The sequence below is a fragment of the Nocardiopsis sp. CC223A genome (genome assembly GCF_030766825.1).
In the GTDB taxonomy this organism is placed as follows: Bacteria; Actinomycetota; Actinomycetes; order Streptosporangiales; family Streptosporangiaceae; genus Nocardiopsis.
Genome location: NZ_JASFDV010000021.1, coordinates 1 through 89,195 on the forward strand (window position 1 = coordinate 1; position 89,195 = coordinate 89,195).

The following is an 89,195-nucleotide window of genomic DNA, read 5'->3' on the forward strand; positions in this document are numbered from 1 at the left end:
CGGTGTGCACCACCGGGGCGGCGGGGGCCGCGGCGGCGACGGCGGGGGCGTCCAGGGCGGGGTCCTGGGCGAGCACGGCCTGGTGCAGGGCGGTCAGCTCCGGCCCCGGGTCCAGGCCCATCTCGTCGGCCAGCAGGTCGCGCAGCCTGCGGTAGGACTCCAGGGCCAGGGTCTGGCGGCCGGACCGGTACAGGGCGAGCATGTGGGCGGCGCGCAGGCGCTCGCGCAGCGGGTGCTCCTCCACCAGGTCGCCGAGCCCGTCGGCGACCGCGGCGTGCTCCCCCAGGTCCAGGCGGGCCCGGGCCTGGTCCTCCAGCGCGGTGAGCCTCCGCTCCTCCCAGCGCAGGACGGCGGTGCGGACGAAGTGGTGGTCGGCCAGGTCGGCCAGGGCCGGTCCCCGCCACAGCGCCAGGGCGTCGGCCAGCAGCCCCACCCGCGCGGCCGGGTCGGCGGTGTCGCGGGCCTCGCCCAGCAGGCCCTCGAAGTCGCGCACGTCCAGCAGACCGGGGGCGGCCTCCAGCAGGTAGCCGGGGCGGCGGGAGACCAGCAGGGCGCGTCCGCCCGGTTCCGCGGCGTCCAGGACCCGGCGCAGCTGGGAGGCGCGGGTCTGGAGCGAGGCGGTGGGGTCGGCGGGCAGGTCCGCGCCCCACAGGTCGTCGACCAGGCGGTCGGCGGGCACCACCCGGCCGGGGTCGATGAGCAGCGCCGCCAGCAGCAGCCGGACCTTGAGCTCGGGCACCCGGACGGGCTCCCCGCGTTCGTCCCACACGGCCAGCGGCCCCAGCACCCCGAATCTCATGATCCGAACTCTAGAGGTCCTCACGGCCCGGCCCGCCACCGTCCTGAGTCCGCCCGAAGGGTTTCCGGAGCCCGGGCCGCCACGGTGGTGACCGTTCGATCCGATCCCCGAAGAAGGTTCACGATGCCACTCGATGTCACTCCCCGGGCGACCGCCCGGACCTGGGCGGGCCTGGCGGTCCTGCTGGCGCCCACGGTGCTGCTGTTCCTGGCCATGACCGTCCTGTTCCTGGCCACCCCCTACATCGCCGCCGACCTGGGGCCCACCGGTGGCCAGCTGCTGTGGATCAACGACGTCTACGGCTTCGTCATGGCCGGGTTCCTGGTCACCATGGGCACGCTCGGCGACCGGGTGGGGCGGCGCCGCCTGCTGCTGGTCGGCGCGGCGGTGTTCGCCCTCGCCTCGGTGGCGGCGGCCTACGCCCCGAACGCGGAGGTCCTCATCGCCGCCCGCGCCCTGACGGGCCTGGGCGCGGCCGCGATCATGCCCGCCACCCTGTCGCTGATCACGGTGATGTTCACCGACCCGCGCCAGCGCGGCACGGCGATCGGCCTGTGGGCGGCGTCGGTGTCGGCCGGTGTGGCGCTGGGCCCGCTGGTGGGCGGCCTGCTGCTGGAGGCCCTGTGGTGGGGCGCGGCGATGCTCATCGGCGTCCCGGTGATGGCCCTGGTACTGGTCTCGGTTCCGTTCCTGGTGCCGGAGTACCGGGCGCCGGACGCCGGCCGGCTGGAGCCGCTGAGTGTTCTGCTGTCGCTGGCCGCACTGCTGCCGTTCGTGTACGGGATCAAGAAGCTCGCCGAGGAGGGCCTGGCGACCGTCCCGGTGGCGGCGCTGGCCGCCGGTGCGCTCTTCGGGGTGCTGTTCGTGCGGCGCCAGCTCAGGGCGGCCGATCCGCTGCTGGACGTGCGGCTGTTCTCGAACCGCGTGTTCAGCGGGTCTCTGGTGGTGTTCCTGCTGGCGGCCGTGGGCATCGGCGGCATCTACCTGCTGTTCACCCAGTACCTGCAACTGGTGGCGGAGCAGTCGCCGCTGCGGGCCGGGCTGTGGATCCTCCCGGCGGCGATCCTGCTGGTGATCGCCTCGACGGTCACCCCGGCGATCGCCCGGCGGGTGCGGCCCGCCTACGTGATCGCCGCCGGTATGGCACTGTCGGCGGCCGGGTACCTGATGCTGACCGGGGTGGACGCCGCGGGCGGGCTGCCGCTGCTGGTCGCCGCGTTCTACGTGCTCTACCCGGGTGTGGCCCCGGCGATGGCGCTGGTGCCGGGGCTGGTGGTCGGCGCGGCCCCGGCGGAGAAGGCCGGTGCGGCCTCGGCGGTCAACACGACCGCCAGCGACCTGGGCACATCGCTGGGCGTGGCGCTGCTGGGCAGTGTCGGCACCCTGGTCTACCGGGCCCGGATGGCGGGCGCCGAGTCGGAGGCCGCCCGGACGCTGCCGGGGGCGCTGGAGACGGCGGCGGGTCTGCCGCAGGAGGCGGGCGCGGCGCTGGCGGAGTCGGCGCGGATCGCGTTCACCGACGGGCTGAACACGGCGGCGTGGGTGGCCACGGCACTGGCGGTGCTGGGTGCGGTGGTGTCGCTGACCCTGCTGCGCCGGGTCCCCGCCGCCGGGGTCGCCGAGGACGCCGATCCGGCGGAGCGCCCGGAGAAGGAGACCGCCGGACGCTGAGCCGGAGGGTCCGGGCCCGCTGCGGAGAGGGTGTCCCGCAGCGGGCCCCGCCGTGTACCCGGCGGGTACGGCGCGCGGGCGCCCCGGCCGCCGCCGACTCGCGCCGGAGCCGGTGCCCACCGTCCGCTGTCGGGTGCGCGGCACCTCCGGCCCGGCCGCGGGGTGCGGCGCGTCACCACCGCCGACGTGCGTGCGGACGGTCCGGACGTGGTGGAATGGCCGGTCGGTACACCGTTCTCACCAGAAACCCGCGCCCCATGTCCACGCAGACCATCCTCCTGATCCTCGACCTCGTCGGGATCTTCGCCTTCGCCGTCGACGGGGCCCTCACCGCCATCCGCACCGCCCGGGTGGACATCGTGGGCGTCCTGGTCCTGGGGCTGGTGACCGCCATCGGCGGCGGCATCATCCGGGACGTGCTGCTGGGGGTGACCCCCGCGACGTTCCAGGACTGGCGGTACGTGACCGTGGCACTGGCCGGCGGAATGCTGGCGTTCTTCCTGGGTTCCCTGCTCACCCGGCTGGCCAAGCCGATCCTGCTGTTCGACGCCGCGGGTCTGAGCCTGTTCGTGGTCATCGGGGCGGCCAAGGCGATCGAGCTGGGCTTCGGCCCGTTGCAGGCGGTCCTGCTGGGGGCGATCACCGGTGTGGGCGGCGGCACCATACGCGACGTGCTGCTCAACCGGGTGCCGACGGTGCTCAGCGCCAACTCGCACCTGTACGCGATCCCGGCGCTGCTGGGCGCGGGGACGGTGTCGGTGGCGCACGTGCTGGGGTTCGACGCCGGGTGGGTGGCGGTGGTCGGCGCGCTGCTGTGCTTCACGATCCGGGTGCTGGCCCTGCGCTACCGGTGGAACGCGCCGCGCCCGCCGGGCGTCCCGCCGCTGTAGCGGCCGCTCACGGGGTGGGCGCCTCCTCCAGGGCGCGTGCGGCGACCCCGCGCAGGGTGGCGACCAGCTCCGGCAGCGGTTCGGGGGGGCGGCGCCGGTGCACCACGTACACCTCGCGGGCCAGCCGGGCTCCGCGCAGCGGACGGCTCACCCAGCCGCCGCGGCGGGCCGCGCCCAGGATGGTGGAGGGGATCAGTGCCACCCCCACGCCCACCTCGATCAGGGCCAGGGCCACCTCGTAGTCGCGGGTCTCGTAGGTGACGGTCGGTTTCACCCCGGCGGCCGCGGCGGCCGCGTCCAGGGTGGTGCGGTTGGCGATGCCCGGGGCCCCGCAGATCCACTCCTCCCCCGCCAGTTCGGCCAGGGACATGGGCCGGTCGGCGATCGGGTGCCCGGTCGGGGCCACCACCATGAGCGGGTCCACGAGGATGCGTTCGCGGTGCAGTCCCGGGGCGCGCGGCAGCGGGACCGCCGGGTAGCGGTGGGTGACGAGCACGTCGAGTTCACCGGAGGTGACCAGGTCGTGGCCGCCGGGGGGTTCGATGTCGGCCAGGGACAGGCGCACGTGCGGGTGGGCGCGGCCGAACGCGGCCAGGGTCTGGGGCAGCAGGATCTGGCCCGCGCTGGCGAACGCCCCCAGGGACAGGTGGTCGGGCGGGGTCCCGGCGTGGGCGCGGACGGCCGCCTCGGCGTCGCGCAGCTCGCCCAGGACGCGTTCGCCGTGTTCGAGCAGGATCCGCCCGGCGTCGGTGAGGGTGATGCCGGTGCGGCCGCGCTCCACCAGCACCGCGCCGACCTCGCGCTCCAGCTTGGTGAGCTGCTGGGACAGGGCGGGCGGGGTGAAGGAGAGCCGTTCGGCGGCGGCGGCGATGGACCCGGCGTGCGCGATCTCCACGAGCACGCGCAGGCGGTTGGCGTCCAGCACGGCGTCCCCCTCGAACAAATATAGGTACAAAGTTCTGCTTATGGATCTTTAGTAGACCCAACTTTAAGTTAATCGTCGGTAGCGGCAGCATGGTGCCATGACCACGACCGCGCACGCCGTGCCCACGGCCACCGACGTCCGTGCCGCCGCCGAACGCATCGCGCCCTACGCCCGCCGCACCCCGGTGATGCACACCGAGGTCGACGGCAGGCCCGTGACCCTGAAGCTGGAGTACCTCCAGCTCACCGGCGCGTTCAAGCTGCGCGGCGCGCTCAACGCCCTGCTCGGCGGCGGCCCCGTCGACCGGGTGATCACCGCCTCCGGCGGCAACCACGGGCTGGGGGTGGCCACCGCCGCCCGCCTGCTCGGGGTGCGCGCCACCGTCTACGTGCCCGAGACCGTCCCCGAGGCCAAGGCGGCGCCGCTGGCCGCCACGGGCGCGGAGATCGTCCGGGTGGGCGAGCACTACGCGGTGGCGGCCGAGGCCGCCCGGGCGCACGCCGACCGGGAGGGCATCCGCTACCTGCACGCGTTCGACGATCCGCTGGTGGTCGCGGGCCAGGGCACCCTGGGCCTGGAGATCGCCGCCGACGCCCCCGAGTGCGACGGCATCGTCGTGGCCGTGGGCGGCGGCGGCCTGGTCGCCGGGGTGCGGCTGGGTGCGGGCGGGCGCGAGGTCGTGGGCGTGGAGCCGGAGGGCTGTCGGAGCCTGCACGCGGCCATGGCCGCGGGTCGCCCGGTGCAGACCCCCGTGGACTCGGTGGCGGCCTCCGCGCTGGGCGCGTCGACGCTGGGCCGGGTGCCGTTCGAGGTGCTGCGCGACAACCCGATCACGCGGACGCTGGTGAGCGACGCCGAGATCGTCGCCGCCCAGGACCGGCTGTGGTCGGAGTTCCGCATCGCCACCGAACCCGCCGCCGCGGTGCCCTTCGCCGCCTGGCTGGCCGGCCGGGTGCCGGGCGAGCGCCCCTGCCTGGTGGTGTGCGGCGCCAACGCCCGCTGGGACCGGGTGGGCTGATCCCCGCCGACCGTGCGGACGCGCCCGCTGCGGGAGCGGAACAGGGCACCGTCGGCCGCGCGGGCACACTCCATGCGGGCACGAAGCGGGACGCTGTCGGCCATGCGGACGCACCCGCTACAAGGACGAGGCGGAGCGCTGTCGGCCGCGCGGGCACACTCCATGCGGGCACGAGGCGGGACGCTGTCGGCCATGCGGACGCACCCGCTACAAGGACGGGGCGGGGCACCGCGGACGCGGGGCGTCGCGGTGCCCGGGCCTGGGGGCCGACCCCGATGGAGAACACACCCGTCGACCGGGCCGCCGCCCGGCGGCCGTGGCAGGAGTACCGGTCGGCCGGACCCGACCCGGCGATCGGCCCGGAACCGCCGTCCGTGGGGTACTTCGGCGACCACCCCGAACCGACCGACGAACGGCTGGGGCTGGTCCTGGCCGGGACCGAACGGGCCACCGCCGCGCCGGTCGCCGAGTTCGCCGCCGCGGGCGACCCGCTGCCCCGGGTCGGCGGCCACTGGATCGCCTGCGACTCCGCGGGGCGCCCGCCGGTGGTCCTGCGCGGCACCGAACCGCGGCCGGGCGGGTCCGCGGGCGCGGACGCGGCGTTCGCCCGCGACCGGGGAGAGGGGACCTGTCGCCGGAGTACCGGCGCGAGGGGCACCTGCGGTACCGGCGGCGGGTGTGCCGGGGCCTGGGCCTGGAGTGGGGCGAGGACCCGGAGATCGCCTTCGAGCGGTTCACGGTGGTCCGGCCGCCGGAGCACACCGACGGCCGACCGTCCTGCGCGCGGGCCTGTTCCCGGATCGGCACCGAGGGCAATTCCGTTGCACGACAACGGATGAATGCGCCGCCCGGTTCACTCTATTCGGTTTCGATCCGGAAAAGAATCCCCGGCCCGCCCCAGCGCCGTGAACAGCGCTTTCGCGACCGCACCACCGAAACCGTACCCAGCGCACAAGGCCGCTGGAAAGGTCCGATCGAGGCATCGGGTTCCGGTCTTTCCGAATATGCGAAGAAAAGTTTTTTTCCGTAATATTCTGATCCGAATGCCCGGTGGCCGCATCCCACGCAGAGAGTCGGCCCCACGGTCGTTCATCCCCCGACCACCCCTGCACAGAGAGAAGCAACCGTGTCCTTCGAGATCGTCGGAACCGAAGGCGCCCTCTCCGGGCACCGCTTCCCCGTCGGCGACGCACCGGTGACGTTCGGCCGCCATACCGACAACACCGTGGTCTTCCCCGGCCGGGCGGTCTCCCGCTTCCACGCCGAACTGCGGCGCGAGGGGGAGAACCACGTCCTGCGCGACCGGGGCAGCAGCAACGGCACCCTCGTCAACGACGAGCGGATCACCGAGCACCTGCTGCTGCCCGGCGACCTCATCACCATCGGCGAGGAGACGTTCCGCTGGGAGGCCGCCGAGACCCCGGGAGCGCCCTCCGACCTGCCGGTGACCCAGATGTTCGTCCGGCCCGAGGTGTTCTCCGGGCCCGTCCTGAACGTCACCGTGTCCGGCGGCGGCCCCGTCGGGCTGTCCTTCGCCCTGCTGCTGGACCACCTGCTGGGCCCGCAGGTGTCGGTGACCGTGTACGACGCCCGCTGGACCCGCGAGGACGGCCGGGTCGTGTGGAAGAACGAGAAACAGGGCAACGTCCGGCGCCGCCAGGTGGTGACGATCCAGAGCCGCCAGTTCCTCAACCTGTCCGAGGAGATGCTGGAACGGCTGTTCGCCCCCGGCGAGTACACCGAGATGTGGCCCTCGGGCGCCGACTCCGTCGGCGGCCTGGGGCCGCGCAACATCCGCATCTCACGCATCGAGGACGTGCTCCTGGCGATGTGCGGCGAGCGCCCCGACCGCATCCGGCTGGTCCCGGAGAAGTTCGACGTGACCGCCCCCGGGGCGCTGGAGGGCCGGCACGTGCTGGCCGTGTGCGAGGGGTCGCGCTCGCGCACCCGCGAGCACTTCACCGGCGGTTTCGGGCAGGCCGACAGCGGCATCTACTCACTGGACGGCGAGCACGTCGAGGACGTGGTGCTGGGGCTACAGGTGCGGTCGACCCTGTCGGACCCGGCGACCGTGCTGCTGACCGTGGCCCAGAACCGGTTCCTGCTCAACTCGCTGCGCGGCGAGGGCTTCCTCAACATGCGCCTCACCGACGAGGAGGCGCAGGAGGTCGTGGGCATCGACCCGGTCCGGCGGTCGTTCGAGGAGTGCGTCGGCTCGCGCCCGTGCGTCATGGCCCGCGACGAGGAGGGCGACTTCACCTGCTCCACCCACAGCACCCTGTTCCTGCCCGCTCTCGTCAAGGGGTCGAAACTGTGGAAGCGGGTGCGCCAGGGGCTGGAGTTCTTCGGGGTCCCCGAAAAGGACCTGAGCGCCGTCACCGCGTTCCGGCTGAGCATGGTGCAGCGGCCGCGGTTCACCGCCCAGCTGCGAGCGGCCACCCCCTCCTCCCCGGGCACCTACGGGTTCCTGCTGGGGGACGCCGCCAACGCCATCCACTTCTGGCCCGGGCGCGGCCTCAACAGCGGGCTGGCCTCGGCGATCTCGCTGGCCCGCTCGCTGAGCAGCGCCTGGAACGGGCGCCCCTTCCGGGACGCGGACTTCATCCGCCACGAGGCGGCCATGTCGATGCTCCAGTACCGGCACAAGAGCCGGGCCTGGAAGGCGATGGTGACCAGCGACGCGGACGGGGTGACGAGCACGGTCAAGGGGCTGATCGCCCGGAGCCTGACCGAGGAGGGCGCCGGGCGGGAGGCCGACACCGCGACGCTCATGGAGCGGTTGGGGTCGATCCGGGCCCGGCTCGCGGACCGGATCGAGGGGCTGCCCGACGACGAGGCCCTGCGCGAACACCTGGCCGGGCTCACCGACGAGACCCTGCGTTCACTGGTCGCGGGAGGGGCGTGGGACACTCTGACGGTCGGCGGCGAGGAGGTCGACATCGACATCTTCTACCGCGAGGAGGCGGCCCAGCCCGCGCGGGCATGACACACGGCACGGGGCGGGCCGCGAACGGCCGGTGCGCCCCGCTCGCCCGTGTCGTCCCTGTTCGGTGAGCTGCGGCACTCTCCGTACCGGAACCGCTCATTACCCGCTGGTCACCCTTACATTGGGGTCGACCACCACCCGGAGTGAGGGAGACCACGTGCTCTACGATGTCCTGCGGCAAACGGCGTCGCTCCTGGCCCGGTCCCTGTGCCGCCCGACCATCGAGGGCCGCGAGAACGTCCCCACGACCGGGCCGGTGCTGCTGGCCAGCAACCACCTGTCCTTCGTGGACAGCGTGGTGATCCCGCTGTCGGTGACCCAGCGCCGGGTCCGGTTCCTGGCCAAGAGCGACTACTTCGAGGGCAAGGGGATCAAGGGCCGGGTCACCGGCACCGTGTTCGGTGCGCTGGGGGCCATCCCGGTGGAGCGCCGCAACGCCCGCGACGCCCTGGTGTCCCTGGACGTGATGCTGGAGCGGCTGCGCGAGGGCGAGGCCTGCGTGATCTACCCCGAGGGCACCCGCTCCAAGGACGGCCGCCTGTACCGGGGGCGCACCGGGGTGGCGCACCTGGCCCTGGAGTCCAAGGCCCCGGTGGTCCCGGTGGCGGTGGCGGGCACCCAGGAGGTCCAGCCCATCGGGGCGTCGATGCCGCGCCCGCGCCCCTTCACGGTGCGCTTCGGCGAACCGCTGGACTTCTCCACCGGCTACGACCACCTGGCCCCGGGCAAGGCCCGCCGCCAGATCACCGACCGGGTGATGGACGCCATCCACTCCCTGTCCGGGCAGGAGCGGGCGGACCACTACAACTCCCTGAGCGGCCACTGAGCCCGGACCCGCCCCGGCGCGGGTGGGTGCCGGACCCTGCCGGGTTCTCCGAGAGCCCCCCGGACACAAGGCGATCGCCTGTGGTGACGTGGCCACCACGGGGTTCGGGACCGGGGCCGCCTTCCGGGACCGGCGCCGGGCGGTCGCGGCGACGCCCCCAGGTCGAAGGTCATCTCCCGCAGATGGTCCTCCGCCGGGGTGTCGCCGCAGGACAGGTGGACGGTGCGGCCCCGGGCGGAGGGCGCCGGCCAGGCGGCGCGGGCCTCACGGGCCGCGACCTCCGAGGTGGCGAGCGGTTCCTCGCCCGGGACCTCGCCGTCGAACCGGTCGCCGACCTCCTCCGGGGTCCGCCCCTCCAGCAGAAGCGGCACCCACGGCTGCTCCGTGGCCAGGTGGTCGACCAGGTCGTGGACGTCCCAGCCGGCGCAGGGGGTGGGCGGTGCCCGGTCGGTCGTCCGGACCAGGCGCACCCGCCGGTCGAACTCCTCCGGAGCGGTGCCGTGCAGGTCGATCAGCCGTTCCGTGTCGGTTCCCCTCCGCGGTGTTCGGTCGCTCCGGGCCCTCTACCCGCCCCGGGGCTCCCGGACACCCGGGTGAACGGTGCGGACACGGCCGGCCCCGCGAGGGGACCGGCCGAGGTGCGGATGGCGGCTAGTGTGCGGCCGCGGCCGCCGGGGCCTCCGCGGTGGCGGTACGGCGCACGAAGAACGTGGCCGCGAACGCCAGCACCGAGATCGAGGCGCCCAGCAGGAAGGCGATGTGGATGCCGCCCGCCATGGCCTCGACCTCCGGCAGGCCCTCGCCCAGGTAGCCGGCCGTGGAGGCCGACATCACCGCGACGAACGCGGCCGTGCCCGCCGCCCCCGCGACCTGCTGCACGGTGCCCACGACCGCGCTGCCGTGCGAGTACAACCGCGGCGTGAGCGATCCCAGGGCGCCGGTGAGCAGCGGCGTGAACATCAGACCCAGGCCGACGGTGAGCAGGATGTGGGTGGCGATGATGAAGCCGAGCGGGGTCTGGGTGTCGAACATCGTCATCCCCCACAGGGTCGCCGACACCAGCCCCGCGCCCGGGATGATCAGCGGCCGCGGGCCGAGCTTGTCGTAGAGGCGGCCCACGAACGGCGCGATCAGGCCCATGGCCAGACCGCCCGGCAGCAGGGTCAGGCCGGTGGTCAGGGTGTCGTGCTCCAGCACGTTCTGCATGTACAGCGGCAGCAGGATCAGGGTGCCGAACAGCGCCATGAAACTGACCGCGACCAGCCCGATGGAGATCGAGAACTGGGTGGACCGGAACACGCGCAGGTCCAGCAGGGCGCGGTCATCGTTCTGTAGGCGGATCTGCCGCCACACGAACACCACCAGTGCCAACGCTCCGACCCCGAGCGCCAGCTGCGGCGGGACCGGGCCGCCGCCGTGGCCGCCCAGGCTGGAGAAGCCGTACACCAGGCCGCCGAACGCGAACGCCGACACCAGCACCGAGAACATGTCGATGGTGGAGGGGCGCGGCTCGGTGACGTTGCGGATGAACAGGGCGCCCAGTGTCAGGCCCAGGATCGCGACGGGCAGCACCAGGCCGAACATCCAGCGCCAGTCCAGGACGCTGAGGATGAGGCCGGCCAGGGTCGGACCGACGGCGGGCGCCACCGATATGACGATGGAGATGTTGCCCATGGTGCGGCCGCGCCGGTCGGCGGGCACGGTGTTGAGGATGGTGGTCATGAGCAGCGGCATCATGATCGCCGTGCCCACGGCCTGGACCACCCGCCCCAGGAGCAGGAACGCGAAGCCCGGTGCCAGGAAGCACAGCAGGGTGCCCAGGGTGAACAGCGACATGGCGGCGATGAACACCTGCCGCACGTGGAAGCGCTGGAGCAGGTAGCCGGTCGCGGGGATCACCACGGCCATCACCAGCATGAAGGCGGAGGTGAGCCACTGCCCGGTGGAGACGGAGATGCCCAGGTCCTCGTTGAGCGCGGGCAGGGCCACGCCCATGATCGTCTCGTTGAGGATGACGACGAACGCCGAGACCAGGAGCAACGGGATGACCAGGCGGTCGGCGCGCGGTCCCGGCCCGGTGTCGGCCGTCTCCGGCGCGCGGTCGGATGGTGTGGGTGTCCCGGTCACAAGAGTCCTCTGTGGTCGTGGTGTCCGTCGGTGTGCGCGGGGGATGCAGGGAGTGCAAATATTCTCTCCCGGAAAACTCCCAACCTTCCACATGGTTAGGACATTCCCGCACCAGGACCGTGTTCCGGCACATCCCTCCACCGGAGCCGTGACCGCACGTCGGGGAGCACGCCCCCCCCGCGTGCCCGGGACGCCGGGAACTCCCCGCGGCCCGGAGGTGTTATGAAGGACGCCGCACGAAGAAAGGGTGGTCATAGATGACGACCGAGCGCGCCGTCCTGGCCGGAGGCTGTTTCTGGGGCATGCAGGACCTCATCCGCAAGCTCCCCGGGGTGATCGACACCCGGGTGGGCTACACCGGGGGCGATGTCGAGAACGCGACCTACCGCCACCACGGGACGCACGCCGAGGGGATCGAGATCCGGTTCGACCCGGAGCGGATCTCCTACCGGGAGCTGCTGGAGTTCTTCTTCCAGATCCACGACCCGACGACCCTGAACCGCCAGGGCAACGACATCGGGATGAGCTACCGGTCGGCGATCTACTACGTGGACGACGACCAGAGGAAGGTCGCCGAGGACACCATCGCCGACGTGGACGCCTCCGGCCTGTGGCCGGGCCCGGTGGTCACCGAGGTCGAGCCGGCGGGGGCGTTCTGGGAGGCCGAGCCGGAGCACCAGGACTACCTGGAGAAGTACCCGAACGGGTACACCTGCCACTTCCCGCGGCCCGGCTGGCGCCTGCCCAGGCGCGGCGCCACCGCGTGAGGATGTGAAGCGAGGCCCGAGGGGTCCCGGCCGGACGGCCGGGACCCCTCGGTGTTCCGGGAGGCCGGGAGCGGGTCAGCCGCCGGTGAGCCCGGCCTCGGCCAGTACCGTGTGGATGCGCTCGGAGGAGAGCAGCAGTTCGCTCATCACCGCGGTGACCGAGGCGTCGGAGCCCGGCGGGATCTCGGTGACCAGGCCGCCCCACTCGGGGACGGGGACCACCAGCACCCACCAAGGCGCGGGCCGCCCGCCGTTCTCGTCGCGGCCGCGGTAGCGCAGCAGCAGGTGGTCGGGGCGGCCCAGACCCCCGGGGCGGCTGAGGGAGGGCAGGGTGGTGCCCACCCCGGTGGAGAGGGAGGCGAGCATGTAGGAGCTGGAGGCCGACTGCTCGGCGCGCGCCGTCGCCGTCTCGTCGCCGGGGCGCCCGGCGTGGCCGAGGAGGACGCCGTCGAGGTCGAAGGCGGCGGTGTGCGCGGCCCCGGTACGCGCTTCGAAGTCGGCCAGGAGTTCGCCGACCAGGGCGGGGGACTCGCCTCGCACGAGGGAGCGCCCGTTCCGATTGTTGATCATGAGCGAACCTTAGAGTGACGGGAGGTGCAGGTGTGAACCAAGATTCCCGTAACCACAGGGATTCTCGAAGGCGCGGGCCCCGGACCCCCGCTCCCGGCATCCGCAAAGGCGCAGATCAGAGCACCTGTGATGGTGAAGTCACCGTCCGGAGCCGTTCCATCGAAATTCCCTGATTTTCCCGCCTTTTCGGTCGTCCGTCCGGGTCCACGGGCGGGCGCCCCGGTCAGGCTTTGCGGGCCAGGCCCCGGGCGGCGGCCGCGGAGACGGTGAGCGCGACGGTGTCCTCGATGAGCGCTCCGGCGGTGTCCGGGCCGACGCGGCCCCAGGCCTCGCGCCAGGCGACCCCGGCCCGGGCGCCCACAGGGGCGGCGGCGCCCGCGATCAGGGCGGCGGGGAGCACCGGGGCGCCCGCGGTGCGGGCGAGGAGGGCCCCGCCGACGACGGCGCTGGCGATGCGGGGCGCCAGCCCCGCCCAGCCCAGGCGGCTGGGGGCGCCGGGGAGTTTGTCGCCGACGAACTCGGCGGCGGTGCCGAGCACCGTCAGGGCCGTCAGCGCCGGACCGCCCCAGGGGACGGTGCGCAGCGCGGTCCCCACGCCCAGGCTCGCCCGCGACCCTGCGGCCAGGCCCAACAGACAGGCCCGCACCGGGATGCCCTTCCGCTCCGCCATGGTGTCCTCCCCGTGTTGTGATCCCGTTTCCGATCCTGCGCCATGTCCCGCCCGAACACCGGGACCGCCTCGCCGCTCCGCCCGGAACATCACCTGGGAGCACTCCGCCACCTCGTCCTTCCGCGCTGGGCGGCACGGGCGAACGCGCGTGCAGGGGTGCGTGCGACTTCCCGTGATGTGGTTGACGCGCACGGTGACGGGAACACCTTCGTGTGTCGACGTCGAGAGAAGCCCCCATGACCCCCCAGAACTCCGCGGGTGCGGTGAGCGGCGGCACCGTCCTACAGATCGGTGCCGTCCACGGAGATGTACGCCTGGCCTCCCCTCCTGTGCCCCGGCAGCCGCCCGCGCCACCGCGTTTCTTCACCGACCGCGAAGCGGAACTGCACCGTCTGCACGGTGTGCTCGGGGACCCCGCCGGGCGCACCGTCGTGCTGTCCGGGACCGGCGGGGTGGGCAAGTCGGCGCTCGCCCTGCGGTTCCTGGACGCCGCGGCCACCGAGTTCCCCGACGGGGTGCTGTACACCGACCTCAGGGGCTTCACCGAGGGCGGGCCCGCCGACCCCGCCGACTCTCTGGACGCCTTCCTGCGCGGCCTGGGCGGCACTCCCGGCACCATCCCCCGCGACCTGGCCGGGCGCGCCGCCGCGTTCCGATCCCTGACCCACGGCCGCCGCGTCGCCGTCCTGGTGGAGAACGCCGTCTCCGCCGCCCAGGTGCGGGTCCTCTCCCCCGGGCCCGGTCCGCACCTGGTACTGGTCACCACCCGCCTGCACCTGACCGGTCTGCGTGTGGACGGGGCCGAGTTCCTGGACCTGCACCCGCTCGCCGAGGACGACGCGGTGGTCCTGGTCGACCGCATCCTCGCCGACGACCGCACCCGGTCCGACCCCGGGTCCGCGCGGGAGCTGGTGCGGCTGTGCGGGCGGCTGCCGCTCGCGCTGCGGGCCGCCGCCAGCGGGCTCCTGTTGCGCCCCCGCCGACCCCTGAGCCGCATGGTCGCCAGCCTGGACGGGGAACACCTCCTGGACCGTTTCGGCGAGGCCGAAGAGCCCTCCGTGGACGCCGTGCTCACCGCCTCCTACCGGTTGCTGCCGCCGCCGAACCGCCGACTGCACCGGCTGCTCGGGATGCTCCCCGGCCGGGACACCACCGCCGAGGCGGCCGCGGCCCTTCAGGGGTGCGCCCCTGAGCGGGCCGAGGAGCTCCTGGCGGAACTGGTGGCGGCCAGCCTGTTGGAGGAGACCCCACAGGGTCGGTTCGTCCAGCACGACCTGGTGCGCCTGCACGCCGCGCGCCGGGCCCGGGAGGAAGATCCGCCCACCGAGCGCGAACAGGCCCTGGACCGGCTGCTGCTCCACCTGCTGGCCACCGCGGCGGCCGCCGACCGCACCCTCAACCCGGGCCGCTGGCACCTGGCGCCGGTCTTCGAGGAGCCGCCGGTGCGGGGATTCGCCTCCCGGCGGGAGGCGCTGGAGTGGCTGGAGACCGAACTCGACGTTCTGCGCGCCTGCGTGGACCTGTGCACCGGGACGGGGCGGCACCGGTGGGCGTGGCAGTTCTGCGAGTGCCTGCGGAACGTGTTCATGCTGCGCAAGCACTTCGACGCCTGGGAGCGAACGCACCTGGCCGGGCTGGCCTCGGCGGAGGCCCTGGGCGACCCGGCCGCCCAGGGCAACGTGCTCAACGCACTCGGCGGCCTGTACCTGACGCTGGGGGACGTCGACCGCGCCCGGGAGATCCACCTGCGGGCCCTGGCTGAGTGGACGCGGGCCGACCACCGGTTGGGGCGGGCATCGGCGCTGGAGGCCTGCGGCGTGTGCGAGCTGGCGCGGGACCGCCCCGCGGACGCCCTGCCCTACTTCGAGCGCGCCCTGGAGATCCACACCGACCTGGGACGGCGGCGCGGCATCGCCCTACTGCACCGCCGCCTGGGCGAGGCCCGGCGGGACCTGGGGGACCATGACGCCGCCGCAGAGCAACTGGGCCGCGCGCTGGAGTTCTTCACGGAGGACGCCGATCCCTACATGAGGGTCCGGTCGCAGGTGTCGCTGGCCGCCGTCCACGTGGCCGCGGGCCGCCCCGAACATGCCCGGGAGGTGCTGGCCGAGGTGCTGCGTCTCGCCGCGGACATCGGAGCCCGGGCGGAGGAGGCCCGGGCGCGGGTGATGTCGGCCGACCTCGCCGAGGCGGAGGGCGACCTGGATCGGGCCCGGGGCCTGCTCACCGAAGCGCTCGCCATTCACACCGAACTGTCCGCCCCCGAAGCCGGAGAACTGCGGAGGCGGTTGGGGTCCCCGCCGTACACGGACGGTCCCTGACCCCGGAGACCACGGCAGAGGGGATCGGCGGGTCGTGCGGGACGAGGGGGCGCACGTCGGCGAGGGCGGCGATGATCCCCGCCGTCACGGCGTCCGGGACGGGAAGGGGCGGTCCCCCGTCGCGCAGGTGGACGGCCGGGGATGGGCCCAGGGCCACCACCGCCCGGCAGCCGGGGAGGCGGGCGAACACCTCCGCGGCCATCGGGGCGGACGGGATACCGACGGTGTCCGCGGCGTGCAACCAGCGGGGTTCGAGGTCCGGGGAGAGGAGCACCTGGAGCTGGCGCCCCAGCAGGCGCGGGCCCCGGGTGTCCACCTCGACCACGTCGCACAGGAACACCCGGTGGGCGGTGGGCGGGTTCACGCCGCCCTCCCTTCCGTGATCCCGTCCCCGACGAACCAGGGGGTCCCCGGCGGCGGCGGGACGGCGGGCCGGCCGGGTTCGGGCAGGCGCATCATCCGGTAGGTCAGGGCCCGCAGCAGCTCGGCGGACTGACCGGGCGCGGAGGTCAGGTGCCCGGCCACCCGGGCGGTGTGCCCGGGCGTCCAGCGGCGCGCCGTTTCAGCGAGGGCCTGGGGCAGAGGTTCGTCGTCCCGGAGGTGGGCGGCGACCCGGTACAGGGCCTCCGGGGTGGAACCGGGGACGACGTCGGTGAGCCCGCCCCCGGCCAGCAGGGTCGGCACCCCCAGCGCGGCCGCGTAGGCGGTGACGCTGCCGGAGTCACCGATCACGGTGTCGGCCGCCACCAGCAGCGACGACCACGGGGAGGCGGGGGCGAGGACCCGCAGCCCGCGGGCGCGGGCGCCGGACAGCCAGGCCAGGACCTGGCGGGGGCCGTGGGCCCACCACACCCCCGGGTGGAGGATGAGCGCGATGACGTGGTCGTCGGGGGCCTGGGCGCAGAGGCGGTCGACCAGGTGCGGGCGGACCCCGAACAGGCCGGTCCGACCCGCGGAGCTGGTGACGACGGTGAGGTGTTCGGCCTCGCCCACCCCGGCCGCCCGCCGGAGGCGGGACCGGTCCGGCAGCGCGGCCGCCGCACGGTCGAAGGCCGGGTCCCCGACGACCTCGATGATGCCGTCCGCCTCCGGGACGACGGCGGTGATCTGGGCCCGCTGGCGCTCGTGCGCTATGCCCAGGGCGGCGGGTACCAGCCGCCCGTACCTGACCAGCGCCCCGTACACGGCGCCGCCGACCGGGCGGGCCACCGGAGGCCCGTAGCCGAACCCGCGGGCGGTGGAGCGGGAGAAGCCGGTGCCGTGCGGGAGCACCAGGACGGGCGCACGGACCTCGTCGAGGCGGCCGTGGTTCGCGGCCAGGGCGAGGTCGTAGGTGAACGAGGTGGCGTCCTCCCAGGGCAGGACGGCGGCGTCGAGGGTGCGCATGAAGGCGGCGCCGCCGGCGTGGTGGAGCGCTCCGGGCGCGAGGGTCCAGACGACCTGGACGCGGGGGTCCCGCTCCAGCTCACCGACGAACTCGCAGATGCGGTCGCCGGACTGGTGGCTGTGGACGACGGCGAGGACGACGCGCTGCGGGCGGACCGTCACGGGTGCGACGGGGCCCGTGTCGCCCCGGATCCATCCTCTGGTGGCTGCCATGGGGGTCTTCCTTCCGGCCTCGGTTACGGGTCGGTTCCCACGGTGGAAGGGGAATCTGGCCGGGACCGTGGCGCCGGCTTGCAGCGCCCTTGCAGGATCTTGCAACAGGACGGCCCTCGCCTTGCAACCTCCTTGTCCTCGGCAAGGGCCGATCGCGTCGAACGGGGACTCAGCCTGATTCACCCCACACGGTGTCGTCTCCGTCAAGGGCCGCGGAGCCGAGGGCACAGCCGTGGCCCACGTTGGAGTCCGGGAAGGTCATACTGATCTATCTCCACCCATAAAGGACAGAATTTAACGCCATATAGGCACCCAAAAGCGGACCGACGCCTCGGTCGGCCCAACTGACCCGGATCAAACTAGCGTGCGAGGGAACATCTGTCCGGCGGTTGCGGAAATTCTGCGACTTCTACTGAAAAAGCGAATCGCAGGCATGCGCGCTGCCGTCAAGCTTTACCCTGATCATGTCGACTTGATACACCTTGAGGGGTTCAAGCATCTGAAGGGCCTCTTGCCAGAATTTGCGCGCCCTTCCGATATCGCCTTCCTGAACGCACAGATCTCCCAGATGGTCACAGGCCAAGCCCTCCGTGACCGGATTCCCCCGAGCCCGCGCCAGCTGACGCGCATTCTGGTACTGCAAGCGCGCCATGGAAAAGCGCCGCCGCTCCAGATGGACATCACCCAGGAGGTTGAACAGGACCGGTTCGAGGTCCCCGAGCAGGGGACCCCGGGCGCGGGGCAGCGCGTCCTCCACGGCCCGCTGCGCCTCGGCCACCCGCCCCAGGCCCAGGAGGGCCTCGGCCGATCCGGTATCGGCCCTGAGCTCGCCCAGCCCGTACCCCAGCACGCGGTAGCGTTCGCGGGCCTCCATGAAGCACTCCAGCGCGTCCCGGTATCGCTGGAGGTAGTTGAGCACCATCCCGTGGTTGTTCCGGGCCAGCGCGGCGTTCATCCGGTCACCGGACTCCTCGAACAACCTCCGGCTCTCCTCGCAGTGGATCCGCGCCTCACGGTGAAACCCCAGATGCAACAGCGCTCCCGCGTCGTTGAGCATGGCCTGGGCCCGGGTGCGGTCGTCGCCGAGTTCCTCACTGAGGGACGCCGTGATCGCGAACATCCGCGTCGCGCCTTCGAGATCCCCGGTCCTCCTGAGCACGACTCCGATGTGGTTGAACACCTGGGCCCGGCCCCAGCGGTCCCCCGTGCCCTGGAACCCGAGGAGCGAGGCCCGGTGTTCCCGCATGGCCTTGCCGTACTCACGCGCCACGGCGTAGACGGTTCCGAGCCGGTCATGGGCATAGGCCGCGCCGCGGGTGTCACCGACGGCCTCCCAGCGGGCCTTCGCGGAGTCGATGTCCTTCCGCGCGCCGCCGAGGTCGAAGAGCCGTTCGCGCATACAGCCGCGCTCGTAGAGGGCGTGCGCGACGCCCTCCTCTGCGCCCAACCCGCGCCAGGCCTCCACGGCCAGGTCCAGAGCGCGTTCCGCCCGGTCCCAAGGACCGCAGCCGTCCAGGAGACCCGACATGGCCAAAGGGAGCCATGCGACGTGAGCGGTGTAGCCCTGTTCCCGGGCGAAGGAGAGCACCTCGTCGAGGTCGGCGAACGCGTCCACGAACCAGTCCCTGGCCTCCTTCGGCCCCGAGAAGGACTCCTCCGCCGTTCGCCCGATCATCGGCAGACCGAGGCGGAAGCGGCCGGGCCGGGCCGCCCGGTCGGCGGCGTCGGCCGTGTGCAGGTAGTGGTCGAGCACGCGCAGGTCCGCCGCACGGCGTTCCGGCTCCGTCATCACCTCGTGCGCCCGCTCCCGGGCGAACCGGCGCACCAGGTCGTGCATGCGGTAGGCCTCGTCGGCGGTCTCCTCCACCAGATGGCGGTCGAGCAGTTCCTCGAACGCGGCCTCCGTCTCCCGGCGTCCTCCGACCGACGCCGCCACGGCGGGCAGGCGCAGGTTCGCCACCGGGTGCAGGCCCGCGCAGAGGAAAACCCGACGGGCCACCGGGGAGAGGTTGGCGTAGGAGATGTCGAAAGTCGCGTCCAGTCCCCGATGCGTTCCGTCGACCTCGGAGAGTCCGTTGCGGGCGATCCGATCGGCATGGGTCCGGCATCCACGTCCGGGGTGGATCCGGAGCTGGGCGGCGGTCAGGCGCAGCGCGAGCGGCAGATTCCCCAGCATCGCGGCGAGGTCGGCGATGCCCTCGTCCTCGGCGAGTCGGCTTTCGAATGCCGCGAGCATCCGGATTCCATCATCATCCGAAGGCGGGCGGAGACGGAGATCACGGGCGCCGTCGAGCTCCACGACCAGGTTCTCGCGGGTGGTCACCAGGACGACCCCACCGGGTGAGGCGGGGATCAGGGGCGCGACCTGGCCGGGCACGGCGTCGTCCAGAACCAGGAGCACACGCCGCTCCGCCGTACCGGTGCGCCACATCTCGACGCGCCGGTCCAATCCCGGGGGGACGGCCTCACCGGGGACGCCCAGCACTCGGAGGAGGTGGAACAGCGCCTGCTCGGTGTCGATGCCGCGCAGGTCGAGGTGGAGGCGGAAGTCGAACCGGTGGCGCAGGCGGTGGGCGACATGGAGTGCGAGGACCGACTTGCCGACTCCGCCCAGCCCGCGGATCACCTGAACCACGGTGCCGCTGCCGCCGTGTTCGGCGCCGTCCAGGATCAGCCGCACCTCCTGTTCCCGGGCGGTGAAGTCGCCGAGGTCGTGCGGGAGCGTGTCGACCACGACCGGTCCCGGAGCGGGGGCGGAACCGGCCGCCGGCGGAGGGGAGTCGGGCGGAGCGGGGCGAAGCGAGAGGGTTTCTCTCCGGATCAGCTCTTCGTAGAGCCGCCGTGTCTGCTCATTGGGTTCGAGGCCGCTGTGTTCGAGTCGGTGGTCTCTCAGAACGTGGTAGCAGTCGATGGCCTCGGAATCCCGCTTCAGCTCTTTCAGAGCGCGCATACGCAAGTAGACGAGACGCTCCCGAACGGGATGGTCCTCAAGACGGTCGAGGAGCTCCTCATACCCGCCGAGTTCCAGAGCGTTCTCCGCCCACTGGGCGAGCACCCGGAGGCGGTCAGCGCGCATCTTGAGGCGCCTGGCCTCAGCCCAGTCGCCGCCCACGCGGGCCAGTGGGTCGCCGTCCCACTGGCGCAGGGCCTCGTCGTACAGCCGGGCCGCTTCGTCACGATGGCCCCGGTGGACGTTCTCCCGAGCGGTGGAGACCAAGCGGGTGACCCGGTGCCGGTCCACACACCGGGGGTCGACGTTCAGGAAGTAGCCGGGGCCACGCGAGACGACGACGTCGTCGCGGAAACCGGCGGCACGCAGGGCACCGCGCAGGCGGCTCATGAGGGGATGGAGCGCCGCAGGGCCCTGCCGGGGCGGGTACCGGCCCCAGAGGGCGTCCACCAGATCCGTTTTGGACACGACGTGGCCTACGGAGTCGGCGAGGACGGCAAGGGACAGGGCCGTCTGGGGGGAGCCCACGTCGATCGGCCGATCGTCGACCAGAAGCCGTGGGCCATGAGCGAGGAGCCTGATATCCAGCCTGCCATAACCCAGCACAGGAACAGGATGACACCGCGCTTTGCGGATTGTCGAGATCGCCAATAAGGACATCCGCGAAGGACCGAAACCCAAGGCCCTCGACCTGCAAGAACACAAACCAAACACGTTCGAGGACAGGGTTTTCTCACCGAAAGGAAGGTGGGGGCCTTTCGCTTTTCCGAGAGCACGACTAACATGCACACATAAATGCACGGAAATTCAGCACGCGCCCCGGAACGCCATTCTGCACATTCCACGGCACGTGCACTCCGGCGACGGACTCCGCCACCCGACCCGCACATGCCGCATCCGCCCTCGCCATCGCGCCGCCCACCTGCACGGGAACACGACCGCGCACACCCCGGGGCCGGACACGATCAGGGACACTCCCGTACTCGACTCGCGATTCGGGGTCGTCCGCAGACCCAAGGATGTCCGTTGTTGCGGCGGGAGGATGCGCTCGACCGTGGATTCGGGGGAGGCGCGCCCCCACCCCGTCCCACCACCGAGCGCGCAGGACCTCTGCTCCGCACCCTTCGCGGACACCACTACTCTGTGATACTTTATAGCAGTACCCGGTGCCACGGAGTACCTGAAGGGTTGAAGAGGACCTGCGATGGAAGACCTGACAGAGATGCTGAAGGGCACGCTCGAAGGCTGCGTGCTCCAGATCATCGGCGGCGAGGAGACCTACGGGTACGCCATCACGCGGCAGCTGAACGAGCTCGGCTTCGCCGACGTCGTAGAGGGGACGGTCTACACCATCCTGCTGCGCCTGGAGAAGAACGGCCTCGTCCAGGTGACGAAGCGGCCGTCCGGGAAGGGGCCGCCGCGCAAGTTCTACGCGCTCAACGACGCGGGACGCGCGGAGCTGGCCAGATTCTGGGCGAAGTGGGACTACGTCTCGGCGCGGATCGACGAGCTCAGGAAGGACGGGAGATGAACCTCTGGGAGACCGTGACGGGCAGCGACCTCACACGGGAGTGGAAGGCGTTCGGGGTCCGGGCAGAGGCCCTGCCGCCCGGACACCGGGCGGCCTGGGAGCAGATCAAGGGCCACCTGTTCCTCTACTCGGACTTCTCCGGCCGCAACCTGACACCGATCTTCGACGGCGTCCTGGGGCTGCTGGAGGAGACGGCGGCGGACGGACAGGACGTCGAGGACGTTCTGGGCGACGACATCGCGGGCTTCTGCGCGGCGTTGGCCGGCGGGGAGGGCGCCCGGAGCCACCGCGACCGGTGGCGCGAGCAGTTGAACCGGAACGTCGCAAGGAAACTGGCCCGGCTGGGAGGCTGATGTGGGCGTCCAGGACATCATCGAGGGCAAGCGGCAGTGGCGGGCGCACGTGGCGCGGGTCAAGGCGCTGCCGCCGGACTACCGGATCGTCTACAAGGAGATCCAGAGGTACTACTTCAAGGTCGGGCCCGTCGGCCTGGCCGAGGGCGACCTGCTCTCCGGGATCGTCGACTTCTTCGAGGAGGGGGTCGCGTCCGGCAAGGGGGTCATGGAGCTCATCGGCCCCGACGTCGCCGCCTTCTGCGACGACCTGATCAAGGACACGCGCACCTACGCGGACCTCTACCAGGAGTCCGTGGCCAAGGGTTCCGGCACCTCCGGCGCATGAACCCGCCGCCGACACGCCGGCGGCCTGCTCCCCTCCCGCCCGGGGAGAACGGCCCGACGCCGGGTGCGGTGGTGCCCCGCGCGCGGACCGTGCCTCGGCCGGGGTTCAGGGCGCCGTGCGGCCGTCCGGGCCGGGGGCGGTCAGGGCCGCCGTGGCGGCCAGGTCGCCGACCACCCGGCTGGGCTTGCCCGACAGCGCCGAGGCCACCAGGCGGTCCACCCCCGGCAGGGCCGACAGCCGCAGGACCACGCGGCGCAGCCGCAGCCGCAGCGCGGTGTCGGGCAGGAACCAGGACGTCCCGGTGAGGGCCGCGTCTTGGCGCTCCTGCACCACCGGCCGCCACCGCGCCTCGTAACGCTCCAGTCCCTCGCGCACCGTGGCCGCCCGGACCAGCTCCTCGGCCAGTACGAACGCCCCGCCCACCCCCATCGAGGCGCCCTGGCCCGCCAGCAGTGACACCGCCTGGCAGGCGTCCCCCAGGAGCACCACCCGCCCCTTGGACCAGGAGTCCATCCGCACCTGGGCGACGTGGTCGTAGTAGACCTGCCCGGGTTCGGGGCACAGCTCCAGCGCCCGCGGCACCTCCCAGCCCAGGCCCGCGCAGGCCTCGCGCAGGGCCCGGCGGGGGTCCTCGGGCAGCGTGGTGTCCCGGGTGCGGTGCACGGTGAAGACCGCCACCCTGTCCCCGTCCAGGGCGTAGAAGCCCATCTGGGCGCCGAGGCTGTCGGTGAGCAGGAAGCGCCCCTGGGTACGGGCGTGCAGGTCGGCGTCCTCGAAGACGAAGGCGCCGGTGTGGAAGCCCAGGTGGAGCAGGTGATCCTCCTCCGGGCCGAAGACCAGGCCCCGCACGGTGGAGTGGATGCCGTCGGCCCCGGCGAGCAGGTCCGCCTCCAGGACGCGGCCGTCGGACAGCCGCACCACGACACCGTCGGCGTGCTCCTCCACTCCCGTCAGGGCGGCGCCGTAGACCAGGTCCACGCTGTCGGGGAGGGATTCGCGCAGGGCGAGTTCGAGGTCGGGGCGCATGATCGAGACCAGGGACCCGCCCAGGGCCTCGGCGAAGCGCTGAAAACCGACCGAGGCGCGCCGACGGCCCTGTTCGTCCACCAGGACGGCCTCGGAGAAGTCGTGGCCCAGCTCCTGGAGCCGGGGCAGCAGGCCCATGGCCCGGGCGGCGTCGTAGCCGGGGCCGAAGAAGTCGATCATGTAGCCCTGGGGGCGCGGGCCCGGGGCGCGTTCGACGACGGTGACCCGTCGGCCGTGGTGGGCCAGGCGCCGGGCCAGGGCCAGGCCCGCGATCCCGGCACCGGCGATGACGGCGTGGGGTGTGCTCATCAGTACTCCTCGACGGCCCCGGTCAGGAGCCTGCGTAGAACGGGGACGGCGGCCTCGGCGGTCAGGGAGGGGTCCAGGGGGCGGTGCAGCATGAGCCCGTCCATGGCCGCGGCCAGGACACGGGCGGTGGCGTCGGGGTCGGGGACCCCGGTGGCGCGCAGCCAGTCGGTGAGCAGGACACGGAAGTCGGCCAGCAGCCGGGTGAGGGCCCGGCGCAGTTCCTCGTCGCGCCCGGCGGCCAGGTAGGTCTCGGTGAAGAGCACCGACACGGGGTCGCCGCCGGTGTAGGCGTCCAGGGCGCCGAGCAGGAGGTCGAGCCCCTCCCGGGCGGTGGCGCCCGCAAGGCGGTCCGCCCCCTCCTGGACGACGGCGGTCACGGCGTGCAGGGCGGCCTCGTTGAGCAGGGCGCGCAGGGAGGAGAAGTGGTAGTGGACCAGCCCGGGCCCCACTCCGGCCCGCTCGGCCAGGACCCGGGTGCTCACCCCCGCCCACCCCCGCTCGGCGATGAGCTCCGCCGCGGCGGCCAGCAGGCGTTCCCGCACCTCCTGCGTGCGCTGTGTGGTCATGCACCCCTCCCGATCCAAGATTTGGGCGATCGCCTTGGGCGAGTGCCCAAAATCGAGCATGCCACATTCCCCGTCTCCTGTACACCCCTACCGAGCCCCGCCCCACCCCACGCGAACCGCCCGCCCCCGACCCGGACCTATGAGCAGGGCCACACCCCATCCCCGCGTGCGCAGGGAGCAGCGCAAGGGCGACCGCGAAGGCCCCCGCAGCCTGGGACCATCCCCGCGTGCGCGGGGAGCAGTCCGGCGCGGGCCTTGGTCTGCCTGCGCAGTAGGGACCATCCCCGCATGCGCGGGGAGCAGGCTGGTGAGGCAGTCGGGGTCTTGGCCGCCCAGGGACCATCCCCGCATGCGCGGGGAGCAGTGCCCGCCGCAGGTGCTCGCCGATGGCGGCGAGGGACCATCCCCGCGTGCGCGGGGAGCAGCGGACGGGGGGTCGCACCCCCGGACCGGCACCGGGGACCATCCCCGCGTGCGCGGGGAGCAGACCCATCCCCTGGGCCTCCCCGAGGACCACTGGGGACCATCCCCGCGTGCGCGGGGAGCAGACTAAATGACCTGCACAGATTCCACTGGAAACCGGCCGATTTTGCAACTTCTCAAGAAACGGACAAAACGCCCAGCTTTTGTTCGTGTGCTCTCAGGGGTTTCTATCGAATGGATCCGGCCGGAGCAACGGGGGTCGTGGACCGGCGGGCGACTGACAGTGCGGGACACTACGGTGAGGGCCACCACCAGGCGACCGATACAGGAGGGCGGCGGCATGGATTCCACGGTCGAGAGCGTGCTTTCCCATGAGGCAGACGGGCACGGTTCTCTCGCCGACCGAGTGGCGGAGCTGACCGACGAGCGTCGGTTGTGGGAGCTGATGAGCGCCTACAACTGGGACGAAGGCTTCGAGGTCCCCCTCGCCGTGGTCACGCACCCCCGCTGCGACCGGGCGTTGGCGCTGCGCCTGTTCTGGGAGCTGGACGACACCGCCCGCATCCACCACTCCGACGAGGCCAACGCACTGCGGGAGAACCACACCGCCGAGGCCCGCTATCAGCCCGAGGACTTCGACCGGATGGTGCGCTACTGCTCGACATTGGTGTCCGGCCTGTGGGAAGGGACCTTCCCCATCGGGGCCAACTCCTTCGACACCGGCTTCTTCGGCCTCGACGACCCCGCGCTCACCGACCGCCAGCGCGCTCTGCGAACCGACCGCACCCGGCGCGCACAGCAGGAGTACGAGGACGGTTTCCTCCGCCCCGTGACGCCCCGGAGCGCGGACGGCACGGATCCCGGCGAACGCGGCGTCTGAAATCCGCCAGCATCTCCGCGCTCCGCCGGACGAGAATCCCCCCATGACCGTTGGAGCACAGGGAATCCGCATCCGGCATCGCGGCCATGAACCGCAGGTCCACCCCACCGCCTACGTGGCCCCCACGGCCACGCTCGTCGGTGATGTTCGCGTGGGGCCCAGGGCGCGGGTGATGTACGGCGCGGTGCTCGACTCCGAGGGATCCCGGATCGAGGTCGGGGAGGCCGCCGTGGTCTGTGAGAACGCGGTGTTGCGCGCGTCCGCGGTCGCCGGTGACCAGCCGGTGCTCGTCCACGACCACGTCTTCGTGGGGCCGCACGCCACGCTGCTGGGCTGCGAGGTCGGCAGGTGCGCCTATGTGGCGACCGCGGCGACGGTCCTCCAGAGCGCCCGGCTGGGAGCTGGTGCGGTCGTCGCCGTGGGAGCACTCGTCCATGCGCGCGCGGTCGTGCCGGACGAGTTCTTCGTGCCGCCGCACAGCGTGGCGCTCGACGCGCCGCTGCGGCTGCTGGCCCCGGGCGATCCGGGCCTGGCGGAGGCCATCGGGCGGGTGGGCTTCGCGAAGGCGGCGTTCGGCGTCGACGCGGAGTGGACCGACCGGATCAGCCGGTACGAGCGCATCGCGGAGGTGCGCGTCGCCGAGTTCGGCACGCACACGGACGATGAGGTCCTGAATCCCGGCTAGGGCCGCACCAGTGCCGGTCCTGGCGATGGTCGAAGGCTCAGGAGCGCGCTCGCCCCACCGGCCCCGAACGCCACCGGCCAGGCACTGCCCGCGCCGGGCAGGGGATACCGGCCTGCCGCCTGTACCGCCGAGGAAGACCGGGACCGCCGGGAAGTGGACGAGCACGCCCTGCCGAGGAGTCGTTACCGCCGCCCAGAGGAACAGGGAGGCCCGGCCGACGTGGACACCCGCCACGAAGCGGTACGCGTTGCCCGCCTCCGCCATGCCGGTCGGACCTCCCTGCACTCACCGTCCTATGCCGTCCCCTGGGGCAACGGCGGCGGCCGTCATCACGAAGCCGTCCCGGGGGTTGGCCCCGGGCCTGATGGTCAGACCTGTTCGGTGGGGCGGACCAGCACCTCGGCCACGGCCACGTGCCGGGGGCGGGTGACGATGAAGCCGATGCTCTCGGCGACGTCCTGGCTCTGCAAACGCTCGATGCCTCCCATGACGGCGGCGAGTTGCTGCTGGACGATGTCCGAGTTGTGGCTGCGCAGTTCGGTGTCGACGCTGCCCGGCTCGACCACGGACACACGGACGTGCCGGCGTGCCACTTCCTGGCGCAGCGCTTCACTGAACGCACCGACACCGAACTTGGTGGCGCAGTAAGTCGCCTGCATGGCGTAGGCGTTGAGCCCGGAGAGCGAGCCGACGTTGACGATGTCGGCGACCTGACGCGGCCCGTCGGCAGCGGCCTTCACCAGGTGGGGAATGGCTGCGTGAGAGGTGTACATCAGGCCGCAGCACGTTCGGCGCCCACGGCGTCGCCAGCGTGCTCGGCGCACCAGAGCGACGGCATCGGCCTGTCCCTGATCCGCCCGGGCCTCGTGCCCGCCCTCTACAACGTGGCCGAACCGCTCTTCGGCGCGCTCAGCGACCGGATCGGTCCCGAGCCCGTGATCGTCGGCGGGGTCTGGCCGCGTTCACCGCCGCGGGCCCGCCCGTCGCCCTCGCGGCCCTGGCCGCGGCCGCTCTGGGCGGCGGCGCCCCGAGCCGGGCCGTCCTGCGGACACCCGGGGAGCCCGGGGAGCACCCCGGCGTCCGACCCGCGCCTGAGCAGGGGGACCGTGACGGCCCGGGCGGCGCGGACCGGGCGGGCGGGGTCCGGAAGCGCCCGGAGGTGCGCAAGGACCGCCCCACTCCCCCGGCTGCACGTCCCCCCTTCGCGCCCGCGTGGATCAACCAGATGGTGCGCCGGCGGAAGGCATGCGCACCTGCGCGCCGGAACGGACACCGGGGTCGAAAACTCCCCTACGATATTCGGGCCGACCTCCCGGATCCCCCCGCATCCGCCGATACCGGGAAGCGGCCGACACCGAGGAGATCGCTGATGGGCTACGCCATGCCCGGGCTGTGGGTCACCGAGCACACGGTCACCGTCCCCCTGGACTGGTCCGACCCCGACGGGGAGCGGATCGAGCTCTTCGTCCGGGAGCTGGTCGCCCCCGAGCGCAAGGGGGACGACCTCCCCCTGCTCGCCTTCCTCCAGGGCGGACCGGGCGGGGCCAACCCCCGCCCGCTGGAGCCGTCCGGCTGGATCGGGGAGGCCGTCGGAGAGTACCGGATCGTCCTGGTCGACCAGCGCGGTACCGGGCGCAGCACCCCCCTGGACGCGCGGGCCGTCGCCGAACGCGGTGACGCGGCCGCCGGGGCCGACCACCTGTCCCGGTTCCGCGCCGACTCGATCGTGCGCGACATGGAGCACGTCCGGGAGTCCGTGTACGGCGGCAGGCGCTGGACCACCCTCGCCCAGAGCTACGGCGGCTGGCTGACCCTGGCCTACCTCTCCCACGCCCCCGAGGCGCTCAACGCCTGCTACATCTGCGGCGGCGTCCCCGGGGTCCCCGCCGACGTGGAGGAGGTGTACCGCCGGACCTTCACCCGGATGGAGCGCAAGACCGCCGAGTACCGCCGCCGCTACCCGCAGGACGTGGAGGCGGTGGCGGCGATCGCCGACCACCTGGCCGCGAACGACGTGCGCCTGCCCGACGGCGACCGGCTCACCGTCCGCCGCTTCCAGACCCTGGGCATCGAGTTCGGCCGCAAGCCCGGGTTCGAGCGCATGCACTGGCTGGTGGAGAACGCGTTCATCCGTCCCGGGCGGCTGTCCGACGGCTTCCTCCAGGAGGTGCTGGTGCGCACCTCCAGCGCCGCCGACCCGATGTACTGGACGCTACAGGAGGCGATCTACGCCGACCGCCCCGGTCGCGCCACCGCCTGGGCGGCCCAGCGCGAACGCGACCGGCGCCCGGTGTTCGCCGAGGACGCCCGGCCGCTGATGTTCACCGGCGAGATGGCCTTCCCGTGGATGTTCGAGGAGGTGCGCCTGCTGAAGGCGCTGCGCCCCGCCGTGGAGGAGCTGGCCCGGCGCACCGACTGGCCGTCGCTGTACGACGAGAAGCGCCTGGCCGCCAACGAGGTCCCCGTGGCGGCCGCCGTGTACTACGACGACCTGTACGTGGACGCCCACTTGCAGTTGGACACCCTGGAGGGGGTGGGGAACTCGTGGGCGTGGGTCACCAACGAGTTCGAGCACGACGGCATCCATTCCGGCCGGGTGTTCGGACGGCTGCGGGAGTCGGTGCGCGACCGCGGGGGCGAGCCCCGCTGAGCGGGCGCGTCCCCGTCCTGGTGCGAGGGCGGGGACGCCCGGGTTCGGCCCGGGCCGGCCCTGGTGGGGGCGGTCACGGGCTCGCCCTCGATCGGCGCCGCCCGCGGGTGGGGACCCCGCTCCCGTCGCGGATGCCGCAGGGGTGCCGGGCGGGGACGAACGTGTGCGCGGCGCCGCCCGGCCGGGTCAGCCGTGCCACTCGCAGAAGAGCACCGTGGCGTCGTCGTTGAGCGTGTCGTGGTGGTACTCCAGCACCTCGTGCACCAGGCGCCGCAGGGTCTCGGGGACGGGCAGGTTGCCCGCCTGGTGGCGGATGACGAAGTCCACGAACCGTTCGACCCCGAACTCGTTGCCGTCGGCGTCGCGGGCCTCGATGACGCCGTCGGTGTAGAGCAGCAGGCGATCGCCGGGTTCGAGCCGTTCCCGGCACACCGTCACCGGCAGCCCCAGGTCCATGCCCAGGGGGTGGGAGGGCTCGCACTCCATCTCGCGCACCTGTTCCCCCCGGATGAGCACGGGGGGCAGGTGGCCGCAGTTGACCCACTCCATCTCGCCGGTGGTGAGGTCGAGTTCGGCCAGGACGGCGGTGGCGAACCGGGTGCGCACGAATTCCTGGATCAGGGTGGCCTCCACCCCCTGGGGGATCTCGGCCAGCGGGGTGCCCTTGCGGCGCTCGTTGCGGAAGGCCCCCACCGCGAGGTTGGCGATGAGTCCGGCGGCGGTGTCGTGGCCCATGGCGTCGAAGATCGCCAGGTGGGCGGTCTCCCCGACCAGGGCGTAGTCGAAGGAGTCCCCGGCGTTCTCGTAGGCGGGTTCGGCCGCGGCGGAGATCGTCACCCGGGCGTCGGCGAAGGTGCCCGGGGGCATGAGCGTCCACTGCATCTCGGCGGAGACCGACATGGGTTCGGTCCGGATGAGCCGGGCGTAGGAGTCGCTGTTGGAGCGTTTGGCGATGACCAGCAGGCCCACCATCGAGGCCAGGTCGCGCATCGCCGAGCGGTCGGGGTCGCCGGCCCAGGTCACGTGGAGCACGCCCAGGCGTTCGGCGCCGTCCAGGATGGGCACCCAGTAGTGCGGGCTCCGGTCCTCCCGCACCGCCACGCCGGTGATGTAGGCCTGCCCCGCCGGGGAGTGGTCGATGGGCAGGTCCTCACCGCCACGGTGCGCGTCGGGCCCCACCCCGGTGACCTCGCGCAGGACCTGCTGCTGATGGTCGGCCAGGTAGAAGCGGGCCTCGGGCAGGCCCGCCGCATCGGCCTTCTTGGCCACCAGCGCGGGCAGTTCCTCGAAGGTGGCCAGATGCCCGGCCCGTACCAGGGAGACCATCAAGTCGTTGGACGCATGTTGTACGGGCATGGAAACCCCGTTCCCCCCGAGGACCCCTCGGCCCTCCCCCGCCGCCGTGTCATCGCGACCGAACGTCCATGGTCGCACGTTCGCCACATCAGGCACAGATACCCACATATCACTCATTTCGACCAGACCCCGCCCATCGAATTCGGTTCGAGTGAGGTTAGGCTCGCCTCACAACATCTGTTGCATCGAGGAGGAACACAGTGACAGGAGCACGCGGGCGCACCGTCCGGCTCGGAGGTATCGCAATGGCGGGGCTGCTGGCGGCCGCGCTCACCGGCTGCGGGGCGGCGGCACAGGACGATGCCCCGGCACCGGCGGACGGGGACGGCGCCTACCCGATCACCGTGACGACCTCCCAGGGCGAGGTCACCATCGAGTCCGCACCCGAACGCGTGGTCGCGCTCGGCTTCTCCTCCACCGACGAACTCATCTCCCTGGGCGTCGACCCCGTCAAGGTCGCCGTCGACCCCGACACCCTCCCCGAGTACGCCCCCTGGCTGATCGACCCCCTCACCGAGGCCGCCGCGGACGGCGACCCGGCATCGGTCGCCGACCCCTCCCTGCTCGCCGCCGACGGCAGCCCCGACCTGGAGGCGATCGCCACCGCCGCGCCGGACCTCATCATCGCCGAGGTCTACCAGGTGCCGGACCGGGCGGCGTTCGAGCGGCTCAACGCCATCGCCCCCACCATCACCCCCGACACCGACGCCTTCAACCCCGACTGGGACGAGCGCCTGCTCGCGACCGCCGCCGCCCTCGACCGCACCGAGCAGGCGCAGGAGCTGATCACCGAACTGGAGGCGGAGTTCACCGACATCGGTGCGGAGGTGCCCGGGATCGAGGACCGGACCTACCAGTGGGTGCGGGCCGACGACAACGGCTACACCTTCGGCAACGGCTCCCTGTTCGAACTGTTCGGGATGCGCCCGGCCGACAACCAGGACAACACCCAGACCGGGGCCGCGCTCTCCCTGGAGAACACCGCCGAACTGGACGCCGACCTGCTGGCGGTGTGGGCGCAGACCGGGGAGCGGCAGGCGGAGCTGGAGGCCGACCCGCTGTTCCGGGAGCTGCCGTCGGTCCGCAACGGCACCGTCTACTTCGCGGGCCTGGACTTCGCCAACGCCATCAACTCCCCCGCACCGATCTCCCTGCGCTGGCTGCGCGACGAACTGGCCCCGGTGGTCGGCTCCCTGGCCTGACGCGGGACCGGCCGGGGTGCCCGCCCGGGTGGGGCGGGCACCCCGGAGTGCGTCCCGGCCGGGGCACCGTTAAAGTGCCGACCATGGACGGGCACCCCGGCACACGCGGCACACGCACCCTTGCGGTGCTGTTCGCCGTGCTCATGCTGACCTGCCTGGCCTGCGCCCTGGTGCGCACCGACGCCACCGCCCGCGCCGCCCTGCCCGCGAGCGCCGCCGTCCCGGTGGCAGCGGCCACCGATCCCGCGGGCGGCGACGTCGGGCACGAGGACCACTCCTGCGGGGTGGCGCCCGCCTCGGCGTCCGCGGCGGGCATGCCGCTCCTCCTGGCCCCGCTCCCCCTGCTGTGGGAGCTGGGCCGCACCGCGCACGCACCGGCCCCGCCCGCCGAGGACGCCCCCGCGGCACCCCGGCACGGGCCCGGGCTGCTCACCCTGCTCTGCGTGCAACGGGTCTAGACCACGACCGCGCCGACGCCCGCCGCGTCCGCGCCGCCTCCCCCTCCCGGACCGCCCCGCCGGCGGTCCCGTCGTGATCCCGCCGTGCCCCGCGCACGGACCCGTTGGAACGGAAGAACCCGTGAACCAGAACATGACCTTCACCCTCGTGATGCTCGCCGTCCTGGGCCTGCTGGTCGGCACGCTCGCGTACCTGTCGAACCGCCCGCAGGACTCCCCCGGCTCCGTCGGCGCCGCCGCCGCGGCACCCGGCGAGGAGACGGCCTCCCCCTCGCCCGCCCCCGCCGAACTGCTGGTCCGCGAGGACAGCCGGTACCTCGACGACGTCGAGGACGCGCCGGTCACCGTCGTGGAGTTCCTCGACTTCGAGTGCGAGGCATGCCGCGCCCAGTTCCCCGTGATGGAGCGGATCCGGGAGGACTACGACGGCCGTATCGACTTCGTCGTCCGCTACTTCCCGCTGCCCGGGCACACCAACTCCGAGCCCGCGGCCGCCGCCGTGGAGGCGGCCGCCCGCCAGGGTGCGCTGGAGGAGATGTACGCCCTCATGTACGAGACCCAGGCCGAGTGGGGCGAGTCGCAGGAGGACCGCAGCGAGGTGTTCGTCGGGTTCGCCGAGGAGCTGGACCTGGACATCGAGCGGTTCACCGCCGACATGGGGTCGCAGGAGGTCGCCGACCGGGTGCGGGCGGACTTCGACGACGGTGTGGCCCTGGGCGTGCAGGGGACCCCGACGATCTTCGTCAACGGGTACCGGACACCGAGCATGCCGACCTACGAGATGCTGGCGTCGCTGATCGATGCCGGGACGGCCGAATGAGCGCCGCCACCGGGCACCGGGAGCCCGGTGCCGGCCTCCCGGGCCGTGCCCTGCCCTGGCTGTTGGCCCCGGGCGGGGCCGTCGGCCTGCTCGCCGCCCTCGCCCTGTTGGTGGAGAAGGTCCGCGTCCTCCAGGACCCCGGCCACGTGCCCTCGTGCAGTATCGACCCGGTGCTGTCCTGCGGGACGGTCATGCGGACCTGGCAGGCCGAGGTGTTCGGGATCCCCAACCCGGTCCTGGGCGTGGTCGGGTTCTCGGTGGTGACCACCGTGGGCGTCGCCCTGCTGGCGGGGGCGCGCCTCCCGCGCTGGTTCCACCTGGGCCTGTGGGCGGGCACGCTGTTCGGTGCGGGGTTCGTGCACTGGCTGATCTTCCAGAGCCTGTACCGGATCGGCGCGCTGTGCCCGTACTGCGCGGTCGTGTGGGCGGTGACCGTACCGATCTTCTGGTACACCACCCTGCACGTGCTGCGCGCGGGCCACCTCCCGACACCGGGCGTCCTGCGTCGGCCCGTGGACACGATGCTCCGCTACCACAGCACGCTCCTGTGCCTGTGGGCCCTGGCCCTGGTCGCGGCGGTCACCCAGGCGTTCTGGACCTACTGGACGACCCTGGTCTGACGCCGCCCGGTCCCCGAACGCCGCCGCGGGCGCCCGCCCGCGCCCCCGGACGTACCACCGGCCGCCCCGTCCCGTCCCCGGGACGGGGCGGTCTTGTCGCGGCCGACACCGGCGGCTGTCACCTGCCACAAGTACCCGCCGGTATCCCGTGAACCCCGCTGACCTGTGCGGACGCCGGGCGTACCGTCGGGACCGCGCGATCGGCGTGCGACAGCCGCGAGGGGGCGACGATATGGCCGGGGCAGTCGGTATCGATCTGGGGACCACCAACTCCGTGATCGCCGCGGTGGAGGGCGGTCAGCCCACGGTGATCCCCAACAGCGAGGGGTCGCGGACCACACCGTCGGTGGTGGCGTTCACCGATACCGGGGAGCGCCTCGTCGGGCAGCCGGCCCGGCGCCAGGCCATCCTCAACCCCAAGGGCACCGTCTACTCCGCCAAGCGCTTCATCGGCCGCCGCTTCGACGGGGTCGACAGCGAGATGAAGGCGGTGTCCTTCGACGTCGTGGAGGGCCCGGAGGACTCGGTGCGGTTCGAGGTCGAGGGCCGCGGGTACGCGCCCGAGGAGATCTCCGCGCTGGTGCTGCGCAAGCTCACCGAGGACGCCGCCAAGTACCTGGGCGAGAAGGTCACCGAGGCCGTCATCACCGTCCCGGCCTACTTCAACGACGCCCAACGCCAGGCCACCGAGGACGCCGGGCGGATCGCGGGGCCGGAGGTCCTGCGCATCGTCAACGAGCCGACCGCGGCGGCCCTGGCCTACGGGCTGGACAAGCACGAGAACGAGACCGTGCTGGTGTTCGACCTGGGCGGCGGCACCTTCGACGTCAGCATCCTGACCGTCGGCGAGGGCGTGGTCGAGGTGATGTCGACCTCCGGCGACGGCCACCTGGGCGGCGACGACTTCGACCGGCGGCTGGTCGACCACACGGCCGACGAGTTCCAACAGGCCGAGGGCGTGGACCTGCGCAACGACCCGCAGGCACTGCAACGGCTCTTCGAGGCCGCCGAGAAGGCCAAGGTCGAACTGTCCTCGGTCACCCGCACCCAGGTGAACCCGCCGTTCGTCACCGCCACCGAGAGCGGGCCCAAGCACCTGGTCATGACGATCATGCGGTCCACGTTCGACGAGATCACCCACGACCTGGTCGAGCGCACCCTGGGACCGGTCGAGCGTGCGATGGCCGACGCCAAGGTCACCGCGAGCGACATCGACGAGGTCATCCTGGTCGGCGGGTCCACCCGGATCCCGGCCGTGCAGCAGGTGGTACGCCGCCTCACCGGCGGGTCGGCCCCCAACATGACCGTCAACCCCGACGAGGTCGTCGCGATCGGCGCGGCCGTCCAGGCCGCCATCATCAAGGGCGACATGCAGGACGTCCTGCTGTTGGACGTCACCCCGCTGTCCCTGGGCGTGGAGACCCTGGGCGGGATGATGACCAAGGTCATCGAACGCAACACCACCATCCCGGCCCGGCGCACCGAGACGTTCAGCACCGCCGACGACGAGCAATCCGCCGTGGACATCGTGGTCCTACAGGGCGAGCGCGGACGCGCCGCCGACAACCGGGTGCTGGGCCGGTTCCGGCCGGAGGGCATCCGGCCGGCACCACGCGGCACCCCGCAGATCGAGGTCACCTACGACATCGACGCCAACGGCATCCTCAACGTGTCGGCCCGGGACGAGGACACCGGCACCGAGCAGCGGATCACCATCACCGGGACCTCCACCCTGGACAGCGCCGAGGTCGAGCGGATGGTCGCCGACGCCGAGCGGCACCGGGACGAGGACACCCGGCTGCGGGAGGGGGTCGACGCCCGCAACGAACCGGACGGGACGGCCCACCGGGTGGAACGCAGGCTCGCCGAACTCGGGGACGGGGTCGCCGCCCACGACCGGGCGCGGGCCGAGGAGCTGGTCGGCCGGGCCCGGGCCGCGGTCGCCGAACAGGCGCCGGTGGACCGGGTGCGGTCCCTGTCCCAGGAACTACAGCAGGTCTTCCACGGGCTGGGCGCCCGGCCCCGCGGAGAGGCCGGGGGCGGCGGGACGGCGCAGGTCCTCGGCGGGCACCGGGACGCTCGCCCGGTACATCTCCACCCGGTCGACCACCGCGTCGAACACGTCGTCGACGAGCCGGGGCAGGCGTCCTTGCGCCCAACCGGCGAGTTCGGCCAGTGCGGCCCGGGTCACCGGGTCGTACCCGCCCTTTCGCGGTCCGTTGCGCTCGGCCTCCACCCGGGCATCGTCTCACCCCCGCGGCCCGGGGCGCCAACCGGCGGGGCGGGGCTCATCCGGCCGCGGCCGGGGTGACCCGGACCCGGATGTTCTTCATCAGCGGCTGGTCGCTCTGGGTGCTGTAGTCGGCGGCCCCGACCAGGACGTTCATCTCCGGCATGTACCCGGCGGCGCTGCCGCGCGGCAGGTCGTAACGCAGTGCCCGGTAGCCGCGCAGGTGGCGGTGCGCACCGTCCTTGGAGCGGGACTCGATGTCGACCAGGGTGCCCTCCGCGATGCCGCGGGCGCGCATGTCCTCGGGGTTCATGAAGATCAGGGTGCGCAGGTTCTGCACGCCCCGGTAGCGGTCGTTGTCGGAGTAGACGGTGGTGTTCCACTGGTCGTGGGAGCGCATGGTCTGTAGGACGAGCACGTCGTGGTCGGCGGGCACCACGTCGGGCAGCTCCGCGCTGGAGAACTCGGCCCGCTCCGAGGGGGTGAGGAACACCAGCTCGCGGGCGGGCTGCTTGATGCGGAACCCCAGCGGGAGCCGCACCCGGCGGTTGAAGTCCTCGAACCCCGGCAGGACCTTGGCCATGGTGTCGCGGATGCGGTCGTAGTCCTCGATGTAGTCCTCCCAGGGGGTGGCGCTGTCGGGCAGGGTCGCCCGCGCCATCCCCGCGATGATCGCCGGTTCCGACAGCAGGTGCGGGGAGGCGGGGCGCTTCATGCCCACCGACAGGTGGACCATGCTCATGGAGTCCTCCACCGAGGTGGCCTGCACGCCGGTGTGCTGCTCGTCCTTCTCGGTGCGGCCCAGGCACGGCAGGATGAGCGCCTCCCGGCCGTGTTCCAGGTGGCTGCGGTTGAGCTTGGTACTGACGTGCACGGTGAGGTCGCACCGGCGCATGCCCGCCGCCGTGTACGGGGTGTCCGGGGCGGCCATGACGAAGTTGCCGCCCATGCCGACGAACACCCGGATCCGGCCCTCGGCCCGGTCTCCCCGGTGCATGGCCCCGACGGTGCCGACGGTGTCCAGGCCGTGCTCGCGCGGCGGGTCGATGCCGCACACCGACGCCAGCCGGTCCAGGAACGCCGCGGTGGGCCGGTGGTCGATGCCGCAGGTGCGGTTGCCCTGCACGTTGCTGTGCCCGCGCACCGGCGAGGGTCCGGCGCCCTCCCGGCCCAGGTTGCCGCGCAGCAGGAGCACGTTGACGATCTCGCGGACGGTGTCCACACCGTGTTCGTGCTGGGTGATGCCCAGGCACCAGCTGATGAGGGTGCGCTCGGACCGGTGGTACACCTCGGCCGCCTCCAGGATGGCGGCGCGCGGCAGCCCCGACTGGTGCTCCAGCTCCTCCCAGGGGGTGTCGGCGCACACCTTGCGGTACGCCTCGAACCCGGACGTGTAGCGCTCGATGAACTCGGGGTCGACGGCCTTGGGGTCGCTCTCGGCGCGCTCCAGCAGCGCCTTGGCGATGCCGCGCATGAGCGCCATGTCGCCGCCGGGCCGGACCTGGAGGTCGAGGCTGCTGGTGGGGGTGGACCTCATCAGCGCCATGTCGACGAAGTCGTGCGGGACGATGGCCCTGCGGGCGGCCGCCTCGACCATCGGGTTGACGTGCACGATCTTCGCGCCGCGCTTCTCGGCCTCGGTGAGGGCGGTGAGCATGCGGGGGGCGTTGGAGGCCGCGTTGACGCCCATGATGAACAGGGCGTCGGCGGTCTCCCAGTCCTTGAGGTCGGCGGTGCCCTTGCCGGTGCCCAGCGCCGCCTGTAGGGCGCGGCCGGACGCCTCATGGCACATGTTGGAGCAGTCGGGGAGGTTGTTGGTGCCGAACTCGCGGGCCATCAGCTGGTAGAGGAAGGTCGCCTCGTTGCCCAGGCGCCCGGAGGTGTAGAACGCGGCCTCGTCCGGGGAGTCCAGTCCGCGCAGGTGGCGGCCGACCAGCGCGAAGGCGTCCTTCCAGGCGATCGGCACGTACTTGTCGGTGCCGGCGTCGTAGACCAGCGGGCCCACCAGCCTCCCCTGTGCCTCCAGTTCGTGGTCGCTCCAGGTCTTGAGCTCGGTGACGGTGTGCTCGGCGAAGAACTCCCTGCCCGCGCGTTCGTGCGTCATCTCCCAGGTGACGTGCTTGATGCCGTTCTCGCAGATGTCGAGCTTGAGGCCCTTGGTGTCGTCGGGCCAGGCGCAGCCCGGACAGTCGAAGCCGCCGTTCTCGTGGTTCATCTTGAAGATGGCGCGCGGTCCGTCGATCCACTCGCCCTCGCCCTTGAGGACGTTCATGACCGATATCGCCGCACCCCATCCGGCCGCGGGGTGGTGGTAGTCGCGCTGGGACCACTGCTTCTTCTCGTCCGCCATGAGGCCCTCCCCGTCGTCGTCCGCCGTTCCCGCCGCCGCGGCGGACGGAAAAAGAAGAATTCCTTGCGGACATTTGAATCGGCCGATACCGAATAATTCCGGGGCGCCGGACCCCGGGCGCGTTCTCTGTACCGCAGAACCCTCTGTGTCGCAGAAGCACAGTTCACGGCGTTGCCATCATACGGCCGGGGGGATGCCCGGACAATCACCGGCAAAGCCGCCGGGGAAACCCGATCGCGACACACCACGGCCGTTGTCATGCGGAACAAAAGAGCCTGCGGCATGCGAACCTGAAGGGCGGGAAATGATAAATTCGGCCCCTTCCGGGAAATGTCCCGGGGCCGGGCGAGCGGGAGGGCGTGGGGCGGATGGCGGACGGGAACCGATCCCAGGCGGTGGCGGTGCCGCCGGCCAGGGCCGCGGTGGTGCTCGTCCTGACCGTGCGGCCCGGGCCGCCGGGCCCGGTGCGCGAGCTGCTGTCGGACGCCGCCGGGATCGTCCGGGCCGTGGGGTTCCGCGCCCCCGACGAGGGGCTGAGCTGTGTGACCGGGATCGGCGCGGACCTGTGGGACCGGCTCTACGCGCTCGCGCGCCCGCCCGGGCTGCACCGCTTCCGCAAGATCTCCGGGGACCGGCACACCGCGGTCTCCACCCCCGGCGACCTGGTGTTCCACGTGCGGGCGCACCGCATGGACCTGTGCTTCGAGGTGGCCCGCCGGCTCACCGACAGGCTGTCGGGCCTGGCCGACGTGGTCGACGAGGTCCACGGGTTCCGGTACTTCGACGAGCGGGACCTGCTGGGGTTCGTCGATGGCACCGAGAGCCCCACCGGGGCGGAGGCGGTGGACACGGTGCGCGTCGCCGACGGCGACCCGGTGTTCGTCGGCGGTTCCTACCTGGTGGTGCAGAAGTACGTGCACGACCTGGGCGCCTGGGACGCGCTGCCGGTGGAGGAGCAGGAGCGGGCCATCGGCCGCCACAAGCTCAGCGACATCGAGATCCCCGACTCGGAGAAGGCGCCGAACTCCCACGTCGCGCTGAACACGATCACCGACGCCGACGGGAACGAGCGCAGGATCGTCCGGGAGAACATGCCGTTCGGGTCGGTGGGCGAGGGCGTGTTCGGCACGTACTTCATCGGCTACGCCGCCGACCCGGGCGTGATCGAGCAGATGCTGCACAACATGTTCGTCGGCGACCCGCCCGGGAACCACGACCGGATCCTGGACTTCTCCACGGCGGTCACCGGGACCCTGTTCTTCATTCCCCCCGCCGACCTGTTGGAGGACCCGCCACCGGCACCGGGACACGAGGGGCCGTCGTGACGGCCCGGGTCCCGTCCGGCGCGTGGCCGCGCCTGGTGCTCTCGGTGGTTCCGGGGGTCCTGGTCGGGGTGGCCGCCATCCGCCCCCGGTCAGCCGGCGGAGGGGTCGTGGTGGCGGCCGATGGGCAGCATCAGCGGCCTCCCCGACACCGGGTCGGTGATGATGCGGCTGCGCAGGCCGAACACCGCCTCCACCGTCTCGGGCGTGAGCACCTGCTCGGGGGTGCCCGCGGCGTGCAGCCTCCCGTCGGCCAGGGCGATGAGGTGGTCGGCGTAGCGGGCCGCCAGGTTGAGGTCGTGCAGCACCATCACGATGGTCGTGCCCAGCGACCGGTTGAGGTCGGTGAGCAGGTCCAGGACCTCCACCTGGTGGCTGACGTCGAGGAACGTCGTCGGCTCGTCGAGCAGCAGCAGGTCCGTGCGCTGGGCCAGCGCCATCGCGATCCACACCCGCTGGCGCTGTCCGCCGGACAGCTCGTCCACCGGACGGTCGGCCAGATCCAGGGTCCCGGTGGCCTCCAGGGCGGCGGCCACCGCCTCGTCGTCCTCGCGGGTCCACCGCGAGAACACCCCCTGGTGGGGGTGGCGGCCGCGGCCCACCAGGTCGCTCACCGCGATCCCCTCCGGTGCGATGGGCGACTGCGGCAGCAGCCCCAGGGTGCGGGCCACCCGCTTGGACGGCATCCGGTGGACCTTCTCACCGTCCAGCAGCACCTGTCCGGACCGGGGCGACAGCAGCCGCGACATGGCCCGCAGCAGGGTGGACTTGCCGCAGGCGTTGGCGCCGACGATCACGGTGATGCGCCCCGGCGGCACCACCAGGTCCAGTGCCTCGATGACGACCCGGTCCTGGTACCCCAGGGTCAGGTCCTCGACGAGGAGCGAATGGGCCGTGGTCACAGGGAGCCTCCCGCGCGGTGGGTGCGGACGATCAGGTACACGAGGTAGGGCGCGCCCAGCACGCCGGTGACGACGCCGACGGGGTAGCGGGTGCCGAGCAGGAACTGGCCGGCGAAGTCCGCCACCAGCACCAGCAGCGCGCCGACCAGGGCGGACGGCAGCAGCAGGGATCCGCCCGGGCCCACCAGGCGGGCCGCGATCGGACCGGACAGGAACGCCACGAACGCGATCGGCCCCGCGGCGGCGGTCGCGAACGCGATGAGCCCCACCGCGGCGATGATGAGGACCAGCCGGGTACGGTCCACCCGCACCCCCAGTGCCGCGGCGGTGTCGTCGCCCAGCCGCAGCGCGTCCAGGTCCCCGCCCCGGGCCAGCAGCACCGGGGCCAAGACCGCCAAGGCGATCGCGGCGGGGACGACCGCCGCCCAGTCGGCCCCGTTGAGGCTGCCGGTCAGCCAGCGCAGCGCCTCCTGGAGGTCCCACTGGGCGGCCCGGTCCAGAATGTGGTCGATGATGCCGTTGAGCATCGCCGCGATGCCGATGCCCACCAGCACCAGCCGTCCGCCCGCCACCCCGTTGCGGTACGACAGCAGGTACACCAGCAGCGCCACGCCCAGGCCGGACACGATGGCGAACGCCGACACCCCGACGCCCTCCAGGGAGAGCACCACGATCGCGAAGGTGGCGCCCGCCCCGGCCCCGGCGCTGATGCCGATGATGTCGGGGCTGGCCAGCGGGTTGCGCAGCATGGTCTGGAAGGTGACGCCGGCCAGGCCGAAGCCCAGCCCGGTGACCACGGCCAGCACGGCCCGGGGCAGCCGCAGCCGCCCGACGGTGAACGAGGCGCCGGGCACGTCCCGGCCCAGGATCACCCCGATCACGTCGGCGGGCGGGTAGAAGGTCCTCCCGACCATGAGGGTCACGGCGAACCCGGCGACGATGAGGACGCCCAGGACGGTGATGACGACGAGGCGCCGCCGCCCCCGGGCGCGCCGCCCCCGGGCGACGGCCGTCACCACGGCGTCATCGGGGACGGGGACGGAGGACCGGGTGGTGTCGATGGCGGAACCGCTCACAGTGCACGGACCTTGTGTCGGCGGACGATGGAGATGAAGACGGGGGCGCCGATGAGCGCGGTCACGATGCCGACGTCGAGTTCGGCGGGCCGGGCGACGATGCGGCCGAGCACGTCGGCGGCGGTCAGCAGGGCCGCGCCGCCCAGCGCGGAGAACGGCAGCAGCCAGCGGTGGTCGCCGCCGATGAGCATGCGGAAGGCGTGCGGCACCACCAGGCCGACGAACGCGATGGGCCCGGTGACCGCGGTGGAGGCCCCGCACAGGATCACGGCGCCCAGGGAGGCCGTGGCGCGGGCGGTGGCCACCCGGGCGCCCAGCCCGGCGGCGAGTTCGTCGCCCAGGGCGAGCAGGTCCAGTCCGCGTGCGGACAGCAGGCACAGCAGGAGGCCGACCACCAGGAACGGCAGGACCTGGGAGATGGTGTCGAAGGTGCCGCCGCCCACACCGCCGATCTGCCAGGAGCGGACGCTCTCGGCGATGTCGCCGCGCGGCAGCGCCACGGCGGTGATGAACGACGCGAGGGCCGCCGAGGTGGCCGCCCCGGCCAGCGCGAGCTTGAGGGGGGTGGGGCCGCCCCGGCCCAGGGAGCCGACGACGTACACGGCGACGGCGGTGGCCCCGGCCCCGGCGATCGCCACCTGGATCTGGGCGGTGGCCGTGGCCAGCCCGAAGTAGGCGATGCCGGTCACCACGGCCAGTGAGGCGCCCATGTTGACGCCCAGGATGCCGGGGTCGGCCAGCGGGTTGCGGGTGACGCCCTGCATGACCGCCCCGGCCAGGCCCAGCGCGGCCCCGGCCAGCACCGCGAGCACGGTGCGCGGGATGCGCTTGGCGACGGCCGCCCGGCCGAAGCCCTCGGTGTCGCCGCCCAGGGCGGCGACGATGTCGGGCCAGGAAACGCTGCGCGAGCCCACGGTGATCGAGGCGAACATCAGCCCCAGGAGGACCGCGATGAGCAGGAGCAGCCACAGGGCCTTGGCGCGCCGGGGGCGCCGCACCACGGCGGCGCCCGCGACCACTGCGGTGTCGTGCACGGTCACTCGGCCTTGTCGGCGGCCTCGGACAGCAGCGACAGGTAGTCGTCCAGGACCCAGGAGATGGCCAGCGGGGTCGGGTTGGCGGCGGTGCCCAGGGGGTCGGTGCCGGGCAGGGCGACGATGGCTCCGCTCTCGACGGCGGGCATCTGGGACAGCAGCGGGTCGGCCTCCAGGGCCTCGACGAGCTCGTCGCCGCCGTAGGTGACGATGATGTCGACGTCGCTGAAGGCGTCGGCCTGTTCGGCGCTGTGGGTCAGGGAGAACGCGTCGGTCTCGGCGGAGGCGGTGGCGACGCTCTCGGGGGTGGAAAGGCCCAGGTCCTCGAAGAAGAGGGCGCGGGTGTCGTGGGTGGTGTAGAAGCTGACCTCGCTCAGGTCGGAGGTGTCGACGTGGGTGAGGAACATCGTCGCCTTGCCCTCCAGGGAGGGGTGCTCCGCGGCGGCCGCGGCGATCTCCTCCTCCAGGTCGGCGACGAGCGCCTCGCCCTCCTCGGCCATGCCCATGGCCTGGCTGTTGAAGCGGATCATGTCCTGCCAGGGGGTGCCCCAGGCGGTCTCGGGGTAGGCGACGACGGGGGCGATCTCGCTGAGGGTGTCGTAGTCGTCCTGGGTGAGGCCGGAGTAGGCGGCCAGGATGACGTCGGGCTCGGTGTCGGCGACCGCCTCGAAGTCGATGCCGTCGGTCTCGTCGAACAGCACGGGGGTCTGGGCGTCGAGTTCTTCGAGCTTCTCGGAGACCCACGGCAGCAGGCCGTCGCCGTCGTCGTCGCCGAAGTTGGCGGCGGCCATGCCCACGGGGACGACGCCCAGGGCCAGGGGGACCTCGTGGTTGGCCCAGTTGACGGTGGCGACCCGCTCCGGCTCGGACTCGATGACCGTGGTGCCCAGGGCGTGCTCGATGGTGATCGGGGTCCAGTCCCCGGAGGCCCCGCCCTCCGGCCCGGCGGGCTCGTCGGAGGAGCAGGCGGTGAGCCCGAGGGCGAGCAGGGCCGCCGCGGCGACGGCGGTGGGCGTGAGAACGCGGGACATGGTGTCCTTCCGATCAGGGGACCGCGCCCCGGCGGCGGTCGCACCGCTCGCCGGGGAGTCGTCGCAGGGCAGGGGCACCCGCGACAACGGAAGATAAGGGTTGCCTAACCGAACTTAGGGTGCATTCACCCGGCGCGCAATCACGCAGATGTGACAGCCTTTGTCGCGAAACGGACATCCGTCCCCCGGATCGCCGTCACCGGTCCCGGAAACGGCCGGGGCTGGTGCCCGTGATACGGCGGAACGCCGTGCCGAACGCGCTCACCGAGTGGTAGCCGACGCGCACCGCCACCTCCTCGATGTCCTCCCCGTGCGACAGCAGGGAGATCGCGTGCCGCACCCGCGCGGTGGTCACCCAGCGGCTGAAGCCCAGCCCGGTCTCGGCCCGGAACGCCCGGGTGAGGGTGCGGGAGCTCACCCCCAGCCTCGCCGCCCACGCGGCCAGGGTGGTGGTGTCCGCGGGGTTCTCCAGCACCGCCGCCACGATGGGGGCCAGCAGCGGGGACTCGGGGACCTGCAACAGGATCTCGTTGCGGGCGGGAGCGATCAGGTCCAGCACCATGGCCTCGGTGCGGGTGCGCTCGTCCCCGGACAGGTCCTCGTGGTCCAGGCGCTCCAGCAGCAGCCGCAGCAGCGGCGTGACCTCCACCGCCACCGGCCGGTCGGCGATCGCGGGCACCGCGTGCACCCCGAAGTGCGCCGCCCGGTGCCAGGTCCCGGCGGGCGTCCACCCGCTGTGGCGCACCCCGGCGGGGATCCACAGGCCCACGGTCGGGGTGATGGTCCACACCCGGGCCCCCACCGCCGCCGAGGAGGCGCCGCGCTCGTTCCACAGCAGCTCGTGGGTGGGGTGGGCGTGCTCCTCCCAGAAGGTGTCGCGGGCGATCACCTCGTCCGAGCCCCGCACCACGAACGGCACGTCGATCTCCCCGGCCTCGTACACGGGCAGCCGACGGTTGTCGAACCCCGGGTCCGCACCGGGAAGGACATCTCGTATGACCACGTCGTTCAGGGTACGGCCCCGGTCCGCACACCTACGGCCGCACCCCCGCAGGTGCCCGCGGGGGCGGTCGGTGCGATGCTGTCGGTGGTCCGCAGGCATTCGACGGAGGAGTCCCATGGCGGCGTTCGACCTCACCGCGTTCCGTGCGCAGTTCCCCTCGCTGGGTTCGGGGATCGCCCACTTCGACGGGCCCGGGGGCACCCAGACCCCCGTACGGGTGGGGGAGGCGATCGCCCGCACGCTCACCGGGCCGCTGTCCAACCGGGGGGTGTCGGCGGCCTCGGAGGCCAACGCCGAGGCGGCGGTGGCGGCGTTCCGCCGCGCCTACGCCGACCTGCTGGGGTGCGCGCCCGAGGGCGTCGTGTACGGGCGCAGCGCCACCCAGATCACCTACGACTTCTCCCGCCACCTGTCCAAGGACTGGGGTCCCGGCGACGAGGTCGTGGTCACCCGGCTGGACCACGACTCCAACGTCCGCCCCTGGGTGCAGGCCGCCGAACGCGCCGGCGCGACCGTGCGGTGGATCGACTTCGACCCGGCCACCGCCGAGCCCGACCTGTCCGACCTGGACGCGGTGGTCAACGGCCGCACCCGGCTGGTCGCCGTCGGGGCCGCCGCCAACCTGCTGGGCACCCGGGTCCCCGTGCGGACGATCGCCGACCGCGCCCACGAGGCGGGGGCCCTGGTGTACGTCGACGGGGTGCACCACGCCGCCCACGCGGTGGTGGACGTGCGGGAGCTGGGCGCCGACTTCTACGTGTGCTCCCCCTATAAGTTCCTGGGCCCGCACTGCGCGGTCCTGGCCGCGGACCCGGCGCTGCTGGAGACCATCGCCCCCGACAAGCCGGTGCCCTCCACCGACGCGGTGCCCGAACGGTTCGAGTACGGCACCCTGCCCTACGAGATCATGGCCGGAGCCACCGAGGCGGTGGACGTGCTCGCCGACCTGGCCCCCGAAGGCGGCGACCGGCGCGGGCGGCTGGCCGCCGCCCGCCGGCTGCTGGAGGAGCACGAGACGGCGCTGCGCGACAGGGTCGAGGCGGCCCTGGCCGGGCTGGGCGGGGCGGTGCGGGTGCACTCGCGGGCGGCCGAGCGCACCCCGACGCTGTTCATGACCTTCCCCGGCCGCCGCAGCGCCGACGTGTCGCGGTTCCTCGCCGGACGCGACGTGCTGGCCCCCGCCGGGAGCTTCTACGCCTACGAGGCGTTCGCCCGCCTGGGCGTCGACGACACCGCCGGTCTGCGCGTGGGCATGGCGCCCTACACGGCCGGGGAGGACGTCGACCGCCTGCTGTCCGCCCTCACCGACGCCCTGCGCTGACCGGTCGTCGGAGGCCGGAGCGGCGCCCGCGCCGGGACCGGACCCGCCGCGGGTCACACCGCGTGCTGGGGGTCGTCCCGTGAGGTGCGGTGGACGGTGCCGTGCGGGTGCTCGGCGGGGGCGTACACCGAGTACAGCTTCAGCGGGACCTCGCCCACGTTGACGATGTTGTGCCAGGTCCCGGCGGGGACGAGCACGGCAGAGCCGTCGCCCGCCTTGTGGACGAGGTCCAGGGCGTCCCGGGCCGGGCCCATCTCCACCCGGGCCAGGCCCGCCTCGATGCGCAGGAACTGGTCGCGGTCCTCGTGCACCTCCAGCCCCACGTCATCGCCGGGCTCAACGGACATGACGGTGACCTGTAGATTCCCTCCCGTCCACAGGGCGGTGCGGAAATTCCCGTTCTGCACGGTCAGGTCTTCGATATCGAGAACACACGGTCGCGGACCCTGGTCTTCCATTTCTGCCTTTCCTTCGCTCCCGGGCGCCCGGGAGGTCCACGGGCACGGGGGAGTCGTCCCGTCGTCCGAATCGCGATCGATCGGCCGGGAACCGATGCGCCCGCGGCGGGGCCGACGGCCCCGCTCCCCCATTCCTTGCCTTTCCCGCGTGTTCCCACACCGCGTTCCCGGACGAGGTTCCGATCCGCGCCCTCGGCCGGGGGGCACGCCCGGGAGACCTGGGCCGAAAGCCCCTTGCGGAAAAGGCGCAGATCGTTTTCGGGACGGGAATTCCGGCACCTTCCGCAAGGCGCCGCTCGGCCCAGGGCGTCCATCTGGGGGGCGACCAGGCCCCGGTAGGCGGGGCAGTCCCGGATCAGGTCGGCGTGGGTGCCGTCGCCCACCGGCGTGCCCGCGTCCAGGACGATGATCCGTTCGGCGTGCACCAGGTGGTCAGGCGGTGCGCGATGGTGATGGTGGTGCGGCCCGCCCGGGCGGCGGCGATCGCCTCCCGGACGTCGTGTTCGCCGACCGCGTCGAGCCGGCTGACGGCCTCGTCCAGGATCAGCACCCGCGCCGGGTTCAGCAGGGTGCGGGCCGGGGCCGGCCGCTGGCGCTCGCCGCCGGACAGGGAGCGGCCGTTGTCGGCGAGCACGGTGTCCAGGCCCTCCGGCAGCCGCCGGACCACGTCGTCCACCCGTGCCGCCGCCAGCACCCGCCACAGGTCGGTGTCGTCGAGGTCGTCGTCGGTGGCCAGCAGCAGGTTGTCGCGCACCGTCTCCCGGAACAGGGGCACGTCCTGGGGCAGCAGCGACACCACCCCCGGCAGCGCCGAACGGGTGTAGCGGGGCAGGGGCGCGCCGCCGACCTCCACCCGGCCCTGCCCCGGGTCCACACACCGGGCCAGGACCTGCGCGAACGTGGACTTGCCCGACCCCGACCGCCCGGCGATCGCGATGTGCTCCCCGGGCCGGACGTGCACGGTCAGGTCCCGCAGGGCCGGGCGGGAGGACGCCTGCGGATCGACGTCGCTCCACCGGAAGGCCACCCCGTCGGCCCGGACCCGCCCGCCCTCCTCCTCGGGCGGTGCGGCCAGGTCGCCGTGGGCGGCGACCGGCGGGCGCGCGGTCAGCAGCGCGCCGATCCGCGCCGCGGCCTCGCCGGTGGTGCCGTAGTGGCGGGTCATCGCCGCCCAGTGCAGGATCGGGGCGGTCGCCATGGTGGCCGACCCGATCGCGAAGGGCACCGCCCCTGGGGCGAGCGTGCCGCGCTCCAACTGCCAGGCGGCGGCCGCGGCGGTGGCCACCGCCGCCAGCAGGGCGATGGCGCCCAGCACGGCGGTCTCGGCCCCCGAGCGGCGGGCGTTGCGGAACTGGGCGGTGAGCAGCCGGTCGTCCAGGGCGGCCGTCCGCTCGGCCCGGTGGGTCACCAGCCCGTAGCCGACGATCTCGCGGACGGCCCCGGTGTTCTCGGCGACCTCCCCGCCCAGGTCGGCCAGCGCGGTGCGGATGCGCTCGCCCTGGGGGCGCGCCCACCGCCGGGCGACCAGGGTGAGGGCGACGGACAGGAGCAGGACGGGGGCCGTGAGCAGAGCGGCCGGAGGGCTCACCGCGGCCAGCGCGACCCACAGCAGCGGGGTGGCCGCCCAGGCGCTGAGCGTGTAGATGGAGGAGTGGGCGTAGAAGATCTCCGGCGCCTCGGCGTCGGACAGGGCGGAGGTGAGCAGGTCGCCGGAGCGGCGGCGGGAGAGCCCTGCGGGGGCGAGCCGGGCCAGGGCGTCGTACACCCACAGCCGCACCCGGGCCAGCACCCGGAAGCTCAGGTCGTGCGAGAGCCAGGTCTCCAGCCACGAGGCGGCCGACCGGACGGCCACGGCCAGCAGGGTGGCGGCCGCCGGTGCCGCCAGGTCCGCGGGCCCGCCGCCGGCCAGGACCGCGCCGGTGGCGGCCGAGGCCAGGATCACGGCCATGAGCGCGATCGCCAGGAGGAGGGCGGCGGGGAACCCGCGCCGCCCCGGCCGGGCGGTCCGGGTCGGGGGTGCCGGGAGCCCGGCGCGGTGCGGGCTGCGCGTGCTGATGGGTCGGGGGATTTCCTCTCTGGCCGCGGGGGCGCGGGCGGCCGGGAGGGGGTGCGCCCCGACCATTTGCGATAATGAAAACCGTTTTCGTTTCATGAGTATAGACCGCCGCGAACCGGGACGGACCCGCCGCCCGCCGGACCGCCGTCCCGGGCACGCGGAAGGGGGCGGAACAGGTGTTCCGCCCCCGTGGACCCGCCCGGACCCGCGTTCCGGTCAGGAACCGCTGGAGTGCTCGTCCCAGTGGCCCTCGTGCTCGCGGTGCAAGTGCCCGTCGTGCACGTAGTCCACGTGCCCCTGGTGGGGCACCGCCACGTGCCCGCACCCCTCCCCGTGTCGGTGCTCGTGGTCCTCGTGGACGGCGTGCCCCTCGTGCTCGCACTCGTCCCAGTGGCCGTCGTGACCGTGGTGCAGGTGCCCGTCGTGCACGTAGTCCACGTGCTCCCGGTGGGGCACCGCCACGTGCCCGCAGGAGGCACCGTGGTCGTGGGCGTGGTCCTCGTGTACGAGATGTCGCGTCGCCATCTCTCCCCCAGGGGTTGCGTCGGTTCCGCACCGGCCCGCCGCAGCACCGTTCACGGCCGCACGACGGGCCGGTCGCCTAGAAGACCAGTCGATCAGAGGACACCCCCGCGGGGAACCTCCGTGGGGCCGGACCGGGGAAAGCTTGACCCGCGCCTCACCTTCCGGTGGGACCTCCGTCGACCTCCCGGGGCAGCCCTTCCTCCATGCGCAGGACGCGGTCGGCGCGGGCGGCCTCCCGCTCGGAGTGCGTGGCGTGCACGACGGTGACACCGCGCGCACGCTCCTGGTCCAGCACCGCCCCGATGCGGGCACGGGAATCCGCGTCCAGGCCGGTGGCGGGCTCGTCGAGCAGGAGCAGGTCCGCCTCCTGGGCCAGCCCCTGGGCCAGCAGGACCCGCTGGCGCTGCCCGCCGGACAGCTCCCCCAGTCTGCGCCGGGCCAGGTCGGCGACCCCCAATCGCTCCATGCACGCCCCGACCTCTTCCCGGTCCCGGCGGGTCAACCGGCGCCACGGCCCCCGCAGCCCCCACCTGCCCATCTCCACGGTCTCCCGCGCGGTGACGGGCAGTGCGTCGGAGACCGCACTGCGCTGCACCACGAGGGCGGGGCGGCGCGGCGTGCCCAGGGTCACACCCCCCGAACGCGGGGCCAGGACCCCGGCCATGACGGACAGCAGGGTGGACTTGCCCGAGCCGTTGGCCCCCACCAGTGCGGTCACCGTCCCGGCGGGGAGCGCCAGGGTGACGCCGCGCAGGACGTCGCGGCCGCCGTGGCCCGCGTACACGTCCGACAGTTCGACCGCCGGCACCCGTGCCGTGCCGGTCCCGTCCGAGGCCATGCCCACCTCCGATTTGGTAATGAAAACGGTTTTCATTATAGAGTGCCCGACATGGAAGCCCTATTCGCCCCCTTCGAGGTGGTCTTCGTCCAACGCGCCCTGTGGGGAGGCGTCCTCGTCTCGCTCATCTGCGCGCCGTCCGGAACCTGGGTGGTCCTGCGCGGGATGGCCTTCCTCGGTGACGCGATGTCCCACGGGATGCTCCCCGGGGTCGCCCTGGCCGCACTGCTGGGCGGCAACCTGTTCATCGGCGCGGCCCTGGCCGCGGCCGGGATGGCGCTGGGGGTCACCGCACTGAACCGCTCGGCGCGCCTGTCCCAGGACACGAGCATCGGCCTGCTCTTCGTCGGGATGCTCTCGGCGGGGGTGATCATCGTCTCCCACTCCGGGTCCTTCGCCGTCGACCTCACCGGCTTCCTCTTCGGCGACGTCCTCGCCGTGCGGGAACAGGACCTGGTCCTGCTCGCCCTGGCCCTCCTGGTGGCCCTCCCCGTCGCGGCGCTGGGCCACCGCTCCTTCACCGCACTGGCCTTCGACCCGCGCAAGGCCACGACCCTGGGCCTGGCCCCCCGGGCCGCACACGCCGCCATGCTCGGGCTCATCACCCTGGCGGTGGTCGCCTCGTTCCACGTGGTCGGCACCCTGCTCGTCTTCGGCCTGCTCATCGCCCCTCCGGCCGCCGCCGCGATCTGGGCCAGGAGCATCCCCGCGATCATGGCCGGCGCCGCCGTACTGGGCAGCACCTCCACCTTCGTCGGCCTGCTCGTCTCCTGGCACTGGGGCACCGCGGCCGGCGCCAGCATCTCGGCCACCGCCGTCGCCCTCTTCTTCTGTTCGGCCGCCCTGTCCCGGTTCCGCTCCGGCACCGGCCCCACTCCCCCCGCCGACGGTCCCCGCGCGCCCCTGCACACGAACGAAAGGTCGACCGCGTCATGACCCGCACCCACCGCACAGGGCGGCTTCCGGCCTCGGGCGCCGGGCTGCTCGCCGCAGCGCTGCTCGCCGGATGCGGCCCCGCCCCGCAGGAGGAGCCGGCCCCGGACGCCGAGCCGACCCCGCACGGCTACGTCGAGGGTGCCGAGGAGACCGCCGAGCCCCAGTCGCGACTGGTCCTGGCCGACGACGAGGGCCGGATCCAGGTCCTGGACCTGATCACCGAGGAGTCCACCCTGCTGGACCCGGTCGGCGCCGTCGACGGGATCACCGGCGACGGGCGGTTCGCGTACCTGACGTCATCCGACCAGCGGACGACCTCCGTCGTCGACAGCGGCGCCTGGACCGTGGACCACGGCGACCACTACCACTACTACCGGGCGGAGATCCGCCCGGCCGGGACCGTCCCGGGAGCCACCGCCGCGGGCGCGGCGACCGACACCGCCCTCACCGCCCTGAACGGCACCGACGGCACCGTCGCCCTGCTGGACCGGCCCGCTCTGGAGGACGGGGACGCCGCCACCGCCGCCGTCCCGGCCACGACCGGTCTGACCGTCCCCTACGCCGAGCGGCTGATCGTGGCCGAGGACGGCCCCGTGCACGTCCTGGACCGGGAGGGCGACCCCGTGGAGACCCTGGACGAGGAGTGCGCCGACCCCCGCGCCTGGGCCGTCACCCGCCGCGGCCTGGTCCTGGGCTGCGCGGACGGCGCGCTCGTGATCACCGAGGACGACGGCGCCCTCACCGCCGAACCCCTCCCCCACCCCGACGGCCTGCCGGCCGACGCCGCCGTCACACGGTTCCACCACCGGCCCGGGGCCGCGGCCCTGGCGGCGGTCCCCGCTCCGGACACCGTCCTCGTGCTCGACCTCGTCGAACGGCGCTGGGACCACTGGGAGCTGCCCGGCGTCGTCACCGTGACGGCGGTCGGCGAGGGCGCCTCCGTGCTCGCCCTCACCGAGGACGGGGCCCTGCACGCCCTGGACCCCGCCACCGGCGGGGAACGGGCCCGCACCGACCTCCTGGAACAGGTCGACGCCGAACACCCCCCGACCCTCCAGGTGGACACCTCCCGGGCCTACGTCAACGACGTGCACACCGGACGGGTCCACGAGATCGACTACAACGACGACCTGCGCGTGGCCCGCACCTTCGACACCGAGGTCGCACCCCACCACATGGTCGAGACCGGACGGTGAACCGATGATCAGCCCCGACACCCCGCGACCGCGCACCGCCGCGCTCGCCCTGGCCCTGGCCGCGGCCCTCGGGCTCACGTCCTGCTCCACCGGCGACGGCCCCGGCGAGGGGATCGTGGTCACCACCAACATCCTCGGCGACCTCACCCGCGCCGTGGTCGGCGACCAGGCCGAGGTGACCGTCCTGATGAGACCCGACGCCGACCCCCACTCCTTCGGGATCTCCGCGCAGGAGGCCGCCCTCATCGAGGGCGCCGCCCTGGTGGTGCACAACGGCCTGGGCCTGGAGGAGGGCGTGGCCCGCAACGTGGCGGCCGCCGAGGAGGCGGGCGTGCCCGCCCTCGCGGTGGGCGAGGCCGTGGACCCCCTGCCCTACACCTCCGACGAGAACGAGGGCGAGCCCGACCCCCACTTCTGGACCGACCCCGGGCGGGTCGCCACCGCCGTGGACCTCATCGCCGACCAGGTCATCGAGCGGGTCGACGGGGTCGACGCCGCGGCGGTCCGGGCCAACGCCGAAGCCTACGGCGGGGAACTGGACGAACTGGACGGGTGGATGACCGACGAGTTCGCCGCGATCCCCGACGAGGAACGCAAGCTGGTGACCAACCACCACGTCTTCGGCTACCTCGCCGACCGCTACGACTTCGAGGTCATCGGCGCGGTCATCCCCTCCGGCACCACCCTGGCCTCCCCCAGCGCATCGGACCTGCGATCCCTCGCCGAAGCGGTCGAGGCCGCCGGAGTACGGGCGGTGTTCGCCGACTCCTCCCAGCCCGACCGCCTGGCCACGGTCATGGCCGAACAGGCCGGCGTGGAGATCGACGTCATCCCGCTCTACTCCGAATCGCTGACCGGCGAAGACGGGGGAGCGCCCACCTACCTGGACATGATGCGCTCCAACACCACGGCCATCGTCGAAGGCCTCACCGCGCCCTGACCCCTACCCCCCGGCCGGGGCGCGGCCCGCGCCCCGGAGAACACCGTCCCCTGAGAAACCACCCCGAAGAACACGAGGACCAGAACACCATGAGGACACCGCACACCGTGACCAGGGCGGCACTCCCCGTCTCCCTGTCCGCCGCGCTGCTGCTGACCGCCTGCGGAACCGGCCGGGACGGAGCCGCCGAGGAGGCCGCCGCCGACACCCCCGCCGAGATCACCGTCGAGAACCCGATCGCGGTCGCCTACGACGGCGGCGTCTACGTCCTGGACGGCGAGACCCTGGAGGTCGCCCGGGACATCGAGCTTGAGGGCTTCAACCGGCTCAACCCCGCAGGCGACGACCGCCACGTGCTCGTCTCCACCCCCGAAGGCTTCCAGGTCCTGGACGCCGCCGCGGGCGAACTCACCGACACCGTGTTCGCCGCCGACACCCCCGGCCACGTCGTCCGCCACGCCGGGCGCACCGTGCTGTTCGCCGACGGCAGCGGCGAGGTGACCACCTTCGACTCCGACGCCCTGGGCGACGGGCTCCCCGAGGACCTGGACGTCTACACCGCCGAGGAGCCGCACCACGGCGTGGCCGTGGAACTGGAGAACGGAGAGTTCCTGGTCACCATCGGCAACGAGGAGAGCCGCGTGGGCGCCCTCGCCCTGGACGCCGACGGCGAGGAGATCGCGCGCAACGAGGACTGCCCCGGCGTCCACGGAGAGACCACCGCCGAAGGCGAGATGGTCGTCATCGGCTGCGAGGACGGCGCCCTGATCTACAGCGACGGCGCGTTCACCAAGGTCGACGCCGAGCACGACTACGGCCGCATCGGCAACCAGGCCGGGTCCGACACCTCGCCCATCGTCCTGGGCGACTACAAGACCGACCCGGACGCCGAACTGGAGCGCCCCGAGCGGGTCGCCCTGATCGACACCCGCGACGCCTCCCTGGCCCTGGTCGACCTGCCCTCCAGCTACACCTTCCGTTCCCTGGGCCGCGGCCCGCAGGAGGAGGGCCTGGTCCTGGGCACCGACGGGTCGCTGCACGTCATCGACCCCGAGAAGGCCGAACTGGTCGACTCCATCGAGCTGATGGACGCCTGGGAGGAGCCGCTGGAGTGGCAGCAGCCCCGCCCGACCCTGTTCGTCCGCGGCGGCACCGCGTACGTGACCGACCCCGCCACCCGCCAGGTGCACGCCGTGGACCTGGAGACCGGCGAGGCCACCGCCTCGGTCACCCTCGACGGCACCCCCAACGAGCTGAGCGGCGTCACGGGCTGACGGTCGCGCCCGGGCGGGCCGGTGCGCGCACCGGCCCGCCCGGGTCAGCTCCCGACGCGTGCGGTGTGGTCGGCGATCAGACCCGTCAGCCGGTCCACCACCCCCGGGGCGAGGTGGTGGGCCATCCCCGCGATCTCCACGAACCGGGCCCCCGGCACGGCCCGCGCGGTGGCCCGCCCGCCGCTGGGGTGCACCATGAGGTCCACGTCCCCGTGCACCACGAGCGTGGGGGCGCCGATCCGCGCCAGCTCCCGGGTGCGGTCGCCCGAGGCGTGCACGGCCCCGATCTGCCGCGGCACCCCGCTGCGGGCCCGCACTCCCCCGGCCCGCTCCCACAGCCCCCTCGCCCAGGCGGCCTCCTCGTCCGGGTCGGGCGGGAAGACCGCCGACCCGATGTGCCGCAGGAACGCCAGGTGCCTGCGCACGGACTCCTCGGCCGTGCGCGCCGGCCGCCCGCCCATGCGCGCCAGGGTCGACCACGCCACCCGGCCCACCCGCCGCTCCCCCGTGGTGGAGAAGATCGACGTGAGCGTCGCCGCCCGGTCGGGGTGGCGTGCCGCCAGGGTCTGCCCGATCATGCCGCCCATCGACATCCCCACCAGGTGGGCGCGTCCGATGCCCAGGTGGTCCAGCAGGCCCACGGTGTCCGCCGCCATGGCCCCCAGGTCGTAGGAGTCCGGGCGCGGCCGGCCCAGCACACTGTGCAGCGGGGACGGCGACGGCGTCGGCACCCGCGTGGAGCGCCCCGCGTCCCGGTTGTCGAACACCACCACCCGCGCCCCCTGCTCCAGGAGCCCGTCGACCATCCGCCGGGGCCACGACGTCAGGTCCAGCCCCAGACCGGCGATGAGCAGCACCGGGACCCCGTCCGGCGGCCCCTGGACCCGGTAGCAGATCCGCGTGCCGTCCGGCAGGTCCGCGAACCGGTCCGCCCCCGTCACGCCGACGTCTCCGTCCGCACCGGCGCCGCCGCCCTCGCGAAGCGCAGCTCGGGGTCGACCACCCGGTCCGCCCGCAGCAGCGCCACGTCCGAGGTGTAGCTCGTCGAGGTCAGCCACGGGCTGCGGTCGCCCTGCCGGGGCAGCTCCGCCACCGACCGGCGCACGTACCCGGCGGCGAAGTCCAGCAGCGGGCGCGTGGGCATGTCCGGGTCCGAGGGCTCGGGCACGCAGGTGTCGTACCCGCGGGCGTCCATGTGCTCCAGCAGGCGGCAGAAGTGCTCGCACAGCAGGCCGATCTTGAGCGTCCACGACGCGTTGGTGTACCCGATCGCGAACGCCAGGTTGGGCACCCCCGACAGCATCATCCCCTTGTAGGCCACCGTGTCGGCCAGGCGCACCGGCGTACCGTCCACCGTCAGCCCCACACCGCCGAACGCCTGTAGGTTCAGGCCGGTGGCGGTGACGATGACGTCGGCCTCCACCTCCCGGCCCGACTCCAGCAGCAGCCCCTTCTCGGTGAAGGAGGCGATCCGGTCGGTCACCACCGACGCCCTCCCCGAGCGGATCGCCCGGAAGAAGTCACCGTCGGGCGCCGCGCACAGCCGCTGGTCCCAGGGGTCGTAGGGCGGGTCGAAGTGCTCGTCCACCGGATACCCGGCGGGCAGCTGCGCGATCGTCACCCGGCGGATGAGCCTGCGCGCGACCCTGGGGAAACGCCGGCAGAACCCCCAGACCAGGGCGCCCTTCCAGATGTTCTTGCGCCGGGCCATCCGGTACCCCCGCTCGTCCCCGAACACCTTGCGCAACCGGTCGGCCAGCGCGTCCCCGCGCGGCACCGGCATCACGTACGTGGGCGTGCGCTGCACCATGGTGACGTGCCCGGCCTGCCCCGCCATCGCCGGGACCAGCGTGACCGCGGTGGCCCCGCTGCCGATCACCACGACCCTCTTGCCCGTGTAGTCCAGGTCCTGCGGCCAGTGCTGGGGGTGCACGACCGTGCCCGCGAACCGCTCGCGGCCCTCGAAGTGCGGGGTGAAGCCCTCGTCGTAGCGGTAGTAGCCGGAGGCGCTGAACAGCCACCCGGCGCTCAGCCGCAGCCGCTCCCCGGTGTCGGTGCGCTCCACCTCCACCAGCCACCGCGCCCGCTCGCTCGACCACTCGGCGCCCAGCATCCGGTGGTGGTACCGGATGTGCGGCCCCAGGGCGTTCTCCTCGACCGTCTCCCGCAGGTAGGCCAGGATGCGGTCGGCGTCGGCGATGGCCTGCCGGTCCCGCCACGGCTTGAACTCGTAGCCGAAGGTGTGCAGGTCCGAGTCCGAGCGGATGCCCGGGTACCGGAACAGGTCCCAGGTGCCGCCGGCGGCCGCCCGGGCCTCCAGGATCGCGAACCGCTTGCCGGGGTGGTGCTCCCTCAGGTACCGCGCGGCCCCGATCCCGGAGATGCCCGCCCCGACGACGAGCACGTCCAGGTGCTCCACCTCTGTCCGCTCATTGGTCATGGACCGCTCTCCTCCGTTCGGCGCGCCGTTACCACCCTGTGTGATCCAGGCCATGTTGTGCCAGCGCACCGTGCACCATGATCCTGGGTCGGGTGGTGCACAACGCTACGGCGACCTCTTCCTGGCCGACCCTCTCACCCCGCGTCCTGGAGCTGTTCCGGCGCGGGGCCGAACTCGCCCTGGACCCGCCCCGGGACTGGGTGGAGCAGTTGCACTCCGCCTCCCTGAGCGGGGAGCGGATGCGACCGGTCGCCGAGGACCCGGTGCTGGCCGCGGAGATCCGCGGCGCCAACCTGGCCAACCTGCGCCACTGGGTCGCCGCCAACCTGGCCCGCCCCGGCGAGAGGGTACCCGTCGACCTGCGCCCCGAGCTGCTGGAGGCCTCCCGCGACCTGGTCCGGCGCGGCCTGGACGAGGGCGCCCTGGACTCCTTCCGCAACGGGCAGAACATCGCCTGGCGCCGCTGGATGGACATCTGCTTCGGGCTGACCGCCGACCCGGTCGAGCTGCGCGAGCTGCTGGAGGTGTCCTCGCTGTCCATCAACACCTTCATCGACGACACCATCAACGCACTGTCCGAACGCATGCGGGTCGAACGCGTCGAGCTCACCCGCGGCAGCCACGCCGAGCGCCGCGCCGCCGTCACCCTCCTGCTGGAGGGCGCCCCCATCGGGCGCGCCCGGGCCGAGCAGCGACTGCGCCACCCCCTGTCGGGCCCGCACACCGCCGCCGTCCTGTGGGGCGACGCGAGCGACCGGCTGGAGGCGGCGGCCGAGAACGTGGCCCGCGCCGCGGCGGCCGCCCACCGGCTGACCGTCATCGCCGGGGCCACCGCCCTGTGGGTGTGGCTCCCGGTCGCCGCCGCCCCCTCGCAGGAGGACCTGGAGGGAGCGCTGGCCGCCCACCCGGACGCCCGCCTGGCGGTGGGCCGCCCCGGGACCGGTGTGGACGGGTTCCGCCGCAGCCACTTCGACGCGGCCGCCGCCCAGCGGATGCTCGCCGCCTCCCCCACTCGGCGCTGCGTCCGCTACGGCGACGTCCGGCTCGCCGCCCTGCTCTCCGACTCCCCCTCCCAGGCCGACGGGTTCGTGAACGACGTCCTGGGCGGCCTGGCCACCGCCGACCCCACCCTCCGGGAGACCGTGCTGGCCTACGTGCATGCCCTGGGCAACGCCTCCCTCACCGCCGAGCGCTGCTACACCCACCGCAACACGGTGGTGCGGCGCCTGGCCCGCGCCGACGAACTGCTGCCCCGCCCCCTGGCCGAGAACCCCGTGGACGTCGCCGCCGCCCTGGAGCTGCTGCGCTGGCGGTCCCCCTGATGCGGCACCTCCCCTATCGCCCCATCGAGCAAAAAGGACATATGCCTTTACGGGCTAGATTTCAGCCCCCGGACCCGGGTGTCTCCGGGCGCGCAGCACCCCGGCGGCCCCCGCCGGGGTGAGCGTGTCATCGCTCCGGCAGGAGACCTCCGGGTCATGTCCCGTCGAGTGGTGTGAGAACACCGGCTGTCCGGGCAAGGACTCGCCGACCGGAGCGTTGTCGCCTTCGGTACCCGGGGGCCGAACGGAGTCGCACCCCTCGGCGGGACACCACCGGCCTCCGGCCAGGACAGGCGGCCGTCCTCCACGAGGACCGGCGCCCGGGCCGCGATCCGCGGGCCCGCCTCCCCCGCCTCCCCCGCCTCCCCCGGCGCCGCCGGGGCCGCCGGGGCCGTCCCGCGCCCGAAGCAGGCGGTGCCGCGGCCGCGGCCGCAACGCCCGCGCACCCGCAGGTCGGCCGCCTGGACGCGCAGCGCCGGATGGACCGGGCCGGCCGGGTCCAGGAGTGCGTCCAGCGCCTCGGCCGCGTCCCGGGGAGGGCTCTCGTTTCCTTCGCGCGAACGTGACCGTGCGCGAGGGCCGGCGGACTTCGTCCCCCGCAGCGCAGGCCGCGCCGACACCGCGAACCGCGCCCCCGCCCCGTCCCCGACGGGTGGCGGTCGGCGGGACGCGGGGTTTGCGTCCGGTCCGATTCCCGTGCGGATCCGGACCGCACCGATCACCGGAATCTCCCGGAGGCCGGTCGGACCGGGTCCGCCCACGGCACCGGTACCCCCGCACCGCCGCCGTGCCCGCGAACACGGATCAGGCCCCACCACAACCCTCCCCCGTCTCGAAAAGCCGTGGCGGACACCGGATCGCCGGAGGCAGGATCACACAGCCGACGCCCCCGGATCAATGAGGAGTTCGATGCGTCGATCCCGCAAGCGACCCACCGCACCCGCACCGGCCGCCGCCCCCGCAGAGCCCGCGGCCGCCGCCCCCTCCGACACCGGTTCGGAGGAGGACCTCTCCGCCACCAAGTGGAACTTCTTCACCGAAGAGCTGGTACGCACCGGGCTGTGGGCCAAGCTGACCCGCGTGCCCTCCCTCACCGCGGCCGCCGTCGGGTGGGCCTGGCGCGCCGGCCGGCGCGACCTGCTGGTCGCCCTGGGGGCGAGCACCGTCGCCGCCGTCCTGGCGGCGGTGAGCCTGGTCTCGGTGACCCGGGTGCTCGACGCCCTGCTCGCCCCGGGCCCCATCACCGCCCGGGTCGAGGCGGCACTGCCCGCGGTGGCGGTCGTGGCCGGTGTGGCGGCCCTGTCGGGCACCGTCCGGCTGGTCTCGGAGCTGGCCCTGTCCCGGCTGGGCACCCAGGCCGAGCGTCTGGTCGAACTGGAGCTGTTCGGCCTCACCACCCGGGCGCACCTGGTCGCGTTCGACGACGAGGAGTGGGCCGACGCGATGTACCGGGCCCGCGACCGGGGCATGTACGAGGTGCCGCGGATGGTCACCGCCACCCTGGAGGGGCTGGCCGGACTGGTCTCGCTGGCCTCCATGGGCGGGGTGCTCGCCGTGCTCCACCCACTGCTGCTGCTCCTGCTGGTGGTGGGCGTCGTGCCCACCGGCTGGGCGGCCACCCGGGCGGCGCGGATGGAGTACGAGGCCCAGCGCAGGCTCAGCACCGGGCGCCGGCGGCGGTGGATCCTCGGCGACCGCATGGCCTCGCGCGACTCCGCCGCGGAACTGCGCTCCTACACGATGCGGGACTCCCTGATGGCCGACTACGGCGACCTCGCGGACCGGGAGCGCGAGACCATGCTGGCGGTGGCCTGGTCGCAGACCCGCACCCGGGCGGTGGGCGGCCTCGCCTCGGGGGCGGCGACCACCCTCACCTACGTCTCCCTGGGCGCGCTGCTGGTGTCGGGGATGATGCCGCTGGCCGCCGTGGGCACCGCCGTGCTGGCCCTCCAGCGCACCCAGGGCCAGATGCAGAACCTCCTGTACCTGCTGAACAGGGTGTACGAGTCGGGGCTGTACTTCGCCGACTTCACCGAGTACTGCGCCCTGGCCCGGGCGCACCTGCCCGCCCCGCCCACCGCACCGCCCCCGGCCCGGCTGGAGCGGCTGGAGGTGCGCGACGCGGTCTTCACCTACCCCACCGGCGGTGCCCCCGCCCTGCACGGGGTGAACGTGCACGTCGAGAAGGGCGAGACCATCGCCCTGGTGGGTGAGAACGGGTCCGGCAAGTCGACCCTGGCCCGGCTGCTCGGCGGGCTCTACGAACCCCAGGAGGGCACGGTCACCTGGAACGGCACCGATTTCACCGCGATCGGCCCGGCGGTCCGCGAACGGATCAGCGTCATCATCCAGGACCACACCCGCTGGCCCATGACCGCCCGCCGCAACGTCACCATGGCCCAGGACTGCGACCCGGACCGGCTGGCACACGCCGCCCGCCTCAGCGGCACCGACGAGGTGGTCGCCGAACTCCCGCGCGGCTGGAACACCCTGCTGGACACCACCTTCGCCTCCGGCGTCAACCTGTCCGGAGGCCAGTGGCAGCGCATCGCCGGGGCCCGCGGCTTCTACCGCCCCGCCGACCTGCTCATCGCGGACGAACCCACCTCGGCGCTGGACGCCCGCGCCGAGGCCCGCTTCTTCACCACCATCGGCGAGCACGCCGACCGCACCGGGGCGGCCGTCGTGCTCATCACCCACCGCATGGCCTCGGTGCGGATGGCGGACCGCATCTACGTCCTGGACCGGGGCCGGGTCATCGAACACGGTACCCACGCCGAGCTGATGGCCGTGCCGGGGCGGTACCGGGAGCTGTACACCCTCCAGGCCGACGCCTACAGCGCCCCCGGCCAGGGGTGACGCACGGGGGCGGCGCGGGCGGACCGCCGGGCGCTGAGCCGTTCGGTCCCGGCGGCCGCCTCGCGGTCGGGCCCGTCCAGCGGCGCCTCCGCGGCCTCCGGATCATCCGGTACCGACGGGAGCGCGGACAGGGGCACGCCCAGCGCGGTCGACCTCGTGATCCGCAGGAGCCGCACGAGGTCGCCCGCGTCGTAGCGCCGGCAGCCCCCGGTCGAGCGCGGGGGCTCGGACGGCAGGCCGATCCGGTGGCGGCGGCGCAGTGCGCGGACGGTGGCACCGGCCGGTTCGGCGGGTGCGCCGCCGAGCATCGGGCGGCTCCTCGCCCTGCCCTCTCACCCTCTCCACCCTGCCCGAACGAGACCCGGGGCGGGATGCCGGGCCGCCGGGGGTCCGCCGCCGTCGTCGTGCGGGCTCATTTCGATGAAGTGTCAACGAATTCTGTAAACTGCTCCCATGAATGAGGAACCACGCTGGCTCAGCCAGGACGAACAGAGGGCCTGGGAGAACTTCATCCGTATGCAGGAAGCACTCATCGGAAGACTGTCCCGCCTCGTCCGCTCCGACTCCGGACTGTCCGCCGCGGACTACATGGTGCTCGTCCGGCTCACCGAGGCGAAGGACGGCCAGATGCGCTTCCTGGAACTGGCCAAGCTCGCCGAATGGGAGAAGAGCCGTATGTCCCACCAGGTCACGCGGATGGCGAAGCGCGGACTCGTGACCAAGAGGGAATGCCCCGACGACGCGCGCGGAGCGTTCGTGGTCGCCACTCCGCTCGGCTACCAGGCGATCCGGGAGGCCGCACCCGTGCACGTCGAGCACGTCCGCCGCCTGTTCATCGATGCCCTGACCCCGAACCAGCTCACCACCTTCGCCCGACTCTGTCATCGCGTCCAGGAACATATGGAGAAGCAGGTGGACTGATTCGGCGGCACGGCCTTCCCGCGGATCCGCGTCGGCCCTCCCCGACGGTCAGCGGTGCTCGGGGTTGGCGTTGTCGGGACTACAGCCGGCGTCCCAGGCGGCGCGCTGGTTACCGTAGGCCGGGAAGCCGCCGGCGCGGCGGAGCATCGCGGCCGTGTGCATCAGGTTGTGGGTCATGAAGCTGATGTTGCGGTTGGCGAAGTCGTTCTCCGGGCCGCCGGAACCCTCGTCCAGGTAGGACGGGCCGGGGCCGACCTCACCGATCCAACCGGCATCGGCCTGGGGCGGGATCGTGTAGCCGATGTGCTGGAGGCTGAAGAGGATGTTCATCGCGCAGTGCTTGAGGCCGTCCTCGTTGCCGGTGAGCAGGGTGCCGCCCACGCGCCCGTAGTAGGCGTACTGCCCCTGCTCGTTGAGCACGCCGGAGTAGCCGTAGAGCCGCTCGATCACCCGGCGGGTCACCGAACTGTTGTCGCCCAGCCAGATCGGTCCGGCGATGACCAGGATGTCGGCGGCCAGGACCCGCTCCAGCAGCGCGGGCCACTCGTCGGTCTCCCACCCGTGCTCGGTCATGTCCGGGCGGACTCCGGTGGCGATGTCGTGGTCGACGGCGCGGAACCGGTCCACGCCGACCCCGTTCGCCTCCATGATCGCCGCGCTGCGGTCGATCACCCCCTGTGTGTGGCTGAGCTGCGGGGACCGGTTGAGGGTGCAGTTGATGTAGAGCGCGCGCAGCCCGCTGAAGTCGGGCTGCTCGCTCACGGGCACGGTCATGGGATGTCCTTGGTGTCGTAGGTGTCCGGAACCGAGGTTCCGGCGCCCGGAGGAGCCGGGTGCGGCTGATGGCCCGTTGCCTTCGAGCGGCCCGAAAGGACCGGCCACCCGGTCCCTCCGGCCGCTGATGGGAATCCGTGCTCGATCGCCGCCTTCGGCAGGCTCGGCCGTGCCGACCGGCGACTCGGTGCCGTCGTCCGCCGGTCGGCTTCGAAGAGAAGGCGGGACGGGGCGGGCCGACGCCCCGGTGAGGACCCGGCGTGCGGTCTTCGATCGGCCTTGAGGGTCGCCTCGACGGCGCGGTGACGCCGGCCGGGACCACGACGGTCCTGTCGACGACGAACCCGGCAGCGCCCGGAAGAGCCGTGTACTCGGACTCGGTACGTTCCCGCCCGCCCGCCACCGTCAACATGATCGGATCGCTCGACTCGCCCGGGTGCGGCCCGTCGCCCGAAGACGGCAGCGAGTCGGGCGCCCGGTCGGGCCGCCTCGGTGATACACGCGAGCAGCCGCGCGCGGTCCTCGTCGGACCGGTCGTGCAGGACCGCGGAGAGCAGGCGGACGTCGGCCGAGGGCACCCCGGCGGAGAAGCCGCCGCCGACCGCGCTCACCCGGTCGGCCGGTCCGGCCGCGCGCGTCCGGGAGGTGGCGGCGCGGCGGCCGCCCTCCTGGTAGGTCACCGCACCGACACCGCCGAGGGTGTGCAGGACCCGGCGCAGTGGGTCCTCCGGTACGCCGGCCTCCTCCGCCGGGTCGGCGGCCGTGCGCGGTCCCGCGAGCAGCTTCGCCGCGAGATCGAGTCCGGCGACCGCGTAGGGGGCCCGGGAGGCGGCGAACCCCGACAGCATCCCCGTCATCCGGGCGGAGGGCGCGTCGGGGGGCAGCTCATTCGAGGTGACCGGTGCCGCTTCCGGGTCCATGGTGAACCTCGTTTCACTGGGTTCGGGCCGCGCACTCGGCGGTGCGGCCCCGCTGGCGGCCAGAATTGAGGTTAGACAGTGTGCATTGAATACGTCAAGCGTGTAGCAGATAGAATCCACGGGTGTCTTCCCAGCCCAGGGCCTACCGATCCCCCCGCCGTGAACGCGACGCCGCCCGCACCCGCGAGGAGATCCTCCAAGCGGCGCGCAAGCTGTTCGTCGGTCGCGGGTACTCACACGTGACCATGGCCGACATCGCCCGCGAGGCGGGAACCGCGGTCAAGACGGTGTACGCCAGCGCCGGAACCAAGGCCGAGATCCTGCGCGAGCTGCTCAGGCTGGACGTGGCCGAATCCGCGGCCCCTGCGACCATCGAGGAGCTCCGTTCCGCCCCCGACCTGGCCGCGGCCACCGCCTGCCTCGCCCGGGGGACCCGTTCCGACCACGAACGCTTCAGCGACTCGATCGACCTGCTGTACGCCTCGCTGGGCGACGAGAGCGCCGACCGCATCTGGGGGCAGGTCATGGGGAGCTACCGCGGCGCGCTGCGCGAAGCCGCGGCCGTCCTCGTCGCGAAGGGGTTCGTGTCCGAGCGCCTGGACGTCGATGAGGTCTCGGACCGCCTCTGGTTCTACTTCGGGATCGCAGCCTGGCGCACCCTGCTCAAGGACTGCGGCTGGGACCACGGACGGGCCGAGTCCTGGCTCGGTGCCCAGGCGGCCGCGGCCCTGGGCGGGCCGGGCTCCGGCTGACATCGTCGGTCGGATCGCCCTCCCCCGATGGTCGCTCTGCTGCCGGACCGCCGGCGCTCCGGCAGCGATGTTCATGATTCAACTCTATTGGTTGACTAATCACCAAATTTCAGTGCCGCCGAGGAGTACCGGAAAGCTGCCCTGAAGTGGGTTTTCGGCGTTGCGAAGGCCTGGGTCCGTTCGGCCAATTCTCAGCAAATGGGTTGATGAGTCAACTACATGTTGCTAGCCTGACGACCAGATCAAACCAAGCAGGCCCGGACCGGCCCAGGCCGGTCGACGAAGGGCACCGCGGTGACGGGGGCAGGCATGAGCGGCGGATCCGGAAAGAAGACGTACGAGGGGCGTTCGATCGCGGTCACCTTCGAGGCGGCGCGCTGCCGGCACGCCGCCGAGTGCGTCCGCGGCCTGCCCGAGGTGTTCGACATCGGGCGGCGTCCGTGGATCCGACCGGACAACGCCTCCGCCGATCGCACGGCCGAGGTGGTGCGGCGCTGTCCCTCGGGTGCGCTGGAGTACCGCCGCGTCGGATGAGGCGACGGCATTCGAGCAAGCGGGAGAGGACCATGGGCACAGGTGCACACCTCGCGGCCGACACCTCGATGGGCGCCGTCGCACCGAACGTCGCGGACCTCGACGGAATGACCGCCCACCCTCCGTCGGTGACGTCCGGACCGCGCGGCTTCCACGCCTCCGGGCCGGGGGCTTCGACGTGCCGTTGGCCCTGGGGGACCAGGCCGTGTTCGTCGGCGCGGGGGAATACCACCACATGGCGATGAACGTCCGAAAGAGCCGGAGCGCCGGTCGCCGCCGGCAGACCCCCGACCTGGGACGGGTGGACATCGAGGTGCCCTCCGCCGACGACGTCGGCGAACCGACCGAGCTCATGCGGCACTACCGGGTCAAGGTCCGGGACGACGGCCGGACGGTCCGCTTCGAGGACCCCTGGGCCGACGCGATCCGCCTCAGCGTGGCTCCGGCTCCGAAGGACACCGCGGCCCCGCCGAACAGCAAGAGCGGCCGGAACACCTCTCCGACGTGACCTTTCAACCCGACCGCCGGATTCTCCGGCAGTGAGAGGCAGGAAATCCATGACCGCGCAATTGGTCGGCAAGAGCTACAGATTCGACCTGGGGCCGTTGAAGGTGAAGTTCACCTTCGACTCGCCGTCGCAGGGCAGCTTCGTCGTCGAGGAGGGCGGAGGGCTCACGCCGGACGGCCACGCCGAGACGGTCAGGCTCAACCTGAAGAAGATTCGCGAGGGCGTCTACCTGAACTCGTGGACCGAGGCCGGCGGTGCCACCGTGACCCACGTGGAGGACTTCGCCAACGCGACCCTGTACTCCAACGTCACCGTCGACGGCACCCTGTACAACCTCGTCGGCACCATCACGGAGGCGTGACCATGACCCGCGACACCGCCACCGGAACCGGGCCGGCCGAGCGCAACACCGAGATCGTGCTCACCGCGATGCGGGAGCTCTTCATCGAGAAGGACCTCACCGCGCTGGACCGGTACTGGGCCGAGCCGTACGTGCAGCACAGTCCCCAGATGCCCGACGGCCTCGACACGCTGCGCGCCGTGGTGCCCGGCCTGGAGGGGTTCTCCTGGGAGCCGCAGCGCACCGCGGCCCAGGGAGACCTCGTCTTCACCCACAGCCTGGTCCACGGCTGGGGGCCTGGACCGGTGGTGATCGTGGACGTCTTCCGGCTGGAGGACGGCCGCATCGTCGAGCACTGGGACGTCGTCCAGGACCTCGCACTCCCCGAATCCACGGCCGGTGGGAACCCCATGGTGTGAATCGGCGGGCGGGACGGCGCGTCAGGCCGTGCCGACCCGAAGCGCGGTCCCGCTCGGCCCGGTTCCGGGAACAGGGCCCCTCATGGGCCGCGGTGAACGACAAGAACACGGCTTCGGTGCGAACACGCCCTGTCGCCGCACGATCCGAGAACCGAGAGAAGGCAGATCATGGGTTACGTCACCGTCGGAAACGAGAACGGCTCCCCGATCGAGATCTACTACGAGGACCAGGGCGAGGGCCGGCCCGTCGTGCTCATCCACGGGTACCCGCTGAACGGGCACAGCTGGGAGCGCCAGACGCGGGAGCTGCTCGCGGCCGGATACCGCGTCATCACCTACGACCGCCGCGGGTTCGGCAGGTCGTCCAAGGTCGGCTCCGGGTACGACTACGACACCTTCGCCGCCGACCTGGACACCGTGCTCACCACCCTCGACCTGCGCGACGTGGTCCTGGTCGGGTTCTCGATGGGTACCGGCGAGCTCGCCCGCTACGTGTCCCTGTACGGCCACGAGCGGGTCGCCAAGCTCGCCTTCCTCGCTTCGCTGGAGCCCTTCCTGGTCGCCCGGGACGACAACCCCGAAGGTGTGCCGCAGGACGTCTTCGACGGTATCGAGGCCGCGGCCAGGGGGGACCGCTACGCCTGGTACACGCAGTTCTTCGCCGACTTCTACAACCTCGACGACACCCTGGGCACCAGGATCAGCCAGGAGGCGGTCACCAACAGCTGGAACGTGGCGGTCTCCAGCGCCCCGGTGGCGGCCTACGCGGTCGTCCCCGCCTGGATCGAGGACTTCCGCGCCGACGTCGAGGCGGTCCGCGCCAGCGGCAAGCCGACCCTGATCCTGCACGGCACCGCGGACAACATCCTGCCCATCGACACCACGGCCCGCCGGTTCCACAAGCTCCTGCCCCAGGCGCGGTACGTGGAGGTCGACAACGCCCCGCACGGGCTGCTGTGGACGCACGCCGAGGAGGTCAACACCGCCCTCCTGGACTTCCTCCGCTAGGGCGCGACGGATCATTCCTCCCGTCCGTCACCCACCGCCACCCTCGACGGACGCCTTCGGCGCGGTGCCTCCGCGGAACCGCCGGGGCGGCTCTCGCGGCGCCGCCTTCGCTCGGACGGCCGGCCCCGGGCGGGCCCCCGCCGTGCGACACCGCCGAGCCTGCGAGGCAATGCACGGTGGGGGCACCTGCGCTCGTCGTCGTGCGGGAGATCGCCCGGCGACCGCTCGTGTCCTTCGGCGCGAGCGCCGAACCGAACGAAGGCATCCGCCGAACACGCCCCGGCGGTCGGCCGGCCGCCGAGGACCTGCGGGTCGTCCTCGGCGCATCCGGATCCGTGCGGTCCGGCGCAGACCCTTCCGCCGGACTGCACGGCACGGGTCCCGTGCGCACGGACGACTCGTCCGATCCGCGCGGACCGCTGCCACCGGCCGCGTGGTAACGCGCACCTGCGCGGCACCGGCCGGCAGGGGTCCCACACCGGCAAAGTAGTTGACTTATCATATAAGTTGAACGAGTGTACGCCTGCATCCGAAGATGTCAGAAGGAGAAGACATGTCCGTTGAAGTGAGTGACGCGCCCGAGGCGAAGCGCTACGAGGCCCGCGTCGACGGAGCGACCGGCGTGGCCGGTCTGGCGCAGTACATCCGCACGGACGAGCTCATCGCGTTCGTGCACACCGAGGTGTCGCCGGAGTACGAGGGCCGGGGGGTCGGGTCGGCACTGGTGCGCACGGCTTTGGACGAGGCCCGCTCCGCCGGCCTGGGGGTCCTCCCGACCTGCCCCTTCTTCGCGGGCTGGATATCCCGCCACCCGGAGTACCAGGACCTGCTGTACCGGTCCCGCAGCAACGTCAGCGACTGAACGGAGACGGCCCTGGTGACGACGGTGCCCGCAACCGGCGGCTCGGCCCCGGGCCGAACGACGGACGGCGGTTCCTGTTCCGCAACCGGCCGGTCCTCGGTTCGACCCCGGTCACCGGGGTGTTCATCGCCGTCCTGAGCGTTTCGCAGACCACCCTCATGCCCGTCTACTTCACCGAGCGGGACCTTTCCGAGCCCACGTGTCCCGCGATCGCCGCAGGCGGTATCGGCGGCTCGGCGCTCTACCCGGCCTTCGCGCTCCGGGTCCACCGACGGGTGTGGTCCGTGATCGGGACGCCGGGCGCGCCGGTCGGGTCCCGGCTCAGGAAACGGAAAGAGAGAGATGGGAACCGACGAGCTGAAGCCACGACCGGCCGGTGTCCTGTGCGGGCTCCGGCCCCTGCGGCGCTGGCTGCCGCTGCCCGCCCTCGCGGTGGTCGCCGGTGTGCTCCTGTGGCTCAACCAGAGCCCCTGGTGGGGGTGGGTACTGATCGCCGTGCTGCTCGCGGCCCTGGTCGCGACGGCCCGCTGGTGGCTGCGTGGCCCCCGGCTGCTGCGCGCCGGGGCGTGGCTGCTCGCGGGCGTACTCGTGAGCGCCACGGCGGTGGCCGCCTACCCGGCACCGCAGAACCGCCTCGCGGGAGGCCGGGACCGCACCCCGACCGAACTCGTCGAGACGCGGGAGGGGCCGGTCCGGGGGGTCCTCGACGACCCGGGCACGGTCGAGACCTTCGCAGGCATCCCCTATGCCCGGCCGCCGGTGGGAGAACTGCGCTGGCGGGCGCCCCGGCCTCCGCTGCCGCGTACCGAGGTGTTCGAAGCCGACCGCTTCTCCGACGTCCCCGTCCAGAGCGAGTCCGCCTTCACCACCCGGGCGCTCGCGCAGGTCATCGACGTCCCGCTGGAGGGCACCCTCCTCAACCCGTATCCGGTCGGCGAGGACAGCCTCACCCTCAACATCTGGCGGGCGGCCGAGCGCGGCACGGAACCGCTGCCCGTCCTCGTCTACATCCCCGGCGGGGGTTTCATGACCGGCTCCGGCGCGCTGCCGCTCTACGACGGTGCCGCCCTGGCCTCCCGGGGCGAGGTGATCACCGTGACCCTCAACTACCGGCTGGGCGTCCTGGGCTTCCTCGCCCATCCCGACCTCGCCGAGGAATCCGGGGGCGAGGCCTCGGGCAACTACGGGATCCAGGACCAGATCGCCGCCCTGGAATGGATCCGCGACAACATCGCGGCCTTCGGCGGCGACCCCGACCGGGTGACCGTGGCCGGAGAGTCGGCCGGCGGCGAGAGCGTGTGCCTCCTCGGCGCGACCCCGCTGGCCGAGGACCTCGTGGACGGCGTCATCGGAGGTAGCGGAGCCTGCATGGGCACCGCCGGGGACACCGGGGACGGCGACCAGTTCGACACCCGCGCGGCGGCCACGGACGCCGGACTCCGCCTGAGCGAGGAACTGGGCGGAGCCACCCTGGAAGAGATGCGGGCGATGCCCCTGAACCGGGTCCTGGACGCCGCGGAATCACTGGGCGGCCACTGGCGGCCCTTCATCGACGGCCACGTGCTCCGCACCACACCCGCGGACGTCTACGCCTCAGGAGACCAGCTGGACGTGCCGGTCCTGGTCGGCAGCAACGCGGACGAGTCCTCCCTGGCCCTGGCCCTGCCACCCGACACCGGCGTCGACGAGTACCGTGCCTCGGTTCAGGAGGAGCACGGCGAGGACGCGGAACGGTTCCTGGAGCTCTACCCCGGAGAGACCGAGGAGCAGGTCCTCGACTCGCTCCTACAGGCCCGGACGGACAAGGTCATGACCCGGGCGATGCACCGCTGGGCCCGGCTACAGACACGGTCCGGCGCGTCGGACGCCTTCCTCTACTTCTTCTCCCACGTCCCACCGGAAGAGGGTCTGGAGAAGTACGGCGCCTACCACGGAGCGGAGGTGCCCTACGCCTTCGACAACCTCGGCGCCGACGGCGACGCCGACTACACCGAGACCGACTACCGGCTCCGCGACCAGATGAGCGCCTACTGGGTCAACTTCGCGCGCACCGGCGACCCCAACGGGCCCGGCCTGCCCGCCTGGCCCACGGTGGCCCAGGAGCCCGAACAGGTCATGGAGTTCGACGGCGGCAGTGCGGTGGCGCCCCGCCCGCGCCCGGAGGCGGTCGACTTCTGGATGGGGTTCGACGGCCCGGTCCCCTGATGAGGGGTCACCGCGGTACGTGCGCCCCGCCGGTGTCGGGGCGCACGTACGGCCCGACCGCGATCCGCTCAGGGGTCTGGAGCGACGCGAGGAACTCGTCCGTCCTGCGGACCTCGTCGCGGTCGTAGGTGCTGACGTTCGCGAGGACCTCCGAGGCACCGGTGCGCTCGACGAGCCCGGTGAGCGAGGCCTCCACCTGCTCCGGGGTGCCGAAGAGCGCACCGGCCACCCGGTCGTCCACCGCCTTCAGCCTTCTCTCCCGGGTGGTGCCGTCGAGTAGCCGGCGTACCTCCCCGACCGGGCGCTGCGCGCGGAATTCGCCGACCTCCCGAGATTCCGCGTATGCCCAGGCGTCGGGCAGCAGCAGCTCGCGGGCCCGCTCCTCGGTGTCCGCGACGGAGACGTCCACGTTCAGCACCAGATAGGGCTCTGACGCGGTCGCGTTCGGGCGGAAGTCGCGGAAGTACGCGGCCAGGCGCTGTTCGTCGTACACGGTCGGCCCGCCGACCACCGCCGGCAGGCCGAGTTCCGCGGCCAGGGCCAGGCCGCCCCGGACGGCCAGCAGGAAAACCGGCGGAGGCTCGACGTCGGGTCTGGCGGTGATCTCGGCCCGGCCTTCCAGATACTCCCGGACCCGCTCGACCTCGATCGGATAGTCGTCCTCGTGCAGCGCGGTCCGCCCGAGCGCGCGCCGGATCGGAGCGGTGAAGCCCAGGGAACCGCCCAGCCCCAGGTCGATCCTGCCCGGGTAGAGCGCCTCCAGCAGCAACGCCTGCTCGGCGATCACCAGCGGGTTGTGGTTGGGCACCATGACCCCGCCGGTGCCCAGGCGGACACGGCGCGTGCGTGCGCCGATCGCCGCGAGCAGCACGGTGGGGGCGGCGCCGGCGATGCCCGGGACCGCGTGGTGCTCGGCGGTCCAGAACCGGTGGAAGCCCAGTTCGTCCGCGCGTACCGCCCGCTCGACGGTCGTCGCGATCGACTCCGCGTCGGACTCGCCCTCGCGGGTCCGTGAGCGGTCGAGCAGGGAGACACGCATCAGTTCCAGACCCCGTTCGTGCGGTGCGGCCGTCCTACCGCCGTGGCGGGCCGTCCGCGCCGCGGACCGCCACGACAGTAGGAACCACCGAACTCTCCCACCTACTCCCGCCCGTCCCGCCCGCTCCTACCGGATCACCGGATGTCCGCTGGCGATCGAGATGCGGTTGAACGCGTTGATCAGGGTGGTCGTCCACTCCACCGCGGAGATCTGGGCGGTGGTCAGATGGGCGGCCGCGCGGGCGTTGACGGCCTGCCGGTCGAGGGCCGGGTCGATCACGGTCAGGGACTCCGCCAGTTCGAGCGCGGCCCGCTGCTGATCCGTGAACAGCTTCGTCTCGCGCCACGCGGGCAGCACGTCCAGGGTGCTCTGCTCCACCCCGGCCCTGCGGGCCTTGGGGAAGTGGATGCTCAGGCAGGTCGAGCAACCGTTGATCTGGGACACCCGGATGTTGACCATCTCGATGAGGTCGTCGCCCAGACCGGCCTCGTGCGACGCGGTCCGGGAGGCCGCGGCCGCCTTGAGCATCGCCCCGTAGACCTTGGGGTGCTCCTTGTCGATGAAGGGGCGTTCGGCGTTCACGCGCCACCCGTGTTCTGGACCGTCTCCTTGACCAGCGCGAGGTCGGCCGGGCGCGGCCGACGGAACCTCCCGCCCTCGGCCTCGTACTCGTCGCCGTGCTTCTTCAGGTGCGCGGCGAACAGCGGGCACACGGGCACGACGGTGAGGTTCCTGCGGATGCTGTCGGCCAGTGCCTCGCGGACGAGCAGTCCGGCCAGGCCCCGGCCGCCGAACTCCGGTGCGACCTCGGTGTGGAAGAAGACGCGCTCGTCGGCCGCCTGCGGCGGGTCGACGAAGTCCGCGCGTCCGGCGATGGTCCCCCCGTCCACGCTCACGGTGTAGGCGTTGATGGCACGGTCCTGGTCGAGTGCGATGGACACGGGAGCACCCTTCTTGTCCGTTCGCTGTTCGGTCATGTCGGACACCTCTTCTCGCTTGTCTGCGGGCACGGTGTTCGGCCCGGTCTCCGGTGGGTGCGTTGGACGCGGCCGTCCCCGGCTCCTGGCGGGGCTCGTGTGCGCGGTGCCGGTCAGCCGTTGAACCGTGCGTGGGGCGGCGGGTTCTTCCTGGGGCGCATCCGGACCGGGGGCAGCTCCGGGGCGGGGATCCTCGACATCCCCTCGCGGTTGCGGCCCGGGCCGCCGTGCCCCACGTAGCCCTCCACCTCCCCGAACCGCTCGCCGTGGTTCTGCCATTCCTCCCGGTAGCGCGTGATCTCCTCCGTCGTACGGCCCAGGAAGTTCCACCACATGAGGACCTCCTCGCCGAAGGGGGTACCGCCCAGGAGCACGAGCCGGGCCGGTCGGTCGCCCTCGTTGGCCACCCGCAGGGTCTGCGCACCCACCCCGGTGTAGCCCATGGCGTCCTTGGGTACGTGCACGCCTTCGAGCGTGACGCTCTCACCCGTGTCCACCAGCAGGCCGTGTTCGAACCCGGGGTCGACCGGCAGGGTGAGGACCCCGCCGGGCTTCAGCCTGAGCTCGGCCCCCACCAGCGGCGTGTACGTGCGCACCGGCGACCGCGAACCGAGCAGGGAGCCGAGGAACACGAGCGCCGTGCCCGCGTCGAACTCGACCGGCTCGGGCACGTGGTACTCGAACCCGCGTTCCGGGCTGTGCCGGACCTCGTCGGGCAGGGCGACCCAGAGCTGCACGCCGTGGATGCGGACCGCCTCCGGGGTGGAGGTCTCGGAGTGGCAGATACCCGCCCCCGCCGTCATCAGGTTCATCTGGCCGGGCAGGATGGTGCCCGCGTTCCCGCCGGAGTCGTTGTGCTCGATGACGCCGTCGAACAGCCAGCTGACCGTCTGGAGCCCCGTGTGCGGGTGCGGGGCCACGTCCATTCCGCCGGTGTCCGCCACCTCGTGCGGGCCGAAGTGGTCGATGAAGCACCATGCGCCGATCAGCGAGCGCTGCCGCTGCGGCAGGGTGCGGCGCACGTTCATCGCGCGCGGCCCGCCCAGGGGCACGTCGCGGGCGGTGATGATCTCGACCGGAGCGCCGCCCTCGCACGCGGCCAAGGGGCCGGGGAGGCCGCCCTCGCTACATACGAAGGCGTCCGGGTGGGTCTCTGTATTGGTCATTGCGGTGCTCTTCCTGGTGCACGGAAACGGATACGGGCGCGGGCGCGACCCGGCGGGCCGGCGCGGATCGGAACGGGTGTCCGTCCCGCGGGTTCGCCGTAGCGCCTCAGCCCGTCACCGCCGCGGAGGCGGCCCGGGCGGCGAGCGGCGAGGCGTGGGGGGGCGTCGGGCACGCCGGCCGGGCGGTTTCCGGCGAATTCCCTCCTCAGCTCCGGCAGGACCTCCTCACCGAGGATGTCGAGCTGCTCCAGCACGGTCTTCAGAGGGACCCCGGCGCCGTCGACGTTGAACAGCTGGCGCTGGTAGTCGCCGAAGTTCTCGCGGAAAGTGAGGGTCTTGTCGATGATCTGCCGGGGACTGCCGACGGCCAGCGGGGTCTCCTCCATGTACTGCTCCAACGACGGCCCGCCGCCCATCAGCGGGGAGTGGTCGAAGTAGGGCCGGAACTCCTGGACGGCGTCCTGGGACCTGGCGCGCATGAAGATGTGACCGCCGACGCCGACGATGGCCTCCTCCGGGGTGCCGTGGCCGTAGTGGGCGAAACGCCTGCGGTAGAGGCCGATCAGTTTCTGGAAGTGCCGTTTGGGCCAGAAGATGTTGTTGGCGAAGAAGCCGTCTCCGTAGTAGGCCGCCTGCTCGGCGATCTCCGGGGAGCGGATCGAGCCGTGCCAGACGAACGGGGGTACGCCGTCGAGCGGTCGGGGGGTGGAGGTGAAGCCCTGTAGCGGGGTGCGGAACCTGCCCTCCCAGTCGACCACGTCCTCCCGCCAGAGCCTGTGCAGGAGGGCGTGGTCCTCCAGCGCCAGCGGGATGCCCTGCCGGATGTCCTGGCCGAACCAGGGGTAGACCGGGCCGGTGTTGCCGCGGCCCATCATCAGGTCCACCCGGCCGTCGGCCAGGTGCTGGAGCATCGCGTAGTCCTCCGCGATCTTCACCGGGTCGTTGGTGGTGATCAGCGTGGTGGACGTGGACAGGATGATCCGCTCGGTGCGCGCCGCGATCCAGCCGAGCACGGTGGTCGGGGACGAGGGCACGAACGGCCGGTTGTGGTGCTCGCCGGTGGCGAACACGTCCAGCCCGATCTCCTCGGCCTTGCACGCGATGGCGACCATCGCCTTGATCCGCTCGTGCTCGGTCGGCGTCCGACCGGTGGCGGGGTCCTGTGTCACGTCACCGACGGTGAAGATCCCGAACTGCATCGCACCCGCCTTCCGGTGGTCGCTGCTTCGGCTGGTGCGGTGAACGAGGCGCCGGGCCTGGTCGCTCCTGCCCCGTCATCGTCACCGTCCGGTGGCTCGGTCGACTGTGAGCTTCGGATTTTTTACCGACCTATCAACATTGGCGTTTGCCCGCCGATCGCGGCCGCAGGCCGCCTCCGGTGGAACCCGGTCAGCTTCCGTCGCCCTCCGTGGTCGTGGGTGTTCTGTGCCAGCGGAGGGGGTCGTCCTCCAGTGCGGGGCGGTCCCAGTGCCCCAGGTCCGCCGCGGCCTCGTAGGTGGTGCGGAGGAACTCGGCGACCGCGCGGTCGGGATCGGGCGCGGTGCGGGCGGCCTCGTAGGGCAGCAGGAACTGCTGGAACTCGGTGCTGTAGTACGCGCCGTCGGGGCCGACCGGCCGGTCGGCGAACCCCGCGGGGGCGGGGTAGGCGTAGGAGTAGAAAGCGCCCTCCTCACCGCCGCCGGGCCAGAACCCGCAACTGGACAGCTCCCGGGAGTAGCCCTCGACCATGACCCAGTCCCCGCAGTTGGGCGCCCCGCCCGGGTGCGGGGGCGCCGACCGCCCGGAGAAGCGGGTGCAGGCCAGGTCCATCGCCCCCCAGAAGAAGTGCACCGGGCTGGCCTTGCCGACGAAGTGCGACCGGAACTCACCGATCACCCGGTTCGCCTGCAACAGCTGGCGCCAGAACAGGGCGGCCGCCTCCCCGTCGTAGGAGGCGTGCTCGTGGTCCTGGGCGAAGGGGATGGCCGGGTCGACCTCGTTGGGGCGCGGCCGGATCGGCGCCCCGATCCCGAGCCGGTCGAGCGCGTCCAGGGTCCGGGCGTAGAACTCGGCGACCGGCATCGGCCGCAGCGGGAAGCCCTGCACGCCGCCGTCGCTGCTGCGGGCTTCGAGGCGGTGGCCGAGGAAGTCGAACTCGATCTCGAAGGCCCCGGTGCCGTGCGGGACGGCCGAGGTCGTCAGCCCGCGCGGGCTGACGTAGAGGGTGACCTGCCACCAGTGGTTGACCAGCGGGGCGTGGGCCATGCGGATCTTGCCCACGATCTGGGTCCACATGTGCAGGGTGTCCCGGGTGGGGGTCCAGTCCGAGACGCGCAGGCTCGGCCAGTGCGTCGTCGACGGGTCGCTCATCGGTGCTCACGTCCTTGGTCATGCCGCGCCGGGGCGGGGCCGTGTACTGCGGGCGGGATGGTGTCCTGCGGGCAAGGTCTCGTGCCCTGGTGTACCCCGACCCGGTGCGACGGGTCGCTCATCGGTGTTCACGTCCTTGGTCGTACCGCCGGGGCGGGGTGGTGTCCTGCGGGCAAGGTCTCGTGCCCTGGTGTGCCCCGACCCGGTGCGGATCCGGGCGGTGATCGCCGCGTCGACCACATTGTAGATGATGGGTCAACTTTTCGGCGGGGTCCGCCCGCGGCCCGGCGGGTCGGATCCGAGCCTCCTCGACCCTTTCGGTTGACACATCAAGTATCGACACTACATTGGTGGATGCATCATCTACTCGGGCGGGGTCGGGCCGCCACGCGGGCACCGCCGCCCCGCCGCCCGTCCCCCCGCCATGACCCCCTCGGAGAGGCACCCCCTTATGAGCACCCAGGCCAAGAACGGACTCGACGCCCTGTTGACACCGCAGGAGAGCGTCCTGCTCCTGATCGACCACCAGCCGTTCCAGGTCGCGAACCTGCACAGCCACGAGCCGACCATGGTCGTCAACAACGCGGTCGGCCTGGCCAAGGCCGCCAAGCTGTTCGACGTCCCGACCGTCCTGACGACCGTGCTCGCGGACCGCGGCGGCCACCTCCTCCAGCAGATCCAGGACGTGTTCCCGGAGCAGGAGCCGATCGACCGCACGCTCATCAACACCTGGCAGGACGAGCGGGTCGTCGACGCGGTCGGGGCGACCGGCCGCAGGAAGCTGGTCATGGCCGGTCTGTGGACGGAGATCTGTGTGGCCATGCCGGCGATCCAGGCCGCGGGCGAGGACTACGACGTCTACGCCGTCACCGACGCCTCGGGCGGGGTGTCGGTGGAGGCGCACGAGATGGCCGTGCGGCGGATGATCGGGGCCGGTGTGACGCCGCTCAACTGGTTGGCCGTGGTCGCGGAGTGGCAGCGCGACTGGGCCCGGGAGGAGACCGTGCCGGGCCAGGCCGAGATCCTGACGCAGCACGGCGGTGCCGGCGGCATCGCCTTCACCTGGGAAATGCAACTACTGGCCGGTCGGCTCTGACCCCATCGCCCTGATGGCCCGGCCTGGTGCCGACCGGGCGCGGCTCGCCCTGTTCGCCGACCACGCCGGCGATCGAGCCCTGTACCCACAGGTCCACCGGTGGCTGCTTGACTCCGGTGTCCCCGTGCTGGTCGTGTGGGGGGAACGACGAGACCTTCGACATCGCCGGTGCCACGGCGTTCCGCCGTGACGCACCGGATGCGCGTATCGCACCCCCCGACCGTGGTCACCTCCTCCCGGAGTCCCACCTGGGCGAGGTCGTGCGGATCATCCGGGACCGGCGCGCTGCCGTCCGAACCGGCCTGTGACAGCGAGTGGACACGAAACGAGAAGGAGCCGACATGTCCGTCGAGCCATCGCATCATCAGGCCTACGGGTGGCAGCGCGCGGAGAACGCGCTGATCGCCGTCGGCATCGTCCTCGCGGTGATCGCGTGGGGGCAGCCGTGGTGGCTGCTGCTGGTCGCGTTCCTGGCCTTCGACCTCTCCGCACTGGGTTACCTGGCGGGACAACGGGTGGGGGCGTGGTGCTACAACCTGGTGCACAACTACACCGCCCCCGCGGCCCTGGTGACGGGCTGGGCCGGCCTGCGGCTCGGTGATATCGACGCCGATGGGCTGGTGCTGCTCGCGGCCTGCTGGGGGTTCCACGTCGCCGTCGACCGCGCTCTGGGCTACGGGCTGAAACTCGGCCCGTTCACCCACACCCACCTCGGCGTCATCGGCAGGGATCGGCGCGCCGAGAGGTAGCGCGCCAGCGCGGTCCGGGTCTCGTGGGCGGCGTCGGGGCGGGCCGCTTCAGCCTCGGCGCCGATGCTTCCGTTGGCGGCTCCATGGTGTGCTGCTCGCAGGCCAGGGGAGTTCGGTGGGGGTGTCATCGCGGATCAGGGCCCGGGCAAGTTCCGGCTCGGTGCAGATCGTCCGGTCCGGGGAGATCACGGCCGTACACGCGGACAGGCACGGGGGCCCGTGATCATCGCGGTGTCGAAGCCGAATGATCCCGAAGGTCTCCCGTGCCCGCCCCGCCGTCATCCACGGCCCCGGCCGTCCTCGCCGAACCCGTGCCCCTCGGCCCCCGCGACATCCGGACCCGTGCGCATCGGCTCCGCGGACCCGACCCGCCCTTCGAACAGGGCACTGCCGTCGGTGACCGCGGAGACCTCCTGCTCCGGCCACGCGCGCGGGCACCTGCGGCGGGGCGCACCGGGCCTGGCGAGCAGATCCTCGGCCCGCCCGTCCGGTCGCACAGCGCCCCCACCCGCACGACCGCAGAGCGCACGCTTCGCCCCCGGGTCCCACCGGCAGGACCCGTATGCCGAGGCACCCGGGTGCGCATTCCTCCTGTTCCGTGGGTTTTGTAAGCTTTCCCGGACATCAAAACCCCTCGCAGGAAGCGGTTCATGACCCCCAAGCCGCGCAACACCGCAGGCACCAGGTCCATCCCGGACGTCATCCGCGACCCCCGGCAGTGGTGGTGGGGTGTCCAGGGCGGCAACCCGCAGATCGCCGAGCAGGACCTGCACGACCTCCGTCAAGGGCGTCCCCTTCAGGCCGTCGCCCACCTGCGCAGGGGACGCTTCTTCCGGCAGGGCCTCCTGGTCATGCACTTCGCGGCCACCGAACGGCTCACCTGGCGCAAATGGCGCCCGTTCCTCCCCGACGCCCCGCCCGTCCCGGCACCGACCCCGGTCGAAGCGGTCACCGTCCGAGAACCGTCCTCCTTCCAGGAGCGGCAACTCGGAGACGTGCGCATCATCGACTTCCGCGCGGGAGCACAGGAATGGGAGATGGCCGTGGTCACCATCGACGTCCCCGTGGTCACGACCGCCCTCCGGGAAGCAGCATCCTGGTCCCAACGTCCCGCCCCAGAGGACCTTTGATCCGATGGCCGACCGGCCCCGGCCATAAGGAAACCCCAGGGCGGGCGGGGTGGACCCGCCGCGCCAAGGTCCACGATGTCCCGAGGAGACCAGGGGCCGGGGACCGGGGACCGGGATCATGGTCGGCGGGCCCCGGAGCAGGCGGTCCACCGACTGCGCCGTGTCGCCCGCCGGCACCGGTCCTGCGCGGTACGGCGACCGGCCGCGCTGCCCCGCCCGTGGCCCCGGCCCACCGTTGATGACACCGACAGAACAGAGGAACCGCCGTGACCGCACTCGACGACGCCCGCACACCCGCGGCCGCGGACCGGACGGCCCGGGTCGTCACCGAGGTGTTCGCGCCCGGTGTCCTCGTGATCGCCGTCCTGCTCGCGGTCGGGTGGTACAGCACCCACAGCCTCGCCGGTCTGGGCTGGGGCCTGCTCTCCGCACTGTTCTGCGGCATCGTCCCCTACGCGATCATCATCCTCGGTGTCCGGCTCCGCTGGTGGACCGACCGCCACGTTCGGGAGCGCCGCCAGCGGTTCGTTCCCCTTCTGATGGTCATCGCATGCGTGACCCTCGGTACCGCGACACTCGTGCTTCTGGACGCGCCCCGCGAGCTGTTCGCGCTCGTCGTCGCCATGCTGACCGCGCTGATCGTCACGCTGGCGATCACGGCGATGTGGAAGATCTCCGTCCACACCGCCGTGGCCGGCGGTGTCTCCGTCGTCCTCCTGCTCACCTACGGTGCGCTGACGGCGGTCACGGTGCCGCTCATCGCGGTCATCGGCTGGTCCCGGGTCCGCCTGCGGGACCACACACCGGCGCAGACCGTCGTGGGAGCGGTGTTCGGCGCGGCCGTCGCGGCGACCGTCTTCTCACTCCTTCGCTGAACGGGGCCGGGTGCCCCGAAGCCGAGGACACGGCCGGGGCGGCCGTCGACCACGCCCCCGAAGAGCGCCCCCGCCGGGGACCCCCGGTCCGATCGGCCTTCGGTCCCGCCCACGAGGAAGGCAGGGCGGACGGGGCGAGCCCACCGCACGGCCCCGGGTGGCCGCTGCCCGTGTCGTCCCCCGGTTCGTATTCGTCCGGGTGTCGGCTCTCGTTCAAGCAGGGGACGGAAGGTCCGGATAGAAACCGTGGGTGACCACTCCCCCACAACGAGGAGCCTCCATGGCACGCACCCGCCTCTCCCGTCGATCCGCCCTCCGCCTCGGTGCCACGGGCGCCACGGGCGCGCTCCTGGCCGGAGGCGGGGCCGCTCCGGCCCTGGCCCAGGGCCGGAACCGCCCGGTCCTGACGCACGGCATCCAGCTCGGCGACCCCCGCGCCGACGGGGCCGTGGTCTGGACACGGTCCGACCGCCCCGCGCGGATGGTCGTCGAGGTCGCCACCCGGCCCGACTTCCGCGACGCGCGCACGATCCGCGGGCCGCGGCTCACCCCGGCCTGCGACGGCACGGGACGGGTCCGCATCACCGGGCTCGACCCGGGCCGGGAGGTGTACCTGCGGGTGCACGCCGAGAACGGACGGTACTCCAGCGAAGTCCTCGAAGGCGGCTTCCGTACCGCCGGAGGCGACGACGGCACGATCCGCTTCGTGTTCTCCGGAGACGTCGCCGGCCAGGGGTGGGGGATCAACCCCGATATCGGCGGTATGCCGATCTTCGCCGCCATGGCCGATCGCGACCCGGACTTCTTCCTCCACTTGGGCGACACCGTCTACGCCGACGGCCCGATGCAGGAGCGCGTCATCCTGCCCGACGGGCGCACGTGGCGCAACGTGGTCACCGAGGAGAAGGCGGCGGTCGCGCAGACGCTGGCCGAGTTCCGCGGCCAGTACGCCTACAACCTGCTCGACGACGCGCTGCGCGGCTTCGCCGCCCGGGTTCCGCAGATCGTGCAGTGGGACGACCACGAGGTCGTCAACAACTGGTACCCGGGCGAGATCCTCGACGACGACCGCTACACCGTGACCGATGTCGACCTCCTCGCCCGGCGGGCCCACCGGGCCTTCCACGAGTGGATGCCCATCGTTGCGGCCGAGGCGGCGGACGGCAGGATCTACCGCAAGCTGTCCCACGGCCCCGACCTGGACGTCTTCGTCATCGACATGCGTCCTCACCGGGACACCAACTCGGCGGGGACCGCCGCCTTCGAGCGCATCCTCGGCGACGCCCAGGCGCGCTGGCTGGTCGACGGGGTCTCGGCGTCCACCGCGACCTGGAAGGTGATCGCCTCCGACATGCCGCTCGGCCTGGTCGTGCGCGACGGCGACGACATCGAGGCGGTGGCCAACGGCCTGCCCGGCGAACCGCGCGGGCGCGAGGCCGAACTCGACGGGGTGCTGCACGGCCTGCACCGCCGGGGCGCGCGGAACGTGGTGTGGGTGACGGCCGACGTCCACTACACCGCCGCGCACCACTACTCCCCCGAGCGGGCGAGCAGCCGCGAGTTCACCCCGTTCTGGGAGTTCGTCTCCGGGCCGCTGCACGCCGGTGCGTTCGGGCCCAACGCACTCGACCCCACCTTCGGGCCCGAGGTGGTGTTCCAGAACGCCCCGCCCGCGGCCAACACCTCGCCGCTGGACGGCTACCAGCACTTCGGCGAGATCGAGATCGACCGGGAGAGCAAGGAGCTCACCGTCTTCCTGCGCGACGCCAACGGGGACTCCCTCTGGACGCGGACCCTCACCCCCGAGGGCCGCTGACGCCGTCCGAGTCCGCCCGGTGCGGGCCCGGGGCCCGCACCGGGACCGGCCACCGGCACGGAAATCGGCCGAGCACCTCCCGGGGGACGGTCCGGCGGTGAGAGGGTGGAGCGACCGACGGGCGCGAGGACGCCGAACACGAACGGGGCGGGCAATGGACGAGATCGAATTCGACGCGGTGGTGGTGGGGGCCGGACCCGGTGGCGAGGTCGCCGCCGGAAAACTCGCCGACGCCGGGCTGAGCGTCGCGATCGTGGAGGCCGACAAGGTCGGCGGGGAGTGCTCCTACTACGCCTGCATTCCCTCCAAGGCGCTGCTGCGCCCGGGCGAGCTGCTGGTCGAGGCGCGCCGGGTGCCGGGGGTCGCCGAGGCGGTGACCGGACCGCTGGACATCGGGGCCGTGCTGCGCCGCCGCGACGAACTCGTCGGACGCGGCGAGGACGGTGAACTCCACGACGACGGCCAGCTGCCGTGGCTGGAGGAACGCGGGATCACCCTGTTCCGCGGCCGGGGGCGGCTGGCCGGCGAGAAGCGGGTGGCGGTCGGCGACACGGTACTGCGGGCCCGGCGCGCGGTGATCCTGGCCGGGGGCACCCGGGCGGCGCTGCCGCCGATCGACGGGCTCGCCGACGCCCGGCCCTGGACCAACCGGGAGGCCACGACCGCCCGGGAGGTCCCGGGGTCGCTGATCGTGATCGGCGGCGGGGTCGTGGGCGCCGAGATGAGCCAGGCGTACCGGTCGCTGGGCGCCGCGGTGACGCTGGTGACCAGTGCCCGGGGGCTGCTGCCCCGGGAAGAGGACTTCGTCGGCGAGCAGGTCGGCGCGTCGCTGGCGGAGCAGGGCGTGGACGTCCTCTCCGGCCCCCGGGCGGCATCCGTGCGCCGCGACGGCGGGCGGGTGACCGTGGCCCTGGCCGACGGCACCGAACTGCACGCCGACGAGGTCCTGGTGGCCACGGGCCGGGTCCCCCAGAGCGCCGGGCTGGGGCTGGCGGAGGTCGGGGTCGAGACCGACGGGTTCGTGAAGGTCGACGAGCGCATGCGGGTGCCCGGGCTGGAGTGGCTGTACGTGATCGGCGACCTCAACGGGCGCGCCCGGTTCACGCACATGGCCAAGTACCAGGCGGCGATCGCGACCGCCGACGTCCTGGGGTCGGACATCTCGGTCGAGCACCTCGGGGACGGCGGCGGGGCACCGCGGGTCATCTTCACCGAGCCGCAGGTGGCCTCGGTGGGGCACACTGCGGCCGACGCGCGGGAGGCGGGGCTGCGGGTGCGCGTGGTGGACGTGCCGACGGACGGGAACCCGGGCGGGGCGTTCACCCGCGCCACCCGGGGCACGGCCCGGTTCGTCATCGACGAGGACGCAGGGGTGCTGGTGGGCGCCACCATCACGGGGACGGGCGTGGCCGACATGCTCCAGGCGGCGACGATCGCGATCGTCGGGCAGGTGCCGGTGCGCAGGCTGCGGCACGCGGTCCCGGCGTTCCCCACGCGCAGCGAGATCTGGCTGCACCTGTTCGACGCCCTGGGCGTCTGACCCGGAACGGTGCCCCGGGGTCCGCCCCGGGGCGCCCCGGGGCGGGGCGGTACCGGAGCACCGGGGCACGGCGGGTGAGGGCGCGTGCGCGGTAGCACGGAGTGTCCGCCACGCTTCCGTCCGGTGCCCCGGCCCCTGAAACTCCCCCACCCCAGGAAACGACGCCCCGATGGAACCCCTTCCCCCAGACGACCCGCGCGCGTTCGAGCCCTACCGCACCCTGCGGCGCGTCGGTGCGGGGGCATGGGCGTCGTGTTCCCCGCCGTCGGCTCGGAGGACGAGCCGGATCTGGCGGCGGTGAAGTCCATCCGGCCCGAGTACGCGGCCGACCGGGAGTTCCGTGCCCGGTTCGCGGGCGAGGTGGCCCTGGCCCGCCGGGTGAGTGGCCCCTACACCGCCCGGGTGCTGGCCGCCGACGGAGCGGGGCTGGACGGTCGGCCCGCCCGTGTCGTGATGATCGGCGCGGGGCTGCGCACGGCCCCGGAGCACACTCTGCTGTTCGAGCGTGTGGTCAACCTGATCACCTCCCTCGTCCCGGGGGTGGTGTTCTGCTTCAACACCTCGCCGGACACCACGCTCGACGCGCTGCGCCGGTGGGTGCGGCCCGACCGTTGACCCCGGGAAGTGCCTCGACCGCCACGGGCCGCTCCGCCCCGCCCTCGTCGGCGGTGACGCCGGACCCGTCACCGGGCACCCAGGTAGAGGAAGTCCACCTCCGTCTCGACACCGCCGCGGCCCCGGGACGGGAGGCGGAACCCCGTCCTCAGGTCACCGGCGCCCCCGGGATCTGCGGTCCCCGCCGTCGTGTCCAGCAGGCAGTGGCGGAGTTCGGAGCCGGTCACGGCGAACCCGGTGGGGCTCCCGGTGAGGACGAGTGTGCGCGCCGTGACCGCGCAGCGCAGGTGGTCGCGGTACTCGCGGTACCGTGAACGGTCTGCGTGGCCGCCCTCCCACTCGGGGAGCGTGTCGGCGGGGAGCACGGCGGTGTGGGGGCGTCCCGTGTCCAGCCCGGCGCGCAGGTCCTTCCAGGCCGAGGCGGGGAACCGCAGGGAGTGGTGGACCAGCAGCAGGTCCAGTGTGTCCCAGGCGGGTCCCCACGAGGCGTCGGGCACCGGCGCGGATCGGACCGGAAGGTGGACGATCGACCGGGGGGAGCGCGCGGCCAGTGCCCACAGCCCGACGAGCCGTTCGGCGCCGGTGCGGTCCACGCACACGAGCAGGAAGCGGTCACCGTCCTGCACGGTCAGCCCGGTCATGGGGTACCGGGGTCGCAGGACCCGCGGCACCGCCCTGCCGGACCGCCCCCGGTGCACCGTCACCGGTACCCGTGTCCGCTGCCGCCGCGCCGGTCCGCCGTCCATGCTCCCCTTCCACGGTTCTTCGTCCCGGTCGGACACTGCCGTGTCCCGGGCTCCCTGGCAAGGGGTTTCCCGGACCGCACGGCGCGGCCCCTGCGGATGCCGACCGTGCCGAGCCCGCAACGGCGGGATCGCGTCCGTCGGTCGGCGCAAGGACCGCGCCGGAGCGGGAGAGCCGGCCCGCCCCGGGGCCGTCCTTCAGGTCGTGCGGAGCGCGGTGAAGAAGGCGCGGATGTCGCCGGCGACGACCTCGGGGACCTCCAGGGCGGCGAAGTGGCCGCCCTTGTCGAACCGGTTCCAGTGCACGATGTTGGAGTTGTCGCGCTCGGCGAAGACCCGGATGGTCTGGAAGTCGTCGGCGAAGACCGCGACTCCCGTGGGCGCCGCGTTCACGCGCGGCTCGTCCTGGGCGCGCGCGTTCTCGAAGTAGGAGCGGCCCATGCCGGAGGCCGCGTTGGCGAACCAGTTCACGCTCACCTCCAGGAGGATCTTCTCCAGCGGCACCAGCGAGGTGCCGTTGCCGAAGGAGTTGAACAGCTCGCTGTAGGCGAGCAGGCCCACCGGTGAGTCGCTGAGGCCGACCGCGACGGTCTGCGGACGGGAGGCGTTCATGGTGTTGTAGCCGCCCACCGACTGGAACCACTGCATGTGCTCCAGGCCGGCGTGGTCCTGCGGCTCCAGGCGCTCGAACTCGGCGGGGTCGCCGGAGGGGAACGAGAAGAGCTGGAGCACGTGCAGGCCGAGGAACCCGTCGGGGTTCAACAGCCCCAGCTCCCGGGCGACCATCGCGCCGTTGTCGGAGCCGTGCACGCCGTAGCTCCCGTAGCCGAGTCGGCGCATCAGGGTGTCGTAGGCGGCGGCGACGCGGGCGGTGGTCCAGCCGCCGGAGGCCGGCGGCTGGGAGAAGCCGTAACCGGGGACGTCCGGGATGACCAGGTGGAAGGCGTCCTCGGCGCGGCCGCCGTGGGCGACCGGGTCGGTGAGCGTGTCGATGAGGTCGAGGTAGTCGACCGAGGAGCCGGGGTAGGTGTGCGCGAGCAGCAGGGGCGTGGCGTCGGTGTGCGGGGAGCGGACGTGGATGAAGTGGATGTTCTGGCCGTCGACGTCGGTCGTGAAGTGCGGGACGGCGTTGATGCGCGCCTCGGCGGCGCGCCAGTCGAAGTCGCGCCAGGCGGCGATGGCCTCGCGCAGGTAGGCGTTGGGGGTCCCGGCCTCCCAGTCGTCGACCGGGGCGGGCTGGGGCAGCCGGGTGCGGGCGAGCCGCTCGTGCAGGTCGGCGAGTTCGGCGTCGGTGACGGCGACGGTGAAGGGGCGGATGTCGGTGGCGGCGGCGGAAGCGCTGGTGTTCTCCATGTCTCCGACACTAGGCTCCCATTAGGCACATTCACTTCCTAATGCCTCCACGGTCCACGGAAATCTCGGAAAGGGTGCCGGATGTCCGACACCGCCGCCAGGCTCCTGGCGCTGCTGTCCCTGTTGCAGTCACGGCCCGACCGGACCGGGCGCGAACTCGCCGAGCGGCTCGGGGTCAGCGGCCGCACCATCCGCAAGGACGTCGACCGGCTGCGCGAACTCGGCTACCCGGTGGAGGCGGCCCGCGGGTCCACGGGCGGGTACCGGCTCGGGCCGGGCGGCCGGATGCCCCCGCTGCTGCTCGACGACGAGGAGGCCGTCGCGGTGGCCGTCGGGCTGCGCGCCGCGGCGGGCATCTCGGGGGTCGCCGAGTCGGGCGGGCGGGCGCTCGCCAAGCTCGAACAGGTGCTGCCGGCGCGGCTGCGTCCGACCGTGGACGCGCTGCACGGGTCGATCGAGCACGCCCCGGAGAACACCGACACCGACGCGCCCGACCCGGAGGTCGACGCGGGGGTGCTGCGGGCGGTGGCGCGCGCCGTCCGCGACGGCGAGTGGCTGCGGTTCGACTACCGGGGCGAGCCCCGGCTGGTGGAGCCGTACCGGCTGCTGGCCTGGCAGCGCCGCTGGTACCTGGTCGCCCGCGACCCGCGCGACGGGGAATGGGCCACCCACCGGGTCGACTGGATGGCGCCGCGACCGCCGACGGGGCGCCGCTTCGACCCGGTGCCGCCGCCCGGGGGCGACCACACCGCGTTCGCCATGCGGACGATCGCGTCGCAGGGGTGGAGGGTGCACGCGCGCTTGCGCGTCGATGCGCCCGCGGAACGGGTGCTGGAGCGCGTCAATCCGGCGGTCGGGGTGGTCGAGCCGGTGGACGAGGCGACGTCGGTGCTGGTCACCGGCGCCGACAGCCTGGACACGGTCGCCGTGTACGTCGGCATGCTCGGCATGGACTTCACGGTGGAGTCGCCACCCGAACTGGTGCCGCTGCTGCGCGCCCTGTCCGAGCGCTACGCCCGCGCCGCCGACGGCTCCCCCGTCTGACGGCGGCCGGGCCTACAGGTCCTCGAAGGATTCCTCGCCCGGACGCCAGGCCATCCAGTCCCTGTCGCCGAAGCCGGACAGATAGGCAATCTCCGGCCCCGTGAGCTCTTTGGGGGACGGGTGGAGGCGGACGGCGTCGTCGCCGAAGTCCAGGCGCAGGCCGGTCCCGGTCGCCTCGTGGGTGGCGGTCACCTGCCGCGGGATGAGGGAGCGCAGCGCCCCGGCCCACGCCGGGTCGGCGGGGGTGGTCCACCGGCCGCCCGTGAGCACGTGCGGCAGGGCGTCGCAGTTGAGCAGCGGGCTGTGGGGGGTGTCCTCGTGGTCGAAGTGGAGCTGGACGTAGTCCATGGTGAACTGGACCGAGTACAGCCGGTGGCCGACGAGGCGGCTCAGGAACCTGTTGGGTGTGTAGGTCACGGTGGGTAGTGTAGGCCGCCGGGAACGGGGGCTCCCGGCGGCCCTGTGGTCACTCGTACTCGGTGCCGCCCTTGCGGGTGAGGTAGGCGTCGGAGACGAACTTGGCGATCGCACGGCCGGCGAGGACCGGCGAGTAGCGCTCGCGGGACGGTCGGACCACCACACCCTCGCGCAGGTGGGCGCCGCGGCCGCTCCAGGTCTCGTCGCCCTGGGCGACCTCGAACAGCGCGGCCTCGTCGTAGGGGCCGTTGTAGAGCTCGGGCACCGCGGGCAGGCCGACCTCGGCGAGCACGCCCGGCAGGTCGGCGGCGTCGATCCAGGACACGGCGCCGTCGACGTCCAGGCGGACGTCGAACACCGCGTACCCCGGGCGCTCGCTGCGCCCGTGCTCGCCGTAGCCCAGGTCCTGCACGCCCGCGCCGAACACCTCGCCGAACACGCCCACCCGGGCCGCGCCGAACTTCTCGGCGATCCGGCGGGCCGCTTCGGGCACCCCGTGGGTGCGCACCGAGCGCCAGTACAGGTTGTCCTCGGCGTAGGCCAGCGCGAAGTTGCGCGATCCGTGCCCCTTGGAGGAGACGAACTCCTCGCCGGTCTCCACGACCAGGGTGAACAGGCATGCGGTGCCGTGGATCTTCTCCGTGGCCACCACCGGCTCACCGGGGGTGAAGATGTCCGGGTAGCGCTTGGCGTTCTCCACCTCGATCCAGCGCAGCAGGTCCGGGGCGGCGACGACCTCCCCGCTCATGTGCACGGGGATCTCGGGCACCCACTTGGTGACGCCGAGCTCCGCGGCGAAGTCCGCGCCCTCCTCGTGGGCCGCCGCCAGGTCCCGGTCGGCCAGCGCCCGCGGGCGGCAGACGATGCCCTGGGAGATCTCGCCGCGCAGCCGGATGGCCTTGACCCGGTTGCGCTTGGAGCCCGCGAGCCTGCCGGTGAGGCCGAGCTCGTCGATGAGGGCGTCGGGCAGCAGGGCGTTCTCGGGGATGTAGACGGCCCAGTCACCGGTGCGGTAGGCGCCCTTGGCCACGACCGCGCGGAACAGGCCGACCTGGGCCAGTTCGAGCGCGTCGGCGTTGGGGTGGGGGTGGACGGTGAGCCTCTCCGCGGTGACCCGGAGGGTGGACATGGGTTTCCCTTCGTGGTGGGGGCGGGGTGCGCCGGGGCAGGGGCGGGGTGCCCCGGCCACTATGGCCGAATCCCGACATGAACGACAAAAACTTTTCCCGTGCGCGGGCGTTCGCGGCCCCCTCAGCGGGGGTGGATCCGGTCCAGGTCGCCGGGTGAGGCGGGGTCGGGGGCGTCGGCGGGCAGCAGCCCGCCCGCGCGCAGCACCCGCCCCACGGCGGGGCCCCAGGCGGGCCGCAGCCGGGCGCGGGCCAGCAGCGCGGTGTCGGCGAGCACCTGCCCGGTCGGCCCCGACGCCAGGACCGTCCGGTCGAGCACGAGAGCGTGGTCGGCCCAGCCGTGGACCAGGTCCAGGTCGTGGGTCGACACGACCAGTGCGGTGCCGCGGGCCCGCAGGCCGTCCAGGGTGGCGACCAGTTCGGCGACCCCGGCCGGGTCCAGTCCCGCCGTGGGCTCGTCCAGGATCAGGACGTCGGGCAGCATCGCCATCGCCCCGGCCAGCACCACCCGTTTGCGCTGGCCGTAGGAGAGCAGGTGGGTGGGGCGGTCGGCGAGGCCGGTGACGCCGAGGGCGTCCAGCGCCCATGCGACCCGCTCGCGGACCTGGTCGGCGGGCAGGCCCAGGTTGAGCGGGCCGAAGGACACGTCCTGGCCGACGGTGGCCGAGAACAGCTGGTCGTCGGGGTCCTGGTAGACCATCTGCACCCGGCGGCGCAGCAGGTCGCGGCCCCGGCGGCCGCCCGGCGGCGGGGCACCGTCCAGCAGGACCGAGCCCCGGCCGGGGACCAGCCCGCCGGACAGCAGCCGCAGCAGCGTGGTCTTGCCGCCGCCGTTGGGGCCGAGCACCGCGAGCAGGCCGCCGGGGTCGACCCGCACGTCCGCCCCGGTCACCGCGGGTGCGGTGTCCTCGTAGGCGTAGTGCAGGCCGCGGCCCTCCAGGACGGGCGGGGCCTCGGGGTCCGCCCCGGGGGCGCGGGAGGGCATGGGCGTCTCCGTGAATCGTCGGGCGGCCCGGTGGGCCGGGGCTCACCGCAGGGCCGTGTAAATGAGGGCGAGGGCCGCGACCAGCAGCGGCGGGGCGGCGGCTGCGGCCCACTCCCCCGGGCGGACCGGGCGTTCGTCCACCAGGACGGTGAGCCGCCCCGTGTACCCGCGGCAGGCCAGGCCCTCCTGGAGCCGCCGGGCCCGGTCCAGGGAGCGGATGAACAGGACTCCGCCCAGGGCCCCGGCCGATCGGAGGCATGCGCGACGGGACCGGTACCCGTGCCGGGCCGCCTGTCCGGAGGCGACCCGGTGCGCGGTCCCGAGCAGGACCATGAGCATCTGGTAGGTGAGGGCGACGATCTCGACCAGCGCGGTGGGCAGCCGGGTGCGGGACAGCCGGGCGAGGAGGTCGGCCGTGGGTGTGGTCAGGACGAACAGGAGCTGGGTCCCCAGCGCCGCCGCGCCCCGCGCGGCCACCTCGGCCGCACGGGC

The 89,195-nt window shown here is 72.9% G+C and carries 82 protein-coding genes, 2 pseudogenes and 1 CRISPR repeat array; of the genes and pseudogenes, 44 read left to right on the forward strand and 40 right to left on the reverse strand.

The window, feature by feature from the left end; genetic code table 11:
- The coding region (locus tag QJS33_RS11005) for an AfsR/SARP family transcriptional regulator (RefSeq protein WP_306367813.1) at window positions 1–799 on the reverse strand (799 nt) is incomplete at its 3' end.
- 123 nt (window positions 800–922) lie between these two features.
- Here QJS33_RS11005 and QJS33_RS11010 point away from each other — a divergent pair.
- Both QJS33_RS11010 and QJS33_RS11015 read left to right on the forward strand, forming a co-directional pair.
- Window positions 923–2,470, forward strand: coding sequence for an MFS transporter (locus QJS33_RS11010; protein ID WP_306367814.1), 1,548 nt, complete (start codon window positions 923–925; stop codon window positions 2,468–2,470).
- 257 nt (window positions 2,471–2,727) lie between these two features.
- Entirely contained in the window at window positions 2,728–3,360 is a 633-nt protein-coding gene (locus QJS33_RS11015) for a trimeric intracellular cation channel family protein (protein ID WP_306367815.1), read from the forward strand.
- A 7-nt stretch (window positions 3,361–3,367) separates the two neighbouring features.
- On the opposite strand, the gene QJS33_RS11020 is transcribed toward QJS33_RS11015, so the two are convergent.
- Entirely contained in the window at window positions 3,368–4,285 is a 918-nt protein-coding gene (locus tag QJS33_RS11020) for a LysR family transcriptional regulator (RefSeq protein ID WP_306367891.1), read from the reverse strand.
- A 97-nt stretch (window positions 4,286–4,382) separates the two neighbouring features.
- On the opposite strand from QJS33_RS11020, the gene QJS33_RS11025 reads away from it, so the two are divergent.
- From QJS33_RS11025 to QJS33_RS11040, 4 genes are all read left to right on the forward strand, one after another.
- Window positions 4,383–5,303, forward strand: coding sequence for a threonine/serine dehydratase (locus tag QJS33_RS11025; protein ID WP_306367816.1), 921 nt, complete (start codon window positions 4,383–4,385; stop codon window positions 5,301–5,303).
- Window positions 5,304–5,979: 676 nt separating this feature from the next.
- Window positions 5,980–6,333: a hypothetical protein gene (locus QJS33_RS11030; RefSeq protein WP_306367817.1), complete on the forward strand. Its 354-nt coding sequence runs from the start codon at window positions 5,980–5,982 to the stop codon at window positions 6,331–6,333.
- Between the two features lie 96 nt (window positions 6,334–6,429).
- Window positions 6,430–8,289 carry an FHA domain-containing protein gene (locus tag QJS33_RS11035; protein WP_306367818.1) on the forward strand — a complete coding sequence of 620 codons (1,860 nt, stop codon included), beginning with the start codon at window positions 6,430–6,432 and terminating at the stop codon, window positions 8,287–8,289.
- Between the two features lie 157 nt (window positions 8,290–8,446).
- On the forward strand, window positions 8,447–9,115 hold the full coding sequence (locus QJS33_RS11040) for a 1-acyl-sn-glycerol-3-phosphate acyltransferase (protein ID WP_306367819.1): 669 nt from the start codon (window positions 8,447–8,449) through the stop codon (window positions 9,113–9,115).
- A gap of 158 nt (window positions 9,116–9,273) precedes the next feature.
- On the opposite strand, the pseudogene QJS33_RS11045 reads toward QJS33_RS11040, so the two are convergent.
- Together QJS33_RS11045 and QJS33_RS11050 are read right to left on the reverse strand one after the other, a co-directional pair.
- Window positions 9,274–9,630: pseudogene (locus QJS33_RS11045) on the reverse strand (maleylpyruvate isomerase N-terminal domain-containing protein); the annotation flags it as partial.
- Window positions 9,631–9,766: 136 nt separating this feature from the next.
- The gene (locus QJS33_RS11050; protein ID WP_372339638.1) at window positions 9,767–11,242 is read right to left on the reverse strand and encodes an MDR family MFS transporter; all 1,476 of its coding nucleotides are present in this window, start codon (window positions 11,240–11,242) and stop codon (window positions 9,767–9,769) included.
- Between the two features lie 257 nt (window positions 11,243–11,499).
- Here QJS33_RS11050 and msrA point away from each other — a divergent pair, with 257 nt between their 5' ends.
- Complete coding sequence (msrA, locus tag QJS33_RS11055) at window positions 11,500–12,009, forward strand: peptide-methionine (S)-S-oxide reductase MsrA (RefSeq protein WP_306367820.1); 510 nt, start codon at window positions 11,500–11,502, stop codon at window positions 12,007–12,009.
- A gap of 75 nt (window positions 12,010–12,084) precedes the next feature.
- Here msrA and QJS33_RS11060 read toward each other — a convergent pair whose 3' ends face one another.
- Complete coding sequence (locus QJS33_RS11060) at window positions 12,085–12,579, reverse strand: hypothetical protein (protein WP_306367821.1); 495 nt, start codon at window positions 12,577–12,579, stop codon at window positions 12,085–12,087.
- Between the two features lie 223 nt (window positions 12,580–12,802).
- The gene (locus QJS33_RS11065; RefSeq protein ID WP_306367822.1) at window positions 12,803–13,249 is read right to left on the reverse strand and encodes a hypothetical protein; all 447 of its coding nucleotides are present in this window, start codon (window positions 13,247–13,249) and stop codon (window positions 12,803–12,805) included.
- 236 nt (window positions 13,250–13,485) lie between these two features.
- Here QJS33_RS11065 and QJS33_RS11070 point away from each other — a divergent pair, with 236 nt between their 5' ends.
- Window positions 13,486–15,570 carry a tetratricopeptide repeat protein gene (locus tag QJS33_RS11070; RefSeq protein ID WP_306367823.1) on the forward strand — a complete coding sequence of 695 codons (2,085 nt, stop codon included), beginning with the start codon at window positions 13,486–13,488 and terminating at the stop codon, window positions 15,568–15,570.
- 360 nt (window positions 15,571–15,930) lie between these two features.
- Here the strand turns inward: QJS33_RS11070 and QJS33_RS11075 are convergent, their stop codons facing one another.
- Both QJS33_RS11075 and QJS33_RS11080 read right to left on the reverse strand, forming a co-directional pair.
- Window positions 15,931–17,169, reverse strand: coding sequence for a hypothetical protein (locus QJS33_RS11075; protein ID WP_306367824.1), 1,239 nt, complete (start codon window positions 17,167–17,169; stop codon window positions 15,931–15,933).
- A gap of 409 nt (window positions 17,170–17,578) precedes the next feature.
- Window positions 17,579–20,770 (reverse strand): AfsR/SARP family transcriptional regulator, encoded by a 3,192-nt coding sequence (locus QJS33_RS11080; RefSeq protein WP_306367825.1) that lies wholly within the window; start codon window positions 20,768–20,770, stop codon window positions 17,579–17,581.
- Window positions 20,771–21,323: 553 nt separating this feature from the next.
- On the opposite strand from QJS33_RS11080, the gene QJS33_RS11085 reads away from it, so the two are divergent.
- The 3 genes from QJS33_RS11085 to QJS33_RS11095 are packed head-to-tail and all read left to right on the forward strand — an operon-like array spanning window position 21,324 to window position 22,331.
- Window positions 21,324–21,650 (forward strand): PadR family transcriptional regulator, encoded by a 327-nt coding sequence (locus QJS33_RS11085; protein WP_306367826.1) that lies wholly within the window; start codon window positions 21,324–21,326, stop codon window positions 21,648–21,650.
- Entirely contained in the window at window positions 21,647–22,003 is a 357-nt protein-coding gene (locus QJS33_RS11090) for a DUF1048 domain-containing protein (RefSeq protein ID WP_306367827.1), read from the forward strand. The genes QJS33_RS11085 and QJS33_RS11090 overlap by 4 nt, the downstream gene beginning before the upstream one ends.
- A gap of 1 nt (window position 22,004) precedes the next feature.
- Window positions 22,005–22,331: a DUF1048 domain-containing protein gene (locus QJS33_RS11095; RefSeq protein WP_306367828.1), complete on the forward strand. Its 327-nt coding sequence runs from the start codon at window positions 22,005–22,007 to the stop codon at window positions 22,329–22,331.
- Between the two features lie 105 nt (window positions 22,332–22,436).
- On the opposite strand, the gene QJS33_RS11100 is transcribed toward QJS33_RS11095, so the two are convergent.
- Together QJS33_RS11100 and QJS33_RS11105 are read right to left on the reverse strand one after the other, a co-directional pair.
- The gene (locus QJS33_RS11100) at window positions 22,437–23,666 is read right to left on the reverse strand and encodes an FAD-dependent monooxygenase (RefSeq protein WP_306367829.1); all 1,230 of its coding nucleotides are present in this window, start codon (window positions 23,664–23,666) and stop codon (window positions 22,437–22,439) included.
- Window positions 23,666–24,232, reverse strand: coding sequence for a TetR/AcrR family transcriptional regulator (locus QJS33_RS11105; RefSeq protein ID WP_306367830.1), 567 nt, complete (start codon window positions 24,230–24,232; stop codon window positions 23,666–23,668). Before QJS33_RS11105 ends, QJS33_RS11100 begins: the two co-directional genes overlap by 1 nt.
- A gap of 152 nt (window positions 24,233–24,384) precedes the next feature.
- Window positions 24,385–24,780: a CRISPR direct-repeat array (repeat unit 29 nt; unit sequence GGGACCATCCCCGCGTGCGCGGGGAGCAG).
- Window positions 24,781–24,995: 215 nt separating this feature from the next.
- Between QJS33_RS11105 and QJS33_RS11110 the strand changes: the two genes are divergently transcribed.
- Together QJS33_RS11110 and QJS33_RS11115 are read left to right on the forward strand one after the other, a co-directional pair.
- Window positions 24,996–25,535, forward strand: a complete 540-nt coding sequence (locus tag QJS33_RS11110) for a DUF4274 domain-containing protein (RefSeq protein WP_306367831.1) — start codon at window positions 24,996–24,998, stop codon at window positions 25,533–25,535.
- 43 nt (window positions 25,536–25,578) lie between these two features.
- Window positions 25,579–26,220, forward strand: coding sequence for a gamma carbonic anhydrase family protein (locus QJS33_RS11115; protein WP_306367832.1), 642 nt, complete (start codon window positions 25,579–25,581; stop codon window positions 26,218–26,220).
- Between the two features lie 368 nt (window positions 26,221–26,588).
- On the opposite strand, the gene QJS33_RS11120 is transcribed toward QJS33_RS11115, so the two are convergent.
- Window positions 26,589–27,044, reverse strand: a complete 456-nt coding sequence (locus QJS33_RS11120; protein ID WP_306367833.1) for an SDR family NAD(P)-dependent oxidoreductase — start codon at window positions 27,042–27,044, stop codon at window positions 26,589–26,591.
- Between the two features lie 545 nt (window positions 27,045–27,589).
- On the opposite strand from QJS33_RS11120, the gene QJS33_RS11125 reads away from it, so the two are divergent.
- Window positions 27,590–28,870 (forward strand): alpha/beta fold hydrolase, encoded by a 1,281-nt coding sequence (locus tag QJS33_RS11125; protein ID WP_306367834.1) that lies wholly within the window; start codon window positions 27,590–27,592, stop codon window positions 28,868–28,870.
- A gap of 186 nt (window positions 28,871–29,056) precedes the next feature.
- Here QJS33_RS11125 and QJS33_RS11130 read toward each other — a convergent pair whose 3' ends face one another.
- Complete coding sequence (locus QJS33_RS11130; protein ID WP_306367835.1) at window positions 29,057–30,226, reverse strand: PP2C family protein-serine/threonine phosphatase; 1,170 nt, start codon at window positions 30,224–30,226, stop codon at window positions 29,057–29,059.
- A 245-nt stretch (window positions 30,227–30,471) separates the two neighbouring features.
- Between QJS33_RS11130 and QJS33_RS11135 the strand changes: the two genes are divergently transcribed.
- The 5 genes from QJS33_RS11135 to dnaK all read left to right on the forward strand — a co-directional run bounded on the left by QJS33_RS11135 (window position 30,472) and on the right by dnaK (window position 35,637).
- On the forward strand, window positions 30,472–31,428 hold the full coding sequence (locus tag QJS33_RS11135) for an ABC transporter substrate-binding protein (RefSeq protein ID WP_306367836.1): 957 nt from the start codon (window positions 30,472–30,474) through the stop codon (window positions 31,426–31,428).
- Window positions 31,429–31,511: 83 nt separating this feature from the next.
- Window positions 31,512–31,886 carry a hypothetical protein gene (locus QJS33_RS11140; protein ID WP_306367837.1) on the forward strand — a complete coding sequence of 125 codons (375 nt, stop codon included), beginning with the start codon at window positions 31,512–31,514 and terminating at the stop codon, window positions 31,884–31,886.
- A 121-nt stretch (window positions 31,887–32,007) separates the two neighbouring features.
- Window positions 32,008–32,706, forward strand: a complete 699-nt coding sequence (locus QJS33_RS11145) for a thioredoxin domain-containing protein (RefSeq protein WP_306367838.1) — start codon at window positions 32,008–32,010, stop codon at window positions 32,704–32,706.
- Window positions 32,703–33,326 (forward strand): vitamin K epoxide reductase family protein, encoded by a 624-nt coding sequence (locus QJS33_RS11150; protein WP_306367839.1) that lies wholly within the window; start codon window positions 32,703–32,705, stop codon window positions 33,324–33,326. Before QJS33_RS11145 ends, QJS33_RS11150 begins: the two co-directional genes overlap by 4 nt.
- A gap of 232 nt (window positions 33,327–33,558) precedes the next feature.
- Window positions 33,559–35,637 carry a molecular chaperone DnaK gene (dnaK, locus tag QJS33_RS11155; RefSeq protein ID WP_306367840.1) on the forward strand — a complete coding sequence of 693 codons (2,079 nt, stop codon included), beginning with the start codon at window positions 33,559–33,561 and terminating at the stop codon, window positions 35,635–35,637.
- On the opposite strand, the gene QJS33_RS11160 is transcribed toward dnaK, so the two are convergent.
- Entirely contained in the window at window positions 35,615–37,906 is a 2,292-nt protein-coding gene (locus QJS33_RS11160) for an FdhF/YdeP family oxidoreductase (RefSeq protein ID WP_306367841.1), read from the reverse strand. The two genes, dnaK and QJS33_RS11160, sit on opposite strands and share 23 nt — an antisense overlap.
- 205 nt (window positions 37,907–38,111) lie before the next feature.
- Window positions 38,112–38,156, reverse strand: a pseudogene (locus QJS33_RS31390) (hypothetical protein); the annotation flags it as partial.
- Between the two features lie 118 nt (window positions 38,157–38,274).
- Here QJS33_RS31390 and QJS33_RS11165 point away from each other — a divergent pair.
- Window positions 38,275–39,231, forward strand: a complete 957-nt coding sequence (locus QJS33_RS11165) for a Dyp-type peroxidase (RefSeq protein WP_306367842.1) — start codon at window positions 38,275–38,277, stop codon at window positions 39,229–39,231.
- Between the two features lie 89 nt (window positions 39,232–39,320).
- Here the strand turns inward: QJS33_RS11165 and QJS33_RS11170 are convergent, their stop codons facing one another.
- The 5 genes from QJS33_RS11170 to QJS33_RS11190 all read right to left on the reverse strand — a co-directional run bounded on the left by QJS33_RS11170 (window position 39,321) and on the right by QJS33_RS11190 (window position 44,274).
- Window positions 39,321–40,130, reverse strand: a complete 810-nt coding sequence (locus QJS33_RS11170) for an ABC transporter ATP-binding protein (RefSeq protein ID WP_306367843.1) — start codon at window positions 40,128–40,130, stop codon at window positions 39,321–39,323.
- The gene (locus QJS33_RS11175; protein ID WP_372339641.1) at window positions 40,127–41,191 is read right to left on the reverse strand and encodes a FecCD family ABC transporter permease; all 1,065 of its coding nucleotides are present in this window, start codon (window positions 41,189–41,191) and stop codon (window positions 40,127–40,129) included. The genes QJS33_RS11170 and QJS33_RS11175 overlap by 4 nt, the downstream gene beginning before the upstream one ends.
- Before the next feature lie 11 nt (window positions 41,192–41,202).
- Complete coding sequence (locus tag QJS33_RS11180) at window positions 41,203–42,246, reverse strand: FecCD family ABC transporter permease (RefSeq protein ID WP_372339639.1); 1,044 nt, start codon at window positions 42,244–42,246, stop codon at window positions 41,203–41,205.
- A complete protein-coding gene (locus QJS33_RS11185; RefSeq protein ID WP_306367845.1) occupies window positions 42,243–43,271 on the reverse strand; it encodes an iron-siderophore ABC transporter substrate-binding protein in 1,029 nt (342 codons plus the stop codon). The genes QJS33_RS11180 and QJS33_RS11185 overlap by 4 nt, the downstream gene beginning before the upstream one ends.
- A gap of 196 nt (window positions 43,272–43,467) precedes the next feature.
- A complete protein-coding gene (locus QJS33_RS11190) occupies window positions 43,468–44,274 on the reverse strand; it encodes an AraC family transcriptional regulator (RefSeq protein ID WP_306367846.1) in 807 nt (268 codons plus the stop codon).
- Window positions 44,275–44,389: 115 nt separating this feature from the next.
- Here QJS33_RS11190 and QJS33_RS11195 point away from each other — a divergent pair, with 115 nt between their 5' ends.
- Window positions 44,390–45,595, forward strand: coding sequence for a cysteine desulfurase-like protein (locus tag QJS33_RS11195; RefSeq protein ID WP_306367847.1), 1,206 nt, complete (start codon window positions 44,390–44,392; stop codon window positions 45,593–45,595).
- Window positions 45,596–45,648: 53 nt separating this feature from the next.
- On the opposite strand, the gene QJS33_RS11200 is transcribed toward QJS33_RS11195, so the two are convergent.
- From QJS33_RS11200 to aztA, 4 genes are all read right to left on the reverse strand, one after another.
- On the reverse strand, window positions 45,649–46,185 hold the full coding sequence (locus tag QJS33_RS11200; RefSeq protein WP_306367848.1) for a cupin domain-containing protein: 537 nt from the start codon (window positions 46,183–46,185) through the stop codon (window positions 45,649–45,651).
- Window positions 46,186–46,408: 223 nt separating this feature from the next.
- Window positions 46,409–48,175: an ABC transporter ATP-binding protein gene (locus QJS33_RS11205; RefSeq protein ID WP_306367849.1), complete on the reverse strand. Its 1,767-nt coding sequence runs from the start codon at window positions 48,173–48,175 to the stop codon at window positions 46,409–46,411.
- Window positions 48,176–48,325: 150 nt separating this feature from the next.
- Window positions 48,326–48,634 (reverse strand): threonine dehydratase, encoded by a 309-nt coding sequence (locus QJS33_RS11210; protein WP_306367850.1) that lies wholly within the window; start codon window positions 48,632–48,634, stop codon window positions 48,326–48,328.
- A gap of 154 nt (window positions 48,635–48,788) precedes the next feature.
- Complete coding sequence (aztA, locus tag QJS33_RS11215; protein WP_306367851.1) at window positions 48,789–49,472, reverse strand: zinc ABC transporter ATP-binding protein AztA; 684 nt, start codon at window positions 49,470–49,472, stop codon at window positions 48,789–48,791.
- A 51-nt stretch (window positions 49,473–49,523) separates the two neighbouring features.
- Here aztA and aztB point away from each other — a divergent pair, with 51 nt between their 5' ends.
- From aztB to aztD, 4 genes are all read left to right on the forward strand, one after another.
- Window positions 49,524–50,408 carry a zinc ABC transporter permease AztB gene (aztB, locus tag QJS33_RS11220; protein WP_306367852.1) on the forward strand — a complete coding sequence of 295 codons (885 nt, stop codon included), beginning with the start codon at window positions 49,524–49,526 and terminating at the stop codon, window positions 50,406–50,408.
- On the forward strand, window positions 50,405–51,604 hold the full coding sequence (locus tag QJS33_RS11225; protein WP_306367853.1) for an ABC transporter: 1,200 nt from the start codon (window positions 50,405–50,407) through the stop codon (window positions 51,602–51,604). Before aztB ends, QJS33_RS11225 begins: the two co-directional genes overlap by 4 nt.
- A 4-nt stretch (window positions 51,605–51,608) precedes the next feature.
- On the forward strand, window positions 51,609–52,544 hold the full coding sequence (gene aztC, locus QJS33_RS11230; RefSeq protein ID WP_306367854.1) for a zinc ABC transporter substrate-binding protein AztC: 936 nt from the start codon (window positions 51,609–51,611) through the stop codon (window positions 52,542–52,544).
- An 89-nt stretch (window positions 52,545–52,633) separates the two neighbouring features.
- Window positions 52,634–53,818 (forward strand): zinc metallochaperone AztD, encoded by a 1,185-nt coding sequence (gene aztD, locus QJS33_RS11235; protein ID WP_306367855.1) that lies wholly within the window; start codon window positions 52,634–52,636, stop codon window positions 53,816–53,818.
- A gap of 44 nt (window positions 53,819–53,862) precedes the next feature.
- On the opposite strand, the gene QJS33_RS11240 is transcribed toward aztD, so the two are convergent.
- Together QJS33_RS11240 and QJS33_RS11245 are read right to left on the reverse strand one after the other, a co-directional pair.
- Window positions 53,863–54,759, reverse strand: coding sequence for an alpha/beta fold hydrolase (locus QJS33_RS11240; RefSeq protein WP_306367856.1), 897 nt, complete (start codon window positions 54,757–54,759; stop codon window positions 53,863–53,865).
- Window positions 54,756–56,258, reverse strand: coding sequence for an NAD(P)/FAD-dependent oxidoreductase (locus tag QJS33_RS11245; protein WP_306367857.1), 1,503 nt, complete (start codon window positions 56,256–56,258; stop codon window positions 54,756–54,758). The genes QJS33_RS11240 and QJS33_RS11245 overlap by 4 nt, the downstream gene beginning before the upstream one ends.
- Window positions 56,259–56,350: 92 nt before the next feature.
- Between QJS33_RS11245 and QJS33_RS11250 the strand changes: the two genes are divergently transcribed.
- Together QJS33_RS11250 and QJS33_RS11255 are read left to right on the forward strand one after the other, a co-directional pair.
- A complete protein-coding gene (locus tag QJS33_RS11250) occupies window positions 56,351–57,580 on the forward strand; it encodes a CdaR family transcriptional regulator (RefSeq protein ID WP_306367858.1) in 1,230 nt (409 codons plus the stop codon).
- 909 nt (window positions 57,581–58,489) lie between these two features.
- The gene (locus QJS33_RS11255) at window positions 58,490–60,439 is read left to right on the forward strand and encodes an ABC transporter ATP-binding protein (RefSeq protein WP_306367859.1); all 1,950 of its coding nucleotides are present in this window, start codon (window positions 58,490–58,492) and stop codon (window positions 60,437–60,439) included.
- On the opposite strand, the gene QJS33_RS11260 is transcribed toward QJS33_RS11255, so the two are convergent.
- Entirely contained in the window at window positions 60,415–60,747 is a 333-nt protein-coding gene (locus QJS33_RS11260; protein WP_306367860.1) for a MerR family transcriptional regulator, read from the reverse strand. The two genes, QJS33_RS11255 and QJS33_RS11260, sit on opposite strands and share 25 nt — an antisense overlap.
- 145 nt (window positions 60,748–60,892) lie before the next feature.
- Here QJS33_RS11260 and QJS33_RS11265 point away from each other — a divergent pair, with 145 nt between their 5' ends.
- The gene (locus tag QJS33_RS11265) at window positions 60,893–61,360 is read left to right on the forward strand and encodes a MarR family winged helix-turn-helix transcriptional regulator (RefSeq protein ID WP_306367861.1); all 468 of its coding nucleotides are present in this window, start codon (window positions 60,893–60,895) and stop codon (window positions 61,358–61,360) included.
- A 48-nt stretch (window positions 61,361–61,408) separates the two neighbouring features.
- Here the strand turns inward: QJS33_RS11265 and QJS33_RS11270 are convergent, their stop codons facing one another.
- Both QJS33_RS11270 and QJS33_RS31395 read right to left on the reverse strand, forming a co-directional pair.
- Window positions 61,409–62,134: a flavodoxin family protein gene (locus QJS33_RS11270; RefSeq protein WP_306367862.1), complete on the reverse strand. Its 726-nt coding sequence runs from the start codon at window positions 62,132–62,134 to the stop codon at window positions 61,409–61,411.
- Window positions 62,131–63,054, reverse strand: a complete 924-nt coding sequence (locus tag QJS33_RS31395; RefSeq protein WP_372339640.1) for a methyltransferase — start codon at window positions 63,052–63,054, stop codon at window positions 62,131–62,133. The genes QJS33_RS11270 and QJS33_RS31395 overlap by 4 nt, the downstream gene beginning before the upstream one ends.
- A 122-nt stretch (window positions 63,055–63,176) precedes the next feature.
- On the opposite strand from QJS33_RS31395, the gene QJS33_RS11275 reads away from it, so the two are divergent.
- The 8 genes from QJS33_RS11275 (at window position 63,177) to QJS33_RS11310 (ending at window position 69,682) form a co-directional block, all read left to right on the forward strand.
- On the forward strand, window positions 63,177–63,806 hold the full coding sequence (locus QJS33_RS11275) for a TetR/AcrR family transcriptional regulator (RefSeq protein ID WP_306367863.1): 630 nt from the start codon (window positions 63,177–63,179) through the stop codon (window positions 63,804–63,806).
- A 309-nt stretch (window positions 63,807–64,115) separates the two neighbouring features.
- The gene (locus QJS33_RS11280) at window positions 64,116–64,340 is read left to right on the forward strand and encodes a (4Fe-4S)-binding protein (protein WP_306367864.1); all 225 of its coding nucleotides are present in this window, start codon (window positions 64,116–64,118) and stop codon (window positions 64,338–64,340) included.
- Window positions 64,341–64,518: 178 nt separating this feature from the next.
- Entirely contained in the window at window positions 64,519–64,848 is a 330-nt protein-coding gene (locus QJS33_RS11285; protein ID WP_306367865.1) for a hypothetical protein, read from the forward strand.
- A 49-nt stretch (window positions 64,849–64,897) separates the two neighbouring features.
- Window positions 64,898–65,209: a hypothetical protein gene (locus QJS33_RS11290; RefSeq protein ID WP_306367866.1), complete on the forward strand. Its 312-nt coding sequence runs from the start codon at window positions 64,898–64,900 to the stop codon at window positions 65,207–65,209.
- A gap of 2 nt (window positions 65,210–65,211) precedes the next feature.
- Entirely contained in the window at window positions 65,212–65,607 is a 396-nt protein-coding gene (locus QJS33_RS11295) for a nuclear transport factor 2 family protein (RefSeq protein WP_306367867.1), read from the forward strand.
- 168 nt (window positions 65,608–65,775) lie between these two features.
- Window positions 65,776–66,615 (forward strand): alpha/beta fold hydrolase, encoded by an 840-nt coding sequence (locus tag QJS33_RS11300; RefSeq protein ID WP_306367868.1) that lies wholly within the window; start codon window positions 65,776–65,778, stop codon window positions 66,613–66,615.
- 553 nt (window positions 66,616–67,168) lie between these two features.
- Window positions 67,169–67,477 (forward strand): GNAT family N-acetyltransferase, encoded by a 309-nt coding sequence (locus QJS33_RS11305; RefSeq protein WP_306367869.1) that lies wholly within the window; start codon window positions 67,169–67,171, stop codon window positions 67,475–67,477.
- Window positions 67,478–67,819: 342 nt separating this feature from the next.
- Window positions 67,820–69,682, forward strand: coding sequence for a carboxylesterase family protein (locus QJS33_RS11310; RefSeq protein WP_306367870.1), 1,863 nt, complete (start codon window positions 67,820–67,822; stop codon window positions 69,680–69,682).
- 7 nt (window positions 69,683–69,689) lie between these two features.
- On the opposite strand, the gene QJS33_RS11315 is transcribed toward QJS33_RS11310, so the two are convergent.
- The 6 genes from QJS33_RS11315 to QJS33_RS11340 all read right to left on the reverse strand — a co-directional run bounded on the left by QJS33_RS11315 (window position 69,690) and on the right by QJS33_RS11340 (window position 75,213).
- Window positions 69,690–70,721, reverse strand: a complete 1,032-nt coding sequence (locus QJS33_RS11315; RefSeq protein WP_306367871.1) for an MsnO8 family LLM class oxidoreductase — start codon at window positions 70,719–70,721, stop codon at window positions 69,690–69,692.
- 126 nt (window positions 70,722–70,847) lie between these two features.
- Window positions 70,848–71,303, reverse strand: a complete 456-nt coding sequence (locus QJS33_RS11320) for a carboxymuconolactone decarboxylase family protein (protein ID WP_306367872.1) — start codon at window positions 71,301–71,303, stop codon at window positions 70,848–70,850.
- A complete protein-coding gene (locus QJS33_RS11325) occupies window positions 71,300–71,698 on the reverse strand; it encodes a GNAT family N-acetyltransferase (protein WP_306367873.1) in 399 nt (132 codons plus the stop codon). The genes QJS33_RS11320 and QJS33_RS11325 overlap by 4 nt, the downstream gene beginning before the upstream one ends.
- A gap of 113 nt (window positions 71,699–71,811) precedes the next feature.
- The gene (locus tag QJS33_RS11330; RefSeq protein WP_306367874.1) at window positions 71,812–72,864 is read right to left on the reverse strand and encodes a pirin family protein; all 1,053 of its coding nucleotides are present in this window, start codon (window positions 72,862–72,864) and stop codon (window positions 71,812–71,814) included.
- On the reverse strand, window positions 72,861–74,063 hold the full coding sequence (locus QJS33_RS11335) for a CE1758 family FMN-dependent luciferase-like monooxygenase (RefSeq protein WP_306367875.1): 1,203 nt from the start codon (window positions 74,061–74,063) through the stop codon (window positions 72,861–72,863). Before QJS33_RS11335 ends, QJS33_RS11330 begins: the two co-directional genes overlap by 4 nt.
- A 190-nt stretch (window positions 74,064–74,253) precedes the next feature.
- The gene (locus tag QJS33_RS11340) at window positions 74,254–75,213 is read right to left on the reverse strand and encodes a DUF5996 family protein (protein WP_306367876.1); all 960 of its coding nucleotides are present in this window, start codon (window positions 75,211–75,213) and stop codon (window positions 74,254–74,256) included.
- A 451-nt stretch (window positions 75,214–75,664) separates the two neighbouring features.
- On the opposite strand from QJS33_RS11340, the gene QJS33_RS11345 reads away from it, so the two are divergent.
- The 7 genes from QJS33_RS11345 (at window position 75,665) to QJS33_RS11375 (ending at window position 83,034) form a co-directional block, all read left to right on the forward strand.
- Window positions 75,665–76,309: a hydrolase gene (locus QJS33_RS11345; RefSeq protein WP_306367877.1), complete on the forward strand. Its 645-nt coding sequence runs from the start codon at window positions 75,665–75,667 to the stop codon at window positions 76,307–76,309.
- Between the two features lie 341 nt (window positions 76,310–76,650).
- The gene (locus tag QJS33_RS11350; protein ID WP_306367878.1) at window positions 76,651–77,058 is read left to right on the forward strand and encodes a DUF4260 domain-containing protein; all 408 of its coding nucleotides are present in this window, start codon (window positions 76,651–76,653) and stop codon (window positions 77,056–77,058) included.
- Between the two features lie 650 nt (window positions 77,059–77,708).
- On the forward strand, window positions 77,709–78,188 hold the full coding sequence (locus tag QJS33_RS11355; protein WP_306367879.1) for a hypothetical protein: 480 nt from the start codon (window positions 77,709–77,711) through the stop codon (window positions 78,186–78,188).
- Between the two features lie 266 nt (window positions 78,189–78,454).
- Entirely contained in the window at window positions 78,455–79,063 is a 609-nt protein-coding gene (locus QJS33_RS11360; RefSeq protein WP_306367880.1) for a phosphatase PAP2 family protein, read from the forward strand.
- A gap of 280 nt (window positions 79,064–79,343) precedes the next feature.
- Complete coding sequence (locus QJS33_RS11365) at window positions 79,344–80,879, forward strand: alkaline phosphatase (RefSeq protein ID WP_306367881.1); 1,536 nt, start codon at window positions 79,344–79,346, stop codon at window positions 80,877–80,879.
- Between the two features lie 154 nt (window positions 80,880–81,033).
- A complete protein-coding gene (locus QJS33_RS11370) occupies window positions 81,034–82,419 on the forward strand; it encodes an NAD(P)/FAD-dependent oxidoreductase (RefSeq protein ID WP_306367882.1) in 1,386 nt (461 codons plus the stop codon).
- A gap of 243 nt (window positions 82,420–82,662) precedes the next feature.
- On the forward strand, window positions 82,663–83,034 hold the full coding sequence (locus QJS33_RS11375; protein WP_306367883.1) for a hypothetical protein: 372 nt from the start codon (window positions 82,663–82,665) through the stop codon (window positions 83,032–83,034).
- Between the two features lie 68 nt (window positions 83,035–83,102).
- Here QJS33_RS11375 and QJS33_RS11380 read toward each other — a convergent pair whose 3' ends face one another.
- A complete protein-coding gene (locus QJS33_RS11380; RefSeq protein WP_306367884.1) occupies window positions 83,103–83,675 on the reverse strand; it encodes a hypothetical protein in 573 nt (190 codons plus the stop codon).
- A 300-nt stretch (window positions 83,676–83,975) separates the two neighbouring features.
- A complete protein-coding gene (locus QJS33_RS11385) occupies window positions 83,976–85,130 on the reverse strand; it encodes an epoxide hydrolase family protein (RefSeq protein WP_306367885.1) in 1,155 nt (384 codons plus the stop codon).
- 81 nt (window positions 85,131–85,211) lie between these two features.
- On the opposite strand from QJS33_RS11385, the gene QJS33_RS11390 reads away from it, so the two are divergent.
- Window positions 85,212–86,174 (forward strand): YafY family protein, encoded by a 963-nt coding sequence (locus tag QJS33_RS11390; protein WP_306367886.1) that lies wholly within the window; start codon window positions 85,212–85,214, stop codon window positions 86,172–86,174.
- A 12-nt stretch (window positions 86,175–86,186) separates the two neighbouring features.
- Here QJS33_RS11390 and QJS33_RS11395 read toward each other — a convergent pair whose 3' ends face one another.
- The 4 genes from QJS33_RS11395 to QJS33_RS11410 form a co-directional block, all read right to left on the reverse strand.
- On the reverse strand, window positions 86,187–86,591 hold the full coding sequence (locus tag QJS33_RS11395) for a hypothetical protein (RefSeq protein ID WP_306367887.1): 405 nt from the start codon (window positions 86,589–86,591) through the stop codon (window positions 86,187–86,189).
- A gap of 49 nt (window positions 86,592–86,640) precedes the next feature.
- Window positions 86,641–87,720, reverse strand: coding sequence for an RNA ligase (ATP) (locus QJS33_RS11400; protein ID WP_306367888.1), 1,080 nt, complete (start codon window positions 87,718–87,720; stop codon window positions 86,641–86,643).
- A gap of 122 nt (window positions 87,721–87,842) precedes the next feature.
- Window positions 87,843–88,703, reverse strand: coding sequence for an energy-coupling factor ABC transporter ATP-binding protein (locus QJS33_RS11405; protein ID WP_306367889.1), 861 nt, complete (start codon window positions 88,701–88,703; stop codon window positions 87,843–87,845).
- A gap of 42 nt (window positions 88,704–88,745) precedes the next feature.
- The coding region (locus tag QJS33_RS11410; protein WP_306367890.1) for a CbiQ family ECF transporter T component at window positions 88,746–89,195 on the reverse strand (450 nt) is incomplete at its 5' end.

Excerpts from the sequence above, each read along its gene's own strand:
- QJS33_RS11070 (WP_306367823.1), top strand. The coding sequence starts at position 13,486 with ATGACCCCCCAGAACTCCGCGGGTGCGGTGAGCGGCGGCACCGTCCTA.
- QJS33_RS11295 (WP_306367867.1), top strand. The coding sequence starts at position 65,212 with ATGACCCGCGACACCGCCACCGGAACCGGGCCGGCCGAGCGCAACACC.
- QJS33_RS11305 (WP_306367869.1), top strand. The coding sequence starts at position 67,169 with ATGTCCGTTGAAGTGAGTGACGCGCCCGAGGCGAAGCGCTACGAGGCC.
- QJS33_RS11140 (WP_306367837.1), top strand. The coding sequence starts at position 31,512 with ATGGACGGGCACCCCGGCACACGCGGCACACGCACCCTTGCGGTGCTG.
- QJS33_RS11400 (WP_306367888.1), bottom strand. The coding sequence starts at position 87,720 with ATGTCCACCCTCCGGGTCACCGCGGAGAGGCTCACCGTCCACCCCCAC.
- QJS33_RS11060 (WP_306367821.1), bottom strand. The coding sequence starts at position 12,579 with ATGATCAACAATCGGAACGGGCGCTCCCTCGTGCGAGGCGAGTCCCCC.
- QJS33_RS11110 (WP_306367831.1), top strand. The coding sequence starts at position 24,996 with ATGGATTCCACGGTCGAGAGCGTGCTTTCCCATGAGGCAGACGGGCAC.
- QJS33_RS11225 (WP_306367853.1), top strand. The coding sequence starts at position 50,405 with ATGACCCGCACCCACCGCACAGGGCGGCTTCCGGCCTCGGGCGCCGGG.
- QJS33_RS11200 (WP_306367848.1), bottom strand. The coding sequence starts at position 46,185 with ATGGGGGAGCGGGGCCGTCGGCCCCGCCGCGGGCGCATCGGTTCCCGG.
- QJS33_RS11290 (WP_306367866.1), top strand. The coding sequence starts at position 64,898 with ATGACCGCGCAATTGGTCGGCAAGAGCTACAGATTCGACCTGGGGCCG.
- QJS33_RS11165 (WP_306367842.1), top strand. The coding sequence starts at position 38,275 with ATGGCGGACGGGAACCGATCCCAGGCGGTGGCGGTGCCGCCGGCCAGG.
- QJS33_RS11300 (WP_306367868.1), top strand. The coding sequence starts at position 65,776 with ATGGGTTACGTCACCGTCGGAAACGAGAACGGCTCCCCGATCGAGATC.
- QJS33_RS11315 (WP_306367871.1), bottom strand. The coding sequence starts at position 70,721 with ATGCGTGTCTCCCTGCTCGACCGCTCACGGACCCGCGAGGGCGAGTCC.
- QJS33_RS11345 (WP_306367877.1), top strand. The coding sequence starts at position 75,665 with ATGAGCACCCAGGCCAAGAACGGACTCGACGCCCTGTTGACACCGCAG.
- QJS33_RS11135 (WP_306367836.1), top strand. The coding sequence starts at position 30,472 with ATGGCGGGGCTGCTGGCGGCCGCGCTCACCGGCTGCGGGGCGGCGGCA.
- QJS33_RS11065 (WP_306367822.1), bottom strand. The coding sequence starts at position 13,249 with ATGGCGGAGCGGAAGGGCATCCCGGTGCGGGCCTGTCTGTTGGGCCTG.
- QJS33_RS11350 (WP_306367878.1), top strand. The coding sequence starts at position 76,651 with ATGTCCGTCGAGCCATCGCATCATCAGGCCTACGGGTGGCAGCGCGCG.
- QJS33_RS11365 (WP_306367881.1), top strand. The coding sequence starts at position 79,344 with ATGGCACGCACCCGCCTCTCCCGTCGATCCGCCCTCCGCCTCGGTGCC.
- QJS33_RS11330 (WP_306367874.1), bottom strand. The coding sequence starts at position 72,864 with ATGACCAATACAGAGACCCACCCGGACGCCTTCGTATGTAGCGAGGGC.
- QJS33_RS11270 (WP_306367862.1), bottom strand. The coding sequence starts at position 62,134 with ATGACCGTGCCCGTGAGCGAGCAGCCCGACTTCAGCGGGCTGCGCGCG.
- QJS33_RS11025 (WP_306367816.1), top strand. The coding sequence starts at position 4,383 with ATGACCACGACCGCGCACGCCGTGCCCACGGCCACCGACGTCCGTGCC.
- QJS33_RS11355 (WP_306367879.1), top strand. The coding sequence starts at position 77,709 with ATGACCCCCAAGCCGCGCAACACCGCAGGCACCAGGTCCATCCCGGAC.
- QJS33_RS11185 (WP_306367845.1), bottom strand. The coding sequence starts at position 43,271 with ATGTCCCGCGTTCTCACGCCCACCGCCGTCGCCGCGGCGGCCCTGCTC.
- QJS33_RS11265 (WP_306367861.1), top strand. The coding sequence starts at position 60,893 with ATGAATGAGGAACCACGCTGGCTCAGCCAGGACGAACAGAGGGCCTGG.
- QJS33_RS11100 (WP_306367829.1), bottom strand. The coding sequence starts at position 23,666 with ATGAGCACACCCCACGCCGTCATCGCCGGTGCCGGGATCGCGGGCCTG.
- QJS33_RS11405 (WP_306367889.1), bottom strand. The coding sequence starts at position 88,703 with ATGCCCTCCCGCGCCCCCGGGGCGGACCCCGAGGCCCCGCCCGTCCTG.
- QJS33_RS11310 (WP_306367870.1), top strand. The coding sequence starts at position 67,820 with ATGGGAACCGACGAGCTGAAGCCACGACCGGCCGGTGTCCTGTGCGGG.
- QJS33_RS11260 (WP_306367860.1), bottom strand. The coding sequence starts at position 60,747 with ATGCTCGGCGGCGCACCCGCCGAACCGGCCGGTGCCACCGTCCGCGCA.
- QJS33_RS11075 (WP_306367824.1), bottom strand. The coding sequence starts at position 17,169 with ATGGCAGCCACCAGAGGATGGATCCGGGGCGACACGGGCCCCGTCGCA.
- QJS33_RS11160 (WP_306367841.1), bottom strand. The coding sequence starts at position 37,906 with ATGGCGGACGAGAAGAAGCAGTGGTCCCAGCGCGACTACCACCACCCC.
- QJS33_RS11015 (WP_306367815.1), top strand. The coding sequence starts at position 2,728 with ATGTCCACGCAGACCATCCTCCTGATCCTCGACCTCGTCGGGATCTTC.
- QJS33_RS11325 (WP_306367873.1), bottom strand. The coding sequence starts at position 71,698 with ATGACCGAACAGCGAACGGACAAGAAGGGTGCTCCCGTGTCCATCGCA.
- QJS33_RS11210 (WP_306367850.1), bottom strand. The coding sequence starts at position 48,634 with ATGGCGACGCGACATCTCGTACACGAGGACCACGCCCACGACCACGGT.
- QJS33_RS11375 (WP_306367883.1), top strand. The coding sequence starts at position 82,663 with ATGGGCGTCGTGTTCCCCGCCGTCGGCTCGGAGGACGAGCCGGATCTG.
- QJS33_RS11340 (WP_306367876.1), bottom strand. The coding sequence starts at position 75,213 with ATGAGCGACCCGTCGACGACGCACTGGCCGAGCCTGCGCGTCTCGGAC.
- msrA (WP_306367820.1), top strand. The coding sequence starts at position 11,500 with ATGACGACCGAGCGCGCCGTCCTGGCCGGAGGCTGTTTCTGGGGCATG.
- QJS33_RS11380 (WP_306367884.1), bottom strand. The coding sequence starts at position 83,675 with ATGACCGGGCTGACCGTGCAGGACGGTGACCGCTTCCTGCTCGTGTGC.
- QJS33_RS11105 (WP_306367830.1), bottom strand. The coding sequence starts at position 24,232 with ATGACCACACAGCGCACGCAGGAGGTGCGGGAACGCCTGCTGGCCGCC.
- QJS33_RS11090 (WP_306367827.1), top strand. The coding sequence starts at position 21,647 with ATGAACCTCTGGGAGACCGTGACGGGCAGCGACCTCACACGGGAGTGG.
- QJS33_RS11010 (WP_306367814.1), top strand. The coding sequence starts at position 923 with ATGCCACTCGATGTCACTCCCCGGGCGACCGCCCGGACCTGGGCGGGC.
- dnaK (WP_306367840.1), top strand. The coding sequence starts at position 33,559 with ATGGCCGGGGCAGTCGGTATCGATCTGGGGACCACCAACTCCGTGATC.
- QJS33_RS11390 (WP_306367886.1), top strand. The coding sequence starts at position 85,212 with ATGTCCGACACCGCCGCCAGGCTCCTGGCGCTGCTGTCCCTGTTGCAG.
- QJS33_RS11385 (WP_306367885.1), bottom strand. The coding sequence starts at position 85,130 with ATGGAGAACACCAGCGCTTCCGCCGCCGCCACCGACATCCGCCCCTTC.
- QJS33_RS11195 (WP_306367847.1), top strand. The coding sequence starts at position 44,390 with ATGGCGGCGTTCGACCTCACCGCGTTCCGTGCGCAGTTCCCCTCGCTG.
- QJS33_RS11085 (WP_306367826.1), top strand. The coding sequence starts at position 21,324 with ATGGAAGACCTGACAGAGATGCTGAAGGGCACGCTCGAAGGCTGCGTG.
- QJS33_RS11150 (WP_306367839.1), top strand. The coding sequence starts at position 32,703 with ATGAGCGCCGCCACCGGGCACCGGGAGCCCGGTGCCGGCCTCCCGGGC.
- QJS33_RS11280 (WP_306367864.1), top strand. The coding sequence starts at position 64,116 with ATGAGCGGCGGATCCGGAAAGAAGACGTACGAGGGGCGTTCGATCGCG.
- QJS33_RS11115 (WP_306367832.1), top strand. The coding sequence starts at position 25,579 with ATGACCGTTGGAGCACAGGGAATCCGCATCCGGCATCGCGGCCATGAA.
- aztB (WP_306367852.1), top strand. The coding sequence starts at position 49,524 with ATGGAAGCCCTATTCGCCCCCTTCGAGGTGGTCTTCGTCCAACGCGCC.
- aztD (WP_306367855.1), top strand. The coding sequence starts at position 52,634 with ATGAGGACACCGCACACCGTGACCAGGGCGGCACTCCCCGTCTCCCTG.
- aztA (WP_306367851.1), bottom strand. The coding sequence starts at position 49,472 with ATGGCCTCGGACGGGACCGGCACGGCACGGGTGCCGGCGGTCGAACTG.
- QJS33_RS11125 (WP_306367834.1), top strand. The coding sequence starts at position 27,590 with ATGGGCTACGCCATGCCCGGGCTGTGGGTCACCGAGCACACGGTCACC.
- QJS33_RS11370 (WP_306367882.1), top strand. The coding sequence starts at position 81,034 with ATGGACGAGATCGAATTCGACGCGGTGGTGGTGGGGGCCGGACCCGGT.
- QJS33_RS11205 (WP_306367849.1), bottom strand. The coding sequence starts at position 48,175 with ATGGTCGGGGCGCACCCCCTCCCGGCCGCCCGCGCCCCCGCGGCCAGA.
- QJS33_RS11255 (WP_306367859.1), top strand. The coding sequence starts at position 58,490 with ATGCGTCGATCCCGCAAGCGACCCACCGCACCCGCACCGGCCGCCGCC.
- QJS33_RS11130 (WP_306367835.1), bottom strand. The coding sequence starts at position 30,226 with ATGCCCGTACAACATGCGTCCAACGACTTGATGGTCTCCCTGGTACGG.
- QJS33_RS11245 (WP_306367857.1), bottom strand. The coding sequence starts at position 56,258 with ATGACCAATGAGCGGACAGAGGTGGAGCACCTGGACGTGCTCGTCGTC.
- QJS33_RS31395 (WP_372339640.1), bottom strand. The coding sequence starts at position 63,054 with ATGGACCCGGAAGCGGCACCGGTCACCTCGAATGAGCTGCCCCCCGAC.
- aztC (WP_306367854.1), top strand. The coding sequence starts at position 51,609 with ATGATCAGCCCCGACACCCCGCGACCGCGCACCGCCGCGCTCGCCCTG.
- QJS33_RS11335 (WP_306367875.1), bottom strand. The coding sequence starts at position 74,063 with ATGCAGTTCGGGATCTTCACCGTCGGTGACGTGACACAGGACCCCGCC.